The 88,258-nt window shown below is 39.7% G+C and carries 72 protein-coding genes and 1 riboswitch; of the genes, 42 read left to right on the top strand and 30 right to left on the bottom strand.

Annotated features, from left to right (window positions below; translation table 11 throughout):
- Positions 1-124 precede the first annotated feature (124 nt).
- From IQ264_RS05200 to IQ264_RS05190, 3 genes are read left to right on the top strand one after another with little or no spacing between them, the layout of a single operon-like run.
- Positions 125-901: a hypothetical protein gene (locus tag IQ264_RS05200; protein ID WP_193979292.1), complete on the top strand. Its 777-nt coding sequence runs from the start codon at positions 125-127 to the stop codon at positions 899-901.
- 36 nt (positions 902-937) lie between these two features.
- The gene (locus IQ264_RS05195) at positions 938-1,957 is read left to right on the top strand and encodes a DnaJ C-terminal domain-containing protein (RefSeq protein ID WP_193979290.1); all 1,020 of its coding nucleotides are present in this window, start codon (positions 938-940) and stop codon (positions 1,955-1,957) included.
- Complete coding sequence (locus IQ264_RS05190) at positions 1,954-2,292, top strand: chaperone modulator CbpM (RefSeq protein WP_193979288.1); 339 nt, start codon at positions 1,954-1,956, stop codon at positions 2,290-2,292. Before IQ264_RS05195 ends, IQ264_RS05190 begins: the two co-directional genes overlap by 4 nt.
- A 62-nt stretch (positions 2,293-2,354) precedes the next feature.
- Here IQ264_RS05190 and IQ264_RS05185 read toward each other — a convergent pair whose 3' ends face one another.
- The 3 genes from IQ264_RS05185 to IQ264_RS05175 all read right to left on the bottom strand — a co-directional run bounded on the left by IQ264_RS05185 (position 2,355) and on the right by IQ264_RS05175 (position 3,768).
- Positions 2,355-2,510 carry a hypothetical protein gene (locus IQ264_RS05185; RefSeq protein ID WP_193979286.1) on the bottom strand — a complete coding sequence of 52 codons (156 nt, stop codon included), beginning with the start codon at positions 2,508-2,510 and terminating at the stop codon, positions 2,355-2,357.
- Between the two features lie 102 nt (positions 2,511-2,612).
- Positions 2,613-2,837, bottom strand: coding sequence for a hypothetical protein (locus IQ264_RS05180; protein ID WP_193979284.1), 225 nt, complete (start codon positions 2,835-2,837; stop codon positions 2,613-2,615).
- Positions 2,838-3,093: 256 nt separating this feature from the next.
- Positions 3,094-3,768, bottom strand: a complete 675-nt coding sequence (locus tag IQ264_RS05175) for a MarC family protein (protein WP_193979282.1) — start codon at positions 3,766-3,768, stop codon at positions 3,094-3,096.
- A 315-nt stretch (positions 3,769-4,083) separates the two neighbouring features.
- On the opposite strand from IQ264_RS05175, the gene IQ264_RS05170 reads away from it, so the two are divergent.
- Genes IQ264_RS05170 through IQ264_RS05160 form a run of 3 tightly spaced genes read left to right on the top strand, consistent with a single transcriptional unit; the run spans position 4,084 to position 6,462 of the window.
- Positions 4,084-4,317, top strand: coding sequence for a hypothetical protein (locus IQ264_RS05170; RefSeq protein WP_193979280.1), 234 nt, complete (start codon positions 4,084-4,086; stop codon positions 4,315-4,317).
- A gap of 48 nt (positions 4,318-4,365) precedes the next feature.
- Positions 4,366-5,850, top strand: a complete 1,485-nt coding sequence (locus IQ264_RS05165) for a response regulator (protein ID WP_193979278.1) — start codon at positions 4,366-4,368, stop codon at positions 5,848-5,850.
- Between the two features lie 39 nt (positions 5,851-5,889).
- Positions 5,890-6,462, top strand: a complete 573-nt coding sequence (locus IQ264_RS05160; protein ID WP_193979276.1) for a DUF3611 family protein — start codon at positions 5,890-5,892, stop codon at positions 6,460-6,462.
- 222 nt (positions 6,463-6,684) lie between these two features.
- Here IQ264_RS05160 and IQ264_RS05155 read toward each other — a convergent pair whose 3' ends face one another.
- Together IQ264_RS05155 and IQ264_RS05150 are read right to left on the bottom strand one after the other, a co-directional pair.
- Entirely contained in the window at positions 6,685-7,143 is a 459-nt protein-coding gene (locus tag IQ264_RS05155; RefSeq protein ID WP_193979274.1) for a universal stress protein, read from the bottom strand.
- 128 nt (positions 7,144-7,271) lie between these two features.
- The gene (locus IQ264_RS05150) at positions 7,272-7,445 is read right to left on the bottom strand and encodes a hypothetical protein (protein ID WP_193979306.1); all 174 of its coding nucleotides are present in this window, start codon (positions 7,443-7,445) and stop codon (positions 7,272-7,274) included.
- A 598-nt stretch (positions 7,446-8,043) separates the two neighbouring features.
- On the opposite strand from IQ264_RS05150, the gene IQ264_RS05145 reads away from it, so the two are divergent.
- The 4 genes from IQ264_RS05145 (at position 8,044) to IQ264_RS05130 (ending at position 15,067) form a co-directional block, all read left to right on the top strand.
- Positions 8,044-8,670 carry a transposase gene (locus tag IQ264_RS05145; RefSeq protein ID WP_322744603.1) on the top strand — a complete coding sequence of 209 codons (627 nt, stop codon included), beginning with the start codon at positions 8,044-8,046 and terminating at the stop codon, positions 8,668-8,670.
- Positions 8,671-8,878: 208 nt separating this feature from the next.
- A complete protein-coding gene (locus tag IQ264_RS05140; RefSeq protein ID WP_193979272.1) occupies positions 8,879-11,413 on the top strand; it encodes a PAS domain-containing protein in 2,535 nt (844 codons plus the stop codon).
- Positions 11,385-11,765 carry a response regulator gene (locus IQ264_RS05135; protein WP_193979269.1) on the top strand — a complete coding sequence of 127 codons (381 nt, stop codon included), beginning with the start codon at positions 11,385-11,387 and terminating at the stop codon, positions 11,763-11,765. The genes IQ264_RS05140 and IQ264_RS05135 overlap by 29 nt, the downstream gene beginning before the upstream one ends.
- A gap of 290 nt (positions 11,766-12,055) precedes the next feature.
- Positions 12,056-15,067, top strand: a complete 3,012-nt coding sequence (locus IQ264_RS05130) for an ATP-binding protein (RefSeq protein WP_193979267.1) — start codon at positions 12,056-12,058, stop codon at positions 15,065-15,067.
- Between the two features lie 138 nt (positions 15,068-15,205).
- Here the strand turns inward: IQ264_RS05130 and IQ264_RS05125 are convergent, their stop codons facing one another.
- The 3 genes from IQ264_RS05125 to IQ264_RS05115 form a co-directional block, all read right to left on the bottom strand.
- Positions 15,206-15,541: a DUF760 domain-containing protein gene (locus IQ264_RS05125; protein WP_193979265.1), complete on the bottom strand. Its 336-nt coding sequence runs from the start codon at positions 15,539-15,541 to the stop codon at positions 15,206-15,208.
- Between the two features lie 169 nt (positions 15,542-15,710).
- Positions 15,711-16,694 (bottom strand): DMT family transporter, encoded by a 984-nt coding sequence (locus tag IQ264_RS05120; protein WP_193979263.1) that lies wholly within the window; start codon positions 16,692-16,694, stop codon positions 15,711-15,713.
- Between the two features lie 243 nt (positions 16,695-16,937).
- A complete protein-coding gene (locus IQ264_RS05115; protein ID WP_193979261.1) occupies positions 16,938-19,229 on the bottom strand; it encodes a diguanylate cyclase domain-containing protein in 2,292 nt (763 codons plus the stop codon).
- A gap of 253 nt (positions 19,230-19,482) precedes the next feature.
- Here IQ264_RS05115 and IQ264_RS05110 point away from each other — a divergent pair, with 253 nt between their 5' ends.
- The 3 genes from IQ264_RS05110 (at position 19,483) to IQ264_RS05100 (ending at position 23,967) form a co-directional block, all read left to right on the top strand.
- Entirely contained in the window at positions 19,483-20,388 is a 906-nt protein-coding gene (locus tag IQ264_RS05110) for a hypothetical protein (protein ID WP_228061300.1), read from the top strand.
- 614 nt (positions 20,389-21,002) lie between these two features.
- Positions 21,003-22,085, top strand: a complete 1,083-nt coding sequence (locus IQ264_RS05105) for a glycosyltransferase family 4 protein (RefSeq protein ID WP_193979259.1) — start codon at positions 21,003-21,005, stop codon at positions 22,083-22,085.
- A gap of 418 nt (positions 22,086-22,503) precedes the next feature.
- Positions 22,504-23,967, top strand: a complete 1,464-nt coding sequence (locus IQ264_RS05100) for a glycosyltransferase family 4 protein (RefSeq protein WP_193979257.1) — start codon at positions 22,504-22,506, stop codon at positions 23,965-23,967.
- 72 nt (positions 23,968-24,039) lie between these two features.
- Here IQ264_RS05100 and IQ264_RS05095 read toward each other — a convergent pair whose 3' ends face one another.
- Positions 24,040-24,774, bottom strand: a complete 735-nt coding sequence (locus IQ264_RS05095) for a phycocyanobilin:ferredoxin oxidoreductase (protein WP_193979255.1) — start codon at positions 24,772-24,774, stop codon at positions 24,040-24,042.
- Between the two features lie 77 nt (positions 24,775-24,851).
- Between IQ264_RS05095 and IQ264_RS05090 the strand changes: the two genes are divergently transcribed.
- Together IQ264_RS05090 and IQ264_RS05085 are read left to right on the top strand one after the other, a co-directional pair.
- The gene (locus IQ264_RS05090; protein ID WP_193979252.1) at positions 24,852-26,258 is read left to right on the top strand and encodes a serine/threonine protein kinase; all 1,407 of its coding nucleotides are present in this window, start codon (positions 24,852-24,854) and stop codon (positions 26,256-26,258) included.
- A 395-nt stretch (positions 26,259-26,653) separates the two neighbouring features.
- Positions 26,654-28,900, top strand: coding sequence for an FdhF/YdeP family oxidoreductase (locus IQ264_RS05085; RefSeq protein WP_193979250.1), 2,247 nt, complete (start codon positions 26,654-26,656; stop codon positions 28,898-28,900).
- A 160-nt stretch (positions 28,901-29,060) separates the two neighbouring features.
- Here IQ264_RS05085 and IQ264_RS05080 read toward each other — a convergent pair whose 3' ends face one another.
- A complete protein-coding gene (locus tag IQ264_RS05080; RefSeq protein ID WP_193979304.1) occupies positions 29,061-31,565 on the bottom strand; it encodes a hypothetical protein in 2,505 nt (834 codons plus the stop codon).
- Between the two features lie 137 nt (positions 31,566-31,702).
- Here IQ264_RS05080 and tatA point away from each other — a divergent pair, with 137 nt between their 5' ends.
- The gene (gene tatA, locus IQ264_RS05075; protein WP_193979248.1) at positions 31,703-31,912 is read left to right on the top strand and encodes a twin-arginine translocase TatA/TatE family subunit; all 210 of its coding nucleotides are present in this window, start codon (positions 31,703-31,705) and stop codon (positions 31,910-31,912) included.
- 42 nt (positions 31,913-31,954) lie between these two features.
- Here tatA and cphA read toward each other — a convergent pair whose 3' ends face one another.
- The gene (gene cphA / locus IQ264_RS05070) at positions 31,955-34,633 is read right to left on the bottom strand and encodes a cyanophycin synthetase (protein WP_193979246.1); all 2,679 of its coding nucleotides are present in this window, start codon (positions 34,631-34,633) and stop codon (positions 31,955-31,957) included.
- Between the two features lie 244 nt (positions 34,634-34,877).
- Entirely contained in the window at positions 34,878-35,759 is an 882-nt protein-coding gene (locus IQ264_RS05065; protein WP_193979244.1) for a cyanophycinase, read from the bottom strand.
- 532 nt (positions 35,760-36,291) lie between these two features.
- Between IQ264_RS05065 and trmD the strand changes: the two genes are divergently transcribed.
- The 7 genes from trmD to IQ264_RS05030 all read left to right on the top strand — a co-directional run bounded on the left by trmD (position 36,292) and on the right by IQ264_RS05030 (position 42,944).
- On the top strand, positions 36,292-36,999 hold the full coding sequence (gene trmD / locus IQ264_RS05060; RefSeq protein ID WP_193979242.1) for a tRNA (guanosine(37)-N1)-methyltransferase TrmD: 708 nt from the start codon (positions 36,292-36,294) through the stop codon (positions 36,997-36,999).
- Positions 37,000-37,226: 227 nt separating this feature from the next.
- Entirely contained in the window at positions 37,227-38,246 is a 1,020-nt protein-coding gene (locus IQ264_RS05055; RefSeq protein ID WP_193979240.1) for a DUF1517 domain-containing protein, read from the top strand.
- The gene (ispF, locus tag IQ264_RS05050; protein WP_193979238.1) at positions 38,243-38,725 is read left to right on the top strand and encodes a 2-C-methyl-D-erythritol 2,4-cyclodiphosphate synthase; all 483 of its coding nucleotides are present in this window, start codon (positions 38,243-38,245) and stop codon (positions 38,723-38,725) included. The genes IQ264_RS05055 and ispF overlap by 4 nt, the downstream gene beginning before the upstream one ends.
- A gap of 40 nt (positions 38,726-38,765) precedes the next feature.
- Entirely contained in the window at positions 38,766-39,248 is a 483-nt protein-coding gene (locus IQ264_RS05045) for a type I restriction enzyme HsdR N-terminal domain-containing protein (RefSeq protein WP_193979236.1), read from the top strand.
- A gap of 16 nt (positions 39,249-39,264) precedes the next feature.
- Positions 39,265-41,052 (top strand): ABC transporter substrate-binding protein, encoded by a 1,788-nt coding sequence (locus IQ264_RS05040; RefSeq protein ID WP_322744600.1) that lies wholly within the window; start codon positions 39,265-39,267, stop codon positions 41,050-41,052.
- Between the two features lie 43 nt (positions 41,053-41,095).
- Positions 41,096-41,878, top strand: a complete 783-nt coding sequence (larB, locus tag IQ264_RS05035) for a nickel pincer cofactor biosynthesis protein LarB (protein ID WP_193979234.1) — start codon at positions 41,096-41,098, stop codon at positions 41,876-41,878.
- Between the two features lie 274 nt (positions 41,879-42,152).
- Positions 42,153-42,944 carry a hypothetical protein gene (locus tag IQ264_RS05030; RefSeq protein WP_193979232.1) on the top strand — a complete coding sequence of 264 codons (792 nt, stop codon included), beginning with the start codon at positions 42,153-42,155 and terminating at the stop codon, positions 42,942-42,944.
- Between the two features lie 61 nt (positions 42,945-43,005).
- Here IQ264_RS05030 and IQ264_RS05025 read toward each other — a convergent pair whose 3' ends face one another.
- Positions 43,006-43,626, bottom strand: coding sequence for a hypothetical protein (locus IQ264_RS05025; RefSeq protein WP_193979230.1), 621 nt, complete (start codon positions 43,624-43,626; stop codon positions 43,006-43,008).
- A gap of 100 nt (positions 43,627-43,726) precedes the next feature.
- Between IQ264_RS05025 and psbP the strand changes: the two genes are divergently transcribed.
- The 3 genes from psbP to IQ264_RS05010 all read left to right on the top strand — a co-directional run bounded on the left by psbP (position 43,727) and on the right by IQ264_RS05010 (position 46,037).
- Positions 43,727-44,266 carry a photosystem II reaction center PsbP gene (gene psbP, locus IQ264_RS05020; RefSeq protein WP_193979228.1) on the top strand — a complete coding sequence of 180 codons (540 nt, stop codon included), beginning with the start codon at positions 43,727-43,729 and terminating at the stop codon, positions 44,264-44,266.
- A 133-nt stretch (positions 44,267-44,399) separates the two neighbouring features.
- Positions 44,400-45,005, top strand: coding sequence for a Maf family protein (locus IQ264_RS05015; RefSeq protein WP_228061299.1), 606 nt, complete (start codon positions 44,400-44,402; stop codon positions 45,003-45,005).
- 204 nt (positions 45,006-45,209) lie between these two features.
- Entirely contained in the window at positions 45,210-46,037 is an 828-nt protein-coding gene (locus IQ264_RS05010) for a cobyrinic acid a,c-diamide synthase (RefSeq protein ID WP_193979226.1), read from the top strand.
- A 76-nt stretch (positions 46,038-46,113) separates the two neighbouring features.
- Here IQ264_RS05010 and IQ264_RS05005 read toward each other — a convergent pair whose 3' ends face one another.
- A complete protein-coding gene (locus tag IQ264_RS05005) occupies positions 46,114-46,857 on the bottom strand; it encodes a class I SAM-dependent methyltransferase (protein ID WP_193979224.1) in 744 nt (247 codons plus the stop codon).
- A 220-nt stretch (positions 46,858-47,077) separates the two neighbouring features.
- On the opposite strand from IQ264_RS05005, the gene IQ264_RS05000 reads away from it, so the two are divergent.
- Both IQ264_RS05000 and IQ264_RS04995 read left to right on the top strand, forming a co-directional pair.
- Complete coding sequence (locus IQ264_RS05000; protein WP_193979223.1) at positions 47,078-47,731, top strand: glycosyltransferase family 2 protein; 654 nt, start codon at positions 47,078-47,080, stop codon at positions 47,729-47,731.
- Positions 47,732-47,741: 10 nt separating this feature from the next.
- The gene (locus IQ264_RS04995; protein WP_193979220.1) at positions 47,742-49,007 is read left to right on the top strand and encodes an ABC transporter substrate-binding protein; all 1,266 of its coding nucleotides are present in this window, start codon (positions 47,742-47,744) and stop codon (positions 49,005-49,007) included.
- Between the two features lie 126 nt (positions 49,008-49,133).
- Here IQ264_RS04995 and IQ264_RS04990 read toward each other — a convergent pair whose 3' ends face one another.
- The 9 genes from IQ264_RS04990 to IQ264_RS04950 all read right to left on the bottom strand — a co-directional run bounded on the left by IQ264_RS04990 (position 49,134) and on the right by IQ264_RS04950 (position 62,868).
- Complete coding sequence (locus tag IQ264_RS04990; protein WP_193979218.1) at positions 49,134-50,489, bottom strand: glycosyltransferase; 1,356 nt, start codon at positions 50,487-50,489, stop codon at positions 49,134-49,136.
- A 390-nt stretch (positions 50,490-50,879) separates the two neighbouring features.
- Positions 50,880-51,983, bottom strand: coding sequence for a saccharopine dehydrogenase family protein (locus IQ264_RS04985; RefSeq protein WP_193979216.1), 1,104 nt, complete (start codon positions 51,981-51,983; stop codon positions 50,880-50,882).
- Between the two features lie 92 nt (positions 51,984-52,075).
- A complete protein-coding gene (gene crtO, locus IQ264_RS04980; protein WP_193979214.1) occupies positions 52,076-53,770 on the bottom strand; it encodes a beta-carotene ketolase CrtO in 1,695 nt (564 codons plus the stop codon).
- 202 nt (positions 53,771-53,972) lie between these two features.
- Positions 53,973-54,797: a DUF1206 domain-containing protein gene (locus IQ264_RS04975; protein ID WP_193979212.1), complete on the bottom strand. Its 825-nt coding sequence runs from the start codon at positions 54,795-54,797 to the stop codon at positions 53,973-53,975.
- Positions 54,798-54,894: 97 nt separating this feature from the next.
- Complete coding sequence (locus tag IQ264_RS04970; protein ID WP_193979210.1) at positions 54,895-55,638, bottom strand: DUF2993 domain-containing protein; 744 nt, start codon at positions 55,636-55,638, stop codon at positions 54,895-54,897.
- A 128-nt stretch (positions 55,639-55,766) separates the two neighbouring features.
- Positions 55,767-56,510 (bottom strand): DUF2993 domain-containing protein, encoded by a 744-nt coding sequence (locus IQ264_RS04965; protein WP_193979208.1) that lies wholly within the window; start codon positions 56,508-56,510, stop codon positions 55,767-55,769.
- A gap of 233 nt (positions 56,511-56,743) precedes the next feature.
- Entirely contained in the window at positions 56,744-60,844 is a 4,101-nt protein-coding gene (locus IQ264_RS04960) for a PAS domain-containing protein (protein WP_193979206.1), read from the bottom strand.
- A 377-nt stretch (positions 60,845-61,221) separates the two neighbouring features.
- The gene (locus IQ264_RS04955) at positions 61,222-61,998 is read right to left on the bottom strand and encodes an RDD family protein (RefSeq protein ID WP_193979204.1); all 777 of its coding nucleotides are present in this window, start codon (positions 61,996-61,998) and stop codon (positions 61,222-61,224) included.
- Between the two features lie 60 nt (positions 61,999-62,058).
- On the bottom strand, positions 62,059-62,868 hold the full coding sequence (locus IQ264_RS04950; RefSeq protein WP_193979202.1) for a hypothetical protein: 810 nt from the start codon (positions 62,866-62,868) through the stop codon (positions 62,059-62,061).
- 79 nt (positions 62,869-62,947) lie between these two features.
- On the opposite strand from IQ264_RS04950, the gene IQ264_RS04945 reads away from it, so the two are divergent.
- Positions 62,948-63,937, top strand: coding sequence for a stage II sporulation protein M (locus IQ264_RS04945; protein WP_193979200.1), 990 nt, complete (start codon positions 62,948-62,950; stop codon positions 63,935-63,937).
- A gap of 204 nt (positions 63,938-64,141) precedes the next feature.
- Here IQ264_RS04945 and IQ264_RS04940 read toward each other — a convergent pair whose 3' ends face one another.
- The 4 genes from IQ264_RS04940 to IQ264_RS04925 all read right to left on the bottom strand — a co-directional run bounded on the left by IQ264_RS04940 (position 64,142) and on the right by IQ264_RS04925 (position 68,305).
- On the bottom strand, positions 64,142-65,467 hold the full coding sequence (locus IQ264_RS04940; RefSeq protein ID WP_193979198.1) for a DUF58 domain-containing protein: 1,326 nt from the start codon (positions 65,465-65,467) through the stop codon (positions 64,142-64,144).
- Positions 65,468-65,536: 69 nt separating this feature from the next.
- Positions 65,537-66,505, bottom strand: a complete 969-nt coding sequence (locus IQ264_RS04935) for an AAA family ATPase (RefSeq protein ID WP_228061298.1) — start codon at positions 66,503-66,505, stop codon at positions 65,537-65,539.
- An 82-nt stretch (positions 66,506-66,587) separates the two neighbouring features.
- Positions 66,588-67,709, bottom strand: a complete 1,122-nt coding sequence (locus tag IQ264_RS04930; RefSeq protein ID WP_193979196.1) for a DUF4350 domain-containing protein — start codon at positions 67,707-67,709, stop codon at positions 66,588-66,590.
- Entirely contained in the window at positions 67,706-68,305 is a 600-nt protein-coding gene (locus IQ264_RS04925) for a DUF4129 domain-containing protein (protein WP_193979194.1), read from the bottom strand. Before IQ264_RS04925 ends, IQ264_RS04930 begins: the two co-directional genes overlap by 4 nt.
- Before the next feature lie 100 nt (positions 68,306-68,405).
- Here IQ264_RS04925 and IQ264_RS04920 point away from each other — a divergent pair, with 100 nt between their 5' ends.
- From IQ264_RS04920 to IQ264_RS04905, 4 genes are all read left to right on the top strand, one after another.
- Positions 68,406-68,870: an NADAR family protein gene (locus IQ264_RS04920; protein WP_193979192.1), complete on the top strand. Its 465-nt coding sequence runs from the start codon at positions 68,406-68,408 to the stop codon at positions 68,868-68,870.
- 191 nt (positions 68,871-69,061) lie between these two features.
- Positions 69,062-71,827, top strand: a complete 2,766-nt coding sequence (locus IQ264_RS04915; protein WP_193979190.1) for a GAF domain-containing protein — start codon at positions 69,062-69,064, stop codon at positions 71,825-71,827.
- A gap of 86 nt (positions 71,828-71,913) precedes the next feature.
- On the top strand, positions 71,914-72,039 hold the full coding sequence (locus IQ264_RS33630; protein WP_322744601.1) for a putative dsRNA-binding protein: 126 nt from the start codon (positions 71,914-71,916) through the stop codon (positions 72,037-72,039).
- A 50-nt stretch (positions 72,040-72,089) separates the two neighbouring features.
- Positions 72,090-72,758 (top strand): response regulator transcription factor, encoded by a 669-nt coding sequence (locus IQ264_RS04905; protein WP_193979188.1) that lies wholly within the window; start codon positions 72,090-72,092, stop codon positions 72,756-72,758.
- A gap of 759 nt (positions 72,759-73,517) precedes the next feature.
- Here the strand turns inward: IQ264_RS04905 and IQ264_RS04900 are convergent.
- A complete protein-coding gene (locus tag IQ264_RS04900; protein ID WP_193979186.1) occupies positions 73,518-73,775 on the bottom strand; it encodes a DUF1830 domain-containing protein in 258 nt (85 codons plus the stop codon).
- Positions 73,776-74,027: 252 nt separating this feature from the next.
- Positions 74,028-74,182, top strand: a riboswitch (cyclic di-AMP (ydaO/yuaA leader).
- An 85-nt stretch (positions 74,183-74,267) separates the two neighbouring features.
- On the opposite strand from IQ264_RS04900, the gene ntrB reads away from it, so the two are divergent.
- The 5 genes from ntrB (at position 74,268) to IQ264_RS04875 (ending at position 79,854) form a co-directional block, all read left to right on the top strand.
- Positions 74,268-75,116, top strand: coding sequence for a nitrate ABC transporter permease (gene ntrB / locus IQ264_RS04895; protein WP_193979184.1), 849 nt, complete (start codon positions 74,268-74,270; stop codon positions 75,114-75,116).
- Positions 75,117-75,251: 135 nt separating this feature from the next.
- A complete protein-coding gene (locus IQ264_RS04890) occupies positions 75,252-76,682 on the top strand; it encodes an ABC transporter substrate-binding protein (protein ID WP_193979182.1) in 1,431 nt (476 codons plus the stop codon).
- Between the two features lie 36 nt (positions 76,683-76,718).
- Positions 76,719-77,558 (top strand): ABC transporter ATP-binding protein, encoded by an 840-nt coding sequence (locus IQ264_RS04885; protein ID WP_193979179.1) that lies wholly within the window; start codon positions 76,719-76,721, stop codon positions 77,556-77,558.
- Between the two features lie 26 nt (positions 77,559-77,584).
- Entirely contained in the window at positions 77,585-78,310 is a 726-nt protein-coding gene (locus IQ264_RS04880) for a universal stress protein (RefSeq protein ID WP_322744598.1), read from the top strand.
- A 206-nt stretch (positions 78,311-78,516) separates the two neighbouring features.
- Positions 78,517-79,854, top strand: coding sequence for an ArsB/NhaD family transporter (locus tag IQ264_RS04875; protein ID WP_193979177.1), 1,338 nt, complete (start codon positions 78,517-78,519; stop codon positions 79,852-79,854).
- Here IQ264_RS04875 and IQ264_RS04870 read toward each other — a convergent pair.
- Positions 79,835-80,071, bottom strand: coding sequence for a hypothetical protein (locus IQ264_RS04870; RefSeq protein ID WP_193979175.1), 237 nt, complete (start codon positions 80,069-80,071; stop codon positions 79,835-79,837). The genes IQ264_RS04875 and IQ264_RS04870 overlap by 20 nt on opposite strands.
- 243 nt (positions 80,072-80,314) lie before the next feature.
- Positions 80,315-80,518 carry a chlorophyll a/b-binding protein gene (locus IQ264_RS04865; protein ID WP_073592958.1) on the bottom strand — a complete coding sequence of 68 codons (204 nt, stop codon included), beginning with the start codon at positions 80,516-80,518 and terminating at the stop codon, positions 80,315-80,317.
- 387 nt (positions 80,519-80,905) lie between these two features.
- On the opposite strand from IQ264_RS04865, the gene IQ264_RS04860 reads away from it, so the two are divergent.
- The 4 genes from IQ264_RS04860 (at position 80,906) to IQ264_RS04845 (ending at position 88,184) form a co-directional block, all read left to right on the top strand.
- The gene (locus IQ264_RS04860) at positions 80,906-84,058 is read left to right on the top strand and encodes an MFS transporter (protein WP_193979173.1); all 3,153 of its coding nucleotides are present in this window, start codon (positions 80,906-80,908) and stop codon (positions 84,056-84,058) included.
- A 565-nt stretch (positions 84,059-84,623) separates the two neighbouring features.
- A complete protein-coding gene (locus tag IQ264_RS04855; protein WP_228061297.1) occupies positions 84,624-86,573 on the top strand; it encodes an ATP-binding protein in 1,950 nt (649 codons plus the stop codon).
- A gap of 285 nt (positions 86,574-86,858) precedes the next feature.
- On the top strand, positions 86,859-88,031 hold the full coding sequence (locus tag IQ264_RS04850) for a PAS domain S-box protein (protein ID WP_193979171.1): 1,173 nt from the start codon (positions 86,859-86,861) through the stop codon (positions 88,029-88,031).
- A 9-nt stretch (positions 88,032-88,040) separates the two neighbouring features.
- Positions 88,041-88,184, top strand: a complete 144-nt coding sequence (locus IQ264_RS04845; protein ID WP_193979169.1) for a hypothetical protein — start codon at positions 88,041-88,043, stop codon at positions 88,182-88,184.
- The last annotated feature ends 74 nt before the right edge of the window (positions 88,185-88,258 follow it).

Below are 88,258 nucleotides of genomic sequence, written 5' to 3'. Positions count from 1 at the left end.
GGGGAGAGAGATGTGTAGCATTATTCCAATCCCTAGTCCCCAAAACCAGAGATTTCTATCATAAGTACGAAAGAGCCGTAGGATTATGTATTATCGGAAGATGGCGTGACAAGGAAGCTAAATCATGCAATATCGCTTTGAGCGTTTGAGATTTCATTTTGTTGAACATACAGTGAGACAAGTTTGGCAGGATGGTAATGCCGCCACAAAAGTAATGGATAGCCTGCAACAGGAACTCGAACGCAGTTTAACTGATGAAGAAGCCCTAAATCTGAAAGATCACATCCAGTTACTCTGTTCTGAAACTGATAAGCTGCTTCGGAGCCGGATTCCTCACGATTTTCCATCTCGTCAGAAAGCTATTGAGCTATGGGGTTATCAACAAATTCAACCTCTCCATTCCGATATTTATATTCACCACGAACAACCAACCGAGTCTGATTTTGACAGTCAGTTTGCACTCCCTCCTTCAGAAGTTTGGATGTGGAATGTTGTGTATACATTCACAGGCCCTTATTACGGCATCCAAACAGAAGCAAATGGTCAGGCTGCAACTTCTTATGCAGATCTAGGTTCTCTGGATTTTGTTCTGCAATCAGCAGAAATTCTCAAAACCTTTCCGAACTGTGAGTTATTAGGAGACTTAACAGCAGACAACATCGATCTGTTTACCTTGGAGGCAGACGAATGCCGCAGAATTAGCCAAACACTCCAACAGCAGCAAGATGCTGTGACAGAGGCGCTTAGCCAATTAATCCAGGGTGACGATCGCCAATACCATGCAACAATAGTGGTTAACACCTGGCAAGTTCCCCTGCAAGCTGCCCAGAATCAAGGCATTGCTCAATTCAAGTATGGTAAGCGAATCCATTCCGTTGAGTATAGTGAGAATGAGGCTTGAACCGGAGCTTTGCCAGGATGTAACAGGATGAAGAGAATGGCTACTACTGAGGGATTTAAGGATTATTATGCAGTCTTAGGGGTCGATAAAACGGCAAGTCAAGACCAGATCAAGAAGGCTTACCGCAAGTTAGCCCGGAAGTTGCATCCTGACCTTAATCCAGACGATAAAACGGCTGAAGAAAAGTTCAAGGAACTCAATGAAGCTAATGAAGTGCTTTCGGATGAAGAGAAGCGCCGCAAGTACGATCGCTATGGTCAGTATTGGAAACAGGTTAAAGAAGGTGGTGCAACTGAAGGCTATCCTGGTACGGCGGCTGATTCTGGTGAAAGTGAGTTTGGTGACTATAGCGGATTTGATGATTTTATCAATGAATTGTTGCATCGCTATGCTCGGGGCGATCGCCAAGGTCAGCGAGTTTACCGTTACAATACCGCTTCTGGTGCGCCTGATGTAGAAAGCGACTTTGATCCGGGTTATCGATCGGTTTATCACAGCTACGCTCCCCACCCGGATACAGAAGCCGCCTTTGTGCTGAGCATGGCAGAAGCATTTAATGGGGTGATGAAAGAACTGCAACTCGAAGGCGAGGAACCTTTTAAGGTCAGGATTCCCGCTGGAGCAAAGCCCGGTAGTAGAATTCGGATCAAAGGGAAAGGTCGCAAGAATCCGATGACGGGAGAACGGGGAGATTTATATCTCAACATTGATATTGCGCCTCATCCGTTTTTCAAATTTGATGAGGATTTGAACCTTACTGCTGAAATCAACCTGCCTCCCGATGAGGCAGTTTTGGGAACTGAACTCAATGTGCCAACACCAGATGGCGCGGTGAAGTTGAAAGTTCCGGCTGGGATTGATTCCGGGCGAACTTTACGTTTGCGTCAGAAAGGCTGGAAAAACTCCAAGGGGGAGCGCACCGATTTGCTAGTTAAAATCAAGATCGTTACGCCGGATGCTCAGGATCTTAGTGCGATCGAGCGCAGCAGCTATGAAACGATACGAGCCAACCGGACGTTTAACCCTCATGCTGATTTGGAGAGCATTACCTTATGAGTACCCCATTTTCCGAATCTTTTTCATCTGACATTGTGGAACTAAGTGCTGAAGAATATTGTTACACTTACGAACAGGCCGCTCAAATGACTGCCGTTTCTGTGACTTTGGTTGAGCGGTTTGTCTCCTTGAATTTGATTGAAGCCAAAAACGCTAAGTTGCGGGAACCGGATATTGCTCGGATTGCCCAGATGCTAAGGCTTCGTCGCGATCTGGGGTTGAACTGGGTAGGTGCTGGGATGGTGCTGGATTTGAGCCGGGAAATTTCGCTGTTGAAAGCTCGGCTACGGGCTTTTGACTCTCATCAGGATTTGGGTGAGGCGGGATTCCATTAACTTGCCACAAAATGCGATCGCTCTTTGAATCACTCATCCATCCCACTGAGCACAAATTTGGATTAACGAGAAATGGACGATCGCACGATCGGTTCGTTTGTCACTAGACAACCATTTTCCAAAACATACAGCCGATTATCTTGAATGTAATAAACTGTGATTATTGCTGGATCTAAGTCATAGGCATAGGCAGCACTGCGATCAAGAATCGTTCGCACAGCCCCAAAGACTTTGGTTTCAGGATTATAGAAAGCAGGTATCTTGAGCGGCTGTCCTCCGCCTGCTTTGGGCAATCTTTTTTCAAAGTTACAATTTTTCTGCTAAGCAACTGTCAGCAATATAATCAGCACAGCACTTAATACCAACGCCACCATGATTGCCGTAGCAACTCGGCGACTGAGTAAACCAACAATCAAAACCAGCATAATTATTATGCCACCCACACCGAGATAAATTAGATGCTGATCTGAACGATTAATTAACGGATCAACTGGTTGAGAGGTTTGAGCCTGAGCAATCAACAGAGGGATTTCTAACTGATTCATTATAGTATCTTCCTCATCAAAAATTACCGTTTAAATTGTCAGAGTGCTGCCATTTGTACAGTGACAAACTTGGTAAAAAAGTAGTTTCATGCTAGAGTTACGGCGATCGATCTAAATAATGTATATTGTTTTTACCGTTTTTCCCTTCTACCTTCTACCTTTCTTCCCTTCTGCCTTTCTTTCCTTCTGCCTTTCTTCCCTTCTGCCTTCTGCCTTTCTTCCCTTCTGCCTTCTGCCTTCTGCCTTCTGCCTTCTGTCAAAGTCGCAGTTGGGGAGCGATCGTGTGAACAATAATGTGAGTTAATCCAATCACAATAAATTGCACCCCAATAGAAGCAACTAGTAAGCCTAAGATGCGAGTGGCAATACTTAACCCCACATTGCCTAATATTCGTTGTAGCGATCGACCTGAGAGCAAAATGGCACAGAGAATTGATGAAATGAAAACACAAACAGCAGCTAATTCAACAATCTGAAATCCACCTTTCTTTGCCTGAACTTCATTGGCGTAGAGAATCACATTGGCAATTACGCCGGGACCCACCAGTAAAGGCATTGCCAACGGAATCACAATCTTTCGGTAAACAGACTCCGCTTCCTGAAAATCACTTTGATGATCTTGATTGGCAGCATCTTGCGCTGTACTTTTGAGATCGCCAGTCACCAAGTTAATGCCAATCAGTAACAGCAGAATTCCCCCAGCAATTCGGAATGAATCTAAGGTAATGCCAAAGAACTTAAGCAGCGCCGATCCAGTAAACAAAAACAGCAGCAGCAAGCCTAATACAGTGAGTGAAAGTAGCAGCGCCAGCCATTTTTGTACGGCTTTGTTTTCTTTCGCCGTGTAACTGATAAAAACTGGCAAAATCCCCAAGGGATTAAGTAGTGCAAATAAACTTGCGGCAAATGTGGTGAGAAGTTGTGTATCCATTATTAATCCGCTAGGAAAATAGGCTCTTTTGTGATTGTGGTGGAAAACTTTGCTTGAGAAGTATTGATAGATAGCCAAATTTTAACCTGAGTTCCGATTCAGGAAGAGATGTTATTCATCAAAATCAAAAATTTATTGATATAAACAGATAAATTTAGATAAACAATTTATTTGTCACCAGTTTGTTACTTTTCTGTGATAAAGTTTAGGTGCTTCAAGAAAATACTTTTAACCAACTGAAGCCCCAAAAGCAAAATTTACTTTTAAACAAGCATTTGCCATTCATCAATTTGAACTAAATGAGGTTACAAGCTAATGAGTAACACACCATCTACTTCTACTAATCCTCAACCTAATGTAGATCCCAATACAGAGCCTTACACAAATCCTCATCCTGCGCCCGTGCAAGATCCTAATGTCGATCCTTACACAAATCCCGAACCAGATTTGAATACAGATCCTAATTTAGAACCCTATACTAGTCCTCATCCTGAAGAACCAGTAATCGATCCTAACCTCGACCCTTACACAAATCCCGAAGCTGAATAGGAATTTAGCGAAAGTTCCTCATAGATTTAAGTGAAGCATCTGGATAGTATGCGAATTCTGCTTGTAGAAGATGACACAAATTTAGCAAAGGCGCTGACTACCGTTCTGGGTAAACACAATTATATTCTGGATGTTTCAACTGACGGTGAAATGGGTTGGGAAATGATTAATCTCATTTCTTATGATTTAGTATTACTAGATGTAATGCTGCCGAAGTTGGATGGAATTAGTTTGTGTCGTCGCTTGCGAGAACACAATCTCCAAGTTCCAGTCATGCTGATGACTGCACGGGATTCAATGACTGATAAACTAATAGGATTAGATAGTGGAGCAGATGACTACTTGGTGAAACCGTTTGATATCCAAGAGTTGCTGGCTAGAATTCGCGTTTTGTCTCGTCGATTGACTGAAGAATCAACAGCTATTCTTTCCTGCGGTAGTATTCGTCTCAATCCACAAATGCGGGAGATTACTTGTAATGGGCAAGTTTTACCATTTAGCCGCAAAGAGTATTTATTAATAGAGTTATTTCTTCGCCATCCTTGTCGTGTTTTTAGCCGAACTGATATTGTCGATCATCTTTGGACGTTGGATAAATTGCCAACTGAGGATACAGTAAAGTCCCATATTCGCCGGATTCGTAATAAGTTAAAGGAGGTGGGAGCAGAAGATTTAATTGAAACACTTTATGGACATGGCTATCGAATTAATCCAAGTTTATTACAGAATTCCTCATCTAATTCTTCTTTGTCTCCGACTCAAGGGAAAGAATTAAATGAGTCGATCGCCCAAATTTGGCAAAATATTCATGAGGGAGTGTTTAAACACCTAGAAACTCTGGAAGGAATTGTCATTATTTTAAAATCAAAAATATTCAATTCAAATCAACTACAAGCAGCCCAAAAAAGTGCTCATCAGCTTGCAGGTACGGTGGCAACTTTTGGTTTTGAAGCTGCTTCTTATATTGCTAAAGCGATCGAAATTCTCTTACAAAATCAACCGCTGTTAATTAACATAGATTCCCTCTCGCAATTAGTCAAGAGTTTACGCTTAGAATTAGAACAGTCTCCAAGGAATTTGGCTAATCAAGAAACGCCTGCTGATTCGTTAGTTTCTTTGCCTGAATTCCCTTTAACTGATAGTGGAGAGATTCGAGTATTGGCGATCGATGATGATGCCACAATTCTGATTTTACTTAAACAAATCCTGGCAAATGTGGGCATTAAAGTTGCCACATTAGAAAAACCGACGCAAATTTGGCAAATATTAGAAACAGTAAAACCAAATTTATTAATTTTAGATATCAATATGCCTGAGATTAATGGATTAAAGCTATGTCAAACTGTGCGGAATACAAAACAGTGGAGTTGGTTGCCTATTTTAATTCTTACCGTGCAAAGCGATCGCCAAACGCTACAACAGGTGTTTGCCAGTGGTGCTGATGACTATTTAACCAAACCAATTGTACCAGAAGAACTTTCTACCCAAGTTCTTAATCGGATTAGACGTAGCCAAAGACTTACCAGGATTTAAAGATTTCAGGATTTTCAAGAAATATCTGGAGAAACATCAATGTCAATTCAATCCAATTCCATAGCCCATTCAAACACTAGAGAAAACTTTGCCAACCAAATGCGCTTAGCAAGCTGGATTGGCTTTGGCTTTGAACTTACTTTAGGTATAGTTAGTTTTATAATTTTATTAGTAGCAGTTTTCGATCCGAACTTTAATATTAATCTTAAGTCGGGATTGGGATTAGTTTCTGTTGGTTCAGGATTAATTGTATTAGGAATTAGCATTTACTGGATATTTTCTTACATTCAAATTGCCCAAAAATTACTTTCTGCTAATCCCAGCGATCATCTAAGTGCAGAGCAAGTGCGTAATACTTTACATATAGGTATTACAATTCATTTTATTGGGCTTTTGCTTACTCTATTGGCGGCACAAATTATTGTTGGTAGTTTGGTGCTGAAAGCATTAACAATTCCTAGTGGAGGGGCGATTTATCAAACTAATCAACTGATTGAACCGTTAGATATATTTGTGGTGCAGGCTAGTATTTTAATGATTACTGCTGAAAGTCTCGGATTATTCATTACTTTCTGGCTACTGAAACAGATTAACTTGACAAAAAAAGCCTAATTTGAAACACTTTGGTTTAGCTCGATAGGATAATCTAAAAAGATGAGTTTAGCGATCGCCATTCCTGCACCTACATAAAAAAGCAAAACTAATTCCACTCACACAGCAATCAGATTGATTTTTGATATCGTATAGCAACCGTCAGGGCGGTTAAGCCGGGATGAAGGGCTAGAACCCTTGCTTTATACAACTTTTCCCTTCTGCCTTCTGCCTTCTGCTATATCACTCCCGCACTACCAAAACAGCGCAATGAGCATGATGCACAACATGATCTGTCACGCTTCCCAACAACACTCGCTCAATCACTCCATACCCATGAGAACCAATCACAATTAGATCGCTGTTTTCCTGTTGAGCAACATCGCAAATAATGTCTTTAGGTTCACCAAATTCTAACCGAGACTTAAAGGTAACACCTTTTTGATGACAAAGATTTTCTGCCCATTGAATAGTCGATTTAGCTTGTTGTTCTTCCGATTTCACTAACTCCGTTTCCTCTTGCCAGAGAATGCCGGGATCTTCTCCAAGAACACCAGCTAAAGGAGACATAGAAGGAATCATTACTGGTTCTTCAATTCCTAAAAGTAGGAAGGTTGTATCTTGGTGATTAATCATACTGAGTGCCTGTTCAAGAGCTTTGTGGCTGATTTCGGATCGATCGATAGCGACTAGAATTTTCATCAAAACCTCCAAAAACAATAGCGTTTTATGCTTTAAGTTTGCTTTATTATTAATAGCAAACTTGGAAAAATTATCACTTTAGTAGCTTTTCAATACAGGGTAACACAAGCAGGTGATTAAACGAATGTTTAAGGAGAATTTTTTAATTCTTTACAAACGTCTGAGGCTTTATCCTGGGGAGCAGCAAAGGGACTGGAGCAGTTAAACCATTTGATTACACCAATGTCAACAAATAGGGTAACACCTATAAAAGCCACAAGTAAAACTGCCAAGGATAGGATGATTTTGGTTTGATTAGTCACTAGTTTAGCTCCTGAGAATATGACAAAATGACTGCTTCTGATATCGATTATTTAAATGTTTGCTACAGATGCTTGGGAAAGGGCAGGGTTTGACTAAACCCACCCCTACTGATTTGTATTAACTTAAGTTGCTAGTTATTACAGCAGGTTGCAGGTAAATGAGGTACAAAGTTTTGGTTTTAGGGAACGGGGAACGGGGAACAGAAAATAAAAGTTCGGTGTACCTCACTTACCTGAAAAACGCTGTAATTCTTTCTTGTTCCCCCCTTGAGTAAGGGGGGTTAGGGGGGATCTAACGCTGTGATTAGTAGGTTTTGATCCCCCCAACCCCCCGAGATGTTAATAGCGAAGCTTCCGCTGGTTCCCCCCTTTTTAAGGGGGGCGGAGGGGGGATCAAAAGGGGGGCTAAGAAAGAGCTAGATTTGTAACTAGTAACTTGAGTTATTAATCATTGATGTAAACGATATGGTTTCAATTCCAAATCAACTTATCGTATGACAAAAAAGTGACAAAGTGGTGAAAGTTTGATTTCGGGTTAATTGTAAGTATTTTTTCACGGATTTTACACTTTTTATAAGTAAAATTTCAGGAAGTATTTATATGGTTCAACAAGCGTAATGCCAAACTGCAATCTATTAAAGATAAACAAAATATCAAAGGCATCACTAATCAACAGGTGAAGCTGACGGCAAAACGCAACAATCAAGTCAGGGATTACCTGAACAAGACAGCACTATTTATCGTGAATCACTGCATCGCCAACAGTATTGCTAATTTGATTATTGGGTACAACCCTGGAATCAAACAAGAAATCAATATTGGTGGACGCAATAACCAAAACTTTGTCCAAATACCTTTTCACAGTTTGCGTTTTAAGTTGAAGGCAATGTGCGAAAGATGCGGTTTGAACTACGTTGAACAGGAAGAATCTTACACAAGCATTGCAAGTGCAATTGATGGTGATAAAATACCTGTTTACAATGCCGACAACCCCAAGGAATACCAGTTTTCTGGTAAACGGATAAAACGGGGATTGTACAGGACAAAGGATGGGCATTTGGTTAATAGTGATTTAAATGGTTCACTAAATATTGGTAGGAAAAGTAAGCACGATGGTTTTACCGGAGTGTCTAGGGCTGCATTGACCCAGCCTAGAAGGATTAATCTTCTTAAATTGGAGAAGTGGAGAATGGTGGCTTTAGCCCCATTCGGAATAACTTCTTAGAATCCCCTCGGCTTTAGCCGAGGGGAGTGTCAATCAGGAACACCAGGGAAAATTTTGGGTTGAAAGTAAATTGGGGCAGGGCAGTACTTTCTATGTTGCCCTTCCATTAAGTTAGTAAATAGATTTAAGCATCTCCCCAAGGGCTGATTTTAATCTCTTCTTAAGAGTATGTCTTAAGATAGATAGGAGTGCAAAGGGGGAAGCTAGAATGGACGATCGCACTAAAACAAAAGACGAACTAATTCGAGAATTGCGGGCACTGCGAGCCGAGGTAGCGGCTCTCAAACAGAATACTTCAGCCGGAGATTCTCCGATTAATTTTCCTCTTTTGCATAGTGTGATTGATAATTACTCTTCGATTTTGGCAACCAGAACTCAGCTGTTAACTGTGAAGAAGAAGAAAATCGAGAACGATACCTGGCAACAGGATTTGAAGAAGCGCCAACAGCTAGAACAAGAAGTCATCCAACGAGAGCAATTGTTCACAGGTTTTTTTAATGCCGCAACTCAGTCCAACGTGGGATTATTCATCCTTGACACCAACTTACGGTTCCTCCACATTAATCAAACCCTAGCAGAGATCAATGGATATTCCATCGAGTTTCATTTGGGTAAATTCTTGCCTGATTTGTTGCCAGAACTTGGCCCTACTCTAACTCTGTTACTCCAGAATCTAATTGAAACCGGGCAACCGATCTCAAATTTTGAAGTATCCGGTTATTTGCCCAGTCAACCGGGAGTTTTACGGCATTGGCTGGACTCCTTTTTTCCCATTTTCAGCCCAGCAGGTGAGATAATCGCGCTCGGTGGCATGGTGCTGGAAATCTCGCACTACAAACAAGCGATCGAAGCACTACGCCAGAGTGAATTTAATCTGCGTACTGCCCAACGAATTGCATCTGTAGGAAGTTGGCATTGGGATTGTGCCACAAACAGTGTGAGCTGGTCTGAGGAAATGTATCAGATTCATGGATGCGACCCGAATCAACCTCCGCCTCAAGGGAAAGAACTGGAACCTTACATCCATCCAGATGACTTTGCTCACTATCAGCAGCTAACCGATCGCGCACTGGCAGGTTACTCCTTTGAAGTTGATTTACGGATCGTTCGCCCTGATGGAGAAATTCGCTACATTGAAGCACGGGGAGAACCGGGAGTTTTCAATGACAAGGGAGAATTGTTGCACTTGTCTGGCACTGTGCTGGATGTAACTGCTCGCAAACGAGTAGAACTGGCGTTGCGTCAAAGTGAATTTGCCTTGCGAGAAGCCCAACGGATTGCATCTGTTGGCAGTTGGCAATGGCAGCAAGAAGAGGAAAAAATTTCCTGGTCTGAAGAAATCTATCGCATTCACGGACTCGATCCCAACAGTCCTGTGCCTGATATGGAAAAGATGAATAAATACATTCATCCCGATGATTTAGAAATTCATCAAGCAATGCGCGACGCATCAATAAAAGGTGAAGCTTATGAATACGATCTGCGAATTATCCGTCCAGATGGGGAAGTTCGCTATGTCGAAGCTAGAGCAAAACCTGGGACTTTTAATGAGCGTGGGGAACTGATTGGGTTATTTGGCACACTGTTGGATGTTACCGAACGCAAACGAGTAGAAGCACAACTCCGCCAAAGCGAAGCAAATTTAGCCAGGGCGCAAAAAATTGCTCACATCGGTAGTTGGGAATATGACATTGCCAGCCAAACTTGCACTTGGTCAGAAGAACTGTATCGGATTCATCAACTCGATCCGAGTCTACCTGCTCCAGTAGGTGAAGAGATGGATCGTTTGATCCATCCTGATGATTTATGGATTAATCAACAACTGAAAGAAGCGAGCTTCTTAGGTAGACCGTCCTGTGTAGATATGCGGATCGTGCGACAGGATGGTGAAGTGCGACACATTGAAGTTCGGGGTGAGCCAGTTTTTAACCCGCAAGGACAGATAACAAGTTGGGTGGGAACGGTGATGGATATTACGGAACAGCATAAATTAGAGCGTCTTAAAAGTGAATTTGTCTCTGTTGTCAGTCATGAACTGCGGACTCCCCTGACTTCTATGCAAGTAGCTTTGAGTTTGCTGGATCAACAATTGGTCGATCCAACGTCAGAAGATGGACAAGGGATGATTCACGTTGCAGCCGAAGGTGTCGATCGCTTAGTGCGTTTAGTGAATGATATTCTCGATTTAGAACGACTCAATTCTGGTAAGGTTGGCATTGAAAAACAGCTTTGTTACCCGGCAAATCTGGTTCAGAGTGCGATCGATCAAATGAAAGATTTAGCAAATCAATATAATATTAAATTTGAAGTATCTGTGGTTCCCTGTACAATTCGGGCCGATCCCGACCGCCTGATCCAAGTCCTCACAAACCTACTCAGTAATGCCATTCGCTTTTCTCCAGAGCATTCAATTATCAAAATTCATGTAGAGACGTTTCATGAAACGTCTCTACATGATTTATTGCCTGCCACATTCATAAAATTTATGGTCATGGATCGGGGGCGTGGCATTCCCAGCGAACAGCTAGAAAGCATTTTTGAACGGTTTGAGCAAGTTGATGCCTCCGATTTTCGTAAGAAAGGTGGAACAGGATTAGGATTAGCGATTTGTCGGAGTATCATTCAACAACATGGAGGACGAATCTGGGCAGAAAGCAGCTTAGGAAAAGGCAGCAGTTTGTATTTTACTTTACCGATTTTAGAGGGCGGTCGTGATGGCAAAGAAACGCATCCTATTAATTGACGATGAACCAGGAATTCGTCAAGTAATTCCGGTTGCATTCCGAGTGATTGCTTCCTGGGAAGCTTTGGTTGCAGATTCTTGTCAAGCTGGCATTGCTATTGCGGAAGCTGAACAACCAGATGCGATTTTGTTAGATGTAATGATGCCAGAAATGGATGGAATTACCGCTTTTGGGCTAATGCAAGTTAATCCCGCGATTAAATCAATTCCGACTATTTTACTGACGGCTAAAGCACAAGCAAGCGATCGCCAAAGATTTGCTCAATTAGCGATCGCCGGAGTTATTACCAAACCTTTCAAAGCACCGGATTTAGTCAAGCAGATTCGATTAATTCTGAACTGGAATGACTAAACCAATCATGGATAAAAAACCTGTGATTTTTCTCTAATAAGTTTGATTATCATTCTTAGAGCCATCAAAAATATTCAGCAAACCGTATTTTTGTCAAGCCCCTATACTCATATCCTGCCTTATGCGATCGCCTGTGGCAGTTGCGTAAATCCTAACTAACTTAATTAACACTTTTGAGTAACTATTAAATAATGTTCTATTTGGCAAATTCCCTATCCAAGTTATGTTAAAAAGGAATCATCTGCTTACTTTTTTCTAGCACATTATTCAGTTATTCATCATTTATTAAAATGGATATTACACAGTTCGTTACCCCAGAATTAGTTGATTTAACTAATTGCGAACAAGAGGCTATTCATACCCCTGGTCTGATCCAGCCTCATGGTTTACTGTTAACTCTTCAAGAACCGGATTTAATTATTCTTCAAGCTAGCCAGAACACAGCAAATTTTTTGGGTATTTCGGCTGAATCATTAATTAATCATAGTTTAGCTCTGCTCCTAAATCAAGCCCAATTGAATCAATTACAAGAATATTTATTATCAGAAAATATAGAAATATATAATCCGTTAAATCTTTCCATAAAAACTGCTGATTCCACCAAAAACTTTGAATGTATAATTCATCGCTACGATGGAGTATTAATTTTAGAAATGGAGGAAGATTCAGTTAAAGACAAATCTTCTTCTCTCAGCTTTTACCATTTAGTTAAGACAGCAATTATGAATATTAAAAGATCCAATAATTTTCAGAAAATGACTGAATTATTAACTCAAGAAGTGAGAAAAATTACTGGTTATGACCGAGTAATGATTTATCAATTTGAGCCAGATGAAAGTGGCATAGTAATTGCTGAAGATAAAAGAGAAGGATTAGAACCATTTTTGGGTTTACATTATCCTGCGTCTGATATTCCCAGAAAAGCACGACAGTTATATTATACCAACTGGCTAAGATTAATTGTTGATATAAACTATCAGCCAGTGCCAATTATTCCCAAAAATAATCCTCTCACTAATGCTCCCCTAAATTTAAGTTTATCAGTTCTCAGAAGCGTTTCTCCCATTCACATAGAATACCTGCAAAATATGGGAGTAGGGGCATCTTTATGTATTTCATTAATCACGGATAGAAAACTTTGGGGGTTAATAGTCTGCCATCATTACTCCCCTCGCTATGTAACGTATGAAATTCGTAAATTCTGTGAATTACTAGGAGAAGTAATGTCCTTAGAAATACTTAATAAACAACAACAAGAGTTTGAAAAAATTAGCAAAAAAATTAAACTGATCCAAGAAGAATTAAAAGAAAATTTATTAAATCAAAATGTAAATAATAATACTTTTGATACAAAAGAAAAATTTTTATTAGAACTAGTAAATGCTGAAGGTGCGATTATCTATTTTAGTAAAAATTTAACTTTAGTTGGCAAAACCCCAGGAATAGAAGATATTAAAGCTTTAATTAATTGGTTGCAGAATCACAGTCAACAAGAAGTATTTCATACAAACTGCCTTTCGCAAATTTATCCTTCAGCCAAGCAAATCAAAGAATTAGTCAGTGGTTTACTAGCAATTTCTATCTTTGTTAATGACATTTCTTACCAAATAATTTGGTTAAGACCAGAAGTAATTCAAACAGTAAATTGGGGTGGAGATCCAAATAAAGCTGTCATTATTCAAGATGATGGAATTATACGTCTTTCGCCTCGTCGATCGTTTGAACTATGGAAAGAGACAGTTAGAGAAAAATCTTTACCTTGGAAACAGACAGAAATAAATGCTGCCGTAGAATTACGAAATGTTTTAATGTTTGCCGTTTTAAAATTATACCAATCAGCACTACAACAAGCAGCAATTGAAGCCCAAGCCGCTAACCGTGCCAAAAGCCAATTTTTAGCTAAAATGAGTCATGAATTGCGGACTCCTTTAAATGCAATTTTAGGCTTTACTCAAGTGTTAGCCCTGCATTCTTTAGATGCAGAACAGCAAGAATATTTAGGAATTATTGGTCGGAGTGGAGAACATTTACTATCTCTAATTAATGATGTTTTGGAAATGTCCAAAATTGAAGCTGGGTTGGTAACTTTCAATGAAAATTCTTTTGATTTATATCATCTGCTAGATGGCTTGGAAGAAATGTTACAGCTAAAAGCAGAATCAAAGAATTTGCAGTTATTATTTTACCGAGAACCCGACCTGCCTCAATATGTCAAAACTGATGAAAGTAAATTAAGACAGATATTGATTAATTTACTAGCTAATGCTATTAAATTTACTCAAAAAGGCACAGTAATTTTGCGAGTAAAAGTTAGTGAAAGTCCGCGACAGGTTGATCTGGAAAACTCGATAATGAAATGCAAAATTTTATTTGAAGTAGAAGATACTGGCGTTGGTATCGATCCAGAGGAAGTTAAACATTTATTTGAGCCATTTTTTCAAAGTGAAGCTGGTAAAAAATCAATGGAAGGCACGGGCTTAGGTTTACCAATTAGCCGCCAATTTGTCCAATTAATGGGTGGAGATATTAGTATTACCAGCCAATTAAGTAAAGGTACTAAGGTCAGATTTGATGTTAATGTTAATATTGGGATTACTAGCGATCGCCAATCAGAAGATAAGATCGGAAAAGTGATTGCCTTAGCACCAGAACAACCTATTTATCGCATCTTAGTAGTAGAAGATAACCAGGAAAATTGCCAACTTCTACACAAAGTATTAACATCGGTAGGGTTTGAAGTCCGTATTGCCACAAACGGTAAAGAAGCGATCGATTTATTTATAAGTTGGCAACCACATTTGATTTGGATGGATGTGAGAATGCCTGTAATGGATGGTTTAGAGGCAACAAAAAAAATTAAAGAGATCTGCCAAGAATCACAAAGCTACACTCCGAAAATTATTGCTTTGACTGCTAGCGCTTTTACTGAAGATCGCGATCGCATTTTAAAAGCTGGTTTTGATGATTTCGTTAGTAAACCTTTCCGTATCTCAGAAATTTTTGCCAAAATGAGCCATCACTTAGGAGTACGTTATTTATACGAAGAACCAACTCCGACTCAGGAAACCCAAAAAAGCCAAAGTTCCCTCAAACTTGTGCAAAAATTAACAGAGGCTGACTTATCTATCATGTCTGCTGAATGGTTAGCACTACTAAATCACGCCGCTATTTGTGCCGATGATGAACAAATTCTGAAATTGATTGCAGAAATTCCCCCAGAAAAAGCAGAATTAGCTGACAAATTAACAGATTTGGTAAATAACTTTGATTTTGAAGAAATTACCCATTTAACCAGGCAATGACTTTTTTTCATCCCCACCTTGGAGAATTAACTACCCACTTGTACTAGTGCAGTGTGGCAGAAATAACTAATCAGTTCAAAACAGGTAAAAACCTGAACCGAAAAACATTCTTTCCTGAAAGCCTTCTGCCTTCTTGCACTAGTTATCAGTTTCGCTTTCTGTAGCCGCTTGCAAATATCTTTCAAAACCCATTCTTTGTTCGGCATTCCGCAGGAAGTAACCATTCATCATCGCGGAAGCTAACAAGCGTCCCAAGTTTTCCTTAGATGTAGTAATCATCACGCCGAAGTGATCTGGTGGTAAATTTCCCAGCATCCCCGTTAAGTTAGCTTCCATGACCTTGGCTGCTTCAGACGAAGGTTTGGAAAGTGCGCTGATAATCTCTGGTTGCAGAGATCTCACATATTGCCAAAGCAAGTTGTTACCTTCGGAGTTGTCAAAGATGTCAGTGTTTTTGTTTGACAGATCATTCATAGTAGTGTCCTGTCCATTCATGTTTCGTAACTTAAATTTAACAAAGTACAAAACTTCTTTTCCAGTGAGTACAACCGAACCATAAGTACGGCTTCTCCTACTACCTAAGATCTTAATAACTCTTGTTGTGAACTGGTTGGCGGACAATCGAAATCAAATTGCTTCTTGATTAAGCACTTTCTTCCTTAACAGCCGATTTACTGAGTTGAGCAATATATATCCCTAATAAAACTACAGCAAAAGCCATCCAACTTGAAACACTTAATCTTTCCGAAAAGATCAGCCAAGCTTGCAGGGAAGTAATTACTGGATCGAGGAGAAAGGCGATCGCAATAAATCCAGAAGATAACATATTTTGACTATAAACAATTAACCCCTGACCAATAATTTGGCAAACCAAAGCTAACCCAATGACAAATAGCCATCCTTTCCAAGAATATGGGAAAATTCTCTCATGTGTTAAATACACAATTGGTATAGTTACTAATGTGGCGATCGCTGAACCCGCAATTAAAATATTATTAGCAGAAAATTTGGTTCTGAGTCTTTCTACAATCAGCAAATATCCAGCTACTAATATTGCTGAAATTACAGCTGCTAAATCTCCTTGAACTTTGCCTGTGGCAACTTGCAAATCCTCTAATTCAATCACAACTACTCCACTTAAAGCGATCGCCATCCCAAAAATGAATTTGTTGTCAAAATGCTTACCAAACAATAGCCAAGCTAGCAAACAAGTAAACAGAGGAGTCAGGTTATGCAGTACCGTTGAAATTGCTACACTTGTTTGTGTGATTGACCAAGCCCAAAATAATTGCGCTGCCGCAAAAAAAGTTCCATATCCCACAAATAACCAGATATATTTAGTAAAATTCTCGCTATTTTTGGGCGAATCTTCTTCTCGATCTGGTGAGTAGCGCCGACGAATCGCTTGTATTCCATTGACTAATCCTAAGCTGGCAGTACTGATCCATAAACGATTAAATATAGTGGCGTATGGACTTAGTTCAGATTCGCTTAACTTAATAAAAATTGCCGCAAAAGATATGCCAAGTATCCCAATAAGTAAGGAAACAAGAGCCAACCAATTGGGTAATATTTGTGTTTCAGTCTGTTGTTTCGTTAGTTCTAGCCTGATTGCTTTACTGACCATTTTATTGATTTTGTTTAGTAAAAATTTAGACGCAGCTATTCGGACGATCGCTAAAGAAAATTACCTTCAGACGCGATCGCAAATTTAACGCTTCCCACTTCAATTTCTAGAGTCTGTTCCCTAACGGGAACCATATAGTATTATAAACAACAAAACTTCACTAAAAATTAAAGTTTTTTTAATACTTACTTTTCCTACTTTTCTTACCTTTCTTACTTTTCTTAATAGTAAAAAAGATGGAAACTAAAGTTTAGGTTGAATCAAGGCTTCTAGGTGTATTGGTTGATGATTTTTTGGCATATAATACTGATAATTATTCCTGCCCTTTTTCTTAGCTTCGTACAAAGCTGAATCAGCCTTTTTTAATAAAGTCTCAACATCTTCTCCATCCTCTGGATAAACAGCAATGCCAACACTAGTACTAGTATGAAGCTCTTGATTTTCTAAGTAAAAAGGTAACTTAAGCGCATCAATAATTCTTTGAGCAATCTTACCAGCATCATTTCTATTAAGAATCTGAGTCAATAAGATAGTAAATTCATCTCCTCCCCAACGAGCTACTGTATCTCCCTCTCGCAGGCAACTTTTTAACCTTTCCGCAACATTTTGTAATAAGCGATCGCCTACTGCATGACCCAGAGTATCATTAATTTTCTTGAAGCGGTCTAAATCGAGAAACATTACAGCAAATTTGTGCTGATGAGTAGGAGCATTCTCTAACGAAATAATCAATTTTTCATTAAACAAAGCTCGGTTAGGTAGAGTAGTCAACAAGTCATGAAAAGCTTGATACTGAATCGTCGCTTCGGCTCTTTTACGTTCCGTAATATCTACCACTGTCCCTTCATAACCGACTAATTTCCCTTCACTATTGTACAAACCAGAAGCATTTTCCGAAATCCAAATAATACTGCGATCTTTGCGGTAAATCTGCGACTCAAAACCCAAAACGGCACCTTGTTCCTGAATTAAAGACATGAATTCAGTTCGACGATTCGGATCGACATAAAGTTGACAATTAATATCTGTAAAATCCAACAATAATTCTTCAACAGATTTATACCCATAAATTTTAGCCAACATCTGATTAGCAATTAAATATCTGCCATCTACAGAACTTTGAAAAATTCCCTCCACAGCATTTTCAAAAATACTACGATACTTAATTTCTGCTTTTCTTAATGATTCTTCTGCCTGTTTGCGTTCTGTAATATCAATAATAATTCCTTCTAAATTTAGCACTTCACCTTGGTTGTCAAAAACTCCTCTACCCTTTTCCCATACCCACTTTTCTTCACCTGACTTAGTACAAATCCGATACTCAACTTGGTAATCTTGTTTTTTACTAATAGCAAAATTAATAGCAATTAAAACTTTTGGTAAGTCTTCTGGATATACAATTTCGTTATATGAGCTTCCATTTCCCAACAGTTCTTCAGTTTTATACCCAGTTAATTCCCAGGTGTCTTTACCAAAAGATTTCATTGACCATTGAGTATTATTATTGGCATGAAAAGGAATACCTGGTAACAAATCAATTGCTGAAGCCAGCTTTTGTTGATTTTTTTGTAATTCTGTTTCGCCTTGTTTTTGGGCGGTAATGTTTTCCCAAACCCCAACCCAGTACTGTTTTCCTGAAATGGTTAATGCAGAAAAGCGTGTATTAGTAATTATCACTGTCCCATCTTTCTGAAAATTATTTAATTCTTTTGACCAAAAGCCTTGGGTATTTAAAGCCAAGGTGATTTCTCTTAAGGAATTTTTTTCTGGTAAACGGCGATTGATTAAGGATAAGTTTTTACCAATTAACTCTTCTGGTGCATAGCCAAATATAGTGCAAAATGAATTATTGAAAAATAAAATATTACCTAATTCATCAGAAACACTTACTCCTTCTGCGATAATTTCTAACATTTTATACTGATTTTTGAAGATTTCTTGAATTCTTTTTATTTCAAAGAATTCACCTAATTGAGTAGTAATATTAAAAACTAAGTTTATTAAGAGATAATCTTCCTGCTTAGACTTAAACATGAAAAATACTAGGACAGCTAAAACATAGTCCCCAACCAAAATAGGAATTGCCAAACCAGCTTTTAATCGAGATGTTAAAGCCAATTCCATTCGGGCAAAAATTGCTTTTGGTGCTTGGGAAATATCTGGAATCAACTCTGGTTGTTTAGATAACCAAACTCGCCCAGGTAAACCCACATTTGGGGGAAATGTTAATGCTTTACTAAATTTTCTCAAGGATTCAAGATTGCTGCTACCGTACCAAACAGGGCTATATTCTAAAGTGGAGCCATCAAGACGAGGAATCCAAGCTTCTCCATAATCCCAGCCTGTCAGTTCACACACTCGATCTAAGGTTAATTTTAGAGAACTCTGGAAATCTACCGATCGATCGATCGCCACAGTGATTGCTTGGCAAAATTCCGTTTCTTTAGTAGATGCAATTTCAGTAGAATCGTAGTGCATGATTAGTGAAGAGTAAATTGGAAGTGGTAGCGCCAAATCATCAGGTATTAATTTCATATTGAATAATCCAATTATATTTATCCTAAATCGTAGAATTTACTCTTGGTTTTTTTCTGTACAATATGTTATTGCTAGACATAGCTTGCCTCTAGTTTGCTGAGGTGTATATTAGATTAGCTAAACAAGTAAAACTTTCAGTGAAATTACTGATTTATTTATATTTCTTTACTTTCATTGACTTTGTTGATGCAATTACCTCTTTAACGGGCATTCTATAAGTAGTTACCTAGTTCCCAGTAGGATTAGACTAATGTCAGCTTCAATTATTCTCGTAGATCCCCTGTTAGCCCAAACCCCTGCCAAAAAACCTAATCCCACCGATTCATCATTTGACATCTGGATGGGAGTTTCTGGAGGTTTAGCTTTACTGCTAGTAGCTTTAGGCGTATATTCCAAGCTTCAGATCGATAAATTGAATAAAAAAGTTAGATTTGAAGATTTCCGCATCAAAGAGCTAGACAAAAAATTAAAGTTAGCTCTGGAAACGATTCGCAAGATGGAAACTAATCCAGACTTGGTTTATTCCAGAGAGTTTAACTTAGATTATTTACGAATGCGGATGGCAGAAGAAGTATTCCACTTTGCCATTGTCAATCAAATCAAGGTGAAAGTGAAGGAGAAAATAGCCGTTGCTCTCCGCCCCAACCAAGCTCAACAAACAGCTGTAGGTATTGCCAGTGCTTCTGGAAGACAAGTTGATGAAATGTTTGATGTTGAGTATTTACCTGTAGAAGGAGTCAAAGCTAAAAAGGCTGTGTTGTTCCGAATTCAAATTCGGCTGATGAAATTACCCACCCAAGCTACTTCTGCCACAATCAATCAAATTATTGATTGTATCGAAACTTTCTTGAGTCCTAGTGAAGATAATGATAATTGGCAACCGACAATTCAAGGTCGGATTGTCCACATGGAATGGGATCAGAAGGCTAAACCCACACCGCTGCTAGTGTTAGAGCAATTGAATGATGGTGTTAATGTTAGCTTTGCCACCCGTAGAGATGTGCCTAAACCCGCAGGTGGCCCAGCACCAGCAGCCCCACCACCACCACCAATGAGACGACCCCCAGCACCCCCTGGAGCCAAAGCTCCCGGCAACGACGCAGCTAAACCAGGAGCTAAGCCTGGTAATAAACCTGCTAATAAAACAAAGAAATAATTCTTCCTGTTTTTGATTTTTTGATCAAAATTACCTATTTTGGAAAGAAGAGAAAGTTATTTTCCTCCTCTCCCTACCCCCTTGGCTACGGTCTCGAAAACAAAATTCATGACTAAAGAGATAGATTTTCGTTTCTAATTAACCTTTCTTATGCTGTTTTACTCCCCTTGGAGGTAGTATTTACCGAACATGAAATATAGTAAATTTAGGAGCTATCTTCCTTAGCCGCAGCACGAACTAAATATTTCTTACCTCTTAAAGCTGTTTCGCCCTTTATTTCCAGTAGTTTCACAGCTATTAAATCTGTTTATTACCTGATTTATACCGCTAGTTTTATTGAGCTTTGTGCCCGAAGATAGATGGCAATAAGGGTAAAAGTGGAAAAAAATCAGTTAAATCAAATACATTTTTTGACTTTTAGAGGTAGGGATTTCCCTACTTGGGTGATTGGCGGAGAAGTGATTAGAAAATATAAAATTCAGATTAAATTCTCGCAAAAGTTTGGTGCTTAACGCTAACCCTAGTTCTAGTGCAAGTGAGTCGCTCGATCGCACTCCGAAGTCAAAAAAAGCAGGTGCTTCCAACTGGAAATTTTCGATTTTAGGAGGTTTATTATGCGGATTGCTCAGGTTGCGCCACTCTGGGAAAGAGTGCCACCACCAGCATACGGCGGAATTGAATTGGTAGTCAGTCTCTTAACTGATGAGCTAGTTCGCCGGGGGCATGAAGTAACCCTATTTGCATCAGGAGATTCTATTAGTCTGGCTAAGATTGAATCAGTACATCCTCGTGCGATTAGGCTCGATCCTAGTGTGAAAGAATACAGCGTTTATGAAATGCTGCAACTGAGTCAAGTGTATGAACGGGCATCAGAGTTTGACATCATTCATTCACACATGGGTCATGCGGCATTACCTTATGCCAAACTGGTAAAAACTCCCACCGTTCACACTTTGCATGGAATTTTTACTCCCGATCACGAAAAAATCTTTACATACGCTAAAGAACAACCTTACATCAGCATTTCCCATACACAAAAGGAATCTAGATTAGGGTTAAATTATGTAGCAACGGTTTACAACGGAATTGACGTTGATAGTCATAAGTTTTATCCCCAACCTGATGAACCACCATATTTAGCTTTTTTGGGTCGGATGTCGCCAGAAAAAGGGCCACATCATGCGATCGCGATTGCTAAAGCCGTAGGTTTACCACTAATAATGGCGGGTAAAGTTGATGCGGTTGATGTGGAATATTTTGAAACCGAAATTAAACCCCACATTGACGGCGAACAAATTCAATACACAGGAGAAGCAAATCACTATCAAAAGAATCAATTAATGGGTAGGGCACTTGCCACTTTATTCCCCATTACTTGGCGCGAACCTTTTGGTTTAGTCATGGTTGAATCTATGGCAGCTGGTACACCAGTAGTTGCGATGAATTTAGGTTCAACCACCGAATTAATTGCTGATGGCAAGACAGGTTTCTTGTGCAAGGACGTGGCAGAATGTATTAGTGCTGTGGAGAAGATTGGACAGATCGATCGCCATGCTTGCCGGGAACACATTGTTAACAACTTCAGCGTCAAACAAATGACCAATGGTTACGAAGCAGTTTATCAACAAATTTTAGCTGGACGGTTTGAACGCACCAACGGACATTTACATACACCACTTTTAAGCAAGACAAATTAGCGAGACTCAAGTGATTTTTGATTTTTGATTTTGGATTTACCCCGTCCATAAGGGTAAAGGGCTTGAAGATTCAGGATTGACGTTCGCGGAGCGTGTGCGTAGTAGGTATTTTAGATTATTCCGATCGTCTATCTTGGGATCTAAGCCCAAAATCTAAAATCTAAAATCTAAAATCTAAAATTGCAGTTAACCTGTAATTTTACTAAATTCCTTTTGCGAGATTTCTTTAATTAATAGCACCAATTTTTCAGCGATTTTAGCTACATCTAGGACATTTGACATCCAAAACTTGCACTAAGTTTTTCCAAACACAGTCATTCGTCAATAATGATTCTTTGAATTGAGTTCACTGTTTTTCAATGAACTAAGAATCACTATTGATTAATGACTAACCACCAATGACTAAAGAGGTGAAGTCATGACTAAAGTTTCTTTACAGTCCTCTACTAAACATTCTCAGGGTAAATCTTCCTTACCGCCAAAAACACATTTTGCCGCTACAAAAATAGATGTTCCTTCTCGACAAGCGATCGCCTTAATTTCCGATCATGGCGATCCCGCTGCGGAAATTGGCAAAGAAGAAGCAGGCGGTCAAAATGTATATGTGCGTCAAGTGGGTGAAGCTTTAGCCAAATTAGGTTGGCAAGTCGATATGTTCACGCGCAAAGTACACCCGGAAGATGCAACCATTGTGCAACATTCGCCTCATTGTCGCACAATTCGCTTAGTAGCGGGGCCACAGGAGTTTATTGGGCGCGATCGCTTGCTGGAATATATGCCAGAATTTGTCGAAGCATTCCAAAAATTTCAAGTTAAAGAAGGCACAAATTATCCCTTAGTTCATACTAATTATTGGCTTTCTGCTTGGATAGGTTTGCAGTTACAAAAACGCAGTAACATTCAGCTTATTCACACTTATCATTCCCTTGGCGCAGTTAAATATCAAACAACAGGGAAAAAACCTGCAATTGCCGAAACTAGACTAGCAGTTGAAAAGCAAATTTTAGAACAAGCAAACTGCATAGTTGCCACCAGTCCCCAAGAGGAAGAAATGCTTCGCACCTTGGTATCTCAAGCAGGTAATATTGAAGTTATTCCTTGCGGTACTGACATTGAAAACTTCCGTATTACTATGCCAAAAGCAGACGCAAGGGCAGCACTAGGTTTCGATCCTAACGAACAAATTGTTTTATATGTGGGACGTTTCGATCGACGTAAAGGAATTGAAACTTTAGTCCGTGCTTGCGCCAAACTTAAAGACAAAATTGAAACCCAACAATCAGAAAAATTACATCCCTACGCTAATCTAAAATTAGTGATTGTCGGTGGCAGTGAACCAGACCAATCAGACGGTTTAGAAAGACAAAGAATTGAGGGTATTGTTAAAGAATTAGGATTAGTAAACAATACCATCTTTGCTGGGCGAATTGGTCATGATTTGCTACCTTTGTATTACACTGCGGCTGATGTTTGTGTAATTCCCAGTCATTACGAACCTTTTGGTTTAGTAGCAATTGAAGCGATGGCTTGCGGTACGCCTGTGGTGGCTTCTGATGTTGGAGGTTTGCGGTTTACAGTGATGCCAGAAGAAACTGGGTTGTTAGTTCCGCCGCAAAATGTGGAGGCTTTTGCTGGTGCGATCGATCGCATTTTAGCCGACGAAATTTGGGCGCAAAAACTCCGCAAACAAGCATCATTAAGAGTACAACAAAACTTTAGTTGGACGGGTGTTGCAATTCAACTCAGCGACCTCTATCGTCGTTTATTAGCACAATCTTTGCTTCACCCATCTTTCTATCATCCTCAGTTACCCATTAAACAATCTGTAACTGTTGCTGCTACTAGTCAAACTGTTGCTAAGAGTCTAGTTAAAGCATCGTAAGGAAGCAGTTGTAGAGACGTTGTATACAACGTCTCTACTCTACAATTTAAGGTTCTAGTCCATCCAAAAAACCTAAACAAAATCAAACAAAACTGTAGTCATGTAACGTTCTGCCCAATCATTACCAAAAGCTTTCTCTAAAACTCTGCGGGTTTTATCATTTTTTTGTTGTTTAGTGCAGTAATAACGTTGACCTTTTAAAATTTCCTCACGGCGTTGTTCGTCAACAGGTTGGGCAATAGTTGCTTGCTGACAGTGAATAGTTAAAAAGTCACGAACTCTGGATAAAAACTGTGTTTCTTCCTCTGCATTTCCCGGACGAATAAATAAACAAAATTCCGAAAAAATATCACCCCATTCTGGTAAATCTCGCGGTTGCGAAAAGTCGATCGCAGGCAATCCAGAAAGAGCATTTGTGTAGCCTTCTGGTAAAGTTAAGTCAGGGTTAGTTGAAGAAAGATCGACGATCGCAGCACTAATTTGTCCCCTACCACCAACTAAGTCAGTCCCAAACATCGGTAAAGCATATTCGGGGCGGGGAAACATTACGCAATGTAAAATGTCTAAAGAAGCACCGACTTTCGCCAATTCTAAGTGCATTTTGCGAAATTGCGGACTTTGGTAGCAACGATTTTCGATCGTCAACTTTTCCCCTTCCAGTCGCCCTTCCACATATCCCAAATCTTCTGGAAGGTGATACGGTTCTAATTGTAAGTATTGTTGCCAAGTAGACTCAATACAATCAGCAAGTTGGCGAATTAAGGGATGTTGTTGTTCCCGCAGAGAAGGGTTTAAATTTTGTAACATTATTCGGATAATAAAAAGTGCAACATTTAAGCCTTGCTCCAGAATAGAACGAAGAGGGACAATAATGGAAAAAAATAATGTTCGATACCTTGTGGGAAGAACGCTACGAAATTCGCCAACAACTAGGGAAAAAAGCCGGACGTAGAACTCTACTAGCTTGGGATAAGCAAACTCAAGAATTAGTAGTAATTAAGCTACTAACTTTCGGTAATGATTTGGAATGGGAAGATTTCAAGCTATTTGAACGGGAAGCAAAAACCTTAAAAAACCTTTCCCATCCTGCTATTCCCCGATATTTAAATTATTTTGAGGTAAACTCACCGAATAACAAAGGATTTGCCTTAGTTCAAAGTTATATTCCTGCTAATTCCTTGGAAGAACACCTAAAAGCTGGCAGAACTTTTACCGAAAGCGAAGTACAAGAAATTGCTAAAGATATTTTAAGAATTCTTACTTATTTACATCAACATCAACCACCAATAATTCACCGAGATATTAAGCCAAGTAACATTCTTTTGACTAATAGTTCTACAAGTGGTAAAGGTGAAGTTTATTTAGTAGATTTTGGTTCAGTCCAAACACTCGCCGCTAGAGAATCTGGGACAATTACGGTAGTAGGAACTTACGGCTATATGCCACCAGAACAATTTGGCGGTAGGGCAGTTCCCGCTTCTGACCTTTACAGTTTAGGCGCAACTTTAATCTATTTAGTTACGGGTACTCATCCAGCAGATTTACCTCAAACAGATTTGAATATTGAATTTGAGCAATTTGCTAATATTAGTCCGGGCTTTTCTCGCTGGTTAAAATTGTTAACAGAGCCAAGTTTAAACCGTCGGTTAAATTCAGCGGAAGCAGCATTAACAGCTTTAGAAAAACCGTTAACCAAAGATGCTATTTATTTAGTTCCTAAAAAGCCATCAGGCAGCAAAGTTATTCTAAATAAAAATTTTAATCATTTAGAAATTACTATTTCTGAATCAGGATTAAGACCGGATATCGTATTTTTGATTTTATTTGCGATCGCTTGGAATTCCGGCATATTTATGTGGACGATCGCAGCCTTTTTCATTGCGCCCTTTGGCATGAACCTGTTCTTTTTATTATTCTCCTTACCATTTTGGGGTGCTGGCATTGGTATGCTCTCAGAAATACTTTTTAGTTTATTTGGTAAATCTGTTTTGCTTGTAAATAAACAAGAAATTTCCTTCATTTACAAGTTGTTTGGCTTGAAATTCAAGTTTCGTCCCGGAATGTCTATGTTAGCTAATTATAATTTGCGTCCCATGCCTAGAACAGAGATTAGCAAATTAGAATTAATCTATGTAACTGAAGGTCATCGTTGCTCGATCGCTATTTGGGCAGGAAGGCGAGAATATATATTTGGGCATGGCTTAACTGTACCAGAAATTGAGTGGCTGGCGGCTGAACTCAGCGATTGGTTAAATTTACCAATTCAAATCAAAAGACTGCCAAGTGAATAACCGTTCGTTGTAGCGACTTCAGTCGTTAGTTTTTAAGATTATTAAACCGCTCCAGACCCAGAGGACACAGAGAGTTTTGAGGAGAGAATTAGCTATGATGAATAACGAAAATTATACTCAATCCATAAATTCTGTAATGTAAATTGTCAACTTGATTAATAAATTACACTAAAGTTGCTTTAATTAATCTTTTTTTTGAACCGCAAAGGACGCAAAGAGCGCGAAGAAAGAAAATAAAGGAAGTAGTTAATGCTTACATCTGCGTACCCTGCGGGAAAGCTGCGCCAACATCTGCGTTCATCTGCGTGCATCTGCATTCATCTGCGTTCCAAAAAAAAATTCCTAACTCTCTTAATTAGATAAACTATTATCAGATCTCCCATTGTTAATCACAGATGAATAACTCTCCAGACAAAGAATCTCATCCATCAGTAGGCGGCGGTTTACCTGTAGTTCAATATTGGGTAGAAAAAACCTTTACTCCCACAGGATTGAAACTATGGCAAACACTCAATCATAAAAGTGCTTGTTTATCTTGTGCTTGGGGAACGGGTGGACAAAAAGGTGGATTTGTTAATGAAGCTGGAGAATATTTACAACGCTGTGCTAAAAGTGTAGAAGCGATCGCATCTGAATTACAACCTGCCATTAGCCCAGAATTCTTTGAGAAATATAGCATCACTCAACTGCAACAACTAAATTCTCAGGAGTGCGATCGTTTAGGCAGACTCAATTATCCCCTAATTTTGAGAAGTGGCGCGACACATTACGATCGTATTACCTGGGAAGAAGTTTTCCAAATAGCTGCAAAAGCATTTCGGCAACCAGCCGAACGCATCGCTACCTATAGTTCTGGGCGTTCCTCCAATGAAGCAGCTTATTTACTGCAACTGCTAATGCGTAGCTTAGGCAGCAATAACTTAGCAGATTGTTCCGATCTCTGTCACGCACCCTCAACCGTTGGATTAAAACAAGTATTTGGCTCAGGCACATCAATGGTGAGCCTAGAAGGTTTAAAAGAAAGTGATTGCGTTGTTTTAATTGGCTCTAACGCCCCAGCAAATCATCCCCGGTTGATGAATGAATTAATTAAATTGCGCGAAAGAAACGGCAAAGTTATCATCATTAACCCCCAAATAGAAATCGGCTTAGTTAAATTTGCTTCTCCGGCTTTCCCGATTAAATCTCTCCTCACAGGCGGCTCAGACATTTCTACTTTATATCTGCAACTAATTCCTGGTAGTGATGTAGCCTTATTTATTGGGTTACAAAAATCATTAATTGAACAGAATTTAATCAAAAAAGACTATCTCGCTTCCTACACCGACGGTTGGGAACAAGTGATAAACTATGCTCAACAAACTTCATGGGAAGCGATTACTAATACTTGTGGTTTATCTGTTGAAGAAATCACAGCCGCAGCTTATTTTATTGGTACATCAGAGCGAGTAGTGTTTGCTTGGGCAATGGGTATTACTCAGCATAGTAATGGAGTAGACAACGTTTTTAGTATTGCGAATACAGCCTTGATTACAGGAAATGCAGGCAAAGTTGGTGCAGGTACAATGCCAATTCGCGGACATTCTAATGTGCAAGGATTTGGTTCAATGGGCGTAACTGTGAAATTACGAGAAGAAATCAAACAAGCACTCTCCCAATTATTAGGACATCCAATAAGTGAAACTCCAGGTTATAATACCCGTGCCTTAATTGAAGCAGCTACAGCTGGAAAAGTTGACACGCTTTTATGTTTAGGGGGAAATCTTTATGCAGCTAACCCCGATTTGAAACAAGCAAAACAAGCATTATCACAAATTCAAACTATCTTTTATGTTGCTACTAAACCCAACTTAGGGCATTTTCACGGATTAGCTCAACATCAAACTTTAATTTTACCTGTGTTCAATCGGTTTGAAAATCCGCACCAAACTACTACTGAATCTGGCAACAATTTTGTGCGGTTAAATGATGTGGGAACTAGTCACTTACAAGCCCCTGAAGCTGACTTAATTTCGGAAGTTGAATTACTCACAGAAATTGCTCACCGTATACATGGAGAAAGTCCAATTAATTGGCGAAAACTGCAAGATACTAGCTATGTTAGAGAATTAATTGCTAAAACCATTCCCGGCTATCAAAAAATTGCGACTATTGACAAAACTCAAGAAGAATTTACTATTGAGGGGCGGATTTTTATTGAACCAAAATTCGCTACAACTTCCGGTAAAGCTCAAATGTTTGTGACACCTTTACCGCAATTATCTTTACCAACTAAAACCCATTTTGGGATTACTGAAGAGCAAACGGGAATTGTCCTAATTTTAGGTACTGGACGCAGCTATACACAACATAATACTGTAGTTTATCAGCAGGAAGATAAATATCGGGGAATGCCACATCGTCATTGTATTTTAATGAATCGTTTGGATGTGCAGAATGCAGGGTTAAAAGAACATCAACGAGTTTCTGTCAAAGGAGATGTTGGAGAATTAGATAATCTTGAGATTATTTGCGGTGCAATTCGTGAAGGAGCCGCTTTTATGTTTTATCCTGAAGCTAATATTTTGTTTAGTGCTAATATCGATTCTCGCAGTGGTACACCTGCTTATAAAAGAGTCCCTGTCTGTGTATATGTTAAGTAGAATAGCTACTCTCTGCCTGAAACCTAGATCCCCCCTAGCCCCCCTTCCCAAGGGGGGAACCTTTTAAGCCCCCTTGGGAAGGGGGTTGGGGGATCTCAGTGGGTAAGTTCTAGAGATAAATAAAACGACTGAAGTCGTCACAACAAACCTGACAACAAACCTAAGAACTTTTTTCGGAATTTACAGAGGTTTGATTTGCCGAAGAGGGTGGTTTATTACCTGTGTTGCGAACATTTACCACTTTACCTAGCAAGTCAAACCAGAAGGGAGCACCCATCGAAATTGCTATAGCTGTAGCAATCCACCCTAGTAAGAACAAGATTCCTACTAACCATTTGCCTGAAGTTGTTATCATGACGAAAATGGCAGTCGGAACAAAGTAATTTGAGGGTTTATTGCTCTTAGCGCGAACGTTTTCGTATCGTTTTTGAGCTTCTTCAAAGATTTTAGAGCCAGTGTATTTATTTTTTCCACTAACAACTTGGTTAGCAACTTGGTTGTAAATTTGATCGAAATTAAGTGATTTATCTTCTTTGCTATGTTTAATGCACTTGTCGAATAGTTTATCCCAATCATCTTCCTGAGCATTTTTCGGGAATTCACAACCCAATTGTCTACCTAACACACGGGGATTCCAACCGATCGGCAATTTCAGTTGTTCATTTAGAATTTGCGAAACTTTCTGGTTGCGATCGCGCCAGCGTTGCGTAGCAGTATCGCGCAACTGATTTGCATCCAAAGATGAAGCAGATTGATTTTCAGTGGCAATAAAATTTTCTGAACCCTGTACTATAGCTTGTCGCAGTTCTTGATCGTATGCAAGTTGATTCGCAATGTAAATTGAGTTAGAATTCGTCGCAATGGCTAATCCAAAACCAATTAACAAACTAATCCCTTTAGCATTCCGTTTATAAACCCCTGATGAGCGATCCATCGATCGATCGAACCAAATTTCAATTTCTTGTGCTAGCTGGTTAACTTCATTTCCAGTGCGATCGATCTTCGTTTTTGCTCGTTTAACCAGTGTAGTCACACTCTGTTTCACAGAACTAGGAATAAAAGGCAAATCAATATCTGCATTATTAATAATTAAAGCTCGGTAGTATTGACGAAAACTCTGTCCCAGTCTACTCAACTCCCAGTTAAGGTTTTCTGGCTTTTCCTCCACTAGGGTTTTAAATTCACTTATAAATGATTCAATTAAGTTTTCCCTATTACTTTCAATGTTAGGACTAGGCGAGAAAAATACATCTACTAAATTTACAATGCTTCCTTGTTCGTTAGAATCATCATAACTCTTAGGCTCTTTATTAACCAGTAATAACAAAACAAAAATAACAATGAGAATTATAATAAAAACTATTCCTCCAACAGGGGTAATGAAGAGTGTTCCTAAAGGAAAAACAGCAGTCCAAGTAACAATTAAAAAGCCTATCAGAAGACAAATTGAAAATAACTCTTTCCCTTTTAATTGGAATACTTTGGAACCAAGTAATTTTCGACCTTCTTCACCAAAACCTTGCTTAAAAGCCTCTAATTTATCTTTTGCCCCTGGATTATTTTTAATTTTTTTATTGATAATTTTGATTAATTCCTCATACATACTAGACAAAGGCATACCTAATTTGATTTCAGATGTAATTGAATTAGTTGCCCAAAATTTTGTATAATCTGGTGATTCTAAAATATTTTCCTTAGTTATAAACTTAGTTTGTGCAGGATTAATAATTATCCGAATAGTTGCATCAAACAGTACAATAAAATTTTGCAATTCATCAACAACATCTTGATATCTTTGTTGATAATATGTGTTAATTTTATCTTTATATCCTTGCCAAGTTATACTATTTTGATTTATCAAATCAGCAACTTCTTCAATTGTCGGCTGCAATCCACCATTGACGATCGCCAATTCATTCCGATCTCCAAAAAAAACTTGCTTCCAAATCGATAATTTTTTCTTTTGTTCTTCACCTTGTAATTGATGAATAAACTGCTCAATTCGTAGCGAGATTTTATCTATTGCTTTAATTAGGGTAAGGTCACTATTACTAAACTGTTTATATATTTTATACAAATCAACTTGCAGTAATTTATAATATTCGTCTTTAGCAGGGCTTTTGCTTAACGCTGCTTCGAGTTCTTCTGATTTGAGAATTTCTTCAGTGCGATCGACAATAGTACCGATATTCTCAACAATTGAACTTCTAAAGCGATCGAACTTCGCCTCAATCAGCGGCTCAACCAGTTTACCAATTCCTAGCCTTTCAATTAAAGCGGTGGCAAAAGTTTCTCCAGGTATATATGAAGGCGCACTAACTTTATTGCCAAAAACTCCATCTCTGCCAGTTAACCCTTGATAAATCCATGATACAAACCAAGTAATTTTCCGAAACATTGTCGCAAATAATCCTCTCGCCTCTTGATTGATATCGTTCAGCAGAGGATGATTATACAAATCCTTGGTCAGTTGTTTAGCTGATTCTATATTTTGATCGGTGATCGTATCACCAGCCAGCAAATTAATTATTGACTGTCTTAGGTGCTGTGCTCGCCACTGAAACACCGTAGCAATTAATTCTTGAATTTCTGAGGCCAGCAAGCTTAAAATTAGGTAGATGAAAATTAACCCGATGACAACATCGACAATAGCCGGAATATTCATAATAGTTAAACTATTTTTAATCAGCTAATTCGGAGCATGATCTAAAAATCGACAATTAGCATAGCTGACTTATCTCCCTTCTGGGATAAACTGTAATCAAAGTTAAAAATTTAACACTTACAAAATAGGAGATGCAAATGTTTGGATTAGGATTACCAGAAATCGGCATTATTGCTGTAGTTGCTCTACTAGTTTTCGGCCCGAAAAAGATCCCCGAAATGGGCAGTGCTTTGGGTAAAACTTTACGAGGCTTTAAAGATGAAATGAGCAAATCCCAGGAGGAAGCAGAGGAGCAGGGGACAGGGGGACAAGGAGACAAGGGGACAAGGGGACAAGGGGAAAATTAAATTTTTACCTGTTCCTTGTTCTCCGTTCCCCGTTCCCTTGTTCTAATTCCCTACTGAGGAAGTAACTGCATTATTAGATTCTACAGTTGCAGGTTGTTGTACTGCTTCGGGGATGGGATTACGGGCTTCAATTAAGCTGACGGCACGACTGACACTTTCGGGCAAAACTACTACCAAACTGTTGACAGTCGCACTATCTAAAGCAGTATTAATCGCTTTTGTTTCATCGAGAATTGTGTCGTAATTAAAATCTGCTTTAGTTTGCTTGATGCCTTCGATAATTAATCGTGCGCCATCGCCTCTTTCTCTGCCTCTGTTATCATCATCTTCTTTGACGATGATCCGATCGAACATTTGCGCCGCCAACTTCCCTAACTGGACAAAATCTTCATCTCTGCGATCGCCAGGGCCGCCCACTACTCCAACTCTTTCACCAGGCCAACTGCGAACGAAACTCGCTAAAGCTTCGTAGCTGTGGGGGTTATGGGCATAATCGATTAAAGCATGATAATTGCCCAAGTTAAACAAATTCATTCTCCCTGGAGTTTGATTGCTGGAAGCGCGGAAAGTTTTAATTGCCGATCGAATTACATCAACATCTACACCTTGAACAAATGCAGCCAAACTAGCAGCTAAAGCATTTGCAATCATAAATGGTGCTCTGCCACCCATTGTCAAGGGTACATTAACTGCCTGTTCAATTCTAATCGTCCAATCTCCCTTCAAAATTGAGATATAGCCGTTTTCATAAACTGCGGCAATCCCACCAGAGCGAGTATGTTCTTTAATTAACTGGGAATCAGGATTCATCGAGAAGTAAGCTACCTGTGCCTTTGTCCGTTGCGCCATTGCTGAAACTAACGGATCGTCAGCATTGAGTACGGCATAGCCATTGGGGTGAATCGCTTCGGCTACTACACTTTTAACGTGAGCTAATTTTTCTACCGTGTCAATATCAGCAATCCCCAAGTGATCGGCGGCGACATTGAGGATAATACCCACATCACTAGCATCAAATCCTAATCCCGATCGCAAAATCCCACCCCTAGCAGCTTCCAACACCGCTACTTCTACCGTCGGGTCTTGTAAAATCAACTGAGCACTTTGGGGGCCAGTATTATCACCTTTTTCCACCAAGAACTCCCCGATGTAAGTGCCATCAGTCGTCGTGTATCCCACGACCATACCTGTTTGGCGGTAAATATGCGCCAACAAGCGAGTAGTTGTAGTTTTGCCGTTAGTACCTGTGACTGCCAAAATGGGGATGCGGCTCGGTGCGCCAGGGGGGTATAACATATCAATTACCGCGCCACCGACATTTCGCGCAATTCCCCGGCTAGGCGAAGCGTGCATTCTAAATCCGGGTGCAGCGTTCACTTCCACAATTACCCCATCCATTTCTTTTAACGGACGGGTGATATCAGATGTAACTACATCGATTCCGGCAATATCCAAGCCGATAATTTTCGCTACTCTTTGGGCGATCCAAATGTTTTCTTTGTGAATTTCGTCAGTGCGATCGACTGCAATCCCCCCTGTACTCAGGTTAGCTGTTGCCCGGAGATAACAAATTTCATCTTTTGGTAATACTGTTTCCAGGGTATAACCTTGTTTTTCTAATAATTGCCAGGAAGTGCGATCGAGTTCAATCCGGGTCAGCACATTATCATGTCCCTCGCCCCGATTCGGGTCGCGATTAGTTTCATCAATCAATTCTTGAATTGTCGATTTACCATCTCCGACTACGTGGGCGGGTATTCTTTCAGCAACGGCTACGACTTTACCATTGACGACTAAAATCCGGTGATCCCGTCCTTGGTAATAGCGTTCCACAATTACCGATTTAGAAACTTCCTTCGCCGCATCGTAAGCTTCTTCTGCTTCTTCCCAAGTCGTAATGTTAATGGTAATCCCGCGTCCGTGATTACCATCCAACGGCTTAATTACGATCGGGTAGCCGCCCACATCTGCGATCGCATCTGCCAAATCATCCAAGAAATTGACCACAGTCCCTCGCGGAACTGGGACTCCCGCTTCCCGCAAAATTTGTTTGGTACTTTCTTTATCCGAAGCTAGTTCTACACCTAAAATTCCCGTTTGGGAAGACAGAGTTGCTTGAATTCGCTTTTGATATATCCCTTGACCGAATTGCACCAAAGCACGGGCGCTTAAAGGTGTCCAAGGAATTCCCCTCAGTTCTGCTTCTTTAACAATTGTTTCTGTACTTGGCCCTAAAGCAGCATCCGCTGCCATTTCTTTTAGGTCTTGCAGGTCTTGCTCTAATTCTGTTTGGGGATAACTACCTGTGTCCATGATGCTTTGGCACAGCCTGACCGCAGCCCGCACTGCATAGCGACCCGCTTGTTCGTCTTTGTATTCAACTACGACGTGATATATCCCCGGTGTAGGCGTTTCGCGAGTCCGACCAAATCCCACTTCTATCCCTGCTAGCATCTGTAGTTCCAGGGCAATGTGTTCTATGATATGCCCCATCAGCGTGCCTTCTTTAACTCTGCTTAGGAAACCACCGCGACACCCTGGGGAACAAAAATGCTCTATTAAGCTGGGTAAAACTTCGACCAATCCCTCATAAAAACCTGGTATTTCGTTCGACGGACGATCGGCAAGTTCTTCCAAATCGAGACGCATCACGATAAGTTTGTGTCGTCGAATGCTCCAATAGTTAGGACCGCGTAACGTCTGGATTTTAAGAATTTTCATGGCAGTATCCGAGAGTCATTGAGCAGCAGGACAGCAGTAAACACAATTATCTAGTTTCAAATTCTGAGGCTCCACTAAACTGTTCACTAGTAACATTTTTGGCGAAGCATTTTTGGTTTTCCGTACATTTTAAAGGAAGTTGGTTAACCAGCAATGTTCAAAATACTACTAGTTAACGGGATTAGCTAGCGCCCAGATTCAGCATTTTAAGTTCAGAGACAAAACGAAAAACTAAACCAAAATTTTATGTTTGTGTTTGATCGGTTACACATCCTTCACCTAACGAAGGAATTATTTTTCGTTGACGCATATCATAGCGATCGCCATAGCTAAGAATGTGAACCCTCAAATTATAAATACTGATTGGGTCAGTAGCACCGATGTATGGTTGATTGGTATAAGACATTTCTGAAGGGTCAACAACGGTGACTGTACCTTTTCCCAATACTTGAATAATCCCATCACCTTCAAATAAAGCGCAGGTGTCTTCATCAATACCAATTCCCAAGCGATCGGGGTGGGCGGAAACTGCACTCATTAGTCTTGCCATGCGATTCCGATTGTGGAAATGTTGATCGACAATTACTTCTGGTAAAAAACCTAAACCCGTCGCCATATCTACTAAGGAACGGTTGGGACATTCGCCACTTCCACCACCTGCGATCATGTGGTGTCCCATGACTGCTGCACCTGCACTAGTTCCGGCTAAAGTCAGTCTACCTTGCCAAACTCCCAAGCGTAATTTTTCCATAAACGGCGTATCAGCCAGCAATCCACATAATCTCAGCTGATCGCCGCCTGTCATAAATACGCCTGTACAAACTTCTAAGAATTCATGGTAAGCGGGGTCTTCGCACTGAACGCGATCGCGAATATCTACCAACTCGATCCGCTTCGCCCCCATCTCCTGAAATATCGCCCGGTATCTTTCCCCAATAATTGCAGGCTCACGGGACGCTGATGGTATGATAGCTATCTGAGCATCCGCTCCCCCAGAACGATTAAAGAAAGCATGGAGAATCTCTCTACCATGTACTTTATCTTCAGCACCGCCAATTACCATCACTGCTGTTTTCATCGGTTGGGGCTTTGTCTGTTCCTGTGCTTGAACTTCTAATTGCAGCATTTTATGTTTCCTCTTCTCCGGTTAGTCTGAGTTTTAAGCCATACTTAACAAATGTTTGTTCTCCTCATTTTTAGTCCTGAGTTCAGCCTTCTCCTCTCCTGTGATTAGGATCGGAAAGCTAACAATCCTAAAGTAAGTAACTCCCTACTCAGAACTCAGTACTGGTATGGTTAACGCTCTAGATCGTAATCTTTAACACATAATAGTAGTTTATTAGACCTAATATTAAACTTTTATGAAACTTTTTGTCCGTCATTGTGAGAAATTAGCCAATATTTACGAAGTAGTTATATCTTACAATCTGATAGTATCGAAATCTAAAATTTGTCAGGCTGCAAATTAAACGAATTGGTACTGAGTCCTAATTTTTAACACTATTCTTGTTATCTTTTGGTAACTTTTATAGCTAAACTAGTGCAAGAAGGCAGAAGGACACAAGGCTCGTACAAGCTTTTTACCTTTTTTTCAACTGGTTGGTGATTTCTGCAACACTGCACTAGAAAGTTGTTCTTTTTCAAGAGATTGTAAAATTGTGCGGATAGATGTTGTTACCCTGTTTCCCGATTTTTTCACTTCCCCGCTAAGTTCCGGCTTGTTGGGGAAAGCCTTAGCGAAACAGATTGCTGCTGTAAATCTGGTGAATCCCAGAGATTATGCCACAGATAAGCATCGACGAGTAGATGATGAACCTTACGGTGGTGGTGTGGGAATGTTAATGAAGCCAGAACCGATCTTTGCTGCTGTGGAATCTCTACCAATTTTACCAAAACGGGATGTAATTTTAATGACTCCCCAAGGGGAAACTCTCAATCAAGGATTATTAAAAGAATGGGCAACTAATTATGACCAACTAGTGATTATTTGTGGTCATTATGAAGGGGTTGATGAACGAGTGTTAAATTTAGTGACTCGTGAGGTATCTTTGGGAGATTTTATCTTAACTTGTGGAGAGATTCCCGCATTAACGTTAATTAATGGCGTAGTGCGGTTACTACCAGGAACGGTGGGTAAAGAAGAATCTTTAAAAGCCGAAAGTTTTGAAGCTATTTTGTTAGATTATCCGCAGTACACCCGCCCGCCAGAATTTCGCGGTTGGCGAGTTCCAGATGTATTATTATCAGGAAATCATGGAGAAATTGCTCGTTGGCGAAGAGAACAGCAAATCGAAAGAACTCGCGATCGTCGTCCCGATTTGTATGATACTTGGTTGGAACAATCAGGCAAAGAAGCTGCTGAATAAAAACGTACAAGGAAAAGTTTGATTAGGATTTACAGATTTAGCAGATTTCTTGATTAATCCTGCTCCAGAATGTAAATCAATAAATCCCGATCGAGTTTGGAGTTACATCTATCCCAGGAAGTAATTGATATAAAGAAATATGAAGAATACAAATTGTCTGTGAGGGCAGGGGCAAGCTAGATCAAGAACTAAGATCGGAGTAAAGCTGGTTAATTTGAAATATGAAAATGAAATCTAAGTTGCAATTTTGGTGTACAGCTGCCCTTTCCCTGTTGCTAGTTAATACAGTCAACATTGAGTTTACGCCAACTCACAAACAAGTAAGGTTAAATGTTGGTCAGGAAGCATTAGCTAAACGTAGTGGGGGGCGCAGTGGAGGGGGTTCTTTTAATAGGTCTTCGCCTTCCCGCAGTGCTCCGAGTCGAGGATATTCTGATAATGATTCAGGAGGTTATCGCAGTAGTCCTACTTATACAAGCCCAAATATATATGTTGCGCCTGGGGGTTATTATCGCGGGGGTTACGGTTACTATTATTCACCGCTGCCGATAATTGTGTTAATTTTGATAGTGGGAATTTTAGGATTGGCGATCGTCTTTGCCCTGAAAAATGCAATTAGCAGTAATAACAGTTCTAGTGAGGAAATTGCAACTTATTCAACGGGCAACAAAGAGTTAGATAACAATATTGTTACTGTGACTAAATTGCAAATTGGGTTATTAGCCCAAGCCCATGTAGTGCAGAAACAACTAACAGATTTAAGCTTGCAAATTGATAGCAGCACTCCCGAAGGATTAACCGAATTAATGCAGGAATCGGTGTTAGCATTGTTGCGAACTCCAGAAAATTGGACTCACGTTTCTGCTAGTTCCAAAACTGTGAAGAGTCGGGAAGAAGCGGAAAAACTCTTCAATCAAATTTCCATAGAAGAACGCACAAAGTTTAGCGCGGAAACGCTGTCTAATGTTAAGGGAAAAGTTCGCCAACTGCAACAAGATATTAAACCAGACCAAGAACCAGGAACATACATTGTTGTTAGCTTATTAATTGGTACAGAAAACGATCGCCCTTTGTTTGGTGATGTTTACTCAAGCCAAGATTTGAAGCAAGCATTAGAAAAAATCGCAGCTACTCCACCAGAATATCTTTCCGTATTTGAGTTACTTTGGACTCCGCAATCAGACACAGAAAGCCTAACTTATGATGAAATGTTAAGTGAGTACACTAACATGATGCAAATTGCATGAACATTCGCATAGGTAACGGTTACGATATTCATCGATTAGTATCTGGACGACCTTTGATTTTGGGAGGTGTCCAGATTTCTCACGAATTGGGGTTATTGGGACATAGCGATGCAGATGTCCTGACTCACGCGATTATGGATGCGATGCTAGGGGCGTTAAGTTTGGGGGATATTGGTCATTATTTCCCACCTACCGATCCGAAATGGGCGGGGGCTGATAGTTTAATGTTGTTGAGTCAGGTGGATCAACTGATCCGGGAAAAAGGTTGGCGAGTAAGTAATATTGACTCAGTGATAGTGGCGGAACGTCCAAAATTGAAGCCGCATATTTCAGCGATGCGCGATCGTCTAGCAGCTGTTCTAGAATTAAAACCTGACCAAATTGGTATTAAAGCCACCACTAACGAAAAATTAGGCCCTGAAGGAAGAGAAGAAGGAATTTGTGCCTATTCTGTAGCTTTGCTGGTAGCAGCTGATTAAGTCGCTTTAAAACCTGAGATTTGTTAAAAGGATCAAAGTAATGGAAACAGCAAATTACATTCCTCAAAGACAGATAGATATTATCGCCTACAATAGTGAAGAACAAGCAATTTTAATTGCTGAGGTAAAAGCTTTAGGATTTCAAAATCATCAAGCAAAACAGCAAGCTTTCTCCCAACTAAAGTCTTACTGGCAATCTTGGAATCGATCTATCTCTTTTGTGATGTTAGCTGATTTGTCAGAAATTGAGATTTTTTCAGGAGAAAGTGTTAATGTCGCGGAACCTTTGTTGACTCTCAAAACTGCGGACATACTTAGCCACTACGATCCCGAATTTGCTAATACGCGGATTCTTAGTCCATATTTTGAAACATTACTGGAAGCATGGTTACGAGATTTAGCTTATCATTGGAAATCAGAAAAGCCACCTGCATCAGATCAAGTAGAGGAAATAGGTTTATTACAACTGTTAGCAGATGGAACAACAAAATCTGAGGTAGTGCTGGAAAGTGATAATTGCTAATTTTTAGAGAAGATAAATGATGAAATACTCGGCTATTAAAAGAATAAGATTTTCGGTATTTTTGTTAATACTGTTGTTCATTGGCGCGATCGCCCTTACCAGTTGTAATGCCCTAAAAATTAAAAGTGCAACAGCCCAAGTTCCACAAATTGTTACTAGCGTACTTAGCGATCCAAAAACTTTTAACCCGCCTTTTGTTCAGGAAGCACCTAGTCCTACTAGCCTGATGTTTGAAGGATTGGTTACGGAAAATGGTTTAACAGGCAAAATTGAACCAGATTTAGCCGAATATTGGACGATTTCGCAAGATAAAAAAAACATAGTTTTTACTCTTAAACCGAATTTGAAATGGTCTGATGGCAAACCATTAACAGTAGATGATGTAGTTTTCACTTACAATGAAATCTACTTGAATGAAGCAATTCCTACCGATACCAGAGATGTATTGAGAATTGGTGAAAGTCGCGCTTTACCAACAGTAAAAAAATTAGATGGGCGCAGAGTAGAATTTACTGTTCCTGAACCTTTTGCCCCATTTTTAAGAGTAACTGGAGTGCCGATATTACCAGCACATATTTTAAGGAAATATGTTAATAAGAAAAACCAAGATGGCAAACCCACATTTCTCACAACTTGGGGAGTTAATACACCACCTAACGAAATAGTAGTAAATGGGCCTTATGTTTTAGAAAGATACGACACAAGTGAGCGGATCATTTTTCGTCGTAATCCTTATTATTGGCGGAAAGATAGCCAAGGTAAGCAACAGCCATATATTGAAAAAATGGTTTGGCAAATTGTTGAATCAACCGATGTGGCTTTAATGCAATTCCGTTCAGGAAGTTTGGATTCTATTTCTATATCACCAGACATTTTTTCCCTAGTAAAGCGAGAAGAAAACCGGGGAAATTTTTCCATTTATAATGGTGGCCCTGCTTCCGGCACAACTTTTATTTCCTTTAACTTAAATAAAGCGAAAAATGCCCAGGGACAACCAATTGTCAATCCGATAAAGTCGCGGTGGTTTAATACTAAAGAATTTCGGCAAGCGGTGGCTTATGGGATCGATCGCCAAACCATGATTAACAATACTTTTCGTGGATTAGGTGCTCCACAAAACTCTCCAATTTCAGTGCAAAGTCCCTATTACCTATCTCCTGAAAAGGGGCTGAAAGTTTATGATTACAATACCGAAAAAGCCAAGGAATTGCTATTAAAAGCGGGATTCAAATATAATGATGAAGGGCAATTATTAGATTGGGATGGGAATCGTGTCCGCTTCACATTGATGACGAATAGTGGTAATAAAATTCGGGAAGCAATGGGAGCACAAATCAAGCAAGATTTGAGTAAAATTGGGATTCAAGTTGACTTTACGCCAATTAACTTTGGCACCTTAGTAGATAAACTTTCTAATACCAGAGATTGGGATAGTTATTTACTCGGATTAACCGGAGGAGTGGAACCAAATGATGGTGCTAATGTTTGGAATAGCACAGGGGGATTACACAGCTTTAACCAAGGCCCTGCACCAAATGAACCGCCGATTAATGGTTGGGTAGTTTCTGATTGGGAAAAAGAAATCGATCGCCTAATGATTGCCGGAGCACAAGAATTAGACGAAACCAAACGCAAAGAAATTTATGCCAAATTCCAGAATATTGTGCAAGAAGAACTGCCAGTAATTTACTTGGTTAATCAGTTATCATTGGCAGCGGTGCGCGATCGCATTCAAGGCATAAAATACTCAGCACTAGGCGGCGCATTTTGGAACCTTCACGAACTAACATTAACCGAAAATTAAACCAGCTAAAATCGAAAGTCTAAAAGCTAAAATATAAAATCGAATGACTCAACCCGAAGCATTACAATCTCTACTAGAAGAAGTGGCAAATGGTAGAGTTAGCCCAGATGTGGCAATGGAAAAACTCAAGCATTTTGCTTTTGAATCAGTGGGCGATTTTGCCAGAATCGATCATCATCGACAACTGCGAACTGGCTTTCCCGAAGTGATATGGGGACCCGGTAAAACACCCGATCAAATTGCCCATATTTTCCAGGCAATGCAACAACAAAATCCAGTAGTAATGGCAACTAGAATTACTCCCGAAGTTTACGCCGAAATACAGGAAAAAATTCCTCATCTTTACTACTACCCAAATGCCCGAATTTGCGCCACCGTTCCTGCTGCTTTAGAACCCCAATATTCCGGGACAATTGGCATTCTTTCTGCCGGAACAGCTGACTTGCCAGTAGCGGAAGAAGCCGCAGTTACCGCCGAACTTTGCGGTTTTCAGGTACAGCGTCTCTGGGATGTGGGAGTCGCAGGAATTCACCGTTTGCTGAGTAACCGTCACGTCATCGCCCAATCCAATGTTTTAATTGTGGTAGCGGGAATGGAAGGCGCTTTGCCTAGCGTGGTGGCGGGTTTGGCTGATTGTCCCGTGATTGCGGTTCCCACCAGCGTCGGTTATGGCGCAAGTTTTGGCGGTCTTGCCCCACTATTGACAATGTTGAATTCTTGTGCTGCGGGAGTAGGTGTGGTGAACATTGATAATGGTTTTGGCGCAGCAATTTTGGCAGGACAAATTCTCAGGACGGCGCGTAAGATTAGTTTAATGGCTGAGTGACTGGGGACTGGGGACTGGAGATGACAGGCAAGATGCCTGTCCTACGGGATTAGGAAAAAACTTCTCGATTTTTTATCTCTGTTTCCTCTGCATCTTAAGCGGTTCAAAAAAAATCGGTTCTCTCTTACTTATGGTGATAAGTAAACTTGATTAATTTGTACAATGCTTAATTTACAAGAAATCCCAGTCCCGTAGGACAGGCATCTTGCCTGTCATCCCCTGTACCCAGTCCCTAAAACCAGGGTTTTTCATCACAAGTACAAAAAAGCCATATATGCGAAATTCCGCTAATAATTTTCTGGTTTTGCGGGTTGCTTTAATTGTATTGATTGTTAGTTGTTTGGAGTTGATTTTTCGCAAGTTTAAATGTAATTTAGGAGAATTTTTCGGTTTATTTTGGGTTAATTTTTTATTTTTATTGGTTTTATTTTATTGGCCTCCCTACTTGGCAAGAAAGTTCAATGGGAATTTAAGCAACTCATTAGCTGCTCGGTTTAGTTTGTTTTTTAATGTTTTGTTTAAAATTGCTTTTTATATGTTATTCATGGCTATTTTCATGGTTTTTATTTTAAGTTATTTACAGCAAGGCGTTAGCGATTACTTATTGTTTGTCCCGTTACTGATTATCTGGCCTATTTATGCTTATTTAGAGTTAAAGCAACATTTTATAAAATGTACATTACCCTTGGTAATTAGCGTATTTACCCTGGTAGTAATTCAATTCTTGAATGTATCAAATCCGAGTTTGGCAACTTTTGATGAGTATTTTCCGGCATTTGCGGAAGTAGCTGCTATGGTACAAAGGGGAGAATTGCCAGCACAAACAAGTAATAATCAAATATCAGAAATTAAACTTCCTTGTAAATATCGTTATTTGATTGGTTGTCCAAATCGGAAAATAGTTGTGAAACAGCAAGGAAACGCGACAGAGATTTTCTTTTGCCAAGATCGATCGCGTTTCTCTCAAGGAATTACAGGTTTTGTTTATCGCTCAGATGGGTCGGATATATCTAATCAAAAGATTAGGAAACTTAAAGAAAATTGGTTCTGGCAAAACGTGAAATAAAAATTATCTGTGTTTATCTGTGGTAAAAAAACGCCAGATTCAAATTCACACAATAAATCAATTAAACAAACACAGATAACCATTTGGGATAAGCATAAGAATCTACCAAATTCAATTCTTGTTCGGGGAAAGTTTGGAATATTTTTTTTGCGACTGTTTCCAAATTGTCTTTTAATTTGTCGTCTGTTCCCGATGCTTCAAAACCTAAAGTCCACCAATGATTATCATTAATAATTATTTTGGTAAGTTCTACATTACAACCTTCTTGAGAAGTTTGATCTGTTGAAGTTGGAGTTAAGCTATAATCATTAGCAACTAAATAGCGAATTTGCGATCGCACTTTCTCCACCTTCACCCATTGTCCTTTAGCAATCACATCTGGAGTAATTAAACTCTCTATTTTCCCATCTTCACAAGTAGATTTAAGCCATTTTTCCGCTGCACCAATTACATTATTTCTTAACTGCCAAATTCCTAATTCTGTGACTCGCAACTTAGTTTCTAATCGCTGTTGACGGAGTTTAACCCCCAAAAATTCACATCCAGGTATTAGTAAATACCAGTCTTCTCGCTCTTCTAAATTTTGACAATTTTCCCTAAGTACATCCGCAATAAACCAATTTTCAATTGCTGGGGGTGTTGTCCCTTGATAAAACCATCTAATTTCGCTAGTAGTCAGCATTACCAGTTCTCCGAAAATTCTTAGTTCCAAAAAAGTGTCCCATAAATGAGAAAATATAATCGCTTAGAAAACTACAATACTGGCAAAAGGAATGTAACAAATGCTAAAACGAATTGTATCGCTACTATTAATTGTTCTGACTGTCACCTTGAGTGGTTGTGTTTCCGCTACAGGCGGGTTGAAAAGCTATATTGATACCAGCGACGGATACCAGTTCTTATATCCTAATGGTTGGATTCCGGTGCAAGTATCAAGTGGCCCTGATGTGGTGTTTCATGATTTAATTGAGGACACAGAAAATGTAAGTGTGGTAATTAGTCAAGTTACATCAGGTAAAACTCTTCAAGAATTGGGAAGTCCTGGTGAGGTAGGATACAAATTATCCAAAAGTGCGATCGCACCAGATGGATCGGGACGAGAAGCAGAATTAGTTAATGCAGAAGCAAGAGAAGGTAGCGGAAAAACTTATTACCTTTTAGAATATGCCGTGAAATTGCCCAATCAAGAACGACATAATCTCGCTAGTGTAGTTATTAGTCACGGTAAACTTTACACTTTTAATGCTTCAACTACAGAAAAGCGATGGAAAAGTGTAAAAAATCAGTTCCAGCAAGTTGTTGATTCATTCCAAGTTTATTAAATTAGTTATTGGTCATTTGTCATTGGTCATTCGTAATTGGGTATAACCAAGAACAAATGTGGCAATTTGCCAAAAACCCGTAATCGAAGATTATGCCAATTGCAAATGACAGATGACAGATGACAAATCACAAATGACTAGTAACAAAATGCCTAAATTTATTTTAGCTTCAGCTTCTCCAGCGCGGCTTCGCCTGTTACAAAATGTGGGAATTGAACCAATTGTTTTGCCTAGTGATTTTGATGAATCGCTGGTGAATATTAGCGATCCTAAAGAATTAGTTAAAACTTTGGCGTTGCGAAAGGGGGAAACAGTAGCGGCGCAACAAACAGAGGCATTAGTATTAGGTTGTGATTCAGTTTTGGCAATAGAAGGGGAAATTTACGGAAAACCAGCTGATGCAGCTGAAGCGATCGCTCGTTGGCAACAAATGCGCTCTAAAGTTGGCGAATTGTTAACAGGTCATGCTTTAATCGACTTACAACAGGGGAAAACTTTAGTACATTGTCAAGTGACAGAGGTTTATTTTGCTAACGTTAGCGATCGGCAAATTGCCGCTTATGTCGCCACTGGCGAACCCCTCAAATGCGCGGGATGCTTTGCATTAGAAGGTAAAGGAGGTCTTTTCGTCGAAAAAATCTCCGGTTGTCACAGTAACGTTATCGGACTCAGCCTACCCTTGCTACGTCAGATGTTAGATGAACTCGGATACGATGTCACCGACTTTTGGGGCTTTTAGTCAAGTAAATTGTTAAAAATAGTTAAATCTAAAAATGGGTTTATTGGGAGATATTTGGGAATACTAGTCGTAGATGGAATAGAACTAAGGTGAAAATTGTAGTGATATTACTTTTGTAACTTTTAGAGATTCCAGCCATTAAACCTTTTTCACCTTAGTAATATTCTTGCTCAAGTTCTTCCTTTCTATCCCTGGTTTCAGGCTATGACTGAACTCAACTCTCAAACAACTCACCTTGCTGAATCCAATACTGCTAAAAGTATGCTGGAAAAATTACCCCCACCTGCCAGAGAATGGGCTGAAAGTCTACCTTGGGAACAGCGCCGTTATGTCTTGTCTTTATGTCATTTATTATGTGCTGCGTCTCCAGAAGTACAAGCTGACTTTTTAGACGATTACACTGCTGATGGTTTAGTTGCTCGAATGCTACAAGATCGAGACGCGCAACAGCAATTAGAAAGCTACTTGCGGAGATTTTACATTAATACGGAAATTAATCAGGCACTTTTAAAAAGTTATGTCCGGCAATCATTTATTCATTCCTCTCAAGATTTACGTCGCAAGCCTGATTTATATTTGGAATCAGCCTTACGTTTAGTTCTAAGTAATAAAGAAAGAAACAGCGTTTTCAACTACATTTTGGGTTTCGAGTTATTGAAAATGATTTACAAAATGAGTTGGGCACAACATGAAAGATTAACAGCTTTACAAAAATCTCCGGCAACTTTTGTTAAATATATCATTAAACCTATTCAGAAATCTCATAGATTGAATGGCATAATTGTCCCCAAACACGAAAAAGTTTTTTTTGAAAAACATGATTACTTTGTGCAAGTACCTAATATTCCCGAAAAGAAACTAATTGATTTAGTTATGTTTACTTTTTCTACCGAAATAGTAAGTGATTTTGGGTTTTCTATAATTCGCCATCCTCATTCTTTGATGTTTGATTATGAGTACATTTTTCAATTAGAAAAGGAAGGGATTTTTACCCAAGATTTTTCTCATGATTTGGGGATGAATATGGAGTAGTCATTGGTAAAGACAAATTAGGGTTAATAGAATTATAGTTATTCAACACCAAATTTTGTTGGGGATTGAATTCAACTCAACCCCATTTACGGTAGCATCGGGCTGTGGTGTAATAAGGGTGAAAATTTTCTAAGAATTTACTTTGAATTGTCTTGAAGAAAGTTTCCACTATTTCCGGGTCATCCAAATGAAAAGGGTACTCTTGATTAAAACCTTTAAAGAAATACCAGTTGAGAATAGTTTTACCTTCTGGTTGTAAGGCTTGATGAAACTTTAGCAACTGCTCGCAGGGATCTGGTAAATGTTCTAAAACATCAAAGGACATTATTGTATCAAAATACTCTTCTGAGGGCATATCTAAACAAAAAGTGATTTTTTCACTCAACCCCATCTGGTTTACTCGATAATGAACAAAATCACGATTAATAGGATTAATATCACAATATATCACTTGTTCAACTTGCGGGCAAAGGGCAGCACAAATTGTATGAGTTCCAATCCCACCACCAAAATCTAACACCCGACCTTCAGCATAATCTGCAATCAACATCAAGGTATTTTCAATATTTTCATGGCATTCTAAATGCCATGCTCCCAATTCAAATAAATAAACTTCTCCTACGCGATCGCGATAAAAAGCAGTTGCCGCTTCCCAATCAAAATCTTTGTGGCCTAACTCTGCCATTTCTCGCTTACCCGCAGCTAATTTTTTATTTAGTGTTTCTGAATCTAAATGCAAAAACTCTTGGAGATGCTGTCTTAAGTTAAATGAATTTTCCGCATAACCGCTTAAGTAACTTGGGAGTGAAAGTTTAGCCATTTGATATCTTCTGATGAACAGTCCGTACTTTTAAATGATACCAAGTTTTGTTTAAACTACCAGTTAAAAAATTTTTTTATATTTTTTCGTGTGTTGATACCCATGCTAGCCTATAAAAACAACAACTCCATATTTGGCTTGATTTTTCAACCATAAAATAGCATAATTATTTGGTAGCGATGCTATTTTTGCTGGAAAAATACGTTAAGCAGGTTGCAAAATGAGTCCGATAGAATTTGACCTAATTCCCGAAATATCTATTATTCTTTGTACTTACAATCGAGAACAACACTTGGATAATAGCATTAAGAGTGTTATCAATCAAACCTTTAAGGATTGGGAACTGGTAGTGGTTGATGATGGGAGCCAAGATAATACTTTTGAAATTGTCAATACTTACCTACAGAACTTCCGCAATATTCGTTATTTGAAGCATCAAAACAGAAAACTAGCTTACTCTAAGAATGTGGGAATTCAAGCATCATTCGGCAAATATATTACATTTATTGACAGCGACGATATGTATAAACCGGAGCATTTACATTCACGAATTGAATATATGAAAGCTCATCCTGAAGTTAACTTAATTCAAGGTGGTTTTGAAGTCCAAGGAGATATATGGGTTGCAGATTATTATCGACCTGGGGAAAAAATTAGCGTGTATGAATGTGTTCTAGGACCGACTTTTTTTGGGAAAAGACAAGTATTCTTTGAATTAAAAGGATTTTGTAATATTGCATACGGAGAGGATACAGATTTTTGGGAGCGAGCCGAAAAAATATTTAAAACGCAAAAATTAACCGAACCACAAACATATATCTATATCAGATCGGAAAATAGTATTACGGCTAATCAATTAGCTACTAAAGTGTAGGGAGTTTGGCATGAAATTTTTCAATTTCCCATCCCTAATCGTTATTTTGTTTTGCCTGTGCTTGCTGAATTTATCTGGTTGTCAGGCAACAGAAAAAAATCGCGATCGCGTAATTCATTTAACTTTGTGGCAAGAAATTAATCCACCACCAAATCGGGAAGTATTTCAAAAATTGGTTAATAAATTTAATCAAACTCATCCTGATATTCAGGTTGAATCAATTTTCACGCCTCAACAATTACCAAAAATATTAACAGCATTTGTCGGTAATGCTCTGCCAGATATTCTGGCTTTTTATCCTCAAGTTACAGGTCAGTTAGTAGAAATGGGAGCAATTCGACCGTTAGAAGATTGGCTAGATAAATTACCAATTAAGTCAGAAATTTTCCCAAATTTACTTGATGAAATGCGGCTAGACGGACATCTTTGGTCGGTGCCATACTATAGTGGTAATATTGGCATTTTTTACCGACCAAAACTGTTTGCCGCAGCAGGTATTACTGAGACACCTAAAACTTGGGAAGAGTTGCGACAAGTTGCCAAAAAACTAACTGTCGATCGCAATGGTGACAATCGCCCCGAACAGTATGGAATGTTATTACCATTAGGTAAGGGAGAATGGACAGTTTTTACTTGGTTTCCTTTTTTGCTGAGTGCCAAAGGAGAAATATTAGAAAATAATCGTCCTGATTTGACTAATCCAGGAGCGATCGCAGCCTTAGAGTTTTGGCACAATTTACTCAAAGATGGATCGGCTACACTTTCTCTTCCAGAACGCGGTTATGAAGAAGATAATTTTATCAACGGGCGTGTGGCAATGCAATTAACTGGGCCTTGGACATATATCATGAAAAGTAAAGTTGATTATGATGTATTTCCCATACCCGCTTATAAAACCAGAGCTACAGTCGCAGGCAACGGAAACTTATATGTCATGAAAACTACGCCCGAAAGAGAGCAAGCGGCGCTGAAGTTTTTAGAATATGTTTTAAGTGAACAATTTCAAACTGAATTTAGTATCGGAACTGGTTTTTTGCCAGTAAACATCAAATCTGCTCAAAGTGAAGCTTATCAGAAATATCTCGTCCAAAAACCTGTGTTAAAAGTGTTTTTAGAACAAATGAAATGGACGGGAAAAAGACCAATTATTGCTGGATATAGCCGTCTCTCAGACAGTCTTGGTCGAGCTATTGAAGCAGTATTGTTAGGTGAGGCTCCGAAAAAAGCCTTACAAAAAGCCCAAGATCGGATAAAAGTAATTTGGGATAGCTACTAAATCTATAATCTATTAGCCCATGACTTGAGTCGCAGGGGCGACAATAATTAACACTTTTCCCACATCCTCTGAACTGTTCCCTGCGATTCTTTAATTATTTGGGCTACCAACCCAAGCCGAGACAAGCTAACGAAATATTTCTTTCCTGTTCTCTGTTCCTTGTTCCCTTCCCTCTGCAAAATGTTGCGCTATTGACTGATAGCCGTTATTTGCGGACAAAACTGGCTTTCCCGTAGATATTGCCTGTTCGATAATGTCCACAGCACGAGTGAATCCGCCTGCTTTGCGAATTGCTTCTTGTAGCCTGAGTGCATTCTTTTTGTAACTTTCTTCCGTGAGAACTCGCTGTATTGCAGTTCGCAATCGGGGAACATTCAAACGAGATAGAGAGACAACCTCACCCGTACCCGTCCAAATCAAACGCGCCCCCACGCCTGGTTGATCGTAAGTATTGGGAATCGCCACCAGTGGCACCCCATAACTTAGGGCTTCTAAAACGGTGTTAGCGCCTCCATGAGTAATAACGAGCGCGGCTTTTTTGAGCAATTCTAATTGAGGGGCATAGCCGACGACTATCGGCGAACCGGGCAACTGTGGAAGGGACTCTGGTCTAATTCCGCCCCCCAGAGAAATCACTAACTGGACATCTAATCCGGCGCACGCCTCTGCCACACACTGAAAAACGCTGGTTTGACGATTTTGCAAAGTGCCCATAGAAGCATAAATCAGCGGTTTTCCAGTTAATTTTTCAAAGGGAAAAGGTACGGGTTCCTGACTTAATGGGTTCATATAAGGGCCTGTGAAATGGAGGCACTCGGGCAACTCAGTACGAGGGAATTCAAACTCAGCTGGCTGCTGGCTCAACTGCGCCAGTTTTGAGTAGGAATCCCTGAAGCCAGAGAGTGAAGGCAACCGCCATTTTTCCCGATATTCCCTCACCAGATTGAGAATGGGTTGCTCGCTGGATTTAATCAGCGCGTAACCCATTCGGTTACGTAGAGGTGCCCACCAAGCTGGGTTATAGTTCCAAGGGGTGAAAACGGGGGGAACGCCATCTTCCTCGGTTTCGATCAAAGCGCTGTATACCGTAATGAAAGGAATATCTAGAAATTCCGCAACCGATCCGCTTCCGTATGTAACGTAGTCTACCAACAAGGCTTCCACACCTTCTTCCCGAATCGCTGCCGGACCATCCCTGAGTAAAATCGCTACATCTTCTTTAGCCAGACTTAAGCTATACCGCATTGCGGCTAACCCGCTTAATTGGGCGATCTGGGCGTGCTTTTGGACTGTGTTCTCTTTGGTAATGTCCGATTCTCCGATCGCGCGAAAGTTTACGCCCGATGCAAGTGCCTGGGCGCGAGCATAAGGCACTCCAAATAAAGTGACCTGATGACCGCGCCGTTTCAGTTCCCACCCTAATGTGGTGATTGTATTAATGTGAGAAGAAGCCGCTGGAGAAATTAAGCCAAAATGTGTCATGGCAGTAATAAATTATACAATTAAGCGTATTTATTGCGACAGTAATTTATTATAAAGTGAAGAGTCAGGTTGGCAATGATAAATTATTGAATGGAAACTGAAAATATTCCTTGCCAGTAGAATGAAAGAGTTTGCGATCGCAAATATAGAACCAAGGCGATCGCAAACTCTTTATGTAATTTTTTGATTTCAGCGTTTGGGTAAGAACGAGAAACCGGATTTCTTGGGCTATGATGCGTAATCCTAGAAATCCGGTTTTTTACCTTTGTGCAAGATCTGAATATGTCATACCAATTCTCTATGAAGATGCGCTTAATTCACCCCACCCCAAACCCCTCCCCGTAGACGGGGAGGGGCAATGATTAAGCGCAATTTTACAGAGAATTGGTATCAAAACCATTCTTCGTGAATTTTTACTCCCCGACTTACCATTGTTTGTTCAAATAAATCGGTGGGAAGTGCTTGTTCTACAGCCCAAACTCCGGGTTTTTTCAGTTTTCCATCTAAGATTAATTCGGCTATACTACCTGTTCCATAACCTGCGGATATTGCGGTATTTTCGTGGACTAAAGTAGAACAATAATTTACGGTTTTGCCGTCTTTTTCTCCTGTTACTAGGGAACGAATTGCGACACCGATACCGCTAAAGCGATCGCTAAAGTTAGTCATTTTAAAACTAACATTTGCCAAAAATTCAATTACGTTGCGATTTTGAATCCAACTATTCGGCCAAGTTTTCGCTACCCACCAAGTCAGATAATTGTAAAAGTCGGGTACAGAACCGAATTTTGTAATTACAGTTTGGACTGGGAATGTATCAGGAAGGGTAAAGGTTTCTGGCATATCGTACCAGTAAACTCCTGTGCGTCCGTAGGGTGCAGGGAATTCTACAGTTTCTCGATCGCTATATGGTTTTAACTTTTGCCATTTCCCATCTATCCAGGCAACAAACGGATTTTGCAAACCTAAAAAAGTGGTTCGCATTACGGTAATTCCTGCGCCACCAGATCCCGAAACTACGTAACTTAAATGGATCTTTTCTGCTTTGTCCAGTTTTTCTACACCTTGGCGCACCATGCTATTAGAAATACCAGGGAAAATTCCGGTATTTACAATAGCAGTTATTCCCGCTGCTTCTGCTGCCGATTTATATTCTAATGCTTTACTGGTGAACGATCGATGATCGCTGACATCCAAATAATCAGCACCTTCTTCAATACAAGTTTTCAAAACATTAGCATCGCGGTAATGAAATGGCCCTGCACAATGAATGACAATTTTGCTAGACTTAATTGCCTCTCTTAATTTCTCTTTTTCTGCTAAATTTAAAGCCAAAAATTTGACTCTGTTTCCCAAATTTTCGGCAACTTTATTTCCTGTTTCCGCATCTCTGCCAGTAATTGTAATATCTGTTTCTGTGTGGTTGACTAAATCTGTTGCCACACTGCTACCAATTCTCCCACTTCCTCCAATAATTAAAATTTTTTCATTCATGTCAAAAGCTACTCTTTTTTAACTGCAATTGAAAAATGATAGGAGTTCCAAATTGTTCATAAATTAGTATTTTCTTCGGAACTCCTACAAAATTAGAAGGTCTTGAAAATCGATTTTGCGGTTGACTTCAGTGAATTTGCTGCATCACTTAAAGTTTGGGCAAAGGGTTGTTGAGAATGCAAGAAAACGCGAGCGCAATTTCTTCCTGGCATTCCCGAAATTGAACCACCGGGATGAGTCCCCGCACCACTCATAAATAGTCCTTCAATTGGTGTTTTGTAGTTAGCTATTTCTGGTAAAGGGCGGAAAAACACCATTTGATCTAGCGTCATATCGATGTGGTAATAATTACCTTTATATGCGCCCAAACGTTCGCCTAATTCTGCCGGACTTTCGACGCGACGGGCGAAAGTTGCTGTCTTTACATTGGGGGCGTATTCTGCTAGTTTATCGATGACGCGATCGGCAACTTGATTTTTCAATTCATCCGTCCAACCAGTACCATTTAAACCAGTTCCTTCCGCACCAAAAACATTATAAGGTGCAAAGAATTCAATCCAAACAGTATGTTTTCCATCGGGTGCCATCGAAGGATCTAACATTGTTGGTTGTACCACATACATCGAGGGATTTTCTAAAGGAATTTTACCAACAGAAGGGTCACTGTGAGCAATTTCTACCTGTCTAACTGTATCAGCAATTAACACTGAACCAATTAAATATTCATCTTTGTGATTATGATGCACAAAGCGTAAAGGTTCATCCATTGCCAAGTCAATTTTTAGGATAGTTTCATTGTTATTTACAATGCGACGTTCTAAACGTTCCCGCAAATCTGGATCGGCAGCATCTACATCACTTTCATCCATTAATTGCAAGAACACTCGCCTTGCATCAATGTTAGAAATTACCCCTTTATTTGCTCGATATTCTGTGCCACCAGCGACTCGCACCCCAACAGCTTGACCATTATTAATCAAAATTCTTTCTACTTTTTGATCGGTGAGAATTTTGCCACCCAAACTAGTAACTAAATTCACCAAAGCTTTGACTAAAGCACCAGTACCACCTTTGGGTCTAGCCATACCTGGATTATGACGCATTGCCATCATAATTGCGCCAATGCCAAGAGTTTTTTGCGAAGGAGGCGCACCCAATTCGGATGCTAACCTTGCCAAAGGTGCTTTAATAAATTCTTCATCAAACCATTCGTTGAGTAGATCCTCAGCACTGGTGAGCATGGTACGCACAAAATCCAGGGTTTTGTTAGTAGAACCAATGACTGAAATTAAATCTTTTATCTTTTTCAGATCGTAGTTACCAATAATATCAACTACTGATTTTGGCGGTGCATTAAACATCGGAATCATCGCCCCGATCGCTCGTTGCCAATAGTTAGTAAATTCGGCATATTTTTTGGCATCTCGTTCATTAAAACGGGCAATTTCCGCGCAAGTTTTTTCTAAAGAACGGTGTGCTAAAAAGTATTTACCATCGGGATGCGGGCAAAATACTACTGGGTCGCAAAATAGATATTCTAATCCGTATTTTTCCAGTTCTAATTCTTCAATTACTGGCCCTAAATGAATAAATTCATGGTCGATCGCACAGAGGTTAAATTTGAAACCTGGTGCTTTGTCTGGGATGACTTCTTCTGTAGTTGCTGCACCTCCAGGGACCGATCGCTTTTCTAGTAATAAAACGCTGTATCCTGCTTTTAAGAGATAGGCAGCACAAACCAACCCATTGTGACCTGCGCCAATAATTACTACATCATAATTTTCCATCTATCTAACTCCGAGTAGTATTGTATTTTCTTAATTATAAGAAAATAAATAAATGTAAAAAATCTGTCTAATTACAGAAGTTTTTGCTATATCGACCGCACTAATTAAATGAAAAATAGACAGAAAAGAAGAAAAGATTTAAGTTTCTATTTTCCCTCTTTTTTGTCCCGTTGTTAATTATTTTTTGTTAATTTACGCAAATTCAAGCAGTCCTAATTCGTCGATACTTAGCTTCCACGAATGTATAAATACCATAAGCTAATAAGCCGATCGCCACAAGCCCCAAAATCCAAGGGCCATAAGGTTGTCCTGCTAACGCTGCTAATGCACCACCAAAACCTCTAGCTTCATTAGGATTAGACAAACGCGCCGCTTGAATTAAGAAAAAGCCGATCGCAATAAAAACCACACCCCTAGCAGCATAACCCAATCTGCCTAAACGAGTTGCCCAATTTCTTTCATTCTGAGCCATTTCTTGCCATTTTAAATATTCCCGAAACTTGGCTTTGTAAGCTTTATACATTTCATAAAATCCCATACCAATTATGAACGCCCCAGCAATTCCTACTAACCATTGACCAAAAGGTTGAGCCAAGAAACGCCCCGTCCAATCTTGGGTCGCATCGCCACCAGTAGTACCACCATAACCTAATGCTAATTTAGCCGCAGTAAACGCCAAACTTGCATAAATTACACCACTAACAAAGCTACCTAAACGCCCACCGATACCTTGATTTTCTGGGTTAAAAAATGCTTCAAGAAATCGCCAAAGTGTATATCCAATAAAACCAATACACACCAAAGCTAACAAAAATTGACCAAAAGGTTGAGTGACAATTGTTTCCAAAGCACCTGCGGTGTCAGTAGTTCTACCGCCCGCGCCAAAAGCTGCTTGTGCTGCTAAAAACCCGACTATAGAGTAAACTATTCCTTTGGAAACTAAGCCGAGTCTAGCGAGTTTTTCTACCCAAGGATCGGCAGCTACTTGTCTAGCTTGTTGTTCTAAATTTCTGGTATTTTGTTTCATAATAATTCCTTGTGTGTAATGGTGGGTTAGTAAAAACTTAAATAAAATTTTTACAAGCCAAAAGTAATTTTTTACTTCTGGCTTTTGCTTTCTCAGGTTAAGAGGAAGGGAAATCTCTAATATAAGCTTCAGCTTCTACAATCAGATTTCCTGGTTGCACATCCAAGTTTTTCAAGCGTAGAGACATTCCTTTGAGTTCAAAGTTAGAGAAGTCTAATAATTCGCTAGACTTGTCTAACAAAGCTTCCGTTAGTTCAGGCGAAATTTCTTGACCGTCCTTGTATTCCACCTGTTCTAAAGAAATGCGATTTCCACCTGATGCTATTTCTGGAACAGCAGTAAAAGCGGTTTTCTTGGTTTCTCCTGTTTCCCGTAAATAAAAAGTAGCATCTAGGCTAAATTTATCACGATCGGGGAGACTGAATTCTACTTTTTGAGTATCTACAGTCACTGGTTGACCTTGCACATTTACTTCCATGTTTTGCAATTTTTCTCGCAGAAAATCGGAATTAAATGCGCGATCGATATCTTGTTCTGTTAAAACAACTTTCGTTTCTGCTTGCGTAGGATGAGAAAGTTCGATTTTGCCAAAAGCTGCACTCAGAGGATTAATTGCAATATTGCCAACTTGCATTTGCAATTTCTCGGTTCGCAACTCTTCTTGCATCACCAAACCTTTGCCTTCGATCGAAACAGATTCTAATTCTCCTTGCATTAACTGAATTGGATTAGTGCGGATATCTACATTCAATTCCTCAACTTCATCCAACTGACTTGATAAACCCATTTCGGCGGCTTTACTAAGTGCTTGTTCCCCTAACCCTGGTTGATCTACTGACATTTTGAATCATTAAATGTGGCATTACTAACCTACAATTTAGTTTGCCATCTTTAAAAATTGTATCTGCATCGCGACAGACATTTATTTGGATTTACCCACCGATAAAAATCAGCAAATTTATTTATGCCTTATGAGGGAAGTTCTGTAATTTTAGCTGTGCTATGAATGGTCAATCTGCCTTTTTCCAATTGCATTTTTTGCACCCTAACTGCTGTGCCATTGATGAGAAAATATGGGGAAAATACCAGTTCTTTCAACTTCTGCATTAAAGCTACAGCAAATTGTAGAGAAATGCCTGGTGCAGGAGTGCATTGAAAAGACTCAACAAATAAAGGTTCAAAAATAGTACCAGGGTGAATTACAGCTTGGAAATTTAGCGATCGCTTATTTTCTCCTTCATGCAATATTGTGCTACCGTTAAAGGCGATGCTATTAACATCCGGTAACTGAATGCCCATTTTTTGCATTTCTAAAGTGACAATTTGCCCATCCATATTTAACTCAAAAGGTTGCATCTGTCTACGGACATAATCTGAATTTAAAGCCCGATTAATATCTACTTCTGAAAGTACTATTCGGGCAGAGGCATCAGTTGGTTGAGAAAGTTCAACTTCCCCAAAAAGCACACTTAAAGGATTAATAGCAATGCGATTTGTCTGGATTTCCATCTCTTGCAAACGGACATCCTTTTCCACCACTAAACCTTGACCAGAAACGGAAACAGAATGTGCTTTTCCTTGGACTATATCAGCTAGATTAGTACGCACATCTACATCAATATTTTCTGCGGAATCTAGCTGATTAGATAACCCCATTTCTATTGCTGCTGAGATTACTTTTTCTTCTAGATTAGGTTGATTTTCTTGACACATCTGTAGTTCTCCTAGTAGCCTATACTTTTTTAATTTATGGCTTCAACTAGGATAATTAATCTATATTTAGTCAGAATAAACTTAATATTTTTAATTTATTGCTTAATAATTTTATTCAGAGCGAATGAATAGAAATTACTTTAATGCTTTGAGTGCGATGAATCGACTTTTCTGGTTTTTCATTAGTAATAATTTCGTTATTTAATACTACATTTTGAAGTGTGGAATGTGGGCTAAGATGTAGTGTGGCGTGTGAGTTCCACCACGACTTGAACTAACCGATCGATATCAAGGGGTTTGGTTAGATGCCGTTGATAACCGTTGTTAATCGCTTGCTGGCGATCCTCTTCTCTAGCGTATGCTGTGAGGGCGATCGCCAAAACCTGTCCACCTTTTTCAGGTGGTAACGATCGAATCTGTTGCATGAGCATATAACCATCCACCTCTGGCATCCCAATGTCGCTAATTAACAAATCGGGTTGAAACCATTCTAAATTGGCCAGTACATCAGTAGCGGAGGTACCCGTCAAAACCTCTGCCCCATATTGAGTGAGGAGTGCAGTTAACATTTCACGCGCATCTAGTTCATCATCGACTGCCAAGATTCGTATGCCTGTCAAGTCTAGTTCATCTGTGGATGCTACCTTAGACGGAGGCTGCTCTGATTCAGCATCGAGCAATGGTAATTGAACAATAAATGTTGCGCCCTGTCCTTCACCTGGGCTATCTGCACAGATCGTACCTCCATGAGCCTCAACTAAATAACGCACGATCGCCAACCCCAATCCTAATCCGCCAAACTGACGAGTTGTTGAAGCATCTTCTTGCCGGAATGACTCAAAAATATGAGGCAGAAAATCGGGGTTGATGCCTTTACCCGTGTCGCTAACGGTTATTTTTGCCTGGTTCCCATCCCGCTCTAGGCGAACCTCAACCTGACCCTTAGCGGGAGTAAATTTGATGGCATTAGACAACAGGTTCCAAACAATTTGCTGAAGTCGGGCCCAATCCCCTGATACTCGACCAATTTGAGGCAGCACAGCATAGAGGGTAATTTCTTTGGCAACTGCTGCTGTCCTCACCGTGTCGATCGCCTGCTCGATCGCAAATGCCAGATCGACCGGAACCACATTCATACTCAGCTTACCGCGCAGGATCTTAGCGACATCCAGAAGGTCATCAATCAACTGGGTCTGGAGTTTGACATTGCGTTCAATGGTAGCTAATGCTTCATTCGTTTTGGTGGTGTCGAATTTACGGCGTTGCATCAGCTTTGTCCAGCCCAAAATTGGGTTGAGGGGCGATCGCAACTCGTGGGAAAGAACGGCTAAAAACTCATCCTTGATGCGGTTAGCTCGTTCAGCAGATTCCCGTGCCGCTTGCTCTTGCTCAAGCAGACGATCGCGTTCCATTTCAGACTGTTTGCGCTCGGTAATATCCCGGGAGATTGCCAAGAGTTGGATGACCTGTCCTTCCGTATTGAAAATGGGAGTCACGACCACATCCCACCATTTTGGTGTGCTTTTTGCAGTGGGGCAAAAGCCCTGAAAGCGAGTCGCTTCTCCAGTCTTGGCGGTACTAATAGCAGCCTCTATCGTCTCGCGCATCTCTTCTTGCCATAAATCAGCCCAATCGACATTGATGTAGGGACAAAGATCGTCAATCTCCATCATGCACAAACCGCCTGGATTCATGTATAGCAATTGTCCGTTTAGATTGAACAGTTTGATGCAATCGCTACTGCTTTCCAATATGCGGCGGTTAAATGCCTCACTTTGTCGCAATGCGTCCTCTGCCAGTTTGCGATCGGTAATGTCTAAATTGATGCCGCTTAATCGAATCGGCTCCCCCTGTTCATCAACGATCAGGCGACCCAATGCTTGGAGCCAGCGAATCCCCTTTTGTGGGTGAACAATGCGAAATTCCACCCGATATTCGGCTTGCTTTTCCTCAACGATCCGCAGAGTTTCAGCGTTTACCCGTTCTCGATCGTCTGAGTGCAATGTCTTAGTCCAATCCTCGTACTGGAGTAATGGAGTTGGAGTCAGCCCGTACAGGTCAAAGTTCTCAGATGACCAAACAACTTTGTTCGTTGAAATCTCCCAATCCCAGGAGCCAGCTTGCGCCCCCGTCAGTGCCAAGCGCAGCAGTTGTTCATTCTGACGCAATGCCGCTTCGGTTTTTCTGCGCTCGGTGATGTCTTCAGCAATTCCGGTAAACCGATACAGCACTCCCGCTTCATCTCGCAGGGGAAAACAGCGGTCATGAACCCAACGAACATGACCATTAGGGAGGATAATTCGATACTCTTCGTCGAACAGCCCCGCAGCAGCTTTGTCTTGAAATGCCCTGCCTACCGACTCTCGATCGTCTGGATGAATGTAGTCAATCCAGGCTTGTTGGCTCTCATACAATTCCTGCGGATTTAAGTCCCAAAGCCGCTCATAAGCAGGACTGACATAGCTGACCCGATTCTCCATCACCTCTTTCATCCAGAACACAACATCAATGTTTTCTGCCAACTGACGGAACCGGGATTCACTTTCTTGCAGGGCAGTTTCTGCTTGTTTACGATCGCTAATATCGGTCACAGTGCCGACATAACCAACCAAACGCCCCTCAACATCTCTTTGAGCGGTCGCTTGCCCAATCACCCACGAGACTCTGCCATCAGGGGTTTGAAATCGGTATTCAGATAGGAAAGGCAGATCTAATTTTGTGGCACGATACCACTCAGCAAAGATGCGATCGCGGTCGTCAGGATGGAGTGCTCTGACCCACCCTTTGCCTTGAGCGGCTTCAGGAGACAGTCCCGTCAGTTGGCACCAGCGAGCATTGGCATATAGACAATCGCCCTGTACATCCGTGCGAAAAATCCCGACTGGGGAAATTTGTGACAGGGTGGCATAGCGCTGTTCACTCTCTCGCAGCGCGATTTCTGCCTGCTTGCGTTCTGTGATGTCAATATCATTGCCAACCATCCGAACGGATTGCCCGTTCTGGTCGTAAAACACTTTGCCCTGGCTCAGTGCCCATCGAATAGTGCCGTTCGGGTAAACCACTCGAAATTCAGAGTTGTAGTCTTCTCCGGTGGCGATCGCCTGGTTGATAGCCGCCAGAACACGAGCGCGATCGTCCGGGTGCAGAAGCCTAGTAAACATTTCAAAAGAGCCGTCAAATGCTCCGGCTTCCAGCCCAAACATCGCCTCCAGGTTGTCTGACCATTGAATCTGTCCGGTTTTGATATTCCAATCCCAGGTACCCATGCGCGAAGCTTCCAATGCCGATCGCAGCCGTGCTTCGCTTTCTCGGAGTTCTGCCTCCACCCGGTTGCGTTCCGCCAGTTCTGTCTGAGATTGTTGATAAAGTTCTGCCTGACGTAAGGCAATGCCCATCTGGGTTGCCAGTTCTTTGAGCAAGTCAATTTCTAGAGATTGCCAAAAACGGGGAGTCGCACAGTGATGGGCAATCAGCAACCCCCAAAACTTCTCGTCGTGCAGAATGGGAACGACCAGATTGGCTTTGACTTCAAACCGAGCCAGCAATTCAATATGGCAGGGGTCAATATCGCTACTGTGGATGTCGGGGATCGCAGTGACCTGTCCCTGGCGATAGCGTTTGACATAATCTTCAGCAAATTCGGGATCGTGAGTAATGGAATCGGGGCGACTAAATCTGAGGTAGTTTTCCGCCAAGCAGGGATCATAAATTGTGGACGACAGGAGCGATCGCCACGCTGAGCCAACCGATTCTGCGACCACCGTACCATTGCCATCCGGTTGTAATTGAAACACCAGTACCCGATCGGTGTTGAGAAATTGCCGCACCTCAGTCACGGTGGTCTGGAGAATGCGATCGAGATCCAGGGATTGATGAATTTGCCGGGTAATGCGCCCGACTACGCGATCTCGTTCAATCCGCTGTTGCAATTCGGTACGGAGCTTTACCGTTTCAATGCCTCCATTGATCGCCTGGTGTAACTTCTCTGGGGTAATCTGCCCTTTAATCAGGTAATCTTGGGCACCAGCTTTCATGGCTTGGACAGCGATCGTCTCATTGCCCTGACCAGTCAGCACAATCACGGGTAAGCAGGGTTCTGGGGTAGGAGATGGCAGTTGAGCCAAAAACTCCAGTCCATCCAGATCGGGCAAGCCGTAGTCGAGCAACACCATATCGGGTTGCTGTTGCTCCCATAGCTCCAATCCTTGCCGTCCCACAGATGCTTCCCAAATGGTGTAGGAATAGTTCTGGTCTCGCTGCAAATAGCGTCGGTAGAGTTCGCGATCTTCAGGCGAATCATCCACAATCAGGATCGTGCGTGAAGGTTGCATCATGACTAATGCTCTAGATGGGAGGGCAGTGTTGTCACTTCAAACCAGTAGTCTACAATAGTCTGGATATCTCGTTTAAGTTGGGCAAAGTTGATTGGCTTCACAATGTAGCTGTTGACTCCATACTGAAGATATGACTCAGAAAATCTGATATTTTTGAAAAAGTAGTCCCGAAGTCTTAGTGTATATATTTTTCACCCCACATTCCACACTGCAAAAAATAGTATTGTAAAGTTTTTATGAGAATATAGTCATATTAAATACTACTTAAATCAAAAAGAATTTAAGTAAAAATACTCAATTAACTCCTTTAACAAAAAGTAGAAAAATCAGAGCTTATTTTACTGAATCTAGAATTGCCATGAGTTATGGGATGGAGTTTATGAGGAAGTTTGTTGTTGATAAGCAATATAAACTGCTTCCAAAAATATATCTGGGGTTAAACCTTCGGGTAAATCTTTTAAGTCAATAATATTTCTAATTTGTCTTGCTAAATGCAAACTTAGTTCGTTTTTTGCTTTGGTTGCCATGTCTTTGCGACGTTGTAAATATTCGCGTATAGTGGCAAAATCGTCAGGTAATAATAAAGATAAGTTAGCGATTTGTGGGAGTTCTGTGGCTAGTTCTTTGGCTTTTTCAGAGATGGGAAAATTGGTAGTTACAACTAGGTATTCTTCTTGAACTACTACTGTACCTGCTGCCATGTCTCCGAGTCGCTTTTCTTTGCGTCCTAGCATAATTAAAAACGCACCAATAAACATAATGTCGTCAATTGGACGCAGTAAAGATCTTAAGGTTGCTTGTTGAATTCCTATTCTTCTGCCATCGTCACGAATTACACGAATTTTGGTGTAACGTTTTCCGGGTGTTTGTCCTTGCCATAGCACTTCAAAAAATACGAAGTAAGCCATATAAATGCAGAAGTTGAGGAAGAACGCGATCGCAAATAGCCAAAGTCCTACATTCCTCACATTTCTAAAAGTGTCTGTAATAATTACAGTAAAAATTCCCCAAGCTACCCAAAAGACAATTAAGGTAAAACCCAAGGCAATATAATCCATCAACAATGCTAAAGCGCGATTTCCTATTCCGGCTAAAGTGAATTCTAGTTCTACGCTTTCTGGGGTTTGTAAAGTAATTCTGTTGAAAAATCGCATGGCAGATAGATAGTTTTGAGTTTTGAGTTATTTAGAAAGCTGACGCTTGGGGATTGATTGCTAAATTTCGCGACCGCGTAACCGTAAATCTAAACCTTCTCGACGACTACGCAGATCGTAATAAATTACTGCTTTGACAGCTTGCCAGAAAGGCATGATAATTGCCCCACCTAGTAAACTTAAAAGAAAAGAAATCAGCTGAATAGTTGTATAAGCTGAAGTACCTGGTTCCGTCTGAACTTGAAAAATTGATGGAATATATGCGGTAACTATTTGAATTGGTATTGTGACTAAGAAAGCGACAACAATAATGTATTGAATTCGACCGACGGCATCTTTGGTTAAATCCCAACTTCTATCAATGCTTTGACTCCCAGTAGTTGTGTTCTCTTCAACTGCTAAAGGTACCTCAGCAACAAACCATCTGGAATATAATCTAATAATGACTATTATGCCTACAATGAACACAGCCAAACCAGTAATTATTGCCACGAATATACCCGTTTGTGTTCCTAAAACAGCTAGGGGAAAAACTACCACTGCTATGAGAGCTAAATACCAGAGAATGTAAATTCCTAATAATCTTAATCCAACACCAAAACCTACACTTAGAAATGACCAGAGACGCGGTTTAATGTAATCGCGTGCAGCACTCTCTGTTTCAGGTTTATTAATTAATTCACAGAAAGCTAAACGTGCAATTAATCCATGAATGGCGCAGAATTTTGCCCAACCATATATCGGTATTAAAATCCATAAATAAGCTATTATAGATAGCTTGAGGTAAGTTTTTAAATTAGACCGATACATCACCAATCCGGCGCTGACGACGTTACCAACACTGAGGGGACGAATAGAACTTTGTGACATAAGTAAAAGTTTCCTAGCGACAGTACATAAGCTTTGAAGCTATCTTAAGTTACGCTAAACATAGTTTGGGGAAAAATTTATGAATATTCAACGTTGGATCGCCAGACGAGAACCAAACTGGAAACGTTTGGACACTTTATTAAAACAAGTTGAAAAAAAAGGACTCAAGTCACTAAAAGCTGATGAAATTAAAGAATTGGCAAGTTTGTATCGCTCCGTTTCCGCAGACTTGGCGCGATCGCGCACCCAAAAAATTAGTGACACTCTAACTCAAGATTTACAAATTCTTACTTCTAGAGCTTATAACCAAATTTACCAAGGTTCCCGTCGTCAAGAATGGGCGGCGGTTTGGGAATTTTATCGTTGGGGTTTTCCGGCAGTTGTCCAGCAAACAAAAGGTTATATTGCTGTGGCAACAACTATTTTTATAGTAGGTGCGATCGTTGCTTGGTGGTATGCGTGGCAAGACCCTACATTTCTGTCAATTATTGTCCCCGAACAATTAATTAGAATGGTGCGCGATGAAGGTAAATTGTGGATGGGTTCAATTATTGGCATTGAACCATTAGCTTCTAGCAGCATTATGATTAATAACATTTCCGTTTCTTTTGCTGCTGTTGCAGGTGGAATTACAGGCGGAATCTACACAACTTTTTTAATGTGGTACAACGGATTAATGATTGGTGGTGTTGCTACTTTGGTAGGACAAAATAATTTAGCTTATTCTTTTTGGGCGTTTGTATTTCCTCACGGTTCTTTAGAATTACCTGCAATTTTTTTTGCTGGTGGTGCAGGTTTATTAATCGCTAGAGCTATGTTTTTTCCTGGCAAATACAGTCGTGGTGACGCATTAAAATATTACGGTGGATTGGCATCACAATTAGTTTTTGGCATAGTGCCAATGTTAATTATTGCCGGAATAATTGAAGGTTTTTTATCTCCTAATCCCGCTATTCCCGCACCAATTAAATATTTTGTAGGAATCGCTCTTTTATCACTTTTAATTGTATATTGCAACCTAAAAAAGCCAGAAGGATTTATTGAAGGCAGAAGGCAGAAGGCTTTTTGAAGGCAGAAGGCAGAAGGCAGAAGGCAGAAGGCAGAAGGCAGAAGGTAAGAAAGGCAGAAGGTAAGAAAGGCAGAAGGCAGAAAGTAAAAATTCTCAAGAGTCTCCTTGTCCCCTTGTCTCCTTGTCCCCTTGTCTCCTTGTCCCCTTGTCCCCTTGTCCCCCCATTACCTGGATTAAGTAGTTGTATGAGAGTTAGCCAAAAATTTACAGTTGATTTCGGGCTTTTAATTGCAAGTATTTATCGACTATTTGTTCGCTAATTTGATTTGCTGGTGCATCTAAAACTAACACTCCTTTTTGTTTTAATTGAGCAAAGGCAACTTGACGTTGAGATAATAAATCTAAGGCGACAGCACGACTATAAGCATTATCTAAATCTTTGGTAAAAGTGTGTGCTTGTTTGTCAACTTGTGGATCGCGTAAAGTCACGCAAAATGGTAAATAACGAGGGGTTAATCTTCCCAATGCTGCTAGTAATTCTGAGGAAGCGGTAATATCTATGATGTCTGTAATTAGTACTACTAATGCTCGTCGAGTTTGCTGATTTACTAAAGAAGTGCAAGCACCAAGATAGTCTGGTTCTAAAAATACTGGTTGAATTGGCGTTAAGCGATCGATCAATTTCGCCAATTGATTTTGTCCTCTTTCTGGAGGTATCCAAGTTACAATTTCGCGATCGAACACTGCAACACCAACGCGATCGCCTCGATGAATTCCCGCTAATGCTAAAGAAAGTGTGGCATTTAATCCCCAATCAAAACGTTTTAAACCTTGCACATTTGCAGTCATTAATCTGCCGCGATCGAGCAAAATAATTAAAGTTTGTTCTTGTTCAGGTTCTAAAACTCTCACTTGTAAAGATGCTGAAGGTGTTGCACCCAAACGACGTGCTGTTGCTTTCCAATCCACAAATCTCGGATCGTCTCCCATGCGATATTCGCGCAATTCAGCAAATTCTGTACCAATTCCCATCCGGCGAGCTTGCCGCATTGTACCTGTATTTTGTAAGGTTAATTTAATCGATAATTGCCGCAATCCTAACAAGTCTGGATAAACAGCAACTTTGGTACTTTGGGGAATTTTTCGATCGCACCAAGCTAATCCCCAAACACCTAATTGTCTAACTTGAATATCCCCCCAAGCATATTCGCCTCTGTGGGTAGGATGCACTGTGTAAGTGATTTCTTGAGTGGAATTCTTAGGTAAATAAGTTTGTAACTTGGGGTTGGAAACAGCAAATTCTAAGGGATAAAAGTCACGAATTTGAATTAATGCTGGACGGTTCTTTGACTTAATTGATAATATAATTGAGTTATCTCTACCAATAGATAATCTACCTAATGGTTGACGAGTAATTTCTGCAATGTTTCCCCGTTCTCGCCAACTGTCGATCGCACTTAACAGCAGTAAAATCACATCAAATAACAAAGCGCCTAAAATGCCAATCGTGACGCTAAAAAGTGACGCTAGAGAAATAGCGATCGCCACTCCTAAAACTAATAGTAAATAAAACTTTCCTGAAGGAACCATATTTCGATTTTAGATTTTAGATTCTGGATTTTCTCTTCCCTTCTGCCTTCTGCCCTCTGCCTTCTGCCTTTATCTAGGAACTGCTACTTGATTTAATAAAGAAGAAATTACCGCATCAATTTTCAATCCATCTAACTGAGATTCAGGGCGTAAAATTAACCGATGTCGTAACAACGGACGGGCTACAGCCTTAATATCATCAGGAGTCACAAAATCTTTTCCTGACAGCCAAGCATGAGCTTTACTTGTTTGTAACCAAGCACCTGTAGAACGGGGAGAAGCACCCAAAGCTAAGTCAGAATGTTGACGACTTCGCTGCACTAAAGCTAACAGATAATCAATAATTTTTTCATCAACTTTCACAGCATTTACTTCTTGACGTGCAGCTAAAATGCTCTCTACAGTTGCTACTGGTTTTAATTTAGCTAAATCTTGCCTTCGCGCTTGAAAACCAGACTGACGATTGAGTAACATTTGTTTTTCAGAAGCCGCATCAGGATAGTCAACAATCAACTTAAATAAAAACCGATCTAATTGGGCTTCTGGTAAAGGATAAGTACCCTCAAATTCTAAAGGGTTTTGTGTTGCTATTGTCCAAAATAATTCCGGTAACGGCAAACTTTCCCCATCCATTGTTACCTGCTGTTCTTCCATCGCTTCTAGCAAAGCCGATTGGGTTTTTGGGGGAGTGCGGTTAATTTCATCTGCTAATAATACTTGGGTGAAAACAGGCCCTTTTTTTAACGTAAATTGGCGCGTATTCAAATCAAAAATATTAGTGCCAATAATATCAGCCGGGAGAATGTCTGGAGTAAGTTGAATCCGGCGAAAGTCGGCTTGAATCACTTGTGCTAAAACTTTCACCAGTAAAGTTTTTCCTGTCCCCGGAACTCCTTCTAAAATTACATGACCCCCTGACAACAAAGCTACTAATAATTGTTGTACTAAAGTAGTTTGTCCGACCACAATTCGGTTTAAGCCCTGACTCAACCGATTAAATACTGCTAACAGTTCATTATTCATTGAAGAGTTTGTCATTTGTTACTTGGCTTTTCTCCCTATCAATTATTGACCAACCCAAAAACCAATACAAGCCCACAATTATATTTGTAGGTTAAATCTAAAATCTAGAATCTAAAATCGAATGGCGTATTTGTTGCCATTTTTCTAACCAGTTTAGCAAGTCTTGTTCACTAAGGCGACGTTTTTTAGATTGTATTTGTAATATTTGTTCCAGTTCTGTAGCAGTTCTGCCTGTTTGTTCTACCCAAGCATTTACTAAAGTTTCCTTGGCAACAGGTGTTTGTCCTAAACCTAAAGCTTTTTGTAATTGTAACTGTTCTTCTTTACCAATCGTATCTAAAACAAATTCTCTAGTTTCTGCTTTTTCCAGTACACTAGCTAATGCTTTAATATAAGCTTCGCTGTTGTTAACTGAGGGTGTTGTTAGCTTAATTGGTTGTCCAAAACGGCGCAAATTAGCCAAAATTAAAATTAGCAAAATTATTCCTATTTGTATAAATGCCGGAAACAAAGGTGTTTTAGCTAGGTAACTCACCCAAGATTCGTTATTTTCTTCGACAATAGTTTCTTTGTCTTTGTAACCGTGCATATATTCATTTACGAAGATTGATTTGCTATCTTCACTGACTAATTCTGCCAAAAATCTGTAATTACCAGGTTCATCTTGATAGGCATTAGCTCCTAGATAAGGTGTAGTTGCATAAATGACTTTACCTTTACCTATTTTTTCTTCCCAAACGATCGCACCAAATCGATCGCCCAATCTTTGCTGTATATTTTGATTAATTGTTTTGCGTCTAGTTGTGGAAATTTTTACTTTACCGAAAGGACTTTCTTGCCTAGTGGTAAAATTAGCTTTTGTCGCAGGTTCGCTTATTCCCAAAATCACTAAATTATTACCTTTTTCTACCCACTTTCGCTCCCCAGGATATAATGATGATATAGCAAATCTGCCATTCACTCGTAACAACGTCATTGCTGTATCTGTCGGTCGAGCGTTATTAATTCCTGGTAATTTTGCTAAAGGTTTTTGCCAGCGTTTAATCGGTATTTCCTGTTTTTCCATAAAAGCATACCAAGCACCGTAACCACTAGGAGCGCGACTATAGGTAGAACCAGTATTAATAGTATTATTTTGTGGAGCAGCTAATAAGGTAATTAATATTAATACTGCCAAGGCGATCGCCAAAATCCACCAATTTCTTCGCGATAGTCTCATTGTTTTTCAATTTCCTGATACGCTTGTTGGCATCTTTCAAATATTTCTAAAGAAATCACACTATTAGCAAAACATAACTGTTCGTGGGTATTCAGTAAGATTTGATATGCTTCTCGATTAGGTAAGTTTTTAATTAATTGTCGATATTCTCCATCTGTCCGGCTAGTTTCATCCAAAATTATACCCCGATCGTTTAATCTTTGCAGCATTGCCATATACAAACAGCGAACTGCTTCTTGATAGTTTCCTTCCCGGTAAAATTTGCGCGATCGCTCTATCCAAGCTGATACTTTTAACTTATTAATACCTGTTTTTGTTGCCCCAGTTGCATCTAACAATGAAGGAACTGAATCGTAATATTTTTTCCAATTTTGCCAAATTTGCCACCCCAACCAAATTAATAGTAACCCTAAAATTAACCAAAATATTCCCCGAACCACTAACCACAATAAGTTTAACAACCAAGGGTCCCAACTTACCTCCGGTACTTGATTCTGATTCCTTGACAGGATCAACTCTAACCATTCGTTAAATCGCTGCATCTGTTGTTGGAACTCCCAAAGTAAATTGGTTTTTTCAAAAGTTTGTGCTGCCATAATTGTTAAATTACTCACATTTATTTTACTATAATATGGTAATTACATTATCGATGAATTAATCAATAGTTTCAGCTAAAATTATCGAGAGTGGTTGGGAATGGTAATATATTTTTACAAAGTTTATGAACCCTACGGCTGTTTTTCCAATTTTTCTCCGCATGGTATTTTCATGCAAGGAGAATATTGGCAAACAGTAGAACATTACTATCAAGCAAATAAATTTTTAGGAACAAAAGATAGCATTTTCATTCCGATAATTAAAGCTGCCACCACGCCGGAAAAAGCTGCATCTTTGGGACGCGATCGCACACGCAAAGTCCGTCCCGACTGGGAAGAAGCCAAATGTTCGATTATGCGTCAAGCTGTACTCACCAAATTTCTCACTCACTCAGACATCCAAGAAATCCTCCTTGCTACTGGCGAACAACTGATAGTGGAAAAATCCCCTACAGACTATTATTGGGGTTGTGGTTTAGATAATACTGGTCAAAATAATTTAGGTCAAATTCTCATGAGTGTGCGTCAGGAGATCCGGGAAGTAAAAAACTGGAAGTACAATTAACAAAAAATGCTCCTCTGAAAGAAGAAGAAATCCCTCTTTTTCTTTCTCTAGGATGAGTAACGTAATTAATTTTTTGATAAATAAATTAAATTATGCAAATAAATACCTATTTTTATTAAACCTGTGGCTTTTAGCGTAACTTTTGTTTAAAGTTTAGTATAAACAGTTACTATTATGACTTTTTTGTTTAAATGCCATTTACGAATAACGCTCAATCATCACAGCCAAGTTTAGCTCAAACAGCCCTTTTACATCGGATGACTAATCGCATCCGTCAATCACTAGATTTACAGGAAATTTTAACCGCTACTGTAGCAGAAATCCGGGCTTTTTTAGATACCGATCGCGTTATGATCTATCGGTTTCATGCAGATAGCAGTGGCGAAGTAATTGCGGAATCGATCGAGGAAAATCGTCTCCCTTCCTTATTAGGATTAAACTTTCCCGCAGACGATATTCCCTTAACTGCAAGAGAAATGTTTGTCCGTGCGCGTCAACGATCGGTGGTAAACGTCGCTACAGGCGAAATTGGCTTAAGTCCTTTAGATTGTCCTGATACCGGACAAGCTTTAGAATTAGAAGATATTCGCTATCGACCTGTAGATCCCTGTCATATTGAATATTTAAAAGCAATGGGAATAAAGTCTTCCGTAGTTGTACCGATCTTGCAATATGATATTAGTTCTCATCAATCGAAAGTTAAACTTTGGGGATTACTGGTATCACATCATGCTGACCCAAAAACTATTTCTCAAGTAGAATTGAATACAGTGCAGCAAATTGCCGATCAAGTATCAATTGCCATTGCACAAAGTAAATTATTAATCCAAGCTCGGCAACAAGCTGAAAGAGAAGCAGCAATTAACAAAGTTGCGCTCAAATTACATCGATTAAATACAATTCAATTACCAGAAGCATTAGCCGAAACAGTTGGAATTTTTCAAGGAAATGGTGGCAGACTTTACATAGCTGTAGACGAATACTATCCAAACAAGATATATAGTTATGGAGATTCTCCTAACATCGATCAAAATAGTAAATATTTATTAGAAGAATCTCCTATTTGGCAGCAGAAATTTGCTCCAAAAACTGCAAATTCAGTAGTTAATTCTGTATGTGCGATCGCAGATATTTATCAAGACCCAGAACTTAGCCAACTCTCAGCAATATTTCAACCTACCAAAATCAGAGGATTATTAGTTATTTCCTTAGAATATCGACAACAATTTTTAGGATATCTAACTATTTTTCGTCATGAAATAGACAAAGAAACCCTTTGGGCGGGGAGATTCGATTCAGACCAAAGACAACTCTACCCCAGGCGATCTTTTACCGCTTGGTTAGAATTAAAAAAAGGTTTAGCCCCAGATTGGAAACCCGAAGAATTGGAATTAGCCACAGCTTTAAGTTTGGAATTTTCTATAACGGTACACCAATATCAGTTGTATAAAAAAGTGCAAATACTTAATGCTGATTTAGACCGTCAAGTAAAAGAACGTACAGCACAATTAGAACATTCACTCTCATTTGCTAACTTATTAAAGCAAATTACCGACCAAATTCGCAGCACCTTAGATTTCAAAACCATATTACAAACTATAGTTAAAGAAGTGCGCCAAGTATTAAACACAGACCGAGTAGTAATTTATCAATTTACCAAACAATGGCATGGCGAAGTAATTGTCGAATCAACCATTGGAAATTGGTTTTCTATTTTAAGTCTTTCCGGGCCTGAAGGTTGTTTTAATGAAGAAATAGCTCAAGCTTATAAACAAGGGCGGGTAGGGATAATTAACGACATTTTTCGAGATAATATTCCTTCTTGTTATTCAGATTTTTTGCAAAGCATAAATGTGCGAGCTAACTTAATAGTTCCCATTAGAATGGGCGATTTACTTTGGGGTTTATTAATTGTCCATCAATGTCATTCACCCAGAGTTTGGCTATCCACAGAAATAGATTTACTACAACAATTAGCTGACCAAGCGGCGATCGCCATTCAGCAAGCCCAACTTTACCAACAAACCTACAGTTCTGCTGAATTAGAACAAGCGAAAGCCCAACAATTAGAACAAGTATTAGTAGACTTACAAAAAACCCAAGCCCAACTAATCCAAACCGAAAAAATGTCTAGTTTAGGACAATTAGTTGCAGGTGTCGCCCATGAAATTAACAACCCAGTTAACTTCATTTTTGGTAATCTTACTTATGCTAGTGACTACTGTCATGACCTCTTAGAATTATTGCAGCTTTATCTCAAACATTATCCCCAACCCCATCCAGAAATTCAAGAAAAAACTGAAGAAATAGACGTTGAATTTCTCGCTAACGACTTACCAAAATTACTGAATTCGATGAAAGTAGGAGCCGATCGCATCAGACAATTAGTATTATCATTACGTAACTTTTCTCGCTTAGATGAATCCGACATTAAACCAGTCGATATTCACGAAGGCATTGACAGCACATTAATGATTTTGCAACATCGCCTCAAACCAAAAGCAGGGTATTCCGGCATTCAAATCATCAAAAATTACGATCGTTTGCCCCTGGTAGAATGCTACGCAGGTCAGTTGAATCAGGTATTTATGAACCTGTTATCTAATGCCATTGATGCTTTAGAAGCTAAAAATCGTATTGAAGAACATACCGAGCAAATCAACAGCGAGAATTACGACGAATTAAAGATTGAAATTTCTACAAAAACCCTGAAAAACAATTTAGTAAAAATTAAAATAGCCGACAATGCTTTAGGAATACCACCCAATGTTAAATCCAGAATTTTTGACCCTTTCTTTACCACCAAAGAACCAGGGAAAGGCACGGGATTAGGATTAGCTATTAGCTACCAAATTATCGTCCAAAAACATGGCGGAAAACTTAAATGTTCCTCTCATCCAGGAGTAGGCACAGAATTTTATATTGAAATTCCTGTTAAACAAGCACTGAAAAAGTAAAGAAAAGAAGACAGAAGGCTCCAAGACAGAAGGGAAGAAAGCGTAAAGCTAAAAGCAGAGGACGGTAAAGGGTAAACGTTAGCCCAATTATCGGGAAATATTTCACAATTAAAGAAGATGAGCCAGCACACGCTAAAGAGTTTACTGTTCCAGTGTATGTGAATGGCAAGGTTTACGGCAAAGGTACGGATCGCAGCTTTCCAAGATGCTGAGAAACGTGCGGAGGAGGCGGCGCTGAAAAAATTGGGGTTGGCTGAAAATTATGAATAGAATTCTCATCGCTGAAGACGAACCGCGAATAGCATCTTTTTTAGAGAAAGGTTTAAAGGCTAATGGCTTTACTACTGTAATAGTAGATGATGGGCAAGCCGTAACCAGGATGGCTGATAGTAAAGATTTCGATTTGTTAATTCTGGACTTGGCGTTACCAGGGAAAGATGGTTTAGAAGTTTTGCAAGAGTTGCGGGGAAGAGGGGAAACTCTTCCGGTAATTATTCTGACGGCGCGTGATGATGTTGCTGATAAGGTGGCGGGGTTAGAAGGTGGTGCGGATGATTATGTGACTAAACCGTTTCGGTTTGAGGAGTTGTTGGCGAGAGTGCGTGTTAGGTTGCGCGATCGCACCACTTTTGCCAAAAAAGATGATTTAATACTACAAGTAGCAGATATTTTACTAGATTTGCGATCGCGTAAGGTGTCTGTAGGCGATCGTCAAGTTGAATTATCCGCCCGTGAATTTATCTTGGCAGAAACTTTCTTACGTCATCCCGGACAAGTTTTAAGTCGAGAACAACTGCTAAGTAGCGTTTGGGGATACGATTATGACCCAAATTCTAATATTGTCGATGTTTATGTCGGTTATCTTCGCAAAAAATTAGGCAGCGACAAAATTGAAACGGTTAGGGGGATGGGGTATCGCTTCTCTAGTTGAATTTTTAGCATAATTTACGCAGGTTGCACGACCTTAAGGTGCCTCAGAGCTATAATCTTTAAATTAAGCTAATTTTTAGCTATTCTGATGCACCCTACAAATTTATCTCTACGAATGGTTTGGTTTGTCTGGTTATAAATTCATGAGAACTTTCTCATGTAGTTCTCATACATATCTTAAAAACGAACTGCACAATTAAATATGATAGCGAATCAGAGAGGGCTACTCTGAGACGTAAAGCTATCATTCATACCAAAAGAATCAGCATTGCTGATGACGGCTATAGCAAAATATCGAACCGTAAATGCGGACTTCGGTGTTGCTTATGTAATCTTAAGTTTGACCATGAAGAAATAAATGCAAGCGTACATGGACAAATCACTAGTTTACTAGTACTCCACCAAAATGTTTTCAGCCGTTAACAAGTAACAGGGTTATAACCCTGTTTTTTTGTTGTTTACTCTTTTTATTCGAGAAGTATACGACTAAAGTTGCTACTACAAACAATCCCGATCGTGCTTGATTTGTTGAGGTGTGAGTTTACCAATAGACATCTCCAGAAATTAAAGTTGCGTTGTCTGAAACCTTTGTAGAGACGTTGCATACAACGTCTCTACATTCTTTGTTGGAGATGTCTAATGATTGCGATCGCTGCTTTTGTTAACCGCTTTGCTCCGCCCAACTAACTGATTCAATCAATAAAAAAAGGGAATTTGTAATTATTTCATCTCAATTCCCATTTTTTACTTAAAAAACTTCCTAGTTTCTAACGCTTAAGCTAGCACAAGGAATAGTATCAAATAAAATTTCCTTTCCCTTACTGCCAGTGTAAATTTCTAGCTGGGCTTTTGGTTCCCCGACAAATAATAATTGCTCGCTAGGAAAAACTATACGCTCTAACTTAGAGGTTGGGTTATTCTCAATGCGAATAATTTGGATTTCTGTACTAGAATTGGTATAAAAGCACAAAAGTTCTTCGACTGTATTTGCTAACGATGCTTCACAAATTTCTATCATATTTTTTGGCAAAAAAAGGTGAAAACGAGTATTAAATGTCATCATAGCCAAATTAACAACTCAACTGAGAGCTTAGAATCTAGCTAAGGACAGAGGTCAATATTGCATTAAACAGTAAACAGGCATACAATCCGGGAAAATATAAACTTTCTTAATTTTAATCATCCAGCTTTAGAATCATTGTTTTTGTTTTATTTAATACCAAAAGTAGGCTTGCATTCTATCAACTAGAATGCTAGAATTCGATTGATTTGAGTAAGTCAGCCTAATCTAAGGCTAGTAAGCCTAGAGCGGAGGAACCAAATTTTGGGGCGCATTTCTGTCAATTTTGTGAGGAGATAGACAGAGAAGGATAACTCTCATTCCTAGCCCGTCAGCTAACTTCGTAGGCAACGAGAGGAGACTGAAGAGTTAGAAATTTTTTTATTTTTCTGAACTCATCAGTGTTCTTGGCTGGTACTGCTCAGTAACTTTGTACCCGCTTGTGACACTATGGCTATAAATTTAAATCTGTCTGCGATCGCAATCGCTGGACAGGCAGCTTGGCGACGCGCCAAACCGATCGTCCTTCGGGATGTGGTTTTACTGCCTGCACTGGGGTTTCTCGGAATCATCATTTTGTGGTGGGTTGTGGCACTTTTGAACCATGAATTAATGCCTACCCCAGCCGAAGCATTTGTGGCGAATTTAGATTACATACTCAATCCCTTTTATCAGCGTGGCCCTGGAAATTTGGGGATTGGTTGGTTATTATTGGCAAGTTTAAAAAGAGTATTGTGGGGATTTTTATTAGGTGCAGTAGTGGCAATTCCTTTAGGTTTTCTAATTGGAATGTCTAAGCCTGCAATGTTAGCCCTCAATCCGCTCATTCAAATTTTTAAACCCGTATCGCCTTTAGCTTGGCTGCCAATTGCCTTAGCTATTTTTAACTTGGCAGACCCATCAGCGATTTTTGTGATTTTTATCACCTCATTGTGGCCGACAATTATTAACACAGCTTTGGGAGTTTCTAGCGTTTCTAAAGATTATCTTGATGTAGCAAGAGTGCTAGAAATGAATCGTTGGCGACGAATTACCAAAATTATTTTGCCTGCAAGTTTACCCTACATTTTTACTGGATTGCGAATCAGTTTAGGGATAGCTTGGCTGGTAATTGTAGCAGTGGAAATGCTCACAGGTGGGATTGGGATTGGCTTTTTTGTCTGGGATGAATGGAGTCGATTAAACCTCAGTTCTGTGTTTCTCGCAGTATTAGTAATTGGTGTAACAGGACTACTCCTAGATTTCGCTTTAGGTAAAATTCAGGAATTAGTTACACATCGTCCTAGAACTGCAAATTAGTCATTGGTCATTGGTTATCAGATCTTGGAGCAAGGGAGGTTCTACCTCCCAGATCTCGTTCCCTGGTTGAACCTGGAAACGAAAAACCGAGGCTCTGTCTCAGTAGTAAAAATAAATCATCGGTGGAGTTAAGGTATGAGTAACACCGAAAAATCTTCATGGACTCGCAGAGATTTTCTGTTAGGAATGGGTGCAAGTGCGGCGGGAATGGCGCTGTCTTCCTGTGGAATTTCAGGCGATCGATCTGCGAAAGGATTAACCGAAGAAGCGTTAGCAGTTCAACCTGTTGTAGATCCCAGAACATTAGAAAAACAAAATATTACCGTTGGGTACGTTCCTGTAAATGATTGTGCGCCATTTGCGATCGCATGGAAAAAAGGTTTCTTTCGCAAATATGGTTTAAACGTCACACTTAACCGCGAAGCTAGTTGGGCAACTTCTCGCGACGGAGTTATTTTTGGCAGACTCGACGCTTCACCCGTTGTCTCTGGCGCGGTTACTAATGCCAGAATTGGTGCAGAAGGCGCACGCCACGCCCCACTTTGCGCCGCCATGACAATTCATCGTCACGGTAATGCCATGACAATGAATCGATCAATGTGGGATTTTGGCTTACGTCCTTGGCAGGATTATAACGGGGATTTAGAAGCATTTGGACGAGATTTTCGCAAATATTTCGACAGTCAAACTGCCGAAAATAAAGTTTGGGCTGTGGTGTTAAGTTCTGCCATTTACGAATACTTTGTTCGCTATTTATCCGCAGCTGCGGGAGTAAATCCTTTAGCAGAATTTCGGATTATTATTGTGCCGCCACCGCAAATGGTGACTAATGTGAGAATTGGCGCAATGCAAGCTTACATGGTAGCGGAACCTTGGAATACTAGAGCAATTAAAGGTAACGAAGGAGTAGGTTTTACTTTCGCTCAAGGTCGGGAAATTTGGCAAGGACATCCCGATCGCCTTTTAGGGGTAATGGAATCTTTTATCACTAATTACCCAAAGACATATCGATCGCTGGTAAAAGCAATGATTGAAGCTTGCCAATATTGCAGTAAACCAGAAAATCGCCAAGAAGTTGCCGAGTTAATTACAGACCGATCTTTTACAGGAGCAAAACCGAAAAAAGGCCCGATCGATAAATTTACCAGACCCGCAATTGTTGGTAATTATAACTACGGCGGCTTTGATGAAAAAGAGCGAATTGTCAACTCAGAAGATACAACTATTTTCTTCGATTTACCTGCTAATCTTGCCCGAATTCCCGGAGATCATTCAACCTTTTTGTGGCAATCAGAAAGTATTTGGTTAATGACTCAAGCCGCACGTTGGGCACAAATCAAAGAGTTTCCCAAAAACGCCGAACAATTAGCTCGTAAAGGTTGGAGAACTGACCTCTATCGGGAGATAGCAACAGAAATGGGGATTCAATGTCCCCAGGAAGATTACAAGGTTGAGCCTGCCGCTGTATTTATAGACAATAAAGAATTCAACCCCAGCGATCCGGTTGGTTATCTCAATAGTTTTGAGATTCGAGCTAACAGTCCAACTAACATTTTCTTGTCTTAGCTTTTGTAAAATTCAAATTAACTTCAGGAGCATTCAATGGTTAAGTCTAACTCAGTCTACAACAATGCTTACGAGCCCTCCTTATCCAAACCTGGATTTTTAGAAATTAGCAATTTAGTTAAGTCTTACCCCACTCCTGATAGCGGTGAATTTGTAGTCCTTAATGGGGTAGATTTGACAGTCGGAGAAGATGAATTTATCTCTGTAATTGGACACTCTGGTTGTGGCAAATCAACGTTACTAAAAATAGTTGCAGGCTTGGAAAGAGCAACTTCGGGAACGGTGCGAATGGAAGGGAGAGAAATTCGCAAACCTGGAAGCGATCGCATGATGATTTTTCAACATTATGGGCTATTACCTTGGCTAACTGTACGGGAAAATATTCGTTTAGCAGTAGATGAAATCCTGAAAGATGCAAAAAGGTCTGAAAAGATTAGCATCGTCAACGAACATCTCGCAATGGTCAATTTAACTGCCGCAGCAGATAAATATCCTGATGAAATTTCTGGAGGAATGAAACAGAGAGTTGGTATTGCAAGAGCTTTAGCTATTCGCCCAAAAATGTTGCTGATGGATGAACCTTTTGGAGCCCTTGACGCTCTAACTAAGAGTAAGTTACAAAAGCAGGTACTTGATATCTGGGAAAGCCGCAAACAAGCAGTAATGATGATTACTCATGATGTGGATGAAGCGATCTATATGTCCGATCGCATCGTTTTGATGACTAATGGCCCCGCTGCTACAATAGGAGAGGTTTTGGAGGTACCATTTCCCCACCCACGTAATCGACAAGAAATCCGCGAAACTAAGGAATATTTTGAACTGCGAAATCACGCCTTAAATTTTTTGGATCGTTATTTCACTCAAGACGAGTAACAAATTCATTACGAGAGGTAAAGCTGGTGAATATCAAACCAATGTTAGTCCGCTTTCAAAGCGCAGTTGGTCGAGATGATTTGGTTGAGCAAATGATATTGCTGCCAGGGAGAAAATCTTCCGTTTCACCAACAACTAAATCAGATAATTCCTTAACTTTTGTTGTTGGTTATAACGGTTCTCCCAGCAGTCATACAGCTTTAGATATTACTCTGTTGATGGCTCATCAAACTAGTTTGGCGACAAACAAACAAGTGAGTGTACAAATTGTCTATGTCATTGATAATGAGGGAAACAGTAAGTTAAAACATTTTCCTAGTAATTACAAAACTTCTAGTAATTATTGGGAATTTTCTACAGCATCAGTATTAAAATCAGTCACCACTGAGTTAGCTAAACCAACAATTCAGGCTTTGGCGACTAGCGATCGCCAAATAACCACAAAATCAACCACAAAATTAACCACACAATCTCGCCCTATCCCAACCACTTGTTCCCGAACTTCTATATTTGAGAAAGCCGACCAAATTTTATGGCAAGCACGTTACTTAGTAGAAGAATGGGGAGATGATTTCATCGCGCATTTACGTATTGGTTGTGTAGCAGAAGAATTAACAAAAGTGGTGGAATCTGAAGCAGCAGATTTACTATTTTTAGGTTGTCACTCCGCAAAGCATTCCCTTGTGCATAAACTCGGTGCTAAATTTTCTTGCCCTGTGCTAGGAATTCCCGATTCTATTACTGAACAATAACTAAATTTCTTTACAATTGGAGTCAATTCAAAATTCATCATAACTTACACAATGGTAGGGTGCGTCAGATACTAAAATCCTCAATAATTGCCCTATAACTTTATCTGACAAACCCTACACTATAAGTCATTATCCACCTTTACACAGGTGGTTTTTTTCTGTACTATTCAAGCAACCAAATATCTCACTTCAGACAGAGGTAATTTATGGAAAGCTGGCAAGCTATAGTTGCCACAGCAACATTTGTTAGTGTAATTTTATTAGTCATGACTGAGTGGATACACTTAACAATTGCTGCCTTTTTAGGTGCATTGCTCCTAGTTTTACTGAATGTCATGACTTTAACAGAAGCCATTGGATATATTAGTCAAAGTCACGGTACTTTAGGTTTATTCTTTGGAGTCATGGTATTAGTAAGAGCCTTTGAACCCACAAAAGTTTTTGATTACTTAGCGACTCAAATAGTCCTGTTAGCTAAAGGGAGAGGAAATCGTTTGTTACTGGGTATTGTGGCTATTACTACTCCTATTTGTGCCTTTTTACCAAACGCCACAACAGTAATGTTGCTAGCACCTTTAGTGCCGCCAATGGCAGAGGAAGTTGGAGTCGATTTTGTCCCTTTATTAATTTTAATGGTGTTCATTGCTAATAGTGCGGGATTATTAACTATTGTTGGCGATCCAGCAACTTTTATAGTTGGTGATGCGGTAAATATTAGCTTTACAGATTACCTAACGCGCTTAAGTTTAGGGGGTGTCATTGCAGTACTTACAGTAGTAGCTACCCTACCGTTTTTATTCCGCAAAATTTGGCAAAAAAAGTTAGATAATTTAGAACAATTACCACACCCACAAATTAATCACCCCGGCGTTTTAGCAGTGGGAAGTTTGATTATTGCATTTGTATTAATATTTTTCGTAGTTGGAGAAACTTTACCAGTCCCCCTTTCTCCAGCTACAGTTGCCTTGTTGGGTGCAGCTTTAGCTTTACTACTTTCTCATCATAGCAAGATAGATACAGTCAATAACATCTTGCGAGATGTAGATTGGAGTACTTTGATATTTTTTATGTGCATATTTGTCTTAATAGGAGGATTGGAAAAAACGGGTGTTGTGAGCAGTTTATCAGGAGTATTAGCAGTAGTTTTAGGCAAAAATATTGCGCTAGGCTCAATTGTTATCCTATTTTTAGTCGGTCTACTTTCTAGCGTTGTGCCTAACATTCCTTTAGTAGTAGCAATGGTACCATTACTTAAACAATATGTAGTTAATGTAGGTTTAGCTGCGCCTGAAGTACTTTCACAAAATTTTACTGGACAATTTCCCGCCGAAGTTTTGCCGTTATTTTATGCGATGATGTTCGGCGCAACTTTAGGAGGAAATGGTACTTTAGTTGGGGCTTCTTCTAATATTGTCGCTGCGGGAATTTCGGAATTACATGGTCGCCGCATATCTTTTAAAAGGTTTTTGCATTATGGCATTCCTGTGATGATGTTACAGTTAATTGTTGCGGCTTTATATGTAATTATCCGCTTTTTGATTTAGAGGTAAATATCCCAGCGTCTTGAATATCTTTAGGGTTAACATCAGGAGGGAAAATAAATAGTTCTTTTCCTTGTTTTTTGGCTTTGCGATGAATGGCGATCGCATCCACTAATTGATGAAACATAATTGGAACCCATTGCCCTGTATAATAGTAGACAACTACCCTACTTTTGGCATACTCCTTTGTTGGTAATAAATTGTATCCAGGAAATTCCACTTTACAAATACCTCAATTTACGCGCCTCCTCTATAACAATTGTTATTTCTCAGCAGCTTTAAGAAAACTATCAATAGCGATATATCTTGCAGAAGATATTATTAATCAGTATTCTCAGAGTGCAACTAAAAAAGGGTAAATACTTCATAAAAAACTGACGACTTGCTTAATTTAGTCGTCAGTAAAAGAGAGGAGGTTAGATTTTAATGAGTCTAAGAAAACAGGACACGCTGTAAATGTAAGTTAGTATCCGATAAAGTGGAGTACATCACGCAGTACACTATATCCGGCTAAATCCCAAAGTAAGTATGCTAAAAAGCCAATCATAGCTAAACGACCATTCCACAGTTCAGCTTGAGGATTCCAGCCAAATAAGAAAGCATTACGGTCTTTACCGTTGTATGCGGTAGCTACGGGTGGTAAATCAGTAGGAGTGCGAGTTTCCATGCTTAACAGTCCTTAACAATTGCCTAACACCCTCATAGTAGCTACCGCAAAATAGTGAGTAGTCTGTCTTTGGACACAGAGATTAGACTATCTCAGGGTCGATCTTAAAGAGTTATTTCTTATTAAAAAGTCTATCTATAGAAAGTGAGAAAATATAAAGTTTACTACCCAGTATTTTAATTTACAGTTTTATTGATTAAAGATTAAGCAATTTATCACTATATTCACTTCAGATATAAAATTTCAGACCTGGGAGAGATGATTTTGATACTCGTATTCAGCGAATCTAAGCGATATGGCATTAGTTTTTGCTAAAGTATAAAGCTTTTAGCTGTGTCACCTTAAATGCAGTGTAATAGCTTTCATGAGAAGAGGTAAATACTATCTATGATTGAAATTTTGAATATGCACCAGGGATTAAATAAGCTGCCATTTTGGTTGGCTCAAATAGAAGTACCAGTTACACCTACGACACCAGTAGTTGCTCCAGAAAGAGCAGCATTGGTATTTTCTGGGCCACAATTTTTTGCGGCTTTAATTTCTGGGGTATTAATTGCTTTTGCTTTTCAATTTCTATTAACCAACTTCGGCATAGCTTATTTATTAGGTCGGGAAACAGATTCAAATTCCGATCGTAATGATGAGTCTGATAGTTTGGGAACTACAGTTAAAAAAATTAGTTGGTGGCTGGGATTAGCTACATTAATAACTGTTAGTTTAGCAGTGCTAGGGGCTACTTACTTAGCAGTTAAATTAAGCTTAGTGACAAGTCCTGTTCTAGGTGCAATTATTGGCTTAACAATTTGGGGAGCTTACTTATTATTATTAGTTTGGGCTAGTTCTAATGCAGTAGGTTCTTTAATTGGTTCAGTAATTAATACTGCTGCTTCTGGTTTTCAATCGATCGTCGGTACTGCTGCTGCTGCTTTAGGTGCAAAAGCGACTTCTAATCAAATAGTTTCTACCGCAGAAGCCGCTGCTGCTGCTGTTGGCAGACAAATTGGAAGTGCGATCGATCCAATCACCATAAGAGAAAACCTAGAAGATTATTTGCAAACTTTACGTCCGCCAGAATTAGATGTATCAAAACTAAGACGGGAATTTGAAAATGTACTCAACGATCCGCAATTAGCTGCTGTTGCAGGTAGTGAAGGATTAAGCAAAATTAACCGTCAAACTTTTGTCGATTTGGTAGGAAATAATACTGCACTTTCTAAGCGAGATGTTAATCGGATTGTCGATACATTAGAAGATTCTTGGAAGCAAGCAGTTAATAGATTAACACCTCAGCGTGACGTAATGGGTGAATTAATCAATTATCTGAAATCTGCTCAAACTAAAGAATTGCGATCGCCAGAGTTAAATGCCAAACTTGACACATTAATCGAAGAAATGCGTCAACAGAAGCAAAGTACTCAAGAACAAACCGAAAAAACTCCCGGTTTCATGCAGCAAGCAGTCCAATATGGCATGAACACCGCAATGGGAGTATTATTAGGCAGAACTGACCTTTCCGATTTGGATATTGAAGCAATTTTGGATCGCTTGAAGAAAGCTAAAGATCAAGTTGCTAGTGGCGCAAGTCAAATTAGTTCTCAGATACAAGATAAAGTTCCCGGACTTCCTCCCAGTACGCCTAATACTATTAGGTTGGATGTGGAAAATTACCTGTTAAATTCCTATCCTTGGCACTTAAATCGGGAAACAATCAACCACGAATTTAGATCCCTAATTTATGACCCCGAAGCCGATCCAAGTGCAGTGCGTCGCCAATTAGAAAGATTAAGTCGATCGGACTTCCTGAATTTGCTGCAACAAAGAGATGATATTACTCCAGTTCGCAGAAATGAAATTGCCGAGCAATTAGAAGCAATTCGTCTGGAAGTTCTTAGCCAAGTGCAAACAGCGGAAGGAACAGAACAAAATCAAGATGTTCGTACCAGAGTCGAAAATTATCTGCGAAATACTGGGAAAGAAGAGTTAAACCCAGAAGGAATTAAGCGCGATTTCCGCACTTTAATTGACGATCCACAAGCGGGATACGATCAATTGCGCGATCGCCTTTCTCACTTCGATCGCGATACTTTTGTGCAACTCCTCAGTCAGCGACCAGATATCAGTCAAGAGGAAGCAGAAAGAATCGTTAGTGATTTAGAAAATACCCGCAATGGTGTACTTTCTCAAGCACAAAAAGTTCAAGATCAAGCGAAAGCGCAAGTTGAAGCATTGTGGCTGAATTTAGAATCTTACTTGCGGAATACTGGTAAGGAAGAATTAAATCCTGACTCGATCAAACGCGAGTTAACTATTCTATTAAGTAATCCCAATGCTGCATTACCTTTAATTCGTGCTAGATTGTCACGATTCGATCGCGATACGCTGGTAAAATTGCTCAGTCAACGTGAAGATTTGAGCGAAGAACAAGCAAATCAAATTATCGATCAAGTGCAGTCTATTTGGAGTGGTGTAACTCATGCACCGCAAATCGCAGTAGATAAAACTAAAGAACAATACGATCGCGTTACAAATGCGATCTCTGATTATCTGCGAAATACTGGCAAAGAAGAACTCAATCCAGAAGGAATTAGAAGGGATTTTGCCACACTATTTGCTAATCCTAAAGAAGGGTCGATCGCACTGCGCGAAAGATTATCTCAAGTCGATCGAGATACTTTAGTAAAATTGCTCAGTCAACGTAAAGATTTGAGCGAAGAACAAGTAAATCAAGTTATCGATCAAATCCAAGATAATATTCGCAGCATTGTTAGAGCACCGCGTCGATTAGCACAAAGAACTCAAGCCAGAATCGAAGATTTCCAATCTACTTTAGAAGATTACTTACGGAATACTGGCAAAGATGCTTTAAATCCCGAAGGTATCAAGCGAGATTTATCTTTGTTGCTGCACGATCCGCGCACCGGAATGGATAGTTTAGGCGATCGCATTTCCCGGATCGATCGCGACACCTTAATTAAATTGATGTCGCAACGTTCCGATATTTCCGAAGCAGAAGCTACCAGAATCGTCGATCAAATTATCTCCGTTCGCGATCAGTTTGTCGAACAAGTGCGGAGTATTCAACGCCGCATTCAAGATGTGATTGATGGCATTTTTGCTCGGATTCGCAACTATTTAAACTCGCTCGATCGACCAGAACTCAACTACGATGGAATCAAGCGTGATGTGCGTAAATTATTTGACGATCCGCAAGCAGGATTTGATGCCATACGCGATCGACTAGGACACTTTAACCGCGATACCGCAGTCGCCATCATGAGTTCCCGCGAAGACATCAGCGAAGCCGATGCTAACCGCATTATCGACCAAATTGAAGGCGCACGTAACGCCGTCCTGCAACGCGCCGAACGCATCCAACTAGAAGCACAACGCCGCGTCGAAGACGTAAAACGACAAGCAGCCAAAAGCGCCGAAGAAACTCGCAAAGCCGCCCGAAACGCCGCTTGGTGGCTATTCGGTACCGCCTTTGTTTCCGCCATTTGCGCCGCCGTAGCTGGCTTCCTCGCCGTTCCCAGTCTGTAACAAAGGAGCTCCAAGAGCAGAGGAGAGAATTTAAGCAATTTTCTCCTCTTTAGCAAAAAACCAATTTCAATGTAGAACAACTTATCTAGATGCCTCTCTTTTGGAGAGGCTTTTTTACAGCAGCTATGCAGTCGTAAGTAGTTCTAATCATGGGATATCCTTACATGATTTATTGCGAGTTTTTTATTACCTATAAAATTAAATTTCTTAACTTATTTCTTGAAGAATAAATGCTTTTCTACCTTTTGATAGATGATTAGCTGATGTATTAAATTTACAGTTACAGCTTTTTGTGTTTAAGCAGTGAAACACTGAATTTTTAATGTGTCTGATATTACATATAAACTAACTACCTACAATTAATTTCATATTAAATCCGGGAGATTTTCCGAGAAATTAGGAAAATATTTAGAGAATTACTAGCGATCTAAAGTACTACTTTTATTGAAAGTCAAATAGATTTAAGTCACAACCTATTAGTGAGCCAGATCACACAATTTTGGTATAGAGAAATCAATAATTGTTTTAAATTGTTTTCAGGATTAAGTAGAAATTCGGGTGTATTATGGTAATAAAGCTGCATCATAGCTATTGGGAAGATGACAGTTATCAGGTAATGCAACCGAAAGAATTAGAATTGTGCCAAACAATTAATAGTCAAACTGCGGAAAACGTTAACCTGGAATATACAAACCCTATTCATTGGCACCAGCAGATGACAGAAGTGATTGATGATGAAACAATGGTGTCTGTTTTCCCGTCTACAAATATTTTAGTTAAGCAAAAAGGAATGCTGCTTCCTCAGTCCACTTTAGAAGAATTACAGCTATACACCTCTCTGATTGAGTGGAATTCTCCTGTTGGGGAAGCAGTGAAGATGTTTAAAGCCAATCCTATACTTCCGGGAATAGTTATTACTCACGACCATAAGTTTGTGGGAATAATTTCCCGACGGATATTTTTTGAATATATGAGTCGTCCTCATAGTTGGCAGTTATTTTCTAAACTACCCATTAACTCTATTTACCAGTTAACTAAACAAGAAACTATAATTTTATCGATTCATACTCAAATTGTAGAGGCTGCTAAACAGTGTTTACAACGATCGCCAGAATCACTTTACGAACCTATTGCTGTGGAAAATCAACAAGGCGAATATCAAATATTAGATGTACATCATTTAATGACAGCACAATCAGAAATTCATGAATCATTAACAACCGCACTTGTGCAAGCTGAAATTAAATATCGTTGTATTTTTGAAAATGCTCTTGATGGGATTTTTCAAACCACACCAAATGGAAAATATATTAGTGTTAATCCTGCCTTAGCACGTATCTATGGCTACAACTCCCCAGAAGAAGTGATTAACAGTATCACTAATATTGCTACACAAGTTTATGTTGAGCCTAATCGTCGTACTGAATTTGTGAGTGCTATAGAAAAAAGAGGGTCTATATCACAGTTTGAATCACTAGTATATCGCCGAGATCATAGTATTATTTGGGTTTCAGAAAATGCCCGTGCAGTCTATGACAATGATGGCAGTTTACTTTATTACGAAGGTACAGTTGAAGACATTACAGAACGCAAACAAGCTGAAGCAGCTTTGCGTCACTCAGAAGGCAAACTGAGGAAACAAGCAACGGAATTAGCAGCAACTTTGCATCAACTTAAACAAACCCAATCGCAACTAATTCAAACGGAAAAAATGTCTACTTTGGGGCAATTGTTAGCAGGCGTAGCACATGAAATTAACAACCCAGTCACCTCTATTTCTAATAATTTACCTCACCTGATTCAATATGTGAAAGATTTACTAGAATTATTAGCTATTTACGAGCAAACTTTGGGCGAAGAAACACCAGAAATTATTGCCAAAAAAGCCGAAATAGAATTCGATTACATCCAGGAAGATTTACCACAAATTATGTCAGCAATGACAGCTGGCTCCGAACGAATTCGGGAAATTGCTTTGAGTTTACGCAATTTCTCTCGCATGGATGAAGGGAAAAAGAAATTTGCGGATATTCACAAAGGAATTGATAGTAGTCTGTTAATTTTACATCATCGGTTGAAAGCAAAAGGCGATCGACCAGAAATTCAAGTCATTAAAAATTATAGTACATTACCCCAAGTGAAATGTGCCTTGGGGCAACTTAGCCAAGTATTTATCAATTTATTAGGTAACTCCATTGATGCCTTAGAACAAAGAATCAAAGAAAACGATCCAGATCTCCCAGCCCCAACAATTCGCATTTGTACAGAAGCTGTCGATAAAAACTGGGTAAGAATTCGCATTGCGGATAATGGGCAAGGCATATCTGAAGAAAGTTTGTGCCAATTGTTTGAACCATTTTATACCACTAAACCTTTAGGCAAAGGCACAGGTTTGGGATTATCTATTAGTAAGCAAATTATTACGGAAAAACATGGGGGAAAAATAGAATGTCATTCTAAATTAGGCCAAGGCGCAGAGTTTTTAATTGAGCTTCCCCTCAGCCAAGCTGAATAATTTGCTCAGTACAACACTAACATAGACTATTTACTATATAAATAATAAGAGTAAGTGAATAGTTAAAAAAACCTTAAAATAAATGGGAACTTAGCAAAAGTAAACATTTAAAAATTTAGTGATAAACGGCTGTATAGTCCACCAATAGAGCATTTGAGACTATTTAATTCTTTTTTTTTTTTTTTAAATAGACTTGCCAGTACATCTGCCATTAGCTAGTTTTAAATAAAAAAAATACTCTTTATAATCTTGCCTAAGATCGCATCCATTAAATTAACAGAAATTATGAACGTTGATATTTTCACCAGGCAAGTAGAAACAGTCAATAGCAGATTACATCAACTTTTCCGAGATGCAGGCATTAGTTCATCACAATCACAGATGCTAGCCCAAGCCTTAAAGGAACTGGGAGTGATTTCTGAAGAATTACAAGTAGCTGTAGATGAACTGATGATTCAAAATGAAGAACTTGCTAGCACAAGGCTGAAGATAGAAGCAGAACGGCAGAGGTATGAAAATTTGTTTGATTTCACACCCGATGCTCAGTTAGTCACTGATGTTGGGGGAACGATTCAAGAAGCTAATCGTGCAGCTTGCAACTTTTTTAATGTGCCACAGAGGTTTTTACTAGGTAAACCTTTAATAGTTTTCGTTGTCGAATCAGACCGTTTGAAATTTCGTAGCGAACTTAACAAATTACAAAATCAAGACCGGATTCAAGAAATAGAAGTTAGCATCCAGCCGCGTCACGGAGAAATATTTGAGGTAGCTTTCCGGTTAGCACCTTTATTTGATTGTCAAGGTAATTTAATCGAATTGCGTTGGTTGTTGCGGGATATTTCCCAAGAAAAGCGATCGCATAACAATGTACTAGGCAATGATTGTGATTTCAATCTGGAACGCCGTTCCTTTGCTTATAACAGAGGAGAAATTATTCCTCTATCTAAAGACATAATTTGGTTAGTTTCTGAAGGATTAGTCAAACTAACCACAATCACCGAAAATGGCGAAGAAGTACTCATAGGATTTGCCGGAAAAGAAATGGTTTTTGGTTCCACTCTTACCTCATTACAAACTTACCAAGCAACTGCTTTATCCAGCAGAGTAGAGTTAGTCTCTATTTGCTTATCAGATATTACTATTTATCCCAACCTAAGCCAAAGTTTGTTTCCTAAAATCAGCCAAAGACTGAAACAAACAGAAGCAATGTTAGCAATTTCTGGTCAAAAATTAGTCAAAGACAGATTGCGTAATCTTTTACGACTTTTACAACAAGAATTTGGTGAACCTGTAGCCGAAGGAACGCGCTTAAGTGTGCGTTTAATCCATGAAGATTTAGCAAGTGCTTGCTGCACCACCAGAGTTACTGTCACCCGCTTACTCAGTATGTTGCAGCAACAAGGAGAAATCACTTTTGATTCTAAATCCCATATCATAATTAAGCATCCCAAATTTTAGTACAAAGTTTTGAGTTGGGAAAGGCAGAAGGCAGAAGGCACAAGAGAAGAAAGGCAGAAGGCACAAGACAGAAGGCAGAAGGCAGAAGGCAGAAGAGAAAAAAGGCAGAAGGCAGAAGGCAGAAGGCAGAAGGCAGAAGGGAAGAAAGATTAAAAGTTTATTTTCTTCTTGTCCCCTTGTCCCCTTGTCTCCTTGTCTCCTTGTCCCCTTGTCCCCTTGTCCCCTTG

It is taken from the genome of [Phormidium] sp. LEGE 05292, from assembly GCF_015207735.1.
Lineage (GTDB): Bacteria > Cyanobacteriota > Cyanobacteriia > Cyanobacteriales > Aerosakkonemataceae > Floridanema.
This window is presented reverse-complemented; position numbering and strand designations above follow the sequence as displayed.

Excerpts from the sequence above, each read along its gene's own strand:
- IQ264_RS04955 (WP_193979204.1), bottom strand. The coding sequence starts at position 61,998 with ATGCGATTTTTCAACAGAATTACTTTACAAACCCCAGAAAGCGTAGAA.
- IQ264_RS04965 (WP_193979208.1), bottom strand. The coding sequence starts at position 56,510 with ATGTGTCAAGAAAATCAACCTAATCTAGAAGAAAAAGTAATCTCAGCA.
- IQ264_RS05110 (WP_228061300.1), top strand. The coding sequence starts at position 19,483 with ATGTCAGCTTCAATTATTCTCGTAGATCCCCTGTTAGCCCAAACCCCT.
- IQ264_RS05040 (WP_322744600.1), top strand. The coding sequence starts at position 39,265 with ATGATGAAATACTCGGCTATTAAAAGAATAAGATTTTCGGTATTTTTG.
- IQ264_RS05055 (WP_193979240.1), top strand. The coding sequence starts at position 37,227 with ATGAAATCTAAGTTGCAATTTTGGTGTACAGCTGCCCTTTCCCTGTTG.
- IQ264_RS05100 (WP_193979257.1), top strand. The coding sequence starts at position 22,504 with ATGACTAAAGTTTCTTTACAGTCCTCTACTAAACATTCTCAGGGTAAA.
- IQ264_RS05025 (WP_193979230.1), bottom strand. The coding sequence starts at position 43,626 with ATGCTGACTACTAGCGAAATTAGATGGTTTTATCAAGGGACAACACCC.
- cphA (WP_193979246.1), bottom strand. The coding sequence starts at position 34,633 with ATGAAAATTCTTAAAATCCAGACGTTACGCGGTCCTAACTATTGGAGC.
- IQ264_RS04885 (WP_193979179.1), top strand. The coding sequence starts at position 76,719 with ATGGTTAAGTCTAACTCAGTCTACAACAATGCTTACGAGCCCTCCTTA.
- larB (WP_193979234.1), top strand. The coding sequence starts at position 41,096 with ATGACTCAACCCGAAGCATTACAATCTCTACTAGAAGAAGTGGCAAAT.
- IQ264_RS04860 (WP_193979173.1), top strand. The coding sequence starts at position 80,906 with ATGATTGAAATTTTGAATATGCACCAGGGATTAAATAAGCTGCCATTT.
- IQ264_RS04950 (WP_193979202.1), bottom strand. The coding sequence starts at position 62,868 with ATGTCACAAAGTTCTATTCGTCCCCTCAGTGTTGGTAACGTCGTCAGC.
- IQ264_RS04900 (WP_193979186.1), bottom strand. The coding sequence starts at position 73,775 with ATGATAGAAATTTGTGAAGCATCGTTAGCAAATACAGTCGAAGAACTT.
- IQ264_RS05085 (WP_193979250.1), top strand. The coding sequence starts at position 26,654 with ATGAATAACTCTCCAGACAAAGAATCTCATCCATCAGTAGGCGGCGGT.
- IQ264_RS05030 (WP_193979232.1), top strand. The coding sequence starts at position 42,153 with ATGCGAAATTCCGCTAATAATTTTCTGGTTTTGCGGGTTGCTTTAATT.
- IQ264_RS05065 (WP_193979244.1), bottom strand. The coding sequence starts at position 35,759 with ATGCTGCAATTAGAAGTTCAAGCACAGGAACAGACAAAGCCCCAACCG.
- IQ264_RS05120 (WP_193979263.1), bottom strand. The coding sequence starts at position 16,694 with ATGGTCAGTAAAGCAATCAGGCTAGAACTAACGAAACAACAGACTGAA.
- IQ264_RS05080 (WP_193979304.1), bottom strand. The coding sequence starts at position 31,565 with ATGAATATTCCGGCTATTGTCGATGTTGTCATCGGGTTAATTTTCATC.
- IQ264_RS04855 (WP_228061297.1), top strand. The coding sequence starts at position 84,624 with ATGGTAATAAAGCTGCATCATAGCTATTGGGAAGATGACAGTTATCAG.
- IQ264_RS04985 (WP_193979216.1), bottom strand. The coding sequence starts at position 51,983 with ATGAATGAAAAAATTTTAATTATTGGAGGAAGTGGGAGAATTGGTAGC.
- IQ264_RS04905 (WP_193979188.1), top strand. The coding sequence starts at position 72,090 with ATGAATAGAATTCTCATCGCTGAAGACGAACCGCGAATAGCATCTTTT.
- IQ264_RS05180 (WP_193979284.1), bottom strand. The coding sequence starts at position 2,837 with ATGAATCAGTTAGAAATCCCTCTGTTGATTGCTCAGGCTCAAACCTCT.
- IQ264_RS05105 (WP_193979259.1), top strand. The coding sequence starts at position 21,003 with ATGCGGATTGCTCAGGTTGCGCCACTCTGGGAAAGAGTGCCACCACCA.
- IQ264_RS05000 (WP_193979223.1), top strand. The coding sequence starts at position 47,078 with ATGAGTCCGATAGAATTTGACCTAATTCCCGAAATATCTATTATTCTT.
- IQ264_RS04960 (WP_193979206.1), bottom strand. The coding sequence starts at position 60,844 with ATGATGCAACCTTCACGCACGATCCTGATTGTGGATGATTCGCCTGAA.
- IQ264_RS04940 (WP_193979198.1), bottom strand. The coding sequence starts at position 65,467 with ATGGTTCCTTCAGGAAAGTTTTATTTACTATTAGTTTTAGGAGTGGCG.
- IQ264_RS05175 (WP_193979282.1), bottom strand. The coding sequence starts at position 3,768 with ATGGATACACAACTTCTCACCACATTTGCCGCAAGTTTATTTGCACTA.
- IQ264_RS05015 (WP_228061299.1), top strand. The coding sequence starts at position 44,400 with ATGACTAGTAACAAAATGCCTAAATTTATTTTAGCTTCAGCTTCTCCA.
- IQ264_RS05170 (WP_193979280.1), top strand. The coding sequence starts at position 4,084 with ATGAGTAACACACCATCTACTTCTACTAATCCTCAACCTAATGTAGAT.
- IQ264_RS05010 (WP_193979226.1), top strand. The coding sequence starts at position 45,210 with ATGACTGAACTCAACTCTCAAACAACTCACCTTGCTGAATCCAATACT.
- IQ264_RS04995 (WP_193979220.1), top strand. The coding sequence starts at position 47,742 with ATGAAATTTTTCAATTTCCCATCCCTAATCGTTATTTTGTTTTGCCTG.
- IQ264_RS04875 (WP_193979177.1), top strand. The coding sequence starts at position 78,517 with ATGGAAAGCTGGCAAGCTATAGTTGCCACAGCAACATTTGTTAGTGTA.
- ispF (WP_193979238.1), top strand. The coding sequence starts at position 38,243 with ATGAACATTCGCATAGGTAACGGTTACGATATTCATCGATTAGTATCT.
- IQ264_RS05125 (WP_193979265.1), bottom strand. The coding sequence starts at position 15,541 with ATGAATGATCTGTCAAACAAAAACACTGACATCTTTGACAACTCCGAA.
- IQ264_RS05160 (WP_193979276.1), top strand. The coding sequence starts at position 5,890 with ATGTCAATTCAATCCAATTCCATAGCCCATTCAAACACTAGAGAAAAC.
- IQ264_RS04945 (WP_193979200.1), top strand. The coding sequence starts at position 62,948 with ATGAATATTCAACGTTGGATCGCCAGACGAGAACCAAACTGGAAACGT.
- IQ264_RS05045 (WP_193979236.1), top strand. The coding sequence starts at position 38,766 with ATGGAAACAGCAAATTACATTCCTCAAAGACAGATAGATATTATCGCC.
- ntrB (WP_193979184.1), top strand. The coding sequence starts at position 74,268 with ATGGCTATAAATTTAAATCTGTCTGCGATCGCAATCGCTGGACAGGCA.
- IQ264_RS04970 (WP_193979210.1), bottom strand. The coding sequence starts at position 55,638 with ATGTCAGTAGATCAACCAGGGTTAGGGGAACAAGCACTTAGTAAAGCC.
- IQ264_RS04920 (WP_193979192.1), top strand. The coding sequence starts at position 68,406 with ATGGTAATATATTTTTACAAAGTTTATGAACCCTACGGCTGTTTTTCC.
- IQ264_RS05190 (WP_193979288.1), top strand. The coding sequence starts at position 1,954 with ATGAGTACCCCATTTTCCGAATCTTTTTCATCTGACATTGTGGAACTA.
- IQ264_RS05115 (WP_193979261.1), bottom strand. The coding sequence starts at position 19,229 with ATGAAATTAATACCTGATGATTTGGCGCTACCACTTCCAATTTACTCT.
- IQ264_RS05135 (WP_193979269.1), top strand. The coding sequence starts at position 11,385 with ATGGCAAAGAAACGCATCCTATTAATTGACGATGAACCAGGAATTCGT.
- IQ264_RS05200 (WP_193979292.1), top strand. The coding sequence starts at position 125 with ATGCAATATCGCTTTGAGCGTTTGAGATTTCATTTTGTTGAACATACA.
- IQ264_RS05195 (WP_193979290.1), top strand. The coding sequence starts at position 938 with ATGGCTACTACTGAGGGATTTAAGGATTATTATGCAGTCTTAGGGGTC.
- IQ264_RS04865 (WP_073592958.1), bottom strand. The coding sequence starts at position 80,518 with ATGGAAACTCGCACTCCTACTGATTTACCACCCGTAGCTACCGCATAC.
- IQ264_RS04990 (WP_193979218.1), bottom strand. The coding sequence starts at position 50,489 with ATGACACATTTTGGCTTAATTTCTCCAGCGGCTTCTTCTCACATTAAT.
- crtO (WP_193979214.1), bottom strand. The coding sequence starts at position 53,770 with ATGGAAAATTATGATGTAGTAATTATTGGCGCAGGTCACAATGGGTTG.
- tatA (WP_193979248.1), top strand. The coding sequence starts at position 31,703 with ATGTTTGGATTAGGATTACCAGAAATCGGCATTATTGCTGTAGTTGCT.
- IQ264_RS05090 (WP_193979252.1), top strand. The coding sequence starts at position 24,852 with ATGTTCGATACCTTGTGGGAAGAACGCTACGAAATTCGCCAACAACTA.
- IQ264_RS04890 (WP_193979182.1), top strand. The coding sequence starts at position 75,252 with ATGAGTAACACCGAAAAATCTTCATGGACTCGCAGAGATTTTCTGTTA.
- psbP (WP_193979228.1), top strand. The coding sequence starts at position 43,727 with ATGCTAAAACGAATTGTATCGCTACTATTAATTGTTCTGACTGTCACC.
- IQ264_RS04915 (WP_193979190.1), top strand. The coding sequence starts at position 69,062 with ATGCCATTTACGAATAACGCTCAATCATCACAGCCAAGTTTAGCTCAA.
- IQ264_RS04930 (WP_193979196.1), bottom strand. The coding sequence starts at position 67,709 with ATGAGACTATCGCGAAGAAATTGGTGGATTTTGGCGATCGCCTTGGCA.
- IQ264_RS05140 (WP_193979272.1), top strand. The coding sequence starts at position 8,879 with ATGGACGATCGCACTAAAACAAAAGACGAACTAATTCGAGAATTGCGG.
- IQ264_RS04850 (WP_193979171.1), top strand. The coding sequence starts at position 86,859 with ATGAACGTTGATATTTTCACCAGGCAAGTAGAAACAGTCAATAGCAGA.
- IQ264_RS05165 (WP_193979278.1), top strand. The coding sequence starts at position 4,366 with ATGCGAATTCTGCTTGTAGAAGATGACACAAATTTAGCAAAGGCGCTG.
- IQ264_RS05095 (WP_193979255.1), bottom strand. The coding sequence starts at position 24,774 with ATGTTACAAAATTTAAACCCTTCTCTGCGGGAACAACAACATCCCTTA.
- IQ264_RS04925 (WP_193979194.1), bottom strand. The coding sequence starts at position 68,305 with ATGGCAGCACAAACTTTTGAAAAAACCAATTTACTTTGGGAGTTCCAA.
- IQ264_RS05005 (WP_193979224.1), bottom strand. The coding sequence starts at position 46,857 with ATGGCTAAACTTTCACTCCCAAGTTACTTAAGCGGTTATGCGGAAAAT.
- IQ264_RS05130 (WP_193979267.1), top strand. The coding sequence starts at position 12,056 with ATGGATATTACACAGTTCGTTACCCCAGAATTAGTTGATTTAACTAAT.
- IQ264_RS04975 (WP_193979212.1), bottom strand. The coding sequence starts at position 54,797 with ATGAAACAAAATACCAGAAATTTAGAACAACAAGCTAGACAAGTAGCT.
- IQ264_RS04935 (WP_228061298.1), bottom strand. The coding sequence starts at position 66,505 with ATGACAAACTCTTCAATGAATAATGAACTGTTAGCAGTATTTAATCGG.
- IQ264_RS05155 (WP_193979274.1), bottom strand. The coding sequence starts at position 7,143 with ATGAAAATTCTAGTCGCTATCGATCGATCCGAAATCAGCCACAAAGCT.